We start from the raw sequence: 111378 nt of genomic DNA, 5'->3' as shown, positions 1-111378 counted from the left end.
CAGCAGGCAGTGTGCAGTTCTTCCCACTCGTTCTCGGATAAATTAAAGTGGGCAAAAGGCCCTTCTTTAACATTTACCGCAGCCCGGGCTAGCATTTTGGTTATTTCCGGTACACGCTGGCAATGCCCGCCGGTATAAGCACTTTTGGCATCTATTGCACCCGCAATCAGTTCAATAAAGGCATTGAGCAGGTTTTTCTGTTCTTGCAATAGACGCTGTGTCTCAACTGACACTGATAAGCTACCCACCAGCGCATTGACCAATTGGATTTTTGAGCGCTCACGTTCGGCATTTAAGACATAGGGATTAAAGAGCAGTAAGAAACCTAATAATTGGTCATCATGTGTCTTCATTGGCACAGCAATAAAACGTAAGGGTAAGTAGGGTTGCAGGAAATCCTGTAGCTGATTAAATATATTCTCTTTGTTCAGCGTCCCAACAATAGTCTTCCCCTCAAGTACGGGTTGAAAGCTGGTGAAGTTATCTTTTTCTATCTGTAATGAGGACATGTCGGCAACCGGGATATTTTCGCCATTCCAGCGGAATGCTGTCGGCGTAAAAGTCCCGGTATCTTTATCTGTGAGAAAAATAATTCCGCCCGTCATGGCGGCAATTTCTGTGGTTTCACTTAATAAGCCCTGCATCTGACGATAGAAATTGCTCTCTGTTGTCAGCATATTCCCCATCGAAATAAATTGTTTCAGCGTTGACTTCATTTTTGACATGGATTTATGTAACTCATCCACTTCTTCAATAACAGAATGCTCTAATTCGCGCTCATCAAAATATAAATTACTGATGGAGTCGGCATCTTGACGCAGCCGAATTAGCGGTTTGGATATCTTTCTTGAGAAATACCAAACAATCGGTAAACCGAGCATCAACAGAATAAATGCGATAAAAGTTGAATGATTACGAATGGAGTTCGCATCAGCAGTCAAATAGCTCGCTGGCGTGGCAATAACCAACTGATAGTCATTGCCATTGGTATTAATATCGACAACAGAGCCGAACCAAGACTCATTTTTCGCTTCAAACATGATGCTGTGGCTATTGTCATTCGCTTGAGTATTATCACGGGTAAGGTTATTTTTTCGAGTGTTGAGTAATGCTTGCAATACAGGAACTTGTTTGTCCTCGCTGGCGGATACGACCGCAGTCTCTTTGGTTTTTGGCAGGCTAGCGATAACTTCACCGCGAGAGTTTATAATAATGGCTTGGCTATCTGGTGGTAGACTTTGTCTTATTAAGAACTGTGATAACGAAGCCAGAGACACATCTAACCCGATGATTGCCTGTTTATTTTCGGCTTGACGACTATAGGTAAAACCCACTTCACCCGTGCCTTTGAAAATATAGATGGGGGAGGTAATCAACGTGGGGCTTGCGGCAGCTAAAATAAACCAATCTCTCCGCCGAGGATCATAGTTATCATTATCTCGCGGCATCACCGCAATAACCTTCTGCTGTTTATTCAGATAAATAAAACGTTTTTCCGGCAAACTATCAAGAAAACGATTACTTTGAATCATCCATTCGGCTTCCTCAGGAGCGTGGAAGAGTACACGATTAGCTTCCGTCAGGCGCCGAAGCATAAAAAAATCGCCGTTGGGATAAGCACTATAGATGGCACTGGCGTAGTCATTTTGTTGCAGAACTTCAATAAACTTACCGACAAAAGCCATTCTTTGTTCAAGTGTCGATAGTTCGGTTATTTGCATACTGGCGAGAAGATTAACTGACATCATCATCGGGCGGGTTACCGCATCCAATTCAGCGGCAATAGCTTCCCCGGTTTTTTGATACTGACGGTTGGTGCTGATCTCGGTCAATTTAGTCAATTGGCTATGACCAAAAGCAATAATGACAATCCCAATTGAGACAATCAGTAGAGTAAATAGGGCCGCTATCTGGATGTGCAAAGGATAACGGCTTTTTAGTCCGAACAGGTTGCTTAGCATCATAGCCATCCCGAAGTTTATTATTCAATCTTTTATAATCATAGGATGTGCTGAAATTATAAACATACATCCCTAGTATTCAGTTGGTTATGAGTAATTGTATGATTAAAAAGACTTTGTTTAATATTGAGCGAAGATTGTTGGATGAAAAAACTAATCGCACTCTGAAAAAGAATGATTTAACGTGTGGAATATCTAAAAGCAGTATTTAGCAGCCCTGAATGTTGACTGTAAAAAGGAGTCTGGCGTGTTAACTCAATGAGATGCGGCAGTATTTCTCATCGGCTGAATAAATCCTGTGGGAAATGAGAAAAGTATAATCTGATTAGCTCACACCTGTCCTAAATCAGGCGTGTGTAGACTTAAATAATTATGATAATCATCGGCTGATGAGTCATTCTCTGTTGCCTGTAAACGATGATGTCCACGTATGGCGGTGGGTGCAAAGCCAAAACGTTTGCGAAAACGCTCAGCAAATCGTGATGCACTCTCATAACCCACTTGGCTGGCAATCAAAGAAATTGGCCAATCAGTACCTTGCAACAAACGCAGTGCACTGGTCATACGAACATCGATCATCAAATCGCGTAATAGTATATTTTCTGCTGCAAGTTTGCGCCGCAGTACCACTTCACTCATCGCCATATGGTCTGCTACTTCGGATGCAGACCAGATTTTGTGTGGATCAATAGCCAAACAGCGACGTACTTTTTCACTGAGCGTATTGCCGTCACGAAGAATAAATTTAACGCCACGTTGAGCTAGCCAAAGCAGTAATTCAAGCATCCGATGTCTGACGATGGCGGGGGGTATATCACCGATATCTGAAATAGCTTTAAATGTATTGCCGAATGTATTAATAAACTCAGGTGCTAAATTACGTACGGGCATAACTCCAGGAATAAAATCAAGCCCGGCTGACGCGGGATGATTGGCAAAGGTCGCTATCAAGCGGGGATCACAGCGAAGTTGGTGGCTAAAAAAAAGACCGTCATCAGATAAGCCATTAATTACATCAACTGTTTGCCCGCTACTCACGGCAACTATTTCACCTGCTTGAACAACGCACTCTTGATTATCCCAGCGAATGATCTTATGCCCACGGTTAACCATAATGAGCAATGGATTCTCAATATAGACTGACGTGAGTAGTAGCTCTGTGTGTTGAATAACATGTGCTGAGCTACCCACACCAGGGCAAAATTTAATCGTACGTTCCATCGATATTCATTTCACAATTTTGGCCTGAGAATATCTTTACGCTTTGAATGGCAGACTAGCAACTCATTTTAATAGAAAATTTACAGTAACTGACTATTTTAGCGAAAAGTTTAGGAGTTGTAATAATAGCCAGTTCGACATGCGTGATTGTTACTGTCAATATAATCTCATGTTAAAAATAATGACAATGAAAATTGATTGCCATGTTAATAATTGCAATTGCATGCGATGCTTCACAACGAATCGATATATTAAGATTCTGTGACCTACCGATTACTGTGTTTCCCCTAACAGCAATGCGTGATCAGGAAACTGACCATAAGTATTATTAACCACTTGTTGTCGGGTGGATTGCCCAACCAACGCACTTAATGCATCAAGGCGCTGTTGTAATAAACGCTTAATTTCTACTTCATTAGCCAAAATAGCGCTTAATTTATTCCGCAATAACTCTTGTAGTGCCAGAGATGAGCATGAAGATATGGTGATATTAGCAGTGCTTTCAATCGCTTTGAGATAAGTCATTTCTAGATCAACCAGCGCATCCCAATTGCCCTCAGTCGCCAGCATTAACATTTGCTCACTAAGGGTCAGGATTTGCTGATATTCGGACAAAAGATGCTGGTGACGTTCCATTAAATGGGGTCCTAGTTGGGTTGATAATTGGGGCCAATCTGCCGCCAGGCATCCGCAATATTTTCGAGCAAAGCAGCGACTTCATTAATTGCCTGTTCGTCATTATGCAAATTGGCATGCAGTAAGCGCCGAGACATATAATTGTACAAGGCAGATAAATTCTCAGCCATTTCGCCACCATTCTCCAAATCCAGCCCCGCATTCAGGCCGTTATTGATAATATCAATCGCTTTAGATAGTGCGGTGCCTTTGCCTGGAATATCGCCTTGACTCATCAGGATGCGAGCTCGAACCAGGGCGCTTTGCGCCCCGTCGAACAACATCACGATCAATTGGTGTGGACTCGCACTCATTACACCACTTTCCAAGCCTACTTTAGCGTAAGCCTGGCTCCCTGATCGGTTGTACATGTCCTATCCCTTATGAAGAAAATTGCTGAGTTAAGAAATTACCGGTATTGGTCAATGAACTCACCAATTTATCCAACTGGGTAAATTGTGTTTTATATCGTTCAATAGTGGCATTAATACTATTTGTGGTAGAGGTGACTTGTTTATCTAGATTTTTTAATGATTTATTAATGCCATCAGTTGCTGTTTTCAAACTGCCGTTAGTGGTATCCAGTGCAGTATTAAGTAACTTATCTGTCTGAGTAGCGAACCCCGTCGTTTTTCCATCACCAACAAAAAAGGCTGTAACACTATTGGGTTTATCTTTTAACGCCGCATCCAACTTGGTGGAATCAATGACTAACTTACCGTCAATATCCTGCGTAATACCCATGCTGGCCAATGTTTTTAAATCACCTGTTTGCGACGAGGCTAACTGGCTTTTTAGCTGTGTTTGAATATTACGTAAAGTACCGTCCCCAACTAGAGCACCATTGCTGGTGGACTGGTCGGTACCTGACTCAACCGCAGTATATTTAGTTAAAGAGCCGAATGTTGTTTGCAATGAGTTATAGGCATCGACAAAATTTTGTATGGCTGCTTTGGTTGCTGAACTATCTCGAGCAATGACCAGTTGTTCTGGCTCATTAGCTTTAGTGACAGCTTTTAAATTAATGGTGACACCCTGTGGTGCATCAGTAATCGTATTGCTTTGACGAGTAATGGCAACACCATTGACGCTTAATGTGGCATCTTCAGCTTTGACTTTCTGCGTCATCGCGCCGCTACCACCGGTGCTGCTTGGTGTGTAATTCAGGAAATCATTTAACTTGTCATCACCGGTGACACTGACCGTCATTTCTGACTTGGTGCCGGTATCTTTCGCGGTTAATGCGAGATAATAGGTATTATCATCCGCTTTCATAATACTGGCGCTAACACTGCCTTCTTTTTTATTAATGGCATCGCGAATATCTGTCAGGGATGTCTGCTGGCTATTCAATGTCACTTCCAGCGGTTTTTCTTGTCCTGGTTGGGAAATAGTGATGGTACGAGTACCATTGTCATTTCCTAATTTATCTGTCGCATTAGGAACATCTGCAGATAATAACGACTGCGCCTTAGCAATGTTGGTGACTTCAATCGTGTAATTGCCTGCCGTTGCTTTGCTATCGGTTGTGGCGCTAAACGCAGTGTTAGAGCTGCTTACTGTGGTTGAGCTAAGCGTATCCGCTTTTTGTAATGCTGCAGATGCTGTTTCCAACTTTGCCAGTGCACTCTGTAATACACCATAGGCGGTGAGTTTACCTTTATAACTGGTTTGCTGGTTGGTGAGCGGGGTTAAACGGGTCTGTTCTCCGGCGCTTAACTTATCCAGCAAGGTGCCTAACTCCAGATTTGAACCTACACCCAGCGAACTGATACTTGCCATGTCTAATCCTTAATATTCAAGTGTCGTTACCGGGTTATCGGCCAAGAGGAGGAAAAGTTTACACATAAAATAGAATTTATAATGGCTGGAATAAAGGGGGATAACAGGGGGCTATTTACCCTATAGAATAGAGCAACAATTAAAGAAGAGATAAACAATAATTTTCAGCGGATTTCGAAATTATTTCACGGAATGGCTAAAGGTTCCTTAAAGAGCGCCGATACAAGTTGTGACGGTGATGAAGCCGTGGGCAGTAAGCCCAAACCATAACCCAACAGCATTTAAGGAATAACACTATGGCGGTAATTAACACTAACAGCTTGTCTCTGCTGACTCAGAACAACCTGAACAAATCCCAGTCTTCTTTAGGCACCGCCATTGAGCGTTTGTCTTCTGGTCTGCGTATCAACAGCGCGAAAGACGATGCTGCCGGTCAAGCGATTGCTAACCGCTTTACTTCTAACATCAAAGGCTTGACTCAAGCTGCACGTAACGCAAACGACGGTATCTCCATCGCTCAGACCACTGAAGGTTCTCTGAACGAAATCAACAACAACTTGCAACGTGTCCGTGAACTGACTGTTCAAGCGCAAACTGGCAGCAACTCAGCTACCGACTTAAACTCGATTCAGGATGAAATCAACCTGCGTTTGTCTGAAATCGACCGTGTCTCCAACCAGACTCAGTTTAACGGTACCAAAGTATTGGCAGAAAACACCACGATGAAGATTCAAGTGGGTGCGAATGATGGCGAAACTATCGACATCAACTTGCAGAAAATCGATTCCGGCACCTTAGGTCTAAAAGACTTTACTGTTACAGGTATTGGTAATGCGTTAACTTCACAAACCAAAGATGCCGCTGGCGTCACTACGACTACACCAGTCACTATCAAAGCAGCAGATGCGGGCGTTGTTGGTGATAATGCGACCGTTCATGGTGTTGGTACTTTTGATAAAACAACCGGGACATATGCTGACTATGTTATCCGTACTTCTTCCGGCCAACAGTTCCAAGCTGAAGTTGCTACTGATGGCACCGCCACATTAAAAGATACTACAATTACTGCCACTACCGTTGCTGATGGCTCGGCTAAACAATATACCCCAACGGGCGCAGCTACCGCTTCCCCATTGGCAGCTATTGATAAAGCAATCAGTAACGTTGACCAGTTACGTAGCTCATTGGGTGCGGTTCAAAACCGTTTTGAATCTGCCGTAACCAACCTGAACAACACCGTAACTAACCTGACCTCTGCCCGTAGCCGTATCGAAGATGCAGATTACGCGACCGAAGTGTCAAACATGAGCCGTTCACAGATTCTGCAACAAGCAGGTACTTCTGTACTGGCTCAGGCTAACCAAGTTCCACAAACTGTATTGTCTCTGTTGCGTTAATCAATTCGGTTTATCTTTTCAGGCGGCGAAATGCCGCCTTTTATTTTATGGCAGCGAGCAGGTCAACGTGGGTCATACAATAACAGGCGATAAATAGTTTTTCAGCGTAGAGGTATTAGATGAAACAATTGCAAATTACAGAGCCAGAATATGTGCAACGTTTTAGTTGTGTGGGTTCGGCTTGTCGCGATCATTGCTGTAAACGCTGGAGTATTACGCTGGATAAAAAAACCTACAATAAATATATCAAAAGTCAGGATGCTGAAATAAAGCGGATTGCTGTGACCAATATTGTGGTCAATAAAAAAGACCATGCTAAATGGGCAACAATCCAATTAAATGAAGATCATAACTGCCCTTATCTAGACGAGCAAAGTTTATGTAACGTTCATAAACGCTTAGGGGTGGAAGCGTTAAGCCGCACTTGTGCCGATTACCCGCGAATTGAGCGAGTCTATAAACAGGAAACTCAGAGAAGCCTAACCTTATCCTGTCCAGAGGTGGTGCGTCAGGTACTGTTTAATCCGACAGCATTAAATATGAGTACCTCTAGCGTTATCCGAGCCGATTATGCCAAAGCGCCGGAAGCGAATCTGGAAGGGCGATTAATCAATCTATTTTGTGCCAATTTATTGATGCCTGAGCAGGTGCAGATTGAGCAAAACCTGTATTCAGTGGCTTCTTTCCTGCTTCATTGCCAAAAGTTAACCGGTGATACCGAAAGCAAATTGGCCGAGATGGAAGCGGTTTATGAACATTTAACTGGCAAATTACACAGTGGTGATGTTGCCGGTTATCTAGCTGGATTGCCATATAATGGACATATGCAATGGCAGTTATTAATTCGTTTACAGCAGTTTATTACCGAATTCCCTGGGACTCGTGGGCGAGAGACTTTGTTTATCTATCTATCTAAATTAATTAAAAATTTAGTTAATGATTTTGATAACGACCAAGTAAATGAAAAAATGCAGCAGTTGGGTAGCATATGGAATAATCAGGCTCTGCCATTCTTTCAACAGCAACCTCATATACTGCGTAACTATTTCCTTTATCGCTTGCACCATGATCAATTTGCCATTAACAGTGATGTGCCCTTACTTAAGGCCCTTTATTTATTGGTAGTGGATTTCTTCTTTATCAAGTCATTAATCAGCGCCCATTTACAACAGGGTGGAGAACTGACTGAAGATATCGTGATTGATATTTTTTATTCTTATCACGCATTTCGCCAGCATACGCTACAAGCCACCAAGAAATTTATTGGTGAAATTGACAAAGTGAAGGTCAATGATGATTTGTCATTACTGCAATTACTGGTTTAAGGGACGGTAACTAATCGCTAATAAACCGTCATTGAAACGGCATAAGTCAAATAGCCGCCTTTTTATAGGCCTATTCCGCCGATTGTCTGACTGACCTGACAGGATAATGGTACGACTCTCTTACCCTTAGGTGCCTGTCTAGTGAGCGATTTGTATACCGCCGAAGGCGTGATCGATAAAAATTCCCTCTGGCAACGCTATGTTCCTCTGGTTCGCCATGAAGCATTGCGTTTGCAGGTTCGCCTGCCAGCCAGTGTGGAGTTGGACGATTTGTTGCAGGCTGGGGGTATTGGTCTGCTGAATGCTGTCGAGCGTTACGACGCTTTGCAAGGAACTGCGTTTACCACTTACGCGGTGCAACGTATTCGTGGCGCGATGTTGGATGAACTGCGCAGCCGCGATTGGGCGCCACGTAGTGTGCGACGCAATGCCCGTGAAGTCGCCAGCGCCATGCAACAGGTGGAACAACGTGTTGGGCGTCCTGCCACTGAGCAGGAAGTGGCGAAAATTCTTGATATTGATTTGGCGGAGTATCGCCAGATCTTGTTGGATACCAACAATAGCCAACTTTTCTCCTATGATGAATGGCGGGAAGAGCATGGCGAAAGCGTCGAACCCTTGCTGGAAGGGCATGAAGATGCCAATCCATTGCAACATTTGTTAGAAGGAAATCTGCGGCAACGCGTTATTGAAGCGATCGAGGCACTGCCGGAACGCGAAAAGATGGTGTTGACGCTGTATTACCAGGAAGAGCTGAACCTGAAAGAGATTGGGGCAGTGCTTGAGGTCGGGGAATCCCGCGTCAGTCAGCTTCATAGCCAGGCGATAAAACGCTTACGCGCCCGCCTGAATAACGACTCTTAATTCACTTTCGCTCAGTGATATCACAGTGTTTAATTTATTAATGCAGGTCTTCTTATGCCAGGACTTCAGCTAAAAAAGCGGCCGCTGAGCCGTTATTTAAAAGATTATAAGCACGGACAAACTCATTGCTCACATTGCCATAAACAACTTGACCGTATGGCGTTGGTTTTTCGCGGACAAATCATTAATAAAGAAGCGATCGCCGGTATGGATCAGCCGATCGACGATCAAGTGTGGTCAAAACTTCAGCATGAATTAACTGCATTGTGCCGTTTTTGCAGCGAGATATATTGTAACAGTACGCCGGGTTATTTTGATATTATGGCGTTTAAGCAGTACTTATTTGAACAAACAGAAATGAGCCACAGCACGGTTCGTGAATATGTTGTGCGCTTACGTCGCTTGGATGAAATGTTGGTTGCCACTAATTATCCGGCAGAAAAATTTGCCAGTGAGACTATGCATCAACGCATTATTGATGAGCTGCCAAATGCAGCACATAACAATTATCGTATTGCTTTGCGTAAATATGATCAGTATTTGGCGTGGCAAAAGAATTACTAAGTTCTGTCGTGAGAGCCTATCGGGAGTTGAGAAAACTCTGTATTTTCACTGACATCACTCATGATATAACGCAAAATTATCGAGTCATTATCTGTAGTGACTCTACGCCCGGCAAGGTCCACCTTCGCCGGGCGTTTTAGTCCTATCCTTGCCATCTTTCAAGCTACAGGCGTGGTGATTGCTCAGGCTCACTCGAATAATGCTCGCCTTAATCAACATTTTTCTGCTTTCCGGTCCCTTGAAAACTACTGGCTATAGTCTATTTATCTCGCACATTGAGTTATTCCCCTGCGTCATTGATTACTGACATCTATAATAAAATCAGTGATTATTAATGTGACATCTGATAAATCTATATGCCCTTAGTACGTTAAGTTGCAAGGTATTGGCTGCTTGTCACCTGCCTGCAACGTTAAATATTTTGGGTAATAATTGTCCTAACATATTAACTCCCTGGGGGACCCGTGACGTTTCAACACAAACTGGCGCAATTTCCACGTCTGGATCTGGTCGGCAATACCACGCCATTAGAGAAGCTATCCCGACTGTCTGATTATCTGGGACGTGAAATTTATATCAAACGTGATGATGTCACGCCTCTGGCTTTAGGCGGTAATAAGCTGCGTAAGCTTGAATTTTTGGCGGCGGATGCATTGTGTCAGGGGGCGGATACGCTGGTTACCGCGGGTGCGATTCAGTCTAATCATGTACGCCAAACGGCGGCAGTAGCGGCAAAACTCGGGCTACATTGTGTGGCGCTACTCGAGAATCCTATCGGAACAGCGCAGGAAAATTATCTGACCAATGGCAATCGATTGCTGCTGGATTTGTTTAATGTTGAGGTGGTGATGTGTGACGGATTGCACGCACCCAATCAGCAATTGGCTGAATTGGCGACTCGACTCGAAGCGCAAGGTTTTCGCCCTTATGTGGTACCCGTTGGCGGTTCTAATGCGCTGGGTGCGCTGGGTTATGTGCAATGTGCATTGGAAATTGCCGCGCAGTCGGCAGGGAATGTTGCTTTTAGCTCGGTCGTCGTGGCTTCAGGCAGTGCGGGTACCCATGCCGGACTGGCTGTAGGTTTGCAGCAATTATTGCCGGATGCCGAATTAATTGGTGTTACGGTTTCGCGTAAAGCCGATGAGCAGCGACCCAAGGTGATAGATATTCAGCAAGCACTGGCGGCATCCTTGGGTATCACAGGCCCGCAGGCAGAAATCACCTTGTGGGATGACTATTTCGGTCCGCAATATGGCATGCCAAACGAAGAAGGGTTGGCTGCAATTTCACTACTGGCAAGGCTAGAAGGGGTATTGCTGGACCCGGTTTATACCGGCAAGGCGATGGCGGGTTTGCTTGATGGTTTGGCGCTGAAAAAGTTTCGCGATGAGGGGCCGATTCTGTTTATTCACACAGGCGGCGCACCGGCACTCTTTGCCTATCATCCGCAGGTGTAACCTTTGGTTATTGCTTATTCTATTTCTAGCTATGGTTATTAGTTTATATTCCTTTATTTCATTAATAGCACTGATAAAGTGCTGAATATCAAAAATAAACATGACAGTCGGGGTATTTATGGGCTTTTCAATTTTTCGTCGTCGAGTCGTTCTGGGTATGGTGGCGGTCGCACTGGCAACAGGCCTGAATGTCAAGTCTTACGCTGCGGGTGATCTGTTGAGTCAGGTTAAAGAACGAGGCACCCTGATTGTCGGGCTAGAGGGTACTTATCCGCCATTCAGCTTCCAGGGGGAAGATGGCAAGCTGACAGGTTTCGAAGTGGATTTTGCCAATGCGCTGGCTGAGCATATGGGCATCAAGGCAAAGATCACCCCGACAAAATGGGATGGTATGCTGGCTTCGTTGGAATCTAAGCGAATTGATGTGGCGATCAATCAGGTCACCATTTCAGATGAACGTAAGAAAAAATATGATTTCTCTACCCCTTATACAGTTTCTGGCATTCAGGTTTTGACCAAAAAAGGCAATGAAGGCAACTTCACCAAACCTGAAGATTTGGAAGGCAAGAAAGTGGGGGTTGGCTTGGGCAGTAACTACGAGCAGTGGTTACGTGACAACCTGAAAGGCGTGGATATTCGCACCTATGATGATGACCCAACAAAATATCAGGATCTGCGTGTCGGCCGGACAGATGCCATCTTAGTTGATCGTTTGGCTGCACTGGATTTGGTGAAGAAAACCAACGATACACTGGCAGTTGCAGGCCCAGCGTTTGCCCGTCAGGAGTCAGGGGTCGCGCTACGTAAAAATAACCCTGAACTGTTAGCGGCAATCAATCAGGCCATCGCTGAGATGCAAAAAGACGGGACATTGGCCAAAATTTCTGAGAAGTATTTTGGTGCGGATGTAACTAAATAATGCATGAAAGTATTCAATTGGTGCTGGATTCAGCACCATTTTTATTGAAAGGTGCCTGGTTTACCCTCCAACTGAGTTTGGGGGGGATGTTTTTTGGCCTGGCGTTAGGTTTTATGTTGGCAATGATGCGGTTATCTAGCTTCTTGCCGTTTTCACTTCTATCCCGCTTTTATGTCTCGATTTTTCGTGGCACCCCGCTAATTGCCCAACTGTTTATGATCTATTATGGTCTGCCACAGTTTGGTATTGAGCTAGACCCCATGCCTGCGGCTTTGATCGGCCTATCACTGAACACTGCGGCCTATACGTCGGAAACATTGCGTGCGGCAATTTCGTCGATTGAAAAAGGGCAGTGGGAAGCGGCAGCCAGTATCGGGATGACACGTTGGCAGACACTCTACCGGGTGATTTTGCCACAAGCCGGACGGACTGCTTTACCCCCACTGGGTAACAGTTTTATCGGTTTGGTCAAAGACACGTCGCTGGCGGCCACGATCCAAGTTCCCGAACTTTTCCGTCAGGCGCAATTGGTGACTTCCCGCACATTGGAAGTTTTCACTATGTATCTGGCGGCGTCATTGATTTACTGGATTATGGCGACATTGCTGTCAGCACTGCAAAATCGGCTGGAAGCCCACGTTAATCGTCAGGATCAGGAGTAGCCATGAGTACCATAGACGTTAAAAAACTGACCAAACAGTTTAAAGGTCAACAGGTGCTGCACGGTATCGATCTTGAAGTGAATAGCGGTGAAGTGGTCGCGATCATTGGCCCAAGTGGCTCAGGTAAGACCACCTTATTGCGCAGTATTAATCTGCTGGAGATCCCCGATTCGGGGATTATTCGTGTCGGTGATATTGAGATTGATGGCAGCCTACCTATCAGCAAGCAGCAGCGCCAAGTCCGTGCGTTGCGTCAGCAAGTCGGGTTCGTGTTCCAGAGCTTTAATTTGTTTCCGCATCGTTCGGTGCTAGAGAACATTATTGAAGGGCCGGTCATTGTCAAAGGCGAAAAACGCGCCTCGGCTGAAAAACGCGCCCGTGAGTTGCTGGCAAAAGTGGGATTGAGTGGTAAGGAAGATGCTTATCCACGCCGCTTATCCGGAGGACAGCAGCAACGGGTCGCGATAGCGCGGGCGCTGGCGATGCAACCACAGGTTATTTTGTTTGATGAGCCGACTTCTGCGTTAGATCCCGAGCTGGTCGGTGAGGTCTTAAATACGATCCGCGCGCTGGCAGAGGAAAAACGCACCATGGTTATCGTGACCCATGAAATGAGTTTTGCCCGCGATGTGGCCGACAGGGCGATCTTTATGGATCACGGACGGATTGTTGAGCAAGGCCCGGCAAAAGAACTGTTTGCTCATCCACAACATGAGCGGACTCGGCAGTTCCTCAATAAGTTTTTGAATAATCACTAATTCATCTGAAGCCAGATGAATTAGTCAAAGTGAGATCAGGGGGCAGTTCATTGCCCCCGTTTTCCCCGCTCACCTTACAGGAAGGCTTCGAGTTTAAGCCGATGGGCAGTGGTTTTAACTTCTTTCATCCGCCCATGACCGGGTAATACTTTTTGTTCAACAGTGACCAATCCGGCTTTTTTCAGAATAGCGACATCGCGGGTGACGGCACTACGATCTCTTTTTAGCCGTGTTGAAAGGGAGGTGATAGAACCGGGGTGCATCTTTACCGCCCGCAGCAGCACGATACGTGCAGCACTTAATACCCGCACCATCTCCAATGGGTCTTCGAAGGTAATTGTGTGCTCCTCGGGTAATGCTTTCCCTGCATCTACCAAGGCCGCGAGCTGTTTGCCTCGCTTGAAAAAATCATCTTCCGTTGCTGTTTTGATGACGAGCTTGTCCATTAATTTCTCCTTAATGAAGTCCAATCCTTTTGAAAGCAATCCTCTATCTGTTCAAAGCTGATAAAATCAACCGCTTCAATTCCACCCAAGTAGTGGCGATGATGGAAACCATGGGCATTGTCATAACCGATAACTCGACCATTATCACCCTGCGATAACCGGTGGTTGATATAGGCTAAATTATAGCGGGTAACGACACCGTACTGATCCGCCCATATCTCACGGCGTAATTGACCATTACCCCGCCGATTCGCAATTTTATGGATCTCATCGACAATTTTCTTATCAGCCATGAGTATAATAATCACCTCTGTGGGTTGTTGTACACAAGATCTTCATTCAGAAGAAAGCTAGGGCGCAAACATCTCAGTAATTTGCTTGAATTAATAATGGGTTAATTGCAGCCAAGAGCACAAGTGTGACAAATGAACCCTGCGGGACGTTGTCAGAATAAAATGGTTTTGTTGCGGTTTTACATTATGCGATGCGAGCAATCTCGAAGAATGAGCGGTCAATCATGCTATTGGCGAGGCAAAAATAAAGGCCCCGAAGGGCCTTTATAGAAAACTGATTGAGACGAGGAATTGGCCAAACCGCTAGAAAAACTAGCCGATAGTCATCAGGCTGGCATTACCGCCTGCTGCTGCGGTATTCACGCTGAGGGAGTGCTCAATTAACAAGCGCTCTAGCAGAATGTTCGTTTCGCCACGCGCAAAACCCTGTACCGAGACAATTGGCCCATCAATTTGCGCGATCTGCTCACAGACAGTGCGCAGTTGATCGGCATCGCCATGGTAGATGGCAGCATCAAAGGGGTGATTCGCCGTTTGCCAATCATTAGTGAGGGTGATACGTGATTGCACCACCGCCGGTAATTTGCGTAGCAGATCTTTTTGTACGCCATTTTCCGACCATAAAACCGCACTGCCGACGGCCAATACGGCGGCCAATTGCACCAGCGCATCCGCTTCGGTATCCGCCAGACACAGGACACGCTCACGGGGGAGCAGGGCATAGGTATTGCGCTCACCGGTCGGCCCCGGTAGTAGCCGAACGGTGCCACCTTGCGCCAGTTCGCCATAGCGCTGCGCCAACGGGGCCAACTCGCTCTGCTGTTCACTCATCCACTTGATCAGCGCTTGATGAGCCGTTTGCAATGCTTCACGGCCAGCGATATTCGGTGCCTGCTTATTATCCTGCTGTGCCAGTGTGTTAATCACCGCATCTTCTGGGCGATGGGACAGCAGACGGTATAAGTACAGCGGCCCCCCAGCTTTCGGCCCCGTTCCTGATAGCCCCTCGCCACCGAAAGGTTGGACGCCAACGACGGCCCCGACCATATTGCGATTAACGTAGAGGTTACCCACTTTGGCTTTTTCAGTGACATGGGCAATGGTTTCATCAATACGGGTATGAATACCTAAAGTTAACCCATAACCAGATGCATTTATTTGATCGACTAGCGCACTGAGGTTCTGGCGCTGGAAGCGCACGACATGCAGCACCGGCCCGAAGATCTCTTTTTGTAGCTCATCAAAGCTCTCCAGCTCGATCAGTGTTGGTTTGATAAAGGTGCCTCGTTGCCACTCTTGCTCATCCTGCGTATTGGCGCGAGCCGCTTGGTAAACTTTACGTCCTTTGGCGCGCATCGCCTGAATATGGCGCTCAATATCCGCTTTGGCATCGGCATCAATCACGGGTCCGATATCGGTGGAGAGACGATCTGGATTGCCCATGCGGCATTCAGCCATCGCGCCGCGCAACATCTGCAACGTGTGTTCAGCAACATCATCCTGAACACAGAGAATACGCAGGGCAGAGCAGCGCTGGCCAGCACTGTCGAAGGCGGAGGCCACAACATCGGTCACCACCTGTTCGGTGAGCGCAGAGGAGTCGACGATCATGGAATTGAGGCCACCGGTTTCGGCCACCAGCGGCGTAGGGCGACCTTGTGGGTCGAGTCGGCCTGCAATGCTGCGCTGCAAAATAGCTGCCACTTCGGTAGAACCGGTAAACATCACGCCGCGCACGCGGGCGTCATTCACCAGTGTTGCGCCTACACTATCACCTCGGCCCGGTAGCAGTTGCAAAACGCCGCGAGGAATACCGGCTTCCAGCAAAATGCGTACTGCTTGCGCGGCAATCAGCGGTGTCTGTTCTGCCGGTTTCGCTAACACACTGTTACCGGCAGCAAGTGCCGCTGCGACCTGACCGCTAAAGATAGCCAGCGGGAAGTTCCACGGGCTGATACACACCACGGGGCCAAGTGGGCGGTGACTGTCATTGGCGAAGTTATCTCGCACCAATCCGGCGTAGTAGTGCAGAAAATCAACGGCTTCACGCACTTCGGCAATGGCATTACTGAAGGTTTTACCCGCCTCACGGACCAGCATCCCCATTAGGGTTTGCATCTGAGCTTCCATCAACTCGGCAGCACGCACCAAGATGGCGGCGCGCTCAGCCGGTGGTGTCGCAAACCAGATAGCTCCCGCACTGGCAGCGGCATCCAAGGCGCGGCTGACTTCAGCTTCTGTTGCTTCGCGCACGTAACCGACGACATCCGTTGGCTCCGCCGGATTGATCACTGGCTGTTCTGCTCTGTTCTCAAGTTCAATACCGCTATCCAGCTCGGCATCAATGATAGGTTCTGCCCGCCATACTTGGCTGGCACTGGTGAGCAGGGCGCTGGAGAGTGAGGCCAGGCGATGTTCGTTCGCCAGATCTAACCCGCTGGAATTGGCCCGATCTTCACCGTACAACTCGCGCGGCAATGGAATGCGTGGATGAGGTAAGCCGAGCTGCCCCTCAGTGGCCGCAATGGTTTCAACGGCACTGACCGGATCGGCGACCAGCTCATCCAGTGGCAGTGTGGTATCCGCAATGCGGTTCACAAACGAGGTATTCGCCCCGTTTTCCAACAGGCGGCGCACCAGATAGGCGAGTAAGGTTTCATGGGTGCCTACCGGCGCATAAATACGGCATGGGCGGTTCAGTTTGCCGTCGGAAACTTTCCCCACCACTTGCTCATACAGCGGCTCACCCATGCCATGCAGACATTGGAACTCATACTGACCGGGATAGTAATTCTGCCCAGCAAGATGGTAAATCGCCGCTAAGGTATGGGCGTTATGGGTCGCAAATTGAGGATAAATCAGGCTAGGTACTGCCAGTAATTTGCGGGCGCAGGCCAGATAAGAGACATCGGTATACACTTTGCGGGTATAGACCGGATAACCTTCTAAACCGTCCACTTGGGCACGCTTAATTTCGCTGTCCCAATATGCCCCTTTAACCAGACGAATCATCAGTCGGCGACGGCTACGCTGAGCCATATCTATCACAGCATCTATCGTTGCCGGGCAGCGCTTCTGGTAAGCCTGAATGACGAAGCCGATACCATTCCAACCGGCAAGTTTTGGCTCAAAGCAGAGTTTTTCCAGCAGATCGAGTGATATTTCCAGACGATCGGCCTCTTCGGCATCAATGTTGATCCCAATGTCATACTGACGGGCTTGCAGGGTGAGCGCCAGTAATCGCGGGTAAAGCTCATCCATCACTCGCTGGTATTGAGCACGGCTATAGCGGGGGTGCAGGGCGGAAAGCTTGATTGAGATCCCCGGTCCTTCATAAATCCCGCGTCCATTGGAGGCTTTACCAATGGCGTGAATCGCCTGCTGGTAGGAGAGTAGATAGGCCTGCGCGTCTGCTTCCGTCAGGGCGGCTTCCCCCAACATGTCGTAAGAGTAGCGGAATCCTTTATCTTCCAGTTTGCGGGCATTGGCCAAGGCTTCGGCAATGGTTTCACCGGTAACGAATTGCTCACCCATCAGGCGCATCGCCATATCCACGCCTTTACGGATCAGGGGTTCGCCACCTTTGCCGATAATGCGGTTCAATGAACTGGAGAGTTTGATTTCGTTATGGGTAGAAACCAGATGTCCGGTAAACAGCAACCCCCAAGTAGCGGCATTGACAAACATTGATGGACTGCGGCCCAGATGGGAGTGCCAGTTGCCGTTGCTGATTTTATCGCGGATCAGCGCGTCACGGGTAGGTTTGTCGGGGATTCGCAGCAGCGCTTCCGCCAGACACATCAATGCCACACCTTCTTGCGAAGAGAGGGAAAATTCCTGCAACAACCCTTGTACGATACCCGCACGGCCATTGGCACTTTTCTGGTTACGTAGCTTCTCGGCAATGGAGTAGGCGAGTGAATGTGTCGCCTGTACTAAATCAGCGGGCAAACGCGCTTGCTCCAGTAACATCGGGATAGCTTCTGTTTCCGGACGGCGGTAAGCGGCAGTGATGGCGGCGCGGGTCACTGACTGTGGTAGCACATGCTCGGCAAAATCTAAAAATGGCTGGTGGGCGCTGTCAGCGACTTGCGGCATAATGTCGTCCGCTTCCAGTAGCTGAGGCGCATAGGTTGCTGGAAGTTCAGGTAATTCACTGCCACTCTCCAGCCGCTCTAAATAGTTAAAAATGGCTTGCTTGATCAGCCAGTGAGGCGTGCGGTCAATATGTTGTGCTGCGGCCTTGATACGGTCGCGCGTTGCTTCGTCGAGTTTCACGCCCATTGTGGTACTAGCCATGCTGTCAGGCTCCTTTTATAAGGGGAGTTATGATTTTATTTCAGACAATATCAGTCATGTTGCAACTTTGTGCAACCGTGTTAAATCAGGCGCGTGAATGAACTGTGAATTTAGTCTGGTTTTTAACAATTAATCAGCTGGGAGAGTTAATAAAATATTACGTAGCATGTGAGCTAATACTAATAATAGTAGGCTTTGTAGGGTGTTTACCTTGGGTGTTACTCATTTTAGGCTGGAAGGTGTTACTTCTGACATCGTGTAATGTGATGTGGCGTGAATTTTTTGTAAATAAATTGTTTGAATTGTTGTGGGCAGAGAAACTCCTCTACTAGGATAGCCATCGCGACATAGCCGTTTGATAGCGAATAGTTGTGCAGACAATTTATCTGAGGTTAATCGTTCGTCTCTGGTGCAACTTAGTGTCACGTTCCGACCGCCAGAGATAAACATCACACCGCACTCAGAGAGAAGAGCCAGACATAGCGGGACAGATTAAAACGATAATACGCACTATGGAGACGTTGCATGACCATGAATACACCGATGTTGGTGACTTTTTTAGTTTACATTTTTGGGATGATATTGATTGGCCTTATGGCCTACCGGGCAACCAATAACTTTGATGACTACATTCTGGGTGGACGAAGTTTAGGCAGTGTGGTTACCGCACTTTCTGCCGGTGCTTCTGATATGAGTGGCTGGCTATTGATGGGGCTGCCGGGTGCTATTTTCCTGTCAGGCATATCTGAAAGCTGGATAGCCATTGGTCTGACGATGGGGGCTTACCTTAACTGGAAGCTGGTTGCAGGGCGTTTGCGGGTGCATACCGAAGTCAATAATAATGCGCTGACACTGCCGGATTATTTCACTAGTCGCTTTGAAGATAAAAGTAAATTGCTACGGGTGATATCAGCCGTGGTTATTTTGGTCTTCTTTACCATTTATTGTGCTTCAGGCATTGTTGCCGGTGCGCGTTTATTCGAAAGCACCTTTGACATGAATTACAGCACCGCATTGTGGGCCGGTGCCGCCGCGACTATCGCTTATACCTTTATTGGCGGTTTCCTCGCGGTGAGTTGGACCGATACCGTGCAGGCGACACTGATGATTTTCGCCCTGATATTAACGCCGATTATCGTTATTCTGGCAGTGGGGGGCATCGATACATCAATTATGGTTATCGCCGCGAAGAACCCAGCAAATATCGATATGTTTAAAGGGCTAAATCTGGTTGCGATTCTCTCGTTGTTGGGTTGGGGGTTAGGCTATTTCGGTCAGCCGCATATTCTGGCGCGCTTTATGGCAGCAGACTCCCATCGGACGATTCGTAGCGCACGCCGTATCAGTATGACCTGGATGATCCTCTGTCTGGCAGGGACTATCGCGGTGGGCTTCTTTGGTATCGCTTACTTTGAAAATCACCCGGAACAAGCGGGGAACGTGACCCAAAATGGTGAGCGTGTATTCATTGAGTTAGCCAAACTGCTGTTCAACCCATGGATTGCGGGTATTTTGCTCTCCGCGATTCTGGCTGCGGTGATGAGTACTTTAAGCTGCCAACTGCTGGTGTGCTCCAGTGCACTGACAGAAGATCTGTATAAAGCCTTCCTGCGTAAAAAAGCCAGCCAGAAAGAGTTAGTTTGGGTCGGCCGTGCCATGGTGTTGCTGGTGGCATTGATTGCCATTGCGCTGGCAGCGGACCCTGATAACCGCGTGCTTGGTTTGGTTAGTTACGCATGGGCAGGCTTCGGGGCAGCATTTGGCCCAGTGGTGCTTATCTCGGTGACCTGGTCACGAATGACCCGTAATGGTGCGTTGGCGGGGATGCTGATTGGTGCTATCACCGTTATCGTCTGGAAGCAGTACGCTTGGCTGGGTTTGTACGAGATTATCCCAGGCTTCGTGTTTGCGAGTATCGCCATTGTTGTCGTGAGCTTGATGGGTAAAACACCAAGCAATGCGGTTACTGAACGTTTCCACAATGCTGAAGCTGAGTTCAAAACCGTTTAATCACCGTGTTGGCTCTGCTTAATCAGCCCCCTGCAAAAAACAGGGGGCTTTTTCTTACAGAAAATCCCACCTGCTTTGACCGCAATATAAATGTCTATCCTGATGACTTTATTTGCTATCCAACCACTCAGAAACAATTTGCCACACTTTGATTAACAATATTCTTACGCGGTCTATTGAATTTCTTTCTAACAGAATGATAATCACTATCGTTTTGAGTTTTACTTTTCTTTACGTTAATTGACATAGCTTGTCATCATCGAGTTTTACCCATACCTACCGCAGGGGTTCAGGCATGTTCGTCCCATTTCTTATTATGTTTCGTGAAGGGCTGGAGGCCGCACTGATAGTGAGCCTGATCGCCAGCTATCTTAAACGTACTCAGCGTGGTCAATGGATGGGGGCAGTGTGGACTGGCGTGATCACAGCAGCGGCACTCTGTCTTGCTATCGGTATCTTTATTAATGAAACCACGGGTGAGTTCCCACAAAAACAGCAAGAGCTGTTCGAAGGGATTATCGCGGTGGTGGCAGTTTGCATATTAACCTATATGGTTTTCTGGATGCGTAAGGTATCCAAGTCAGTAAAAACCCATTTAGAAGGTGCCATTGATAGTGCACTGAACTCTGGTCGTCGTCAGGGGTGGGCCTTGGTGGCAATGGTGTTCTTTGCCGTAGCCCGTGAAGGGCTTGAATCGGTGTTCTTCTTACTGGCGGCTTTCCAGCAGGATGTCGGTATGGGCGCGCCAATCGGCGCCATATTGGGGCTGACCTGCGCGATTCTGGTGGGTATGGCGATCTACTGGGGCGGCATTAAGTTGCATTTGGCGAAATTCTTCAAGTGGACCAGCCTGTTTATTCTGTTTGTCGCCGCAGGGCTGGCAGCGGGGGCAATCAGAGCCTTCCATGAAGCGGGTCTGTGGAACCATTTCCAAGATATCGCCTTTGATCTGACCAATGTGCTCTCGACGCACTCATTGCTTGGCACCTTCCTTGAAGGCATGTTCGGCTATCAAGAAGCCCCAACAGTCAGTGAAGTGGCGGTCTACTTTATCTATCTGATTCCGGCACTAATCCTATTTTTCCTTCCACCACGCACCACGGCGGCCTCAACCGTACCGGCTGCGCGGAAATCTAACTAATCATTCAGGGATTTATCACATGTCTAACCGGTTCTTCCGCCGCACAGCTTTGCACGCCGCTTTACTGGCACTGCCTGCTTTTGCTATCAGCGCACAGGCTGCTGATATTCCACAAGTTAAAATCACGGTTAATGATAAGCAGTGCGAGCCAATGGCGCTGACGATCCCCGCGGGCAAAACTCAGTTTATTGTCCATAACGTCAGCCAGAAAGGGCTGGAGTGGGAGATCCTCAAAGGGGTGATGGTGGTTGAGGAGCGCGAAAATATCGCCCCTGGTTTTACCCAAAAGATGACCGCTAATCTGGAACCGGGCGAATATGACATGACCTGCGGTTTGCTGAGCAACCCGAAAGGCAAATTGACCGTTACGGCGGCTAGCGCTGAAACCGTGGTGAAACCCGATGCTATGGCATTGGTGGGGCCAATCGCTGAATACAAAGTCTATGTCACGCAAGAAGTTGCCCAGTTAGTCACGCAAACTAAAGCCTTTACCGATGCGGTGAAAAAGGGGGATCTGGCGCTGGCCCGCAAGTTGTACGCGCCGACTCGTCAGCATTACGAGCGTATCGAACCGATTGCTGAGCTGTTTTCCGATTTAGATGGCAGTATCGACGCCCGTGAAGATGATTTTGAGCAGAAAGCCGCCGATCCGAAATTTACCGGTTTCCACCGTTTAGAGAAAATCCTGTTTGGTGACAATACCACCAAAGGTGCGGATAAATTTGCTGATCAGCTCTATCTGGACACCTTAGAGCTGCAAAAGCGCATTACTGGCCTGACATTTGCGCCGAATAAAGTGGTTGGCGGGGCGGCGGGCTTAATCGAAGAGGTCGCGGCCAGCAAAATCAGCGGTGAAGAAGATCGTTACAGCCGCACTGATTTATGGGATTTCCAAGCCAACGTTGATGGTGCACAGAAAATTGTCAATCTGCTGCGGCCACTGCTGGAAAAAGCCGATAAACCACTGCTGCAAAAAATCGATGCCAACTTCAAAACTGTTGACAGCGTATTGGCGAAATACCGCACCAAAGAGGGCTATGAGTCTTACGAGAAGTTAACCGATGCCGATCGTAATGCGATGAAAGGGCCAATTACGGCGCTGGCGGAAGATCTTGCTCAGCTCCGTGGTGTATTAGGTCTGGATTGAGGCATTAACCATGAGTCAGAAAACCGGCCCGCAACACGGGCCGTATCAGCAAGATAACGGGGCGGCTTTGCCGTCCCGTCGGCGCTTACTGCTGGGGATGGGGGTCATGAGCGGCGCCCTGGCGCTCGGCGGGGCAAAAGTCGCCCGTGCGGCGGGTTGCCCAGCACCTGAGGCGCAGGCTGCCCAAGATGAACGTTGGCAGAAACAGCCCTTTTACGGTCAGCATCAATCCGGCGTGTTAACCCCACAACAGGCGGCGATGATGCTGGTGGCGTTTGATGTGCTGGCTACGGATAAAGCCGCATTGACCCGCTTGTTCAAACTGTTGACCGAACGCATTGCCTTTTTGACCACGGGCGGACATGCACCATCAGTCAATGCCAAATTGCCACCGTTAGACTCGGGCATTATGGGGCCAGAAATCTACCCAGATAACCTGACGATCACAGTTTCCGTTGGTGATTCGCTGTTTGATGAGCGCTTTGGCTTACAGAAGCAAAAACCAGTGCGGTTGCAGAAAATGACACGTTTCCCGAATGACTCACTGGATGCGGGTCTGTGTCATGGCGATCTCTTGCTGCAAATTTGCGCTAATACCAATGAAACCGTGATTCATGCACTGCGCGATATCATTAAGCACTCACCGGACCTTCTCAGTGTTCGCTGGAAGCGCGAGGGCTTTATCTCGGCCCATGCGGCACGCAGTAAAGGCAAAGAGACGCCGATCAACTTGTTGGGTTTTAAAGATGGCACCGCGAATCCGAAAACCAGTGATAAGCCCTTGATCAGCCAGGTGGTTTGGGTTCAGGAAAATGTCGGCGAACCGGCATGGGCCGTCGGGGGGAGCTATCAGGCGGCACGAATTATCCGCTTCAAAGTGGAGTTTTGGGATCGCACCCCACTGCAGGAGCAGCAAACCATTTTTGGCCGTGATAAACACAGTGGTGCGCCTTTGGGCATGGTGCATGAGCACGATGAACCGGATTACACCACAGATCCTGATGGCAAAGTGATTCAGCTGGATGCCCATATTCGTCTGGCCAATCCGCGAACCACAGAAACCCAGAGTAACCTGATGCTGCGCCGCGGTTACAGCTACTCGTTGGGCGTCTCAAATTCCGGGCAACTGGATATGGGGCTGCTGTTTGTTTGCTACCAGTCTGATTTGGAAAAAGCGTTCCTGACGGTACAAAAGCGGCTGAATGGTGAGGCGTTGGAAGAGTACATTAAACCGATTGGCGGGGGGTATTTCTTCACGTTACCGGGTGTGGTAGATGCTAACCACTATCTGGCCCAAGGTCTGCTCGAGGCTTAAATCTGTTGGTCGGTTAACCCTATTTGTTGCTTAAAATTGAGCACCGCTTTTACGCGGTGCTTTTTTATGACGACTGAACTTATGACGACTGAACTTTTTGACGATTTAGCTCTTCAGTTTGGCCGTAATCTTCGCCACATGTTCACCTTGGAAACGGGCAATCGCCAGCTCTTCAGCGCTGGGTTGACGGGAGCCATCACCACCCGCAATGGTGGTTGCGCCATAAGGGGTGCCACCGCGAGTCTGCGAAACATCAAACAACTCTTTAGCGCCATAACCGATAGGAACAATGATAAAACCGTGGTGTGCCAGTGTGGTCCAGGTTGAGGTAATGGTATGCTCTTGCCCGCCACCGGTACCGGTTGAGGAGAATACGCTGGCGACTTTGCCGTACAGCGCACCGGATGCCCATAAGCCACCGGTTTGATCGAGGAAGGTCCGCATTTGCCCCGCCATATTACCAAAGCGGGTTGGCGTACCAAAAATGATGCCATCGTAATCGGCTAACTCTTGCGGTGTCGCCACTGGCGCTTGCTGGCCCGTTTTACCGCCTGCATTGGCGAAAGCCTCGGCTGGCATGGTTTCTGGTACGCGCTTTATCGTCACTTCTACGCCATTGACCTTTTTTGCGCCTTCGGCTATGGCACCAGCAAGTGTCTCGATATGCCCATACATGGAATAGTAAAGTACTAAAATTTTCGCCATCTCGCTTTGCTCCAATCAAATATATTGAATAACGCTGATGATGTAATCATAGTCGCTGCTAATGACACTTATTAACCATACGCCATTGCGTGTAGGCTGCAACTTTGCCCGCACAGAAGGTGTCACTCAGGGGCAACTTCTGGGCGCTGTTATCACAGATTACGCAGCTTCTTTTGCAGGCGCTTTTGCTGCCAGCGTTCCACCCAGTTGCCCAGTAAAAATGTGTTGATGGCTCTTAACCCCAATGGGATACCTAATCCAAGAACCACCCACCATGCCCACATATAACTTGGTGAGGTGAACCAGTTAATGGCAAACAGCACTGCACAAAGGATAACCGCGCGCAATAGTTGGCGTAAAAAAGCCATTTCATTGTCAACGGCATCACGAGCATCAAGTACGCGCTGGTCAACAGCATCAGCGGGTGCCGCTTGTTGTTGGCTGGCGCCGGGGGTGTAGAGTTCGCTGACTTTCAGATCCAAAACCGCGGCAATGGCGCTCAAGGTTTCAAGGCTGGCATGTTCGCCATTCTCTATCCGCTGGATAGTGCGCACATTAAGACTGCAAAGTTCGGCTAACTGCTCTTGTGACCAAGCGCGAGCCTGCCGTAATTCACGAATACGATAAAGATTCATATTGAGCTCCCTATGGGGTCTGTTGGTATACCAGCAAACCTACGCGCACGCGTTCGACATCACCACGACAGTAACCCGACATCTTCCCGACGCCAGGCCGACAGCCGCTGTTCGGCCTATTTTGCTCATTATCTCAGCCTAATCTTCGCCCCATCACTGGGCTATTTATCACAGTTACTTGCCATCCATATTGACAGAACCCAGCGCGGTTAATATCTTGATTGATAGTTAAACTCCGTTTTAATAAATCACTTGGAGTTTATTTTCAAAAATTAGCCAACACACTCAAGCCTGAATTATTGATCAATGGGAAATACTGCTGATGACTCAGATATACCGCCAATATAAGAAAAAATGGGGTGCAAGAGTAGCACTGTTTAGCGCACTCACTTTATTAGTGACCTTGTCCTTGCCGCAAGCCAACGCCCAGCACTATCCCGATGTGCCGGTTCCCTTTAAAAACGGGACTGGCGCACGGGTGAATCACCATCTGTATATTGGTTTGGGCAGTGCGGGACAATCCTGGTTTCGCCTTGATATGGATAACATTAGCAGTGGTTGGCAGAAAATAGCCGATTTCCCCGGACAGCCGCGTGAGCAAACCGTCACGGTGGCGCTGGAGGGAAAATTGTATGTTTTTGGCGGTGTGGGCAAAAGTAGTGCTAGCGATACTCAGGTGCGGGCGCTGAATGATGTCTATAGATTTGATCCGCAAACGAATCAATGGCAACAGTTGGCGACTCGTGCTCCGCGCGGCTTGGTCGGCACGGCGGCCACCACGCTAGATGGCAAGCATGCGCTGCTATTGGGGGGGGTAAATAAAGCGATTTTTGATGGCTATTTCGCTGATCTGGCGACTGCTGGCAGTAATGAGACACAGAAGAGTGCAGTGATTAATGCCTATTTTGATCAGGCCCCGGCTGATTATTTCTATAACCGAGATGTGCTTATTTATGCGCCGGCAAATAATCAGTGGAAAAGTGGCGGTCAGGTGCCGTTTTTAGGCACTGCTGGGTCAGCAATCACCGACATGAATAATCGTCTGATATTAATTAACGGTGAAATTAAGCCTGGCTTAAGGACTGCGGCAGTTTGGCAGGGAGAGAAGCAGGGCGCAGAACTGAAATGGCAGCAGTTGCCCGACTTGATCGGGGCGGAAAAGGGTGCTGAGCAAGAGGGGTTAGCTGGGGCGTTTTCCGGTGTCAGCCATAACGCGGTGTTGGTGGCGGGCGGGGCCAATTTCCCCGGAGCCTGGCAACAGTTCAATGCAGGTCAACTCTATGCGCATAAGGGGTTGAAGAAACAGTGGCAACAAGCGGTTTATGCGCAGGTCGATGGTCAGTGGCAGCTGGCAGGGGAATTGCCACAACCACTGGGTTACGGTGTATCCATTCAGGATAATAATAAAGTGATTCTGGTGGGGGGAGAAACCACCGACGGTGTCGCGACAACTGCGGTGACTCAGCTATCTTGGCAGAATAGCCAACTGCACATTGAGTAAGGATCTATCGGTTCAGGGGAGATTATGCGCGGCAGGGTGCTTGTTGGCAAAATGCCAGCGGCGGAGAGAACCGGCAGATCGTAAAGACGCCGTAAATACCTCCTTGTAGGCTCGAGCCGCGCCATCCCTGGCGCGGACGCTTTACTCTTCTACCTGCTCTCACCGTTTCAGATCGAGTCATCGAGGTTTATCAAGGGTCTGAGCCTATTAGGCTTTGCCTTTCCCAATGATTTTGCCGTCTTGCAGCACAAAGAGTTTATGCGTTTTGGTGTAGTGGATAATGTTAAAAATCCCTTGCTGATAGGTGGTCGCATCCTCATTTTGCTCGGTGATCAGTGCGGGCTTGCCATCAACGTACATCTGGTTTTGTGCATTGATCCGGATATCCAATCCCGCCAGATGTGTTTTGACGGTTTTATGCGCCGCCTGCGCATATTGCTTCGCGGCATTCTGCAACGCAGTGGCTTCCGCTGCATTGTTGATGCTGGCTTGTCGATTCTGTTCGGCAAGGTAGCAGGTATCTTTGGATATCCCTTTGGATTCGCATTCAGACATTCTGGAAGCCTGACTTGAACAACCGGCTAACAATGCGATGCTTACTAATACTGCTATTTTATTGATCATGTAATTTGAAACCTGAATTGTGATGATTGAGATTTATCAACCGGCATCGAGGGGGCTGAGATGTCGCCACCCATTGAGCCAGCGTTATTGTCATAGTATTTAATGAGATAGGGTGACATTACCAGCCCACAGCAAAGGATCCTGCTACGCCTGTCCCGCTATTATTGTCCTGACTGGCAGCAAGGGTTGTTGCCATGTTTTCAGAGAACTTGTGACGATACCCCAGAGCAATAGCCGAGCCACCCTCATAACTACCTGCACCCAGTGCAATGCTGTTGTCCATATCGACATAGTGAAGGCCAGAGACGGCAAGTGCATTGCTGACGCCTGATTTCATAGCGTGGCGGTCTTCATCCTGTTGCGACTGGAGCGTGTCGAGTCGTGATGCCGTTTGGCTGGCATCAATGGCGGCAAAGTTAGTCGGCGCGACTTGCAGCGGAGTGGTCGTGGTCAACGTACTCGTCGTGAGTGCTTGAGTTGCCGCCACGCGGTTTATCTGTTTCTTCGACACCCTTTGCGTCTGTGGTTGTCGCGGAGTTTGTTTCACAGGAACAGCAGGTTTAGTCGATTTTCTTGGGGTCGGTGTTTTTTGTGGGATGGCTTGTGGCTGCAGCTGTGGTGTGTTGATCACAGGTGTTTGCTGCGCCACGGTAGGGATGGCATATGGTTTTACTGGTGCGCGTAATTCCACTGCCAGTGCTGGCCGAGCAATGATAGCCGCGTGTTGCTCAGCAGCACTTAGTGCATCCCACTGAGCCAACACAGTAGGGCTACTTGTTCCTTCATCCCAAGCTGATGCCAGAAAATCACTTAACTGATCAGCATGGGCGAATTCAGGTGCAAAGCCGCAGATCGCGATGATGACAGCCGTCGTCTTGAGTAGGGCGCGGGCAGTGGCACCACTGAGAGTAAGGTGGCGAACGAAAGCGAGCTTATTGGTTTTGCCCGTGCTGAGCTCAGTAATCATTGGGTTGTTACGACGATGGGTCATTTAGTGCTATCCGATAATTTGTTTGCCTTTTAGTGCGAATGAGTCTGCGCCTGTGATGAAGGTCACACTTTGTTTTAGATCAAACTTATAAATTTTCAAGAAATAACTGATTTCGTTCGTAATTTAGTATAGATTGGTTCGTGATAAGAACTTTTAAATGTGTTTTTTTCCACAGAAGTGATCTTATTGATTGATCTCTAATAAGACTTTTTTGTTCGTAATAAGAACCGAATTGGTTTTATTGTATTGGGTGGTGAGAAAAAAAGTGGAGTTTTTTGCCATGGTAAGAGAGAAAGTTTGGAAGCCGGAAGAGTTACAACGCTCGGAAGAGTTCAACGCGATAGTCGAAGAGTTAGCCTTGCCACGCCCGCTGCTGGCAAAAGTATGCCAAACAAACAGGTCTACACTGCATGGCTATCTGAACAAAGAGAAACCGGTGAAAGTCCCGGCAATGGCGGTGTCAGTGATGCGACTATTGAAGTTCCTCAAATCAAGGTCGCAAAAGGATTTTGACGATTATCTGATCCTCAGTGCGGCTGAGTTATTAAGTGAAGGGACGGATAACAAAGATCTGGCTCAGATTTTGGTTAAATCAAAGCAAATTCAGGCGAAAGCGGGGTTAAAAGAGTATTTCGATGAATTAAAGTAAGTTAGCAAGTTTGAATGTAGCTATAAGTAATGAAATTCAAATGATTATATTATTTTTGTCTTTATTTTATACGAAAAAAAACGCAGTCATCGTGATGGAGAAGCTGACTCCCCAGCCAAACTGACGTGGGGAATCAGGGTGATCATTAGCTGTCTTGCGGCAAGGGTTTGCCATCGCGACCTAAACGAGGCAGCGCCTTACGGCGTTGCAGCAGTGCATTGAGCAATATCGCACCAAAGGTCGCTGTTCCTATGCCGCCGAGGGTAAAGTTACCCAAGGTTAAGGCGAAGTTCCCCGCGCCCAAGACCAGTGTCACCGCGACCATAATCAGGTTGCCGTTATCACTGAGATCCACGCTGTTTTGCAGCCAAATACGTGCCCCCGCTACCGCAATCAATCCAAATACCACGATAGAGGCACCGCCTAACACAGGCCCCGGGATGGTGTGGATCAGCGCACCAAATTTGGGTGAGAAACCCAGCAGAATAGCCACCAGCGCAGCAGCCACAAATACCAAAGTAGAGTAGATTTTGGTCACTGCCATCACGCCGATATTCTCGGCATAAGTTGTCACTCCCGTACCGCCCACGGAGCCTGAGAGCATGGTTGCCAGCCCATCACCGACGAAAGCCCGCCCCATATAGGGGTCCAGATTCTTACCGGTCATCCCGGCGACGGCTTTGATATGACCTAAATTTTCTGCCACTAAAATGACGGCCACGGGGGCGATAAGTAGCATGGCGTGGACATCAAAAACCGGAGTGGTAAATTGCGGCCAGCCAAACCACGCCGCTTGGCTGATGGGGCCGAAATCAACCGGTGTTCCCCAGCCGAAACCATTGGTGACCACCAGATAGATCACATAAGACAAAATCAGCCCGACCAGAATCAGCAGGCGTTGAACCATTCCGCTGGTAAATACGGCAACGACACCGATACATAAAATGGTGACCACCGCCATCCAACTGTTAAATGATGAACCGGAGACACTGTTAACCGCAATAGGCGCCAGATTTAAGCCAATGGCCATCACCACCGCGCCGGTGACGACCGGCGGCATTAACCGCTCGATCCAGCGGGTACCGACACTCATCACGATAAAACCAATCAGGGTATAAATTGCCCCACAGGCAATGATGCCACCTAACGCCAGCGCAATATTGGGATTCGGGCCGCTGCCGGTATAGCCCGTCACGGCAATGACCAAACCGACAAATGCAGCGCTGGAACCCAAATAGCTTGGCACCCGACCGCCGACAATCAGGAAAAAAAGCAGGGTGCCGATGCCTGACATCAAAATTGCCAGATTGGCATCAAACCCCATCAGTAGCGGCATCAGCACCGTGGCACCAAACATCGCTACAGCATGTTGCAGCCCCATAATCAGTGTTGCGCCGATCGGGAGGCGTTCATCCGGAGCAATAATGGCCCCGTCCAGATTGCCGCTGCGTTTACGCCATATTGGAAACCAGTTATTCGCCATAATATGCTCCGTGAATCATCTGCTGAAAAATATCAATATGTTGCCGAAAGCTAAGCGGCCCGATGGTGAGTCGAATCAACGGCTTTGGCGCATTAACGGGTGATAGCAGCGATCAAAATAGGCCAAACCATGTTGGTCATCGTTATGAATCACCGCCGCAGCCTGACAAAACAGAATGTCGTGGGTACCCACTGAAATAACCTGAGTGATATGGCAGTCAAAGGAGGCGACAGCGCCGCTAAGCACCGGAGAACCGGTCACGAGTGTCGACCAGCGGGCGGCGGAAAAACGCATCTCCATCGGGGTCTTGCCGCCAAACAGGTTCGACAGTGACTCATGCTCGGCGCATAAGGTATTGACGCATAAGGTCTGATTTTGCTGAAACACGGAATAGACGGACGCCGAGCGATTCAGGCACACCAATAAGGTGGGTGGTGAGTCGGTGACACTGCACACCGCCGAGGCGGTAAATCCCGCACGTCCTGCCGGCCCGTCGGTGGTAATAATATTCACCGCAGAACCCAGCCGCGCCATGGCATCACGGAAATCTTGTTTATCTACGGCGACGCTGCGCAACATTGATGATGTAGACAGTGTTGATGCTGTGGGTAAAGGCTCAGTCGGCAATGATTCAGGCGATAATGATGCAGTCGATAACGATTGTGTTTGCATGGTCCACCTCATGATTAAAACGCAGTTCATCCAAAGAGAAGCAGGTAAATCAAAGCAGCTGACACGCCTCGTCAAAGGACAACCGAGGTGAGCGTGCATACAGCTTATGAATATCGCCATAACCGATATTCACTAAAAAATTGGATTTCCAGCCTTTTTCCGCCAGAAAAGTGTCATCAACCACCGCATTGTTAAAACCGGACATTGGGCCGGTATCCAGCCCCAGTGCGCGGCAAGCCATAATCAGATAGGCCGCTTGTAAGCTACTGTTACGAAAAGCGGTTTCTGTTGCCAGCTCGGGGCTGGAAGTAAACCACGCACGGGCGTCGCCATGAGGGAACAGTTTGGGTAGCGCATCATAAAAGGCGGGGTCATAGGCAATGATGGCAGTGACTGGCGCTTGCAAGGTTTTATCCAGATTCCCGCTGGAGAGTGCCGGTTTGAGCCGCGCTTTAGCCTCTGGCGAGCGGATAAACACAAAGCGCGCAGGGCAACAGTTAGCTGACGTCGGCCCCATACGGGCCAGTTCGTAAGCTTGGGCGAGCAGCGCATCATCGACCGGCTTATCCAGCCAGCCATTGTGGGTGCGGGCTTCGGTAAATAGGGTGGCCAGCGCCTCAGGGGGTAATATTTGTGTCATGCCTGCTCCGTCAAATTATTGGGGTATCGTATTCAATGGGTCTGTGTTTGATTCGCTGGTGTCACCGTCCATCAGCAAGTAACTGAGCACGATGCCGTTAAACTGCTCACTGTTAGTGACACTCATCCCATGGCCGCCGTAGCTCATTTGCGCCCACTCGCCATAGGGCATTAACTCGGCCAAGGCTTGTGAACAGGGGTAAGGCACAAGTAGATCGTCGGTGGCACACAGGGCCAGCGTCGGGGTGCTGATTTGGGCTAGTTCTGCGCTAAAGTCGCTATTCATCAGGGCATTAAGGCGGCGCAACAGATTCTCCATCCCTTGAAAATGAGCGATTTGATGCGCCTCTTCCTGTTCGAGCAGCGATGCATGACGCGATAGCCAATCTGCCGGATAGAGAAACAGCGGTTGAGCGCGCACATAAGCCGTAACGCCGCTGTTGAGTAGCAAATCCTGACGAACGTTGAAGCAACGGCGTGTCTGGCTATCGAGTACTGGCCAGCTGTTGACCGCCACTAGCCTTTCGATGCACTGAGGCTGGGTGAGTGCCAGTTGCAGACCTATCATTCCCCCCAATGCGTGGCCGACAAAATGGCAGCGCTCAATATGTTGGCTAGCGAATAGTTCCGCCAGTTCCGCCGCCATATCAGCCAGCGAATAGCCGGAGGGAATGACGCCGGGACTGCGCCCCGTGCCATATTGGTCGTAAGTCACCACGCGGAAATGTTCACCTAAGGCGGCTAACTGGGGTTGCCAGAAACTGCCACTGCCACCTAATCCCGCAGAGAGAACCACGGTTTTTGCGGATGGCGAATGCTGACCGGTTATCTCGCAATACATTGTCACGCCTCCGTTATTAACTGCTTTTCAACCTGTTATTTCGGTTAACGCGGCAGATGTGCCACTGACGCGATCTCAATCAGCGCATCGGGCTTCACTAAACCGCATTGAATACAGAAACGTGCCGGTTTATCGCCGGGGAAGTATTCGGCGTAAACCTGATTAATAGCGGCGTAATGCTGCCAATCGGTCAGGAAAATCGAGTTAAAGGTGACGTCATCCAGTGTCCCGCCAGCAGTCTCAATCACACTTTTAATGGTCTCTAGCACATGGCGAGTCTGTGCGGCGGCATCACCGACGTGCACCACATTATTCTGCTTATCAAACGCCAATGTGCCGGAGACGTACACCACGCCATCAGCTAAAGTGCCGGGTGAAAATGGGGCAAGAGGGGTGCCACTGCCCGACGGGGTAATTATGGTTTTAGGCATCGTTTTCTCCAACTCACAGTGTGAGGGCTGACATCTGAATGCATTTATCATGCCGACGGCATTTATTCAGCCAACGGTTTTATTAAGCCGACTGTATTTATTAAGCCGAATGTATTTATTAAGCCGACTGTATCAGGCGGGCGGAAGGCAAAACGCAGGCGCAGAATGTATCCACGTCGGACACCCAACCAAAGAAGGTTTCGATGTTATACAGGGCTGCTTTTTGGGCAAAATCCGGCCCTGCTTGATGGGTTGCGTCCTCCAGCACCACTCCGAAATATTCAAAAAAGAAGCCGTCGCGCAGGGTTGATTCCACGCACACATTGGTGGCAATGCCGGTAAAAATCAGATGATGAATACCTTTGGCGCGCAACATACTGTCGAGTTGGGTATTAAAGAAACCGCTATAGCGTGGCTTGGCGATCACGATATCGCCCGCTTGTGGTTGCAGTTCATCAACCAATTGATAGTCCCAATGGCCTTTCGCCAGCAGCTTGCCCATTAATTCAGGCTGTTTGCGCATGGTTTTCAGGGCATTGGATTTATGCCAATTGGGCGAACCCTCCCCGCCAGCCTCCACATAGTCAGCGTCCCAGCCATTTTGGAAAAAGATCACCTGAATGCCCGCGGCCCGCGCGGCCACAATCGCACGCTTGATGTTGCTGATCACCGGGGCGGTTGCCGAGACATCAAATCCGGCTAAATCGAGATATCCCCCCGGCGAGGCATAGGCGTTCTGCATATCAACCACAATCAGCGCGCTGGCGGAGGCGGGGAAGGCGATCGGCTCGGGTCGGGCATTGAGAATCACTTCATCAGCACTCACTCCAGGGCCTCGACGAACCGGAGTTTTACCATCAATAGCCGCATTTTCGGTGCTGGCTTGCAGGGGCATAGATTGGGGACGTTCAACGATTTTCATCATGCTACCTCTCTGGCGATGGGCATTTCTGTGTTGCCAATATCGGCGCGACTGGTCATCAAAGGTTGGATATGTTGACCGAAGTTCTCGATGCCGGACAGGAAATCGTCGAATGTCAGCAGAATGCCCTCGGTGCCGGGCACGGTGGCGATCTCATCCATCATCTTCGCCACATTAGCGTAAGAACCGACCAGCGTCCCCATATTGATATTGACGGCAGAAGTGGGGTCGGCCATTTGGCGCACATTGGTATCCGCGCCGGATTGGGTATCTTTGCCACTTTGCTCGGTTAACCAAGCCAGCGCTTCGGTGTCGGCACCGGCTTTGTAGCTATCCCACTTAGCGCGGGCCAACTCGTCGGTTTCGTCAGCGATAATCATAAACAACACATAGCTGCTAACATCGCGGCCGGCATGTTCTGCGGCTGTTTGCAGGCGGGCGGCGGTTGGAGCAAAAGCCGTCGGGGTATTCACACCCTTGCCGAAACAGAAATTGTAATCGGCATATTTCGCGGAGAAGGCCATGCCTGCGTCACTTTGCGCCGCACAGATGAGTTTGATCGGGGTTTGCGGCTGCGGGCTGACACGGCAATCCTCCATCTGGAAGAACTCGCCTTTAAAATCAGATTGTCCCGTACCCCAGAGATCTTGGAGTACCTCAACATATTCAGAGAGATAGTCATAGCGGCGGCTGAAGTAATCATCGCCAGGCCACAATCCCATTTGCTCATATTCTGGTTTTTGCCACCCGGTCACCACATTGAGGCCAAAACGGCCATTGGAGATGGAGTCGATAGTTGAGGCCATCCGCGCCACGATGGCGGGCGGCAGGGTGAGGGTGGCAGCAGTGGCATAAATCTTAATGCGCGAGGTTACCGCCGCCAGTCCAGCCATCAAGGTGAAGGATTCCAGATTGTGATCCCAGAATTCGGTTTTACCACCGAATCCACGTAGCTTTATCATCGATAAAGCAAAATCGAACTGGTAGTGTTCGGCTTTCTGCACGATAGCTTTGTTCAACTCAAAGCTCGGCAGGTACTGCGGTGCATTGCTGGAGATTAACCAACCGTTGTTGCCGATGGGAATGAATACGCCAATTTTCATTTGAGCACCTCTGCGTTATGAGTCGGAATATCTGTAGGCCTGTGTCACTACCTAAGCAAAGCCAATGCCAGTTTTTATAAAATAAATAAAATCAATATGTTGATTACTTGCGGTAAATAAAATGTTGAGCAAATGGTCAAAAATGGACTGTTTGGTAAAATATTTGTGCACAAAAAACAGGCGTGCATGCTCAACTGCGGTGCAAGAGATCACTCGAAAGGGGTATTTCTGGGCGAAGAAAAGATGCTATAGGTAGGGTTGATAGCCTTTGCTATTATCAGTTTCATCAATGCTTATTAAGGGGTTATCAGTGAAGCCAGTGAGAATCGACGCAGTGGCCACGGCGCAATCTAAGGCGGTCAGTGAGTTAGTCCAGCCGAAACCTTCTCGCCGTAGCAAGGCGGGGGCGGCAAAACGGCAAGCCATAATGCACGCGGCGCTTGATCTGTTTTCACGCTATGGCATTCATGGTACTAGCCTCGATCAGGTCGCTGAGCGTGCTGATCTCTCTAAAACGAATTTGCTCTATTACTTCCCATCGAAAGAAGCGCTCTATATTGCGGTGCTAAAAGATATTTTGGCGATCTGGCTGGCCCCGCTGAAAGCCTTGCAGGTCGATCAGCAGCCAATTGAGGCGATTTGCCACTATATCGCGCTGAAATTGGCGGTATCTCGTGACTATCCGCAAGCATCACGGCTGTTTTGTCTGGAGATGATTCAGGGTGCGCCGCTGTTAAAGCAGGAGCTGGCGGGGGATTTAAAAACGCTATTTGATGAGAAGGTATTAATCATCCGCAGTTGGATGGATAAACGTTTGATGGCAAAGGTCGATCCGCAGCATTTCATCTTTATGCTCTGGGCGACCACTCAGCATTACGCCGATTTTAGTGTGCAGATCGAAGCTATTAGCGGCAAAAACCTCAGTGATGAGCTGTTCTTTCAACAAACAGTGGAAAGCGTGCAACAGTTAGTGATTCGCGGCATTGCGCTGACTGATGGGGAGAGTACTGACTGAGGAAAATAGCTGAAAAGGGCAGGGGAAAGTGGCGTCAGAGAAGCCCTGACGCCAGATAACTTAGCGATTATTACTGTCGAACAAGTGAGTTTTACGTCTCTTCAAGATGAGGTAGCCGATGGTCAAAATCACAAACCACAGCGGTGTGACTATCAGTGCCTGGCGAGTATCACTTTCCAAGGTTAACAGCACCAAGACGAAAGCGAAGAAGGCCATGCAGACCCAGGACATGAAAATACCGGCTGGCATTTTGTAGATCGACTTTTTATGTAGCGCTGGACGTCTTTTGCGATAGACCAGATAGGAGCAAAGGATAATGGTCCAAACGAACATAAACAGAATCGCTGAAACCGTGGTGACCAGCGTGAATACGGTCATGACATTCGGGATCAGATAGATCAACACCACACCGCCCAGCAGGCAAATGCAAGAGAATGTCAGGCCAGAAGCCGGAACGGAGCGGCGTGACAACTTACCAAATTGCTTGGGTGCATCGCCCTCTTTTGCCAAGCCGAACAACATACGGCTGGTGGAGAACACACCGCTGTTGGCTGAGGATGCTGCCGAGGTCAAGACCACAAAGTTGATCACACTCGCGGCGGCGGGTAACCCGACCAACACGAATAGTTCAACAAACGGGCTTTTATCCGCCACCACGGAGCTCCATGGGGTTACCGACATAATCATAATCAATGAGAAAACATAAAACATAATGATGCGGATAGGAATGGAGTTGATGGCGCGAGGCAATACCACTTCTGGATCTTTGGTTTCAGCGGCAGTGGTCCCGACTAACTCAATCCCCACAAAGGCAAAAACAGCAATCTGGAATCCAGCAAAGAAGCCGCTGATACCTTTCGGGAACATCCCACCATCATTCCATAAATGGGTAAATGACGCGGTAGTGCCTGAAGGAGACTGATAGCTCATCAACACCATGGTCAGCCCGGCAAAAATCAGTGCTACGATGGCCACGATCTTAATCATGGCGAACCAGAACTCCATCTCACCGAACATCTTTACCGTCGCTAAATTCAGTGATAGCAGCAGTAAAACCACTAACAATGAGGCGACCCACTGGGAGAATCCAGGGAACCAGAATTGTGCATAAGCGGTAATGGCAACCACATCGGCGATGCCGGTGATGACCCAACAAAACCAGTAAGTCCAGCCAGTGAAAAACCCGGCCCAAGGGCCAAGCAGGTCAGCGGCAAAATCACTGAATGACTTATATTTCAGATTCGATAGCAGCAGTTCGCCCATTGCTCGCATCACGAAAAACAGCATAAAACCGATAATCATATAAACGAAAATGATCGACGGCCCGGCAAGGCTGATGGTTTTACCCGATCCCATAAACAACCCAGTGCCTATGGCACCGCCAATAGCAATCAGTTGGATATGGCGGTTGGAGAGATTCCTTTGGAGGTGCTCTTCAGGTTCCGGCAAAGGCTCTGCCACTATCTTGGATTGGTCTACCATCTTTCCCATTCCCTCTTCCTGTATTTGTGAAGTTGTTGAGCTCTATGTTGGCTCTTTGTCTTAACCTGTCTGTCTGTCTGTCTGTCTGTCTGTCTGATTTTTCTATATTTACATCATGATTTGTGAATTATTTAATATTCTCGCAACAATAATTACACAATACGCCTCGTTTTCCAGTGTTTATATTTCATACACTGAATTTTGTTAAGTTCATCACAGCGCGTGGAATTACAACATGAACTTACATAACTAACAATAATCGTAAGTATCAGATGAATAATTAATCTGCAATGGCGGAAATAACGCAGCATAAAGAGAAAAATCCGATGAAGTGTTTGACAGGTAAGGCTAACAGGAGAATAATTATCGCCGTTGGGTCGTTAGCTCAGTTGGTAGAGCAGTTGACTCTTAATCAATTGGTCGGCGGTTCGAACCCGCCACGACCCACCAACAGAATCAATCACTTAGTATTAGCCTCTAATTTCAAATCTATTCTATGGGACATATTTGGGACACAATCATTAAATATTTCGTCTATTTATCTGGCATGTTCATTTAAATAATTTGGTGAAAGATGCGCATATCTTTTAACCATTTCAATTGATTCCCATCCACCCATTTCTTGTAATGAAGAAATAGGAACTCCGGATTGAACTAACCAACTTGCCCATGTATGTCTTAAATCATGAAATCGGAAATCTTCTATTCCGGCTCTTTTTAAGCCAGGATTCGAAGCTTTATTTCCGTCAACCCTCATTTTCCTTTAGATCTACTACTTTCCAATTTGTACACTTTTTTTACAACCGTAAGATTTATATGTAATATTCTAAATATGATTTTTGGTTTATAAGAAGTTAATTTTATATTTCACATACCTTATACAAGGTGTATTTCTGGTTATATTGTAGGTGTATTAATTGCTATCGGACTTGGTGAAATTTTTTAATCATAAAAAAAGAAGCCGAGAAATTAGCAAGTAGATGAATAATCAAAGAATGAAGGCCCGCTTCGGAGGGCCTTCATTATGATGGTTTGCTATTGAAAAGCGAAATGAATGAGCCCCGCAACCATCAACAGAAACACAGTATATTGTAAGTAGTATGCAGACATTGTTCTCATATTTACCCCCTTGTCGTCATTAGTCTTAACTAAGCAATATCTGCGCCATATCTAATCTATTGAAAAATAGTGTTTTTTAATTTTCATTAATAAAGTAATGCCCTTAATAGGGGCAGGGGCACCATTTAGGAGCGCATTGACGGGATAATCTTGAGGGAAGTGAATCTGGGGAGTTAACCTCCCCGATCGTTAATGCTTAATTCAGAAATATAGACTAAAGGCGAAACTGACTTTTATTCGGGTTTTTTAGCGGATAGCAAGAATAACATTGGGCGCTCTTTCTCTTCATCCAACGCAGGGTTGTCGGCAATTTGTTGTGCTGTTGGCCCCCACTCTTCTAAATGTGTGATAATAAACCCTTGTTTGACCAAAAGATTAATATAAGTACCTAATGTGCGATGTTGTTTGATGACGCTGTCAGCTAACCAGTTTGTGACCCGATCTCCTTCAGCCTGATAGCTATTGACTGGCCATGATTTTTGCCCGTTATCAGCAATTAACCAACCCGGCTGTTTAGGTGCAGTATAAATAGGATGTTCTGCGGAAAAAACGAAACTGCCGCCAGGCAGTAATGCGTTATAAACTGTAGCCAATAGGCTGGGTAGCGCTTTTATGTAGTGTAATGCCAGTGAACTATAAGCTAAATGGTACATCTGTTGTGGCAGATGCAAATTTTCCAAATCTTCCTGACGATAAATAATATTTTCGTCAGTCGTCAATTCTCTAGCGCGATTTAACATCCTTTCAGAGAGATCTAGCCCTACAATATCTGTGGCACCTTGTGAGTATACATAGCGGCAAAACCAACCATAACCACAGCCGAGATCCACAACTTTACGCCCAGACAGTGGTGGTAGGATTTTGCGGATTGCTGGCCACTCGGCTGCACCATCCAAACCATCGACTGAGCGGCTAAGCTTGGCATAGGCTGAAAAAAAAGCCTGATCATCATAAATATTTTGAGTCATCTATTTACCTCGTTAAATGGACCTATTATTGCCCAATAAAAAGTACTGGTAGTCTAGCATTAACATGAGGAGATTAAATAGACGGGCGAGAGTGTTGAATATTATTACTTCCGCATCATTTGATAGTGGAGATTAGTTGACTGAGCCTCGATAGTTAATATCTGATAGTTCCAACTAATTAACGCGAATGCGAATGAGATTAATATTATCGCAATTATGTTATTTGTCGGAAAGTGGGCTAAACTTTCTACAGTACGATTGGCGAGTTATTGTTAATCGTTCTGATTTTTCCAAAGACTGATAGAGCATGCATGTACTGCTAGTGCAGTTGGTCATTATCATAGATTGAGATGCTTTATCCCTGACTAGATGCTTCTCTTGAAGGAGATAGCGATGACTCCCGTACAAATACTGATTATTCTGGTGCTAACACTTTTTGCATTGTACCGTCAGTCGGTCAGTCACGAGGTGTCGTTAGGTCCCGCTCGTTTTAAGTGGGCCTGGATTTACGGGATGGTCGGTCTGGTAGTGGGTGGCACATATATGCCAGCTACTACGACCTCCTGGTTAGTCTTAGGTAGTGGTGTTTTATTTAGTATTATTATCGGTGTGTTGCAAGGCCGTCTTATCGAGATCTGGCGTGAACCTGATGGACGTATTTTTTGCAAAGGGACACCACTGACTATCACCTTATTTCTGCTACTTGTTGGGTCTAAATGGATTATTGGCACATTACAATACCTTTATGATCAGCCAACTGAAAAAGGTGGTTTTGGTGAAATCCTGATTATGATCGCAGTGATGGCGGCATTTCAGGTTGAAATCGTCAGGCGTCGTATTCGGGTTTTATATCCGGATAATCCGGTTGACTCACTACCTGAAGGGCGATAATAAAATGTTATCTCAGCTAACAGTCCAGGATAGACTGTTAGCTGATGCAAGAAAGCCGTTGGTGTTTAAAGCGATTGATATCAATCGACAATAAAAAGTTTAGCTCCTGAGACTGTTGATGAGCGGTGTGCTTCCGCGTGATCCGCAACCTGATAACTCATGCCCGCCTTTAATATGAAAAACCGACCATCATCAAGTTCAGTACTTAATTCACCGTCAAGGCACAGCAAAATGTGGCCTTTGGAACACCAATGGTCTGCCACGTATCCCGCACTGTATTCCACCATACGTGCTCTTATACTACCAAAGTGTTGCGTTCTCCAATAGGCAACACCTTGCTCTCCTTTATGTTCGGTTTTATCTATTGTTGACCAATCAGTGATGCCAAATGGGATGTCCACTATATTCATTTAAGCCTCATTATTAATATAAATGCACTCATTCCACATTAACGCAATATCAAAAAGAATTCACAGTCTATTACCTTATTGCCAGCCCAACTTTTATAAAGTAGGCCATACTATGAGGTAGAAGGTAAAACGGAGCTGTCAACCCTATGAAAAATCCCACGATTTTCCAGTTTTTCCATTGGTACTACCCCGACGGCGGAAAGCTATGGCAGGAAGTCTCTGAACGAGCGGAGCATATAAATCATCTTGGGATTAATTTTGTTTGGCTTCCTCCTGCCTATAAAGGTGCCTCAGGAGGCTATTCTGTTGGTTATGACACCTATGACTTATTTGATCTGGGAGAATTTGATCAGAAGGGAACGCAGGCGACAAAATATGGTGATAAAGAAGGGCTGTTGAATGCAATTAATCGATTGAACGAGATGGATATAAAAGTGCTTTTTGATGTGGTGCTCAATCACAAAATGGGTGCTGACGAAAAAGAACCAGTGAGCGTTCGCAAAGTTAATCCTGAAAATCGGACGGAAATTGATGATGATATTATCGACACTCAGGCGTATACCCGTTTTACATTTCCTGGCCGCGATCAAACTTATTCATCTTTTATCTGGGATAAGCAGTGTTTTACCGGGGTTGATTATATTGAAGAGCCATCAGAAGAAGGCATTTTTAAAATCATAAATGATTATAGTGATGAAGGTTGGAATACCGAGGTCGATGATGAATTAGGTAATTTTGATTATCTGATGGGGGCGGATATTGAATTTCGTAATCCTGCGGTGATGGGCGAGCTAAAGTATTGGGGAGAATGGCTACTTGAGACGCTGCCAATTGGTGGTTTTCGCTTGGATGCAGTAAAACATATTCCCGCCTGGTTTTTTAAAGAGTGGATAGAACATGTGCGAAATAAAGCGGGGCGAGATCTGCTGATTATTGCAGAATATTGGTCGCCTGATATCGAAAAGCTACAGCAATATTTGGCCCGGGTAGAGGGTAATGCGATGCTGTTTGATGTCGCTTTACATCACAAATTTCACGACGCTTCTAAACAAGGCGAAGACTTTGATTTGACGCAAATATTCAATGGCTCGTTAATCGCAGTTGATCCAATGCATACCATAACCTTGGTTGCAAATCATGATACACAGCCACTCCAATCACTGGAGGCTCCGGTTGAACCTTGGTTTAAGCCTTTAGCCTATGCGTTGATTTTAATCCGTGAACAAGGCATTCCCTGTATTTTCTATCCTGATCTTTTCGGTGCCAATTATGAGGACAACGGTGATGATGGTGGTACCTATCAGATAGAAATGCCGATTGTTGCCGAATTAGAAAAGTTAATTCAAGCTAGGCAACGTTTCGCCCATGGTGCACAGACCGATTATTTTGATGATAAGAACTGTATTGCTTTTGTTCGTGGAGGCACGGAGGAAGATCCCGGTTGTGTGGTCATTCTTTCTAATGGTGCTGAAAATGAAAAAACAATCGCACTTGGTGCGGACTTTCCGAATAAAGAGTTTGCCGATTATTTAGGTAATCATCCAGCGATTATCACTACTGATGATGCAGGAGACGCTGTATTCCCAGTGAATGGCGGGAGTGTCAGTCTGTGGGTACTGAAAGATATTTTGTCATAACTAATACGGATTGTGCTGATATCAGCGTTAAGAGCTAAGTCCTATCATTCGTTGGACTTAGCTCTTATTCATTATATTCCTAGCTTACAGCGGAGCCATTAATCTGAAAGAAGCGGATAACCTGACGTAATTCAGCACCTTGCTCAGTTAATGATTGCGCCGCGGCTGCGGCCTGCTCAACCAATGCCGCATTCTGTTGCGTCACTTGGTCCATTTTTTCTACCGCTATACCGATTTCTTGAATACCAATATGTTGCTCTTGTGACGCAGTGGATATTTCGCCGACAATATGCGCAACTTTACCCACTGAATCAACAATCTCGCCCATTGCTTGACTGGCATGGTCAGCACGTTCTGAACCGGCATTAATTTTTTCAACTGTACCGACAATGAGTAACTTAATTTCTTTCGCCGCATTTGCACTTTTTTGGGCTAATGTTCGCACTTCACTTGCAACAACGGCGAACCCCTTACCTTCAGTGCCAGCTCTGGCTGCTTCAACGGCAGCATTTAATGCTAATATATTGGTTTGGAAAGCAATCCCCTCAATCACAGCAATAATATCGACAATTTTCTTCGAGCTGTTTGATATTTCCTGCATGCGAAGCAGCATTTCATCAACAATAATTCCACCTTCGGTTGCTGTGGCTGCGGTATTGACAGCCAATTCGCTTGCTTGCCGCGCATTATCGGCATTTTGCCGGACGGTTTGGGTTAATTCCTGCATATTAGCTGAGGTTTGGATAAGTGAAGATGCTTGTTCTTCCGTGCGTTGTGATAAATCAGTATTGCCTTGTGCAATTTGATTTGATGCAACAGAAATTGACTCGCTACCGTGCATGATCTCATTAATCGTGCTTTTCAGCTGCTGGTTCATCGTGTTCAAGGACGCCAGTAAGCTATTTTTATCACCAGGACGAAGCTTTATTTCAGTTGATAAATTGCCAGCTGCGATATGCTCCATAATAGCTACCGCGTAAGCGGGTTCTCCGCCTAATAAACGGGATAAATTGCGAGCAATCATGATAGCAAGCAGCGCTGAAATGAGAACCGCGAACAATAATAAAGCGAGTAGTAAGTTTTTAGCAGTATTAAAGCTTTGCTGACCTTCGGTTGCCGCTTGTTCTCCTCCCTGAACTTCTAGCACGACTAATTCAGCTAAGTCTTTCATTAACTGTGTACGGTATTTTCTGGAGGTATCGCCGCTTATCTTACTAGCTTCATCTAATTGGTTATTATTAACTGCATCTATAACAATACTGTTTGCCTGAGAGAAATTGTCAAAGTCTGACATTATTCTCTTAAATAGCGCGGAATCATTGTAGCCTTCAGGTAACTTTAAAAATCGATTTTGTGCTGCGCGGAAATTATCAACGGCCTGTAAAATCTCCAACCGGTGGCCTTCGCGTTCTTTTTCTGTCGATGAGGCGATGTATTGCACCTGTTGTAGCCGTAACTCAGCTAAAACACCACGCATTTCCAATGCATAGCGGACACCTGGTAACCAGCTGTCTCGATAGGCCTCCAGTCTTACGTTATTACTGCTTAACTGAGCTAGTGCTACTGCGCCAAGTAACAACATCATTACAATAACAACAGAGAACCCGGAGAGCAATTTTGTCAAAATAGAGAGTTCGGAGAACTTTTTCATGGTCATTACGTTTATTAAAAATAGGTGTAATGTATAACGGCCAATGCAATGAATTCTTGATGTAATAAAACTACTTAATTTGGTTTTTTGGTATTTTATTTTTTGTGCGTAAGTTGTTATTTTTTGTTTTTTTATAGTTTGTGATTAGGTGATTAAACTGGTTTTTTGGTTTTTGCTAAATATTATGTTCTGTTCTTATGTTCGATTGACTCCAATGTTCTGTAGGGCAATTAACGAATGACTAACCTGATGCTGATTTTTATGATGTATTTATACTAAAATTTCTTATCGTGTCTGAATTTTCACGACTTCCTTATTGGCTCAATTTAGTGGTTTTTAAGGAGTGTGCTAAGCTCGAACGACTAAAACTTTAGGTGGTCAATCATGGTCTTTGTCATTCTTTGGTTTGCTATTGCAGCGCTGAGTGAGTATTTGGTGTGGGGATATCCTCTATTAGCGGTGTCGTTAGCGCTGCTTTTTGTGTTACTTGGCGGGTATTGGATCTACAGAATCAGGAAAATTCAGGTAAGCGATGAGTCTTCAGATGAACTCAGGTCAAAGTCTATCAGTAACCTGAATCTTATTTTCTCAGTAGTAATGTTAGCTATTCATGCGCTTATTTTGTTGTTATTACGTTGATTTAACGGACTTTGTGGCATAGTTAGTCACTAACTGTGCCATTGACCCCAGGTAGATATGAGTATCCAGGCGACAATTACCCAGCATAGAACCGCTGCTGCCAAAGCTTGCGATAAGCGTAAGTGTCCGATGAAAAAATAGAGTGATATCAGGTAAACAAAGTAAGGAATAATGGCCCACAAACCGAATATAATTGTTGTACGCAATGCTTCGATACTGCGCTCTTTACCGACAATGTAGTGTGCGATGAGGGCGAAAGTAGGAAACAAGGGAATTAAACCAGCAATATAGTAATTACGTGTTTTCGATAATACCCCAATCAATACCACCACGCTGGCACCTATTAGTGCCTTAAGCAATAATCCCATCACACTCTCGAAAGATAAAAAAGAAGCTGCCGATTGAATAAAGTTAATGAAGTTTAGCAATAGGCAGCAGGGTAAATTGGCTTATTACATGTTGTATATGGCTGCTATTGACGATAGCCGTTCTTAATCTGAGCAACTGTATTGGTGAAAACTTCAGCTTGAGCAGCGTCTTCGATACCGGCAATGGAGCGTTCGATATTTAAGATTACTTTCCCCGCATCGGCTTGGCCGATTGCTTTTAGCAGTAGAGTCAATGTTGCTTTCAAGCAAGCAACTTCATTTGCTAAAGTTTCTGGATCAGCAGAAGTGGTAAAGTCTGGATTACTCATTTTTTTTCCTGAAGTGATGGCTTGCCAGTGAACAAGGTGATTTGGAGAGCCCAGTATCGCAGTGAACATTCGCAGCATTATTAAACAGTTGATGCATTATACCATAAACTGATAGTTCGCTTTGATAACAAGTGCGCAATCTTTTATTGGTAGCCCAATTTCTGACCAAGGTTATGCTGACGAAAGAGACTATCTGTCGATGTTTCTTATCATACCTACGCTTTATCTTAATTAAGTTAGTTATGTTCATAAAAACCATGTCATTTTCGAATAGGGAATTTGTGTCAAGAATCACACGCTTTGAAAATGAATAAGAGATAAACAAGAAATAAACAAAACTAAGAATAATTCCTATGTATGAAAATCAGTACGGTTTTACTTGATCTTTACTAGTATCAACATGTTGTGTTTTGACATAAATTAACTCACTTAATGTTCATAATTATTTCTCGTATGAATAGCTGATTTGCGCCAAGAAAAATCTTAAAAAAACTTTTCTTTTTTATCAGCCTGTTAATTGATATGTCAGTAAATTTATGTACATAGTTAAAATGTTGATGGAAATAATATATGTCAAACAATATAGATATGATTTTGCAATTTTTCTGTATTCATTATTGGATCGAAAACAAGTAATATCGTTGTCGTAAACAAAGCGTGATTAGGTTACTCCCTTATTTTTGGAGAATTTTCTTTGATTAGCGTTCTTCTTGTTGATGACCACGAACTGGTGCGCGCAGGGATACGACGCATTCTTGAAGATATCAAGGGTATCAAGGTAGCAGGTGAGATGCAGTGTGGCGAAGATGCGGTAAAATGGTGCCGTAGCCATGTTGTCGATATAGTTTTGATGGATATGAATATGCCCGGTATCGGCGGGTTGGAAGCTACGCGTAAGATTTTGCGTTATTCTCCAGATACTAAAGTTATTATGCTAACCATTCATACGGAAAATCCGCTGCCTGCGAAAGTCATGCAGGCGGGTGCTGGTGGTTATCTAAGTAAAGGCGCAGCGCCTCAGGATGTTGTTACTGCTATCCGTGCCGTTCATTCGGGCCAACGTTATATTGCTTCGGATATTGCACAACAGATGGCGCTGGGTCAGTTGGAACCGCCCACTGAAACGCCTTTTAGCTGTTTGTCAGAGCGTGAGTTACAAATTATGCTAATGATAACTAAAGGCCAAAAGGTGAATGAGATATCGGAACAACTTCACCTGAGTCCTAAAACAGTGAACAGCTATCGTTACCGGATGTTTAGCAAGCTTAATATTAGTGGTGATGTTGAATTGACACATTTGGCTATCCGCCATGGTCTGTTTAACGCGGAGATGTTATCTAATAGTGACTGATTGTTTTGATTCTAAAGAGTTTTTAAAAACTGTCACCAGCCAACCTGGCGTCTACCGTATGTATGATAAGGCGGGAACAGTTATTTATGTCGGCAAAGCAAAAGACCTTAAGAAGCGCCTGACGAGTTATTTTCGTGCCCAAGTCGCGAGTCGTAAAACAGAGACTTTGGTCAAAAATATTGCTCAGATTGACGTGACTGTTACCCATACAGAAACGGAAGCTTTGTTGCTTGAGCATAATTACATCAAACTTTATCAACCTCGTTACAATGTGTTGTTGCGGGATGATAAGTCGTACCCACTTATTTTCTTAAGCGCGGATACGCATCCGCGTCTGGCAATTCATCGTGGAGCAAAGCACGAAAAAGGGGAGTATTTCGGACCATTTCCAAACTCCTATGCTGTTCGCGAAACGTTGGCATTGCTGCAAAAGCTTTTTCCTGTCAGACAGTGTGAAAATAGTGTTTACCGCAATCGCTCACGGCCCTGCCTGCAGTATCAAATCGGTCGTTGTTCTGGGCCCTGTGTTGCGGGACTGGTGAGTGATGAAGAGTATCAGCGTCAGGTTGATTATGTGCGCTTGTTCCTGTCAGGGAAAGATCAACAAGTCTTAACCCAACTGATTTCTCGTATGGAAGAAGCCAGCAAGTCATTGAATTTTGAAGATGCAGCCCGTATTCGAGATCAAATTCAGGCTGTACGGCGAGTTACCGAGCAGCAGTTTGTTTCCGGCGACAGCGAGGATCTCGATGTTATCGGTGTTGCATTCGATGCCGGGTTAGCTTGTGTCCATGTGCTATTTATACGGCAGGGTAAAGTGCTTGGAAGTCGAAGTTACTTCCCGAAAGTACCTGCAGGAACCGAGCTAAGTGAAGTCGTCCAGACATTTGTTGGGCAGTTTTACTTACAAGGAAGTCAGGGGCGTACACTCCCTGGCGAAATCTTGTTGGACTTCATACTTGAAGAAAAAGATCTGTTGGCCTCATCACTTTCTGAGTTGGCTGGAAGGAAAATTCAGATCCAAAGTCGTCCCCGAGGTGATCGAGCACGCTATCTGAAGCTTGCTCGTACAAATGCCTCCACCGCGTTGATTACTCGCTTATCACAGCAATCAACTATTCATCAGCGGATGAAAGAATTAGCCAAGATTTTGAATCTTGATGAGATCAATCGTATGGAGTGTTTTGACATCAGTCATACGATGGGGGAACAAACAGTAGCGTCTTGCGTAGTATTTGATGCGAATGGTCCTGTACGTTCAGAATATAGACGCTACAATATTAGTGGCATCACGCCCGGTGATGATTATGCAGCGATGTCCCAAGTACTTAAGCGTAGGTATGGTAAGGCATTAGATGAGAAAAAAATACCTGACGTTATTTTTATTGATGGAGGGAAAGGCCAGTTGTCTCAGGCTTTTGACGTTTTTGCTTCGCTCAACGTACCCTGGGATAAGCAAAAGCCTTTATTGGTTGGGGTTGCAAAAGGAAGTGATAGGAAAGCGGGGCTGGAAACATTGTTCTTGGCTGCAGAAGGGGAAGGCTTTTCGTTGCCACCTGATTCGCCAGCATTACATTTGATTCAACATATCCGTGATGACTCTCACAACCATGCAATAACCGGGCACCGGCAGCGTCGTTCTAAAGTAAAAAATACCAGTGCGTTAGAAACGATAGAGGGGATCGGCCCTAAAAGACGGCAAATTTTGCTGAAATATATGGGTGGGCTGCAACCTCTATTGAACGCAAGCGTTGAGGAAATTGCAAAAGTGCCGAGTATTTCACAAGCATTGGCAGAAAAAATCTACAATGCATTGAAACACTGAGGCTAATGTTGCACCATACTCATAATGTCCTCACCAGCCAGATAGTTATCGTAGCATTATGCAATTGAATATACCGACTTGGCTTACCCTGTTCCGCGTTGTACTCATCCCATTCTTTGTTTTGGCATTCTATCTGCCATTCGTATGGGCTCCGATGGTTTGTGCCATCATATTTGTGTTTGCAGCAGCAACCGATTGGTTTGATGGCTTTTTAGCCCGCCGTTGGAAGCAAACAACCCGCTTTGGGGCTTTTCTTGACCCTGTAGCGGATAAGGTCATGGTTGCCATCGCGTTGGTGCTGGTTGCTGAGCATTACCACGTCTGGTGGATTACGTTGCCAGCTGCAACCATGATTGCCCGTGAAATTATCATTTCCTCCCTCCGTGAGTGGATGGCTGAACTTGGTAAACGCAGTAGTGTCGCGGTATCATGGATTGGGAAAGTTAAAACAACAGCTCAAATGGGGTCGTTGGTCGGCTTACTTTGGCGTCCAGATCATAACATCGAGCTTGCTAGCTTTGTTCTTCTTTACATTGCTGCGGTACTGACATTCTGGTCAATGTTTCAATATTTAAACGCTGCCTGGAAAGATTTGCTCGAACCTTGATCGAAGCGCCGTAAAAAGCAGCAAACGAACGCATTAGTCAGATAATTTTATTGACTCACTGCGTCAGGTAAGTAGAATGCATCGCATCAGACGGCAGCAACAAAATGTCGAAAGATAGCAAAAAAATCAGTAAGTTCTGATGTTGCGGGAATAGCTCAGTTGGTAGAGCACGACCTTGCCAAGGTCGGGGTCGCGAGTTCGAGTCTCGTTTCCCGCTCCAAATTAATAGGTTGGCTTTAAGCGGACCTAAGCTGTAAAGGCAAAGAAGAATAAGGCGCGTTGGCAGAGTGGCCATGCTACGGATTGCAAATCCGTCTACCTCGGTTCGACTCCGGGACGCGCCTCCAGTTTTCCAGAGCCCGGGTGGTGAAATCGGTAGACACAAGGGATTTAAAATCCCTCGGCTTATGGCTGTGCGGGTTCAAGTCCCGCCCCGGGCACCATGGAAAATATTCTAAGTAAAACAAAGTAGTATGAGTATGTCGTTAGCCGCCGTGAGGCGGTTTTTTTGTGCCTGAGATTTGGCAAGTGGCAGCAAAATGGCAGCACGATGGCAGCATCGGTTTTTGGTGTCATAGAAAATCCCGCAAAAGCGGGATGAGGGTAGGGCAGATAAATTTCTTTTCAGTGGTCAAAACATGACTACCTGACCTTCGGTTTGTGGATGAGGTTGGACCGGGTTTATCTCGCTAGGTTTCGATATTGAACGCATGAAACTTTCCACCGTCACAAAGGTATGGCCGCAATTCACATTAATACATTGGTGATAGCGCTCTTTGGTTTCGGTGGTTACCTGGCTGCTGCTGCGGGTATGGGCTGCTCCGTGGCATAAAGGGCAATTGAACATGATCCGGACTCCGGTATCATCCCGACTAGGGTCGGTGTTAATGATAATTATGCGTGATTATTGATTAAAAATCATCATTCCATATCCAAATCATCTATTTTCACCTCTAGCTCCAGCACGGTAGTAAAACCACTGTCACTCACTGAATGGGTCACAGTCACCAATGTCCAATCAGCTTCATCAATCTGTTTTTTGAATCCGGTCACTTTAACTGGTACTTCGGGATAGAGATCTGCGCGCCCCTTCGCAAGCTGAATAGAAAATTTAGCCGCGCCGCGTTGCAGTCGTTCCCAATTCGATTTAGCCGCTCGCTGTGCATTGTATTTGCTGGCGTAAGTGGTGCGTAAGGTCAGTACATTTTCATCAGTACCGATCAGATATTCACCTTGTTTCTCTTCCGGCTCTTCCGGCTCTTTGGGCTTGGCGGTGCTGGTTGTTTTGCGCTTACGTTTTACCTTAACCACCGGCTTTTCCGTGGTGCGGGTATTCAGCCAGTTTGCCACCACGCCGGTATAAGCGCCCCGGTCAGCCATACTAAATTGATGGCCGTCACCCAAACTGCGAATAAGGGTCATAACCGGAATCGGTTTACCGCTGGCGGTTTTCGCCTGACCTTGTTTGATAAATAACAGATTTCCATTTTTTACCGCGGCAATAGCGCCATATTGTTTTGCCAGTCGGGTAATTAAATTACCGTCTGATTCGTTGGTTTGGTCTATATGGTCAACCGTTAAATCAGACATGGCTTTATTTAAAGTTGGCGTGAGTCTATTGCGCTCGGCAATTATTTTAATGATCCCGCCAATAGTGGTTTTATGGTATGACTGATCACGGCGAACATTCAGTGTTTCACGAAAATCTGCACTGCGGGCGTGAATAGTCAGCTTATCCGGTGCGCCGCTGTGCTCTATTTCATCCACGGTAAATACGCCTTTATCCATTAGCGCCGCCCCTTGCCAGCCCAGTGCAACCGCTATTTTTGCCCCGCGACGTGGCAGTACTAATTGACCGTCTGAATCATCCAGTTCAATATCCAGCTGATCAGCTTCAAAACCGCGATTATCAGTCAAGGTTAACGACATTAACCGCTTTTTAATGCCGCCGCTTTTATCGATGCCATCCACGGTAATAGAATAATCCGGTGCGTTATGACCGTTATTGGACAGGATATCGATCATGATAATAACCCGCTGGCGGTATCAGATATTTGCGCGGCGATATCGTCAAATTGCTGAGATAAATCACCAAACATCTCTTTTAAAGATTCATCGGTACGTTTTAATGTCAGCGTGAATTCAATCTTGCGTGCCGAACCGTCACTGAAAAAGATACTTTTGGTGCGGCTAAGATTCTCAATTACAAACATGCCGTGGATCGCGCCATTCCCTTCAATCAATGACCAAGCCTTACCCGTTTCAGCCATCAGTTGTAGCGCCATCAATGAGACTTTACCGCCGGTCAATTCTGGGTATAACACGCCGGACAGGGTAATTGATTCTTCATCTGGCCCTAAAAATTGGCTGATTGGCCGCAAGCCGATACGGGCATTTGACGGGTGACGCCATGCCATTTGATGTTGAAAATCTTGGTAGGGGACGGTTTGCAGCATAAATATAAACATCCCAAATGCCATCATCATGTTAGTGCTCCTTAATCGTCATGGTCTTGATAACTGCGGTTTGATTTACTTTGTGCCTGGCTGCGGTGGGCGGCTAGCTGGCGGGCTACCTCACGCGCGATATCTTGCGCGTCATGTTGTGGCAGCGGGTAGATATTGATAATGGGTGCACCAGTGCTGACTTGGTTTTGCTGTTGGTTGCCGGATTGGCCGTTATTGTGACTGCGGTACTGCGCCGCCGGTAAACTGTATGGATGCAGCGGTGCGGCGGCGGCCTGATAGCCACTGAATAACATGGAAGCCGCGACCGCCATTGCGGCGGTATTACGGCGGCCGGTAACTTGCGCGGGGCCGTTGATGATTTCAGGGCCATGCTCACCCACTACGCCAAATTTACCCAGCGGGATATAGCCACCACTATCATATTCACCGGTATATTTCGCGGCAATATCAGCGGCGCTGTTGCCCTTTGGGGCGGGCTTCCATGTGATGCCGTAGTTACCTGCGGCGGCCGCTACCGCCGGATTACTCTGCGCCAGTTCGCGGGTTTTCTCGGAGCGCTGTTTTACTTCATCCAGCTTTTCCAACACCCACTTAATGGATGAGATCAGTAATTTGAGCGGCGTCATTGCCAGATTGATACCATCAGCCAAGAACTGACCAAAGGATTTCCCAGCATCGGCGGCGCTGTTTAAATCGGCGGTGGTCGATTGCACTGGTTCCAGTAACTTTTTAAACCAGTTCCACACGTTTTTAACCGCATCACCAATCCAGTCAAACACCGGCCCCAGCGGTTTTAGTGCTTCTTTAATCGGGGCAGCGGCTTGCATAAAGCCCTCTACCACGCCCCCCAAAAATGCTTTAATCGGTTTCCAGTATTTGTAAATCAGTAAACCAGCGCCCACGATGGCCGCCGCAATCAGGCCAATCGGGCTGATTAAAATCCCAAGCAGACTACCCAAGCCGCCAAGGGCAAAACGCAGGAATTTAAGTGGGGACTTAGCCAGCCAGCTAATGCCATTACCCAGCATTTTAAAGCCGCTAATACCGGATTTAACCGGCGATCGCACCACACTAACCAGCCCATTCCCCAGCCCTTTAAGGCTGGTAACAGCCGACTGGCCGCCATTTTTAGACAGGGTGAGCAGTGAGCGACTAAAAGCGCCAATCTGACGTGTGGTTATCGGGGTGGTGCTCGCCAGTTTGGACATACCCAACGACAGGCGCGGCAGTAAGCGAATACCCAATACTGAGGTGGTAAAACGCAGTAGCGCGAACGGCCCCAAAATACCGACCACAGCAATCGCCAGCGCACCAAATGCGGCAGTCGCGATAGCGACAGCGGTACCTACCTGCACAATGCCAAGGCTGATTTTTGGGTGGGCCTTGAGAAACTCAGCCACGCCATGCATAAACTCAGTAATGCTTTTGGCTGTTGACCTAAGCCATGCGTCATTTTTTTCAAATAATTCAACGCTGACGTTCTCCAAAGCGGCATGAATGATGGTCATGTCGCCTTTCAGGTTATCCAACTTAGTGGCAGCTACGCGAGCCGCTTCGCCGTCATACTCGCCGGGCTGCCCGCGCATCTTATCTAGTGAGCCATTACCGGCAGCGTGCATCAACACACCAAAACCGGTAACAGCATATTGTCCGGCGATATCTTTAAAAATAGCGCCGCGCTCAACGTTGCCCATTTTCGCGGTTTTCTCATTGATATCTTTCAGGATATCAACCAAATCGCGCATATTGCCGTTTTTATCAGCAGTTTTAACGCCTAAATCTTTAACGGTACTGGATCCACCAATACGGCTTAAGATACTGCGCATGGTGGTACCGGCCTGACTGCCCTGAATACCGGCGCTACCCAGCATGGCGGTAGACGCCGCAACAGTTTCCAGACTCTGCCCGTATTCGCGCCCAACACCACCGGAATATTTCATAGATTCACCCAACATCGGGATATCGACGTTATTACGGGTAAACAGGGCGGTGAGCACATCAGCCACCCGATCCATTTTCTCCGCTGGAATCCCCATCGCGGTTTGAATATTGGAGGCAATATCTGCGGTGGTACCGAGATCGATATCCCCGGCCGCTGCCAGATTCAACATACCCGGCATGGCCCCGACGACCTGCTTAGGGCTGTAGCCAGTACGGCCAAGGTAATATTGACCCTCGGCGACTTGCAGATCGGTAAATTTAGATGTCAGCGGCAAGGTACGCGCCTGATGGCGCATACCTTGCATTTCAGGCGAGTTTTTATCTTTAATGCGGGTTACCGCCTGAGTGCCGCTCATCATGGCATCAAACTCATAACCGACATGCAAGGCGCTTTCAATCCCGCGGCCCATGGCGCGGCCAGTGGAGAGCGAGGTGTAGCCCAATCCGGCGGCAATGGCTTTGCGCTGATTGCTGCTATCAAAGCGGTTGCGGGCAGCGCTAAGGCGCTGTTGCTGCTGCGCTTGCTGTTCTAATCGCCGCTGCTGTGCGGTCAGCGCGGCGGTGGTGCTGGTGATATTGGCTTTAAGGGATCGCTGTGCCTGACCTAATCGGTTAGTGGCAATACCGCTATTTTGCAATGCGCTACGCTGGGTATGTAGCGCGGTGCGTAAATCATTGTATTTTTGTTTTAGTTTGGCGGCCTCTTCACTGGCGCGTTTAAACTCTTTGGCCTGCTTAGCGGTCGGTGCGGCACTGTATTTTAATTCGGTGGCGAGTTGGCGCGCTTTATCGCGTGCGGCGGCCAGCGCTTGAGCGGCACCATTAACCGCCACTTTATTCTTACGAAAGCCCTCAATCTTGCCGGACTGCGTATCCAGTTGTTTGAGTTGGTCTTTCGTCGCTTTAATCGATGCGGCCAGCGTTTTATTGCTGGCCAACATAGATTTAAATGGCTTGGTAATTTTATCAATGGCGCTTAAAGAAACCTGTAAGCGGAGGTTCTTATCACTCATCGCTGCCCCCGTTACGGATAATGGCTTTATGCCGCCATTCTAAAAGCTCGCCAATAGTCATTGGGTCGGTAGCTGATGGCGGCCAATGGAAAGTGACCGCGATATCCGCCACCAAATCGTCAACCGTTAAGCACTCAGGTAGTCTGACTTGACCGAGTTCGGCAAGAAAAAAATCGCCAGCGCCTGAGACAGTGCATAGATATCAGCCGGATCAAGGTTGCTAATTTCTGGCACGGTCAGATTAGGGGTAGTGATACGAGGTAATACACGGATCAGTGCGTCAACATCGGTATCTAGCAATGCTTGCAGTTTGGCACCGCGCAGCGCTCCGGCGTTGGGTTTATTGACCGTCACTTCGGTAATCGTGGTATTACCCCGGATAATAGGCACATCCAGCGTGATTACATTAAATTGGGGTTCAGTCGTGTCTTTTTTCATAATAATTATCCGATTAAAAGTTAGGAGGTTTGCCCCCGAGTGCGACGGGGCGACTGTTCCTACGGGCGCTCCGGCGGCCTAAGCCGCTACGACCCGAACGGAACATTTCCCCATCGATTGGGCTATCGCGACTCGTCATCCATTCTCTGATGAGGGGTATTAAAGGCCAATATTGCGGCGGTGGGCTTCCAACATATCGACGCCGTTGACCATTTCGACCATATTCACAATATCGACCTCGATCAGCACTTCGCCGTCCCACGTCAATTTGTAGTAGGTGTTTTTGGTGGAAATCTTGGTCGTGGTGTTATCACCTTGCTTGCTGTCGCCACCGTCAATTTCCTCATGGCGGCCACGCATCACAATTTCTACTGCGTGGGTTTCGCCGGTATCGTCGCGCTGATAGGAGCCAGCAAAGCGCAGTAGCACGCCATCGACTTTAGTTACCCCCCATTGCTTGTAAATCTCGGACTCAATACCGCCTAACGTCCAATCAACATCTAACGCGCCGTCAGCTAACCCCAAATCAACCTTGGCGCTGCCGTTCATCCCGCCGCCGCGAAACTCTTCAAATTTGCGGTTTAATTTTGGCAAGGTGATCGATTCAACCACCCCTTGATAGCTGTTCCCGTCATTGAATACATTCAGGAACTTAAGTTTGCGTGGTAAGGCCATAATTAAGCTCCTTAGCTATTAACGGCGGCGGCGAAATTAGCCAGATAGCGATCAGTAATGCGCTGGCGCAGGGTTAAATCTTCCAGTGGTGGCACTGGCGTATAGTCGTAATCAATAAACAGGCGGCCCGCTTTCAGGGTGTCTTTATCGTTCACGCTGTCGTCGTACCAGCAATCGCCATCGATCAAATAGCCCAATGATTTCAATTCACGCATTTTGGCGCGAATGCCCTCAATAATGTCTTTTGCCAGTGACGGGGTAAGCGGCTTATCGTTGGCCCACATATGGGCCTCAGCCATGGTGTCAGCCAATACTTGTGCTGTGCGGGTGTAATTCTCAAAGGAAAACATCGGATTATCAGAGCAGGTGCGGGAACCCCAAAAACGGAAGCCATCTTTGCGGATCAGGGTGGTAATGTCTTTTCTGTTGAGCAAATGAGCATCGCTAGCGCTGTTTTGCAGATCCCAAAACACATCGGCACTGATACCTGTCACGCCATTGACGGCCACGTTAGACAGGGATTTATGCCAGCCCACGTCATTATCAATCTTGGCACGTAAGCCTAAAGCGCGGGCGGTGGCGTAAGCGATATCTTCGGCAGCGACTAGCGTGTACCAACTGAGAAAATCAGGCCAAATCAACATCGCTTCACGCTGGTTGAAGTTTTCACGGTACTTAATGGCCTCTTCTTTGGTATTGCAATCGTAGGCGCTGATGTAAGCAAAGGCGCGCAGACTCTGAGCAATGGAAAGCAGCGCAGTGGAAACGGCTTTGGTGTCATGACCTGGTACACCCAAAATACGTGGTTTGACGTCAAACTTGCCCTGTGCGGCTAACAGCGCTTTCATGCCGGTGTAGCGGCCATCCGGCGTAGAACCGCCAATAATATTAGAGGTGGTTTCAGCTTCGGTTTCACCTTGTGCGACACGGACAACAACCGTGAGTGGCTTGGTTTGGTCACTGATGGCATCCAGTGAGTAAGCTAAAGTGCCGAAGTCACCAGCCTTACCACTGGCAGCTAAAACATCGGTGAGTAATACCGGGGTATTGAGTGGAAATACGGTGGCGTCAGCATCTTCGGAGGTACAAACCATCCCGACCACCGCCGTACTGACAGTGCGGATCGGGCGAGTGCCTTCGCTAATTTCAATGACGCGCACACCATGGTGGTAATCGGTTGCAGACATGCGTTCTCTCCGGTTAAGCGATTATTGCCTATGGTGCCGGATAACTACGCGGGGAGCAGGTGATGGAGGTTGTGTGGGGAATGGCACAAGATAGATAAGCGAACCCCACAGTCGGGAGATTATACCGCTGGCGGCCAGGAGGGAATAATATAGCCCTGATTCACCGACTCAATCAAAAGCCATTGTGGTAATTCTGGTAACTCAATCAGCGGCCAGTTCTCCAGTGTCGGCCACGCACGATAGGCAGCGCGAGTAACAGTTAATTCACTGCGCTGGGCTTTGGTCAGTGGGGTATCGTTAATTGAATAGTCGCTGACCATCATTGGATCAGTGGCGACAATAAGAGCATTACGATGACTGCGGGCAAACGCGGCTATTTTGTCGTTATCTACGCACCATGCACTACCATCCCATTGATCAAAGGATGTCGCGGGTGCCAGTGCGGTAAGGTTATCAGCCAGTGGTCCTAACATCTCTACAGTGACAGGCTGGCAGGTTGTCGTGTCATAAACCTGCTGCTGGCGATGATCTGCAACCAACTGCCAATTATCATCAGTAAATACCACCGCATGACCTGCGGATATTTGCGGTGGTGCGATAACAGTACAATGTGCGGGGAGCCCTGTTTTTGCCGGAATAAAGGCATCACTTTGCCCAATAAATTCACCGGTTACGGGTGAGTAGTTGTACATCGTGATAATGCGATTTTCATCCGAGAACGCAAATGTCTCTTTCATGCCAACCTCACAATATAGTTAAAAGCTACGTTTCTAACGGTGGCTTCAGCGTTACCGCTGCTCTTAACCGTAATGGAATGACCGTGAGCGCCTAATTCAATGGTATGGGCATGGGCACCGATGCTGACATTATGAGCATGGTTTCCTTTATTGGTAATGGAGTAATACTGACCTAGGTGGGAACGTGGGACACCAAGCCCCGTGTTACCGATAATTCTCTGGTCGTTATGACTATGTAGACCTTGAACATCTGTTACTTTGGTGCCGTGATCAAATATGGCCGTCCACCGGGTACCTAAATCAGTACTGGATGCGGTAGCGCTATGCGTATGAGATTTGTTGCCATCCATTTCTTGCGATAACACAGCTCGACTATGTTTAGGTTTACCCTTGATTATCCAGCCGCGCATATCTGGAATAATTCCGGTAGGGTAGGCTTTTGCCAGTAGTGGACATTGAGTTTTATCAAATCTTTGCCCTTGCATCAGGGCGTAACCTGACGGAAGCTCATCACTCGGCCACGGAATAGGTGCACCTGGGGGATAGAGATTAAGCGTGGCTTCGGTTAAACCAAGGTGAGCGCAAGCCTGTGCGATTGCTTCTGCGCCCAATGTATTAATCTCTGAAAACAATTTATTTATCTGCAAATATTGGCTGTGTGGATGGGGGGCTTTCAGGTGTTTTTCCATACTTTCATCAGCATAGGTTTTGATGGTAATCACCTGATCATCAATATATTTACGTGTTGCCAGCACCACTGAGGGATCAACTTTTAGCGTTACTGCCTCTGTACTGCTGACAATCAGCACCATACGTACGGTCTGCGTGCGGCCGCTGCCCTCTTGTAACCGTGGCTTGTAGGTGTCCGGGCAGTTGGCAATGGCGATCAGAATGCCGTCTTTATCAAATAAGCCAACTTCACGTATCCACCAACCGCCGTCCGTTTCGGGGATCACTTGCTCGGCGATAATCTGGCTACTATTAGCTTCATCAATACTTAATGAATTTAGTGCGGCGCGACGTTTTTCACGAACAAGCTGGGTCTGTGCTGGGTTTGGCGTAGGTAATATACCGCCGCCATCACCCACGGCCATTTGTGTAATCTGTAATGGGGTGCCGAGAGCTGCCGCATTTGCCAGTTTGGCTGCACCTAAATTGGTCAGTAGCGCAAAATATTTCGCTGTCATGGGTTCACTCTCATATCATCAATCAAATGCACAACGCCACCGCAATAGCCTTGGCCGCTGACGGTAATGGTTTCGGGTAGATAGGGGTAAATGGTCATTTCGTCGCCGTCATAGCTGGCGGTGCTGATGGGGATAGTTCCGTTTACATCGAGATTAATCGACAGGCCGATCAGATGGCGGCTACAGGGCTTGGCATCATCAATCAGCCGCTCCAACTCCTGATACATCTCCTCAGTAATACCGGTTTCCAGCACGCCAACATCCAGGCGAAAGGTGCCGGGTGCCTCGTTGGTTTTCCACCATTCGATAACACGGATCAGATAGCCTAGTGGCTCGACAACACGGCGCAATGCGCCGATGGTGCCTTTACGTTTATGAATTGAGTACGAAACCTTGATGACAGCGCGTTTAGTTGCTTCCGGCCAATGTTCATCCCAGCGATCCACCGACCACGCCCATGCTAAGTAAGGCAGCAATACCTGCGGACAGGTATCAGCGCACCATAATTGGCGCAATGGCACCTCAACTTCAGTCATACGGGCGCAGGCTTGTGCGGCAGCAATCTCCAGTGGCGTTGAACCAACAGGCAATAAGCGCTTATTCATCAGCGCCTCCAGTCGTCAGGGTATAACCCATGCAATGAGCGGCTTGCGTTCTATTGAGCACCACATCAACCCTCGGGGTGGTCAGTTCTACCCGCTGTACCCCCTCAACATGCAGCGCACCGTAAATAGCAGAAAGACGAATATCACGCCCTAACCGACGTTGGGTATTGATATAGATTTGCAATCGGGCTTCAGACGCTGCGTGAATGGGTTCGGCTTCTGGTCCTGGGTAAAAATAGAGTTTGGCATCGATGCGATAACCGACTATTTCGGCACTTTTCACCGTTAATCGATCCGCAACAGGGCGCACGTTCTCGTCATTCAGCACGGCAAAAACCTTATTTAATAAATCTTGCGAGGCTTTGCCATTACCTTCACGAGATAGTACGGTTACCGTGACACAGGCGGGTGAGGGGCTGATTGCGGATGCGTCAGCAATCCGACCATCAGCGCTGCGGGCGTGATATTCATAAGTGCCGGTTGGTCCGGCCACACTTAAGCCCTCAAAGGCTTGCGGTATACGAATCCGTAAATCGTCGTCAGACTCCATCACTGCGGCAATGGGCGGGATAGCGTGAGGATTCATGGGTGTAATAGTCAGCCGTTCAATACCATTATTTGCGGCAAGTTGGTCTAAATCACTGCCAATGGCATATGCCACCATCACCGCCTGCGCCCCCTCATTCACCCGCTGGCGCAACAGCAACTCGCGGTAAGTGGTTTCCTGCAACAGCTTCACGATGGGTTCAGATTCAAATGACAGTGTTAACCGTACAGCGGCTTGCTGGTCGCTCGGGTATAAGGCGATAAAATCCTCTTTGCGTAAGGTAAACAGGCTGTCAAAATCCAGTGGTTCCACCACCAAAGGGGCCGGTAACTGGCTTAAATCAATGCTTGGCATCATTGCCCCCCTAAAGGTACGCTCAGACTTAACTGGCTGTTGCTGTCTGTGCGGCTACCGGTTAAATCAACAATCATCTTGCCGTCAATCTGGGTGGTGATGCTGATAGCATTTAGGGTAACGCGCGGTTCCCAACGCATGACCGCGCCATAAATAGCGGCCATCATTTTTAGGCGTAGTGCGGGATTTTGCGGCTGGTCGATCAGGGTCGATAATAGCGAGCCATAATCACGGCGCATCACTCGCGAGCCTTGCGGCGTGCTCAGAATGTCGCTGATTGACTGGCGGATATGGTCAATATCCCCGATGTGCAACCCAGTATTACGGTTCATGCCGCTATATTTATAGGTTGTCATTTAACCCCCTGAGTCCAATTGCCACCACGCCGCACGTTGCCGTGGTCATGCTTATGGAGCACCACGCCATTAGACGAGAACTTGCCGCCACCATGCTCAATATTGCCGCTCATGCTGCCGCCTTTCTTCACGCTCAGTGTGGCGGTGGTCAGGTTATGGGTGCATTCCACTTCGGGGGTATCCAGTGTGATTTTGACTGATGCCGTACAGGTGATCTGTGGGGCGGTGACATTGACTGACTCACTGGCATTTATCACCGCCGTAGCTATTCCGGTCACCGCTAAATGACTGGTTTCCGGCTCATACTCAAAACGAGCGCCATCAGGAAAGGTGATCACCATGCCATCCGCCGATTGTGACGGCGCAGAATTGGCATCCGAAAAGATGGCGGGCAGCACAAAACCGGTGGTAAGTTCACCGCCGATACTCAACACCATCACTTGCTCACCCGCAGAGGGCGCAGACCAAAAACGCACCCGACCGGCGCGCAGGGTTAACCAATTGAGCCAATCGGTTTCAAGGTTGCCGATTTTTACCCGGCACAATCCGTTAGCAAGATCGACGTCTGAGACGATGCCAATGCGGATAATGTTAGCCAATAGGCGTTTGAGGCTAGCAATAAGGATATTCATTCGGACAGTCTGCCGCCTACGGGCGCGCGGGGCATGTGATGGGTTTTGTGTGAGGGATGGCACAAGGTAAATGATACTGTGCCGGAGATTGCTATAATGCTTGCATTGATACATTTATTGGGGGTACATTAAATATATGGACATATCTTACGACCCAACCAAAAACGAAAAAAATATTGCTGAACGTAAATTGTCCTTTGAGATGGCGCGTGATTTTGAAGTTGCTACCGCGCTAATTGTTGAGGATCTACGAAAGGAATATCCAGAGCGGCGGTTTCAGGCACTGGGCTACATTGAGGCGCGGTTACATATGTTGGTATTCACACCACGTAACGGCAAGGTGCATGTTATCAGCCTGCGCAAGGCAAATTCCCGCGAGGTAAAGCGATATGAACAAAAAAATCAGTAAAGTCACCATGACAGATAACCCTGAGTGGGGCGAGGCAGAGTTTGCCCGCGCACGTCCAGCCACCGAGGTATTTACCGAATTGTTTGGTAAAGAGGGCGCGGAAAAGGTGATAAAAACCCGTGGCCGTCCAAAACTGGCAAATCCGAAAGAGCCAGTTAAGTTACGGATTGATCACGATGTGGTGGACGCCTATCGGGCGCAGGGTGATGGATGGCAAACTAAGATGAATGAAGTGTTGCGCGATTATGCTAAAACCCATGGGATGCTGTGATTTAGCATGACTTCCCAAGCCACTCCAACGCCAGATCTCCAATCCATTCACTGTCGCCGTCAGTAAAACCCAACAACTGGCGGCGCTCGTATTTCACTGTTGGCCCGTTGCGGCTAACCTTATCGCGCAAGCCGTAGTTATGCACCCTAACCAGATTATTAACCTTGCCGCTAAAGGTCACTGCGGCTTCGTCGGCGTTGGATTCGTTTTTGATATAACGGGCGGTGCGCAGCTTAGTAAACATCTTGCGCTTGATACGGCCTTGTTTATCGCGGCGTTTTTTCTTGCGGGCGACAAAGGGGGATCCGTCTGGATTCTGCTGTGCCTGAATGTGCTTTTGTTGGCGCTGGCGCAGTTCTTTAGAGACCTGCCGCATAAATGCGCCACGCGCCTGTGGGGATAATTGCGCCAGTAAAATTGATAGGGTTTGATCTAGCTCATGCAGGTCACTCATGCGGCCCACTCCGCCACGGTTTTACCGTCAACATTCACTTTGTAACTTTTGACAAAATATTCCGGCGGCACTGGCTCTTCCATGTGAGTCACGGTTAATACCCCATCTTGCTCTTTCACGATGGTGCGCTCGGTCAGTTTAATGTCAAAGCTGATATCACAAACCTTATTATCCAGATAGTCGGCCTCAAAGGTGAAGCCATCCTGACGCTTATCGGGATTTGCCATAATATCCGGCTGGTTGGTACGCAACCAATGTAGGATCGGGACAACAATCAAATCAATGCTATCGGCGTAATCGGTTACCACCAGATTTAAGGTGTACTGATACTCAAACGATAATGACGGGGCCAGCGTGGCAATAATCGCCCCTTTATCGATAAATACATGCAGGCAGTCGGGATTTTGCTTGATATACGGCACGGTTTTTAGAATGGAGGTACGCAGCGAATCAGGCTTTAACATCAGCGGCCCCTTGCTGGCAAGCCAGCACGGTATCAACCTGCGCCGCACAGGCGTGTAAAGCCGCTTCCAACTGGTCGATATCGTCGTTTAAATCGCCGTTAGTTTGTGGTTTGGCCGCCGGAAACAGGCACGCTGTGACTTTCGGACAGCCATTGACGGTAATCTGCGGCCCCAGTGAGGGCGGGGCGCTGACGCAGCCGGATAATATCATCAGGCAGGGGAGTATCAGCCCAGCGGCGTAAGGTTTCATTTTCACGGTATAACCTCTTAAGTTGACTGTTGTGTTGCGCCAAAAGCTGATCCGCACAGGCAACCTGTTGGCGCAATCGCGCCTGTGCCCGATTGTTGGCATTAGCAGCCAGTGCCAGAGTGATAAGTTGCCCGTTTTTACTGGCTACTTCGGCCGCTTGCCGGTCAATCACTACTTGACGGGCCTCAGACAAACGATAGGTTTGCACGCCATTGGTGATCAGCAAGACGGCGGCAACCGTCCAGGCGAGCGGGGCTGTATTGATAATTGACATGGATTAGCTCGGATATTGACGGGCGGGTAATTGAAAATGCGGGCCGTCTTTAAAGGTTGTCCAGTTACCACCCCATTCCACGGCGATCCCCAACTCGGCGGCGGCCTGTTTCATCGCGGCGGCCATCGGGTAGAAATATTTCCATTCCCAACTGACTTTACCGTCTGGCAGCGGCACGATATCAATCGCATGGCCGGTTAAGTGACGGCTATTCAAGGTTTGGCTGGCTCCAACTTTAACCAGTTCCCGTTGGCGCTCCACTGTGCGGCAGCCCTCAATCACCTTAAAATCAATCGGGGTGAGTTCCAGTGCACGGCGAACGACCTTGACCAAATCAGGATGCACGCCGATCAGATTGCGTTCGCTCATCTTGCCGAAAATATATTTATTTTTTGGCATCAGTGGCTCCCGTCTTTTTACTTACAATTCTGAATACCAGCTCACGAATAGCCTGTAAGCCAATCAGCCCAACCAGACAACTGATAAATATTTCTACTTTTCCAGCGGCGACTTCAGTTAATGCGCCGTTTAGTCCGGGGATGGCATCAATGGCGCAAATCAGCATTGGAGAGATGACTGGCCCAATATTGACACCAACCAATCCGCAAACAACGCCCTCGCCAATTGCTTCACGAAGCTTACCGCCACCCCAAACTACGCGGCGAAACGCCACTGCAAAGGCGATCAGAAAGCCATTGATTACCGTGGAGTGCGTTGAATAAAAGTCAAGCATCGCACCTATCCAACGCGGATCTTTTTCTGGCATTTTCATATCCATTACCCCTTTCTGGGGAATCTTGGCGGTGCAATTAATCCCAAAGTTGTAGGGTCTGCGTGGTGACTGCCGCGCTGACCTCGGGCATTTCCACCGGGTAACCGTGTGGCAAGATTGGCCCGAGGTCAGCCAAGCCCGGATTGGCAGCCAGCACTTTTTCTGTCACACCTACGGTGCGGCCGTAGTAGCGCCAGCACATGGCGTCAACGGTGTCGTACTGCTGAGCCAGAACGCGCATTAAATCAACTCCACCGTCATGCGGTTGATAGCCTGAATATCGTTAATCGCCCAAGCCGCATCACGGCGCAGGTTATCAATGGTCGGCTCCAGTGAATCGGCCCTTTTCCCTCCTGCGCCCGTGGTATCAAATCCGCGAAAACGATCAGTTAAACGGGCTTGCATCAGGCAAAACACCGCGGTGCGGTATAACTGAATACGGGTGCTTTCATCGTTCAGTTTTTCCACTGGCACATCCGCCGCCGACAAGTAACCCAGCTTTTGCTGGGTTACGCGCCAGACCGATAACCGATCATTGACTTCATTGATGGCGAACAGTGCCGCTTCAATAACACGCGGCTGAGTAATAGTGCCGTCTTGGCGTGATTCATCACGATACTGATTCAGGTCGATATCGGGCCAAAAACCCTCATTTTTGATTAGGGCCTTTTCTGTTAGTGCTGGCGGTGTTGCGACCTGAGTGGTATTGATCACGATATCCATGCTGACTCTCGCAAAATAAAACGGGCGGTGGACGGCGGCGTTGTCGGGGTGAAAATATCCTGACTAGCCACTGTGCCGCCCTCGCCGGGGCGTAAGGTTATGAGGCTGTTTGAATCAGCTTCTCAAGATTTTTGATATCGGTTTTCACACCGCTGTTCTCATCCAACTGCAACGCAATTTTCAGGTTTGCCATTGCAAGAACGTTGTCGCCGTCCTGACGCAGGGCATAGCCAACAAACTTGTGCAAACGTGCGCTGACGATATCCGGCATATCCTGACCCGCTAAAATCTGTTGGGCGCGCAGCAGTTGGGTGGTATCCAGTGGTTGCTGTGCGGTTAAGGTGCGTTGCGCGATGGCTGCCACCTCCTCAGCAATCAGGCATGCGGTGGTGCGTTTAAAACTATCGGGTGTCACTAAGTCATGCTTGATGGCATATTCCGCGATATCTAAAGCGTTGCCGGTATCACCCACATCCAGATGCCAAATCAACATGCGCATTAGAATATCGTCCTGCTCGCCACTCTCTTTTGCCAGCACACCTGCGATCCACGGCTGGTAGGTGGGTAACATGTTTCGTTTGGCCTCCGCTTTACGGATGATCGACTCAATACGGCTCAATTGGGCCATATCTTGTTGCAGCTTGAATAACAACAGTTCGTAGTTGCTGGCATGGCTGAGATTGGCCGTCTGACTTAGTGAGTTCGACTGTTGAGCTGCTACAAATAAGCGATGGCGGCGAACGGGGTTGCACATAATGGATTAACCCTCTGCTGGGGCGGAAAAATCACCGAACTCAATGTTTTCAATCAGCGCCACACAGCCGAAATCTTCGACCACATAGTCCTCGTTGACCGATTCATAGTTTTCAATACGATCACGTTTTGGATTGTCGATAATGTGGCGGCGGCGGGTACCGTCCTGCCAGTAAATGGACAAGTTATCCAGACGAGTGATAAAGACGGCATTCGGCGGGAAAGAGGGCGCACGGACTGCTGGCAGACCGCCAACACGCTTCTGGCTGATAATTAAATCTGCGGCTAACGCTTCACTGTTCGGCTGCTCCTGATTGACGATCGGGAAGTATTTATCCGCCAGTAGCTGGCGGCCCACAATCGCCACCAGTTCGGTATCCTCCTGGAACCATGGCTCAATCAACTCATCAGTGGCTGCCATGACCAAAGCATCCAGATTATGGAAATCACCGCCTTTGCCTACCCGAATTTTTGCTGAAATAACGTCACCTTGCTCATCAACGACTTTATCCATCACCTGACTCGCCGCATCATCGCGGATACCTTGCAACCAGCCACGGTTTACGTCTTGCAATAGTTTATTGACGGTATGATCGGAGGTTTTCGCACGGTGAGTGCCGTTAAAGCCGATCATGATACGATCCAGCGCCTGACGCTTCACGATGGCGTTACGAATACGTATCTGAAAATCAGGGAATTTTGCCCACATATCGAGTTTGATATAGGGCAGTGCGGTATCAAAGTTAGTTTGCTTACAGTTGTACTTTCTTCCATCCAAACCACTTGGATCGGATGCTTCACGCTCTTTCTGCGAGGTGTCAGTCGTGCTGGCGATTGGGCGGTCAATGCTTAAACCTACTTTTTCACCCTCTTTCTCATCCACTACCCACACATTAATTTTTGACAGAAAGACACTGTTTTCCTGTTGTTTGGTTTCCAGTTTTTGCGCAATGGACGGCTCAACGGTAAATTTGGTATTAATATCGTCTTTATTGTCCAAATGGTTCAGTCGGGCAACCTGCTGCAAAAACTGGTTGTACTTGAATCGGGTGACTTTTTTCATGTGAAATTGAATCCTTAACGTAGCAAGCAGAATGACTTAACAATCAGTCAAAATGGTGTTCTCATTGCCGGTTGATTGTTCGCGTTGGGAGAAGCTGCGATCTGTTTTGCTGAGCGTGGTTTTTAGTTCGACAAGCTCTTGATTTGTCGCATCACTGGCGGTCTTAAGCTCAGAAAATTGCTGCTCCAGTGAGGCAAGGGCGCTAAATTTCCCCTCAACCTGCTGCGCGACCAACTCAACCGCCTGATGCACATCATTAAAACGCGCATCATCGGTTGTCTCTTTTTTGCTAAACAGGGCTTTGATAGTGGTAAACAGATTAACTTTAGGTTCCTGCTCAGCTTCAAATTCAATCAGCGTTTCTTCTGCGGCAGTGAATAGATTTCCGGGGGCTTGTTTGCGGGAGGCCAGCGGATTAGCGGAAGCACTGGCACTGAAACTCAACATTTCAGTACCCAGACTGGCCGGGTCATCAGTGACCGCAAGACCAACAAGATAGGCACCATTGGTATCGGCAAATTTAGTATTCACTTCCATGGAGGTGTAAACCTTTTGGCGTAGCTTCACCATTGCTACCAAGTCCGCGGTTGGGCTTATTTCGGCATACAGTGCCATCTTTCCTGACAGCGGCCCCTCGTTGATCTCTTCAGCACTCAGCGCGACAACATCGCCATAACGCTTAAAGGTACTGTCTGGCGAATAACCTTTGATGTGCTCCATATTGATACGCGCGCCGTATACCGTGGTGTTGTAATTGGTTGCCATCTGCGTCAGCCATTCGCGGGTGATAGCGCGGCCATCAGTGGTAGCCCCCTCAACACCAATGCGAAATTTTTTTGCTTTTACAGTCATGCGTGATGCTCCGGTCTGATTCGCTACAGTAATGGCCTATGTTGGCGACCCGCGATCAGAGGAACAACCGAGTGCTGTTGTGCTATGGCTGGCACAAGATGTAATGCGGGAGAGGGGAGTAGCGGATAGGTAGCCTTGCTGCAATTAAGCAATAAAGCAGGCTATTTCACATGGAAAGCGTTCTTATCAATGCCGATTTAGATCCCCGCCGTCAAGCCATGTATCTGTATTGGCAAGGGCTACGCATCGCCCGAATTGCGGAAATGATCGGTGAGAAAGCGGTCACGGTACACAGTTGGAAGCGCCGCGACAAGTGGGACACCTATGGGCCGCTGGATCAGATGCAACTGACCACGGCGGCGGAATATTGCCGCCTGATAATGAAGCCTGTCAAGGAGCCGAGAGACTACAAAGAGATTGATTTGCTGGGCCGACAAGCCGAACGCCATGCCCGTATTGGTAAGTACAATAACGGCGGTAATGAAGTTGATCTCAATCCCAATATTGAGAATCGCAACAGAGGAACGCGCAAGGCAGCGCAGAAAAATGTATTCAGCGAGGCACAGGCAGCCAAGCTGAAAGATATTTTCAATGAATCCATGTTCGACTATCAGCGCAACTGGTATGAGGCCGGTTTATCGCCTGATTTTCGTATCCGTAACTTTTTAAAATCTCGCCAAGTTGGCGCAACCTATTTCTTTTCTTGGGAAGCCCTGCTGGATGCGCTCGACACAGGGCGCAATCAGATGTTTGTTTCCGCTTCAAAAGCACAGGCGCACCAGTTTAAAAACTACATTGTCGCGGCTGCGCGCCTTGTTGACGTTGATTTGCGCGGTGAGGTGATTATTTTACCCAATGGCGCAGAAATGCACTTTCTCGGTACGAATGCCAGTACCGCGCAGGGCCGCCCCGGTAATCTTTATCTGGATGAATATTTTTGGATCCCCGGCTTTCAGAAGTTGCGCCGCGCTGCATCCGGCATGGCCTCACAAAAAAGATACCGCTACACCTATTTTTCTACGCCATCCAGCACCTCACATGAGGCTTACCCGTTTTGGGCTGGCACCTTGTTTAACAAGGGAAAAGCCAAAGATAAGCGCATTGAAATTGACGTCAGCTACCCACGGCTGGCCGCCGGTCGACTGTGCGAGGATAAGCAGTACCGCCAGATTGTCACCATTGAGGATGCACTAAAAGGCGGCTGTGACCTGTTTGATATTGATGAATTACGCAATGAAAACAGCGATGAAGATTTTGAAAACCTGTTTATGTGCGGTTTTATTGACGATAACGCTTCCACGTTCAAGTTAGCCGAAATGCAGCGCTGCATGGTGGATAGCTGGGAAAAATGGTCAGACGTTAAATTGTTGGCACTGCGCCCCTTCGGCGATCGTCCGGTGTGGATTGGCTACGACCCAGCGAGCACCGGCGATAGTGCCGGTTGCGCCGTCATTGCGCCGCCAGTGGTGGCGGGCGGTAAGTTTAGGGTATTGGAGCGCCACCAGTGGAAAGGTATGGATTTTGCCGATCAAGCCAGCAATATCAAAAAGATCACTGAGCGCTATAACGTCACTTACATCGGCATTGATGATACCGGCCTGGGCCGTTCCGTAACGCAGCTAGTCCGACAATTCTTCCCCGCCGTGAACGCCATTCACTACAGTTTAGAAATGAAAGCCGACCTGATTTATAAGGCAAAGAATATCATTCAGGGCGGCCGTCTGGAGTTTGACGCGGGCTGCATTGATATTGCCACTGCGTTTATGTCCATCCGCAAAACCATGACCGCCACCGGCCGCAACGCCACCTTTGTGACTGACCGCTCCAAAGACGTCAGTCACGGTGATGTGGCGTGGGCCATTATGCACGCCTTGTTCCATGAGCCTCTTGAGGGCATTAACAGCAATAACACCAGTGTGATGGAGATCTATTAATGAGTAAGCGCAACAGGAAAAACCGCCCCGCCAAGGTGGCAACAACCATGACGGGTAACAGTGCCCCACAAGCTGAGGCGTTTACTTTTGACGACCCGATCCCGATGATGGACAGGCGCGATATTCTGGATTATCTGGAATGTGCGGTCATGGATCGCTGGTATGAGCCGCCAGTGTCATTTAACGGCCTCGCTAAATCATTTCGCGCGGCCGTACATCACAGCTCACCTATCTACATGAAACGTAATGTACTGCTTAGCTTGTTTGAGCCTCACCGGTTGCTATCCAAGCAGGATTTTAGCCGTTATGCGCTGGATTTCTTGGTGTTTGCCAACTCATTTTTAGAAGCCCGTTATAATCGGTTGGGTGGCCTGATGAAGTTAGTCCCTAGTCCGGCTAAATATACCCGCCGAGGGGTGGAAACTGACACGTATTGGTATGTATCCTCCTATGCGAATCCACACCCATTTGAAGCTAACAGCATTTTTCACCTGTTAGACCCGGATATTAATCAGGAGATCTACGGCGTTCCTGAATATCTCGCCTCGTTAAATTCGACTTGGCTCAATGAGGCCGCTACGCTGTTTCGCCGTAAATACTACCTGAATGGCAGTCACGCCGGATTTATTCTGTATATGAATGATGCCGCCCATAAACAGGAGGATATCGACGCCTTACGCAAGGCGCTGAAAGAGTCCAAAGGGCCGGGCAATTTTCGCAATCTGTTTATGTACGCCCCAGCCGGTAAAAAGGACGGTATACAGGTAATCCCACTGGCAGAAGTAGCGGCTAAAGATGAATTTACCAGTATCAAAAACACCACTCGCGACGATCAGCTTGCTATGCAGCGCGTGCCGCCACAACTGATGGGTATTTTGCCTAATAACACCGGCGGTTTTGGTGATGTAGAGAAAGCCGCGAGGGTATTCGCGATTAACGAACTGGCTCCCCTGCAGGAGCGCCTGATGGAAATTAACGATTGGATAGGGGAGGAAGTGGTGAGGTTCAAGGCGTATGAACTGCTGGAAAATAACTAATATATTTGAGTTATATTATAATTTCTGATGTGAAAAAATATAGTGCCAGATAGCTTTGAGGAACCACTAGTTCCTCAAGGTTTAAATAATGCCTTACTAATTGCAATTAAATTCTTTCATGAAATCATTAGATTTAAAAATTGCTATTGTAGCGCTAATTAAACGTATGCAAGCAAGCAATAAAAAACATATAAAACTAACCAAAACTATTGCCGCCATAATTATAGCTGCATTATAGTCTGCTAAAGGGATCTTATCTGATACCCATTCCGCAACAAACTTCGCAGCATGTACCGGTGCTATTATTGCAAATACATAAAGAAAAATAAAAGCTACAATATTCACAATGCATCTTCTGTGTCGTTTTTTTGGCGAATCATACGCATCAGAGTACATAGCAAAACCATTTTCACTGATAGAGAAAAAACAACCATTCTTTCTAATTCTAGAAAAGTCACTTATTGTTTGGGTGGGGTTGGTGGAATTCATGAGATACCATATTTCATGATAAGCAGCATTATGACATTTAGTAATAGATGAAAATAATTGTTCAATCAGAAATTTATTTGGTTTATCTTTGTCAAACGCCACTGCAAAATCGAGATATGTCTGATGTCGATTCTTCCAACCATCTCGATTAAACTTAGCTATACCCATAAATACAGTGAACAATAAACCAAGTGCCGCTAGTAGGTACTCCATCTTATCCATTATTACCTCATTAAATCTGAAATCTATAATCATACGATTAAATCATGTCACAGCTATTTTTAATACTTTCATGTGACATGTCACAAGCATCTTGATTTTGTTTTTGTGTCATGTCACGATTTTAAAAGAGCAAGCCGCAACGGCCATCTCGAAGATCTGTGATAATTGCTCAAATTGTTGAGTAAACTGATCACCATAACTCTGCAAGTTCATCCTGCAACAATCCGCATGACTCTATCCATCCCTTAATCATTATCTAAGCCGCGCCAATACGGGGTTTTTAGCCTCTGCCTAAGTGCATAAAAAGTGAATATTTAGTCACACAAAGCGCGGGCGGGGGGAGCGCGCGGAAAGAGATATGAACGGTACTTCAATCCTCCTCATATATGCCCGAAATCATCCCCTGAATGCATGTGCGGCACTCTGCCTTTTTGGCTCGAAACGATTTGTTTTGAGAGGTGAAATAAAAAGCGTCTCTCTAGTGTGTGGAGGCGCTTTTGTACGGAGTGATTTCGAGGGAAAATCACGGCAAAGAGACAGATATAGTGCAAGGGGATAGTAAGCGATTGCTTGTTGAACATTTATGTGACGGAGGTGTAGAAATAATCGTTTTATTGATATTAAACCTATTCAATCATTGCAACCAATAATAAAATCAATATGATGAATTACGGTGTTCTAGGATTGCGTATTTGTATAATTAGGGATTAATCTATGCAACTTAAGAAAATTTTTATTTCTGGTTTTAAAAGTATTTCGAATCAACACCCTCAGACCATTAACCTTGAACATGAGTTGACCACATTTATCGGCCATAACGGAACTGGAAAAAGTACGGCCATGGAGGCGCTTAATAAACTGTTCTCTGTGGATCAATCACTGCGTAGTTTATCAATAAATGACTTCTATAATGCGGATGTCGAGAAAGATGAAAAGAACAGAACTTTAATTATAGAAGCTTGGTTTAGCTTCCCTAAGCCAAATGAAGGGAAAATTTCTATTCCCTCTTTAATTGAACATCTTACTATTGATAAGTCTGATGGGATCATTCTTTTTAGGGTGCGGTTAGAAGGTAAACTTTCCTTTGATGCAAACCCAATTGGAGATATTGATGAAGATATCTGGGTGATCAGTTCGAGTGACGACGTGGTTGAGGATAGTAGTAAGCAGAAGCTATCCGCCGCAGTAAGAAATGCTATCCAAGTGAGTTATGTTCCAGCCAACCGAGACCCTTCTTTGCAATTAAAGTATTCATCGAAAGCGGTTCTTGGGCGCTTACTAAAGGCGATTGAATGGGTTGGCGGAAGTCAGAAAATAATAGAAGAGCAAGCAGCCAAACTAAACGCATTAACAAAGAGTAATACAGCATTAAATGAGATTGCTGCGGCTATTAACGCTAGTTGGGGACGAATCTATAAGGGGCGTTATTTGTCCCGCGCGTCGCTTAATTTCCCACTAGCTAATATCGATGAGATATTGAAACTGATTCAACTTCAGTTTAATCCTGATGAAGTAGGTAACACAGTCAATGTTGACCGATTAAGCGATGGACAAAAATCATTGGTTTATTTTTCCCTTATTAAGGCTATGTTTGATATAGACAAAAAGACTAGGGATTTGATTTCTTTAGGAGAGTCTTCTAATTTTAATCCTGAGAAAATGAGATTGCCTATTTTTAGTATGATCTCCTTGGAGGAACCTGAAAACCATCTTTCGCCTCATTACTTAGGTAGAATAATTAAACTGGTTAAAGATTATGGTCGTAATGAGTTGTGCCAAGTTATTATTTCTTCTCATTCATCCTCCCTTTTAAGTCGAATAGAGCCTGAGCAAATACGTCATTTCAGATTAGATCAACACTCAAAAAGTACGGTGGTTAGTGCATTGACGCTACCGGATAAAGCTGATGAGCTTTCTAAATTCATAAAAGAAGCTGTTAAAGCATATCCAGAAATCTATTTTTCTAAACTGGTAATATTTGGTGAGGGAGATAGCGAGGAAATTATAATACCTAAAGTGCTTGAGCTGCATTCAACGGAAATTGACAGCCATTCTATCTCGGTTGTTCCTCTTGGGGGGCGTCATGTGAATCATTTTTGGCGTTTGTTGAAGTCATTAAAAGTGCCCTTTATTACTGTGTTAGATTTTGATATAGATAGAAATGGCGGCGGGTTTGGTCGACTTAAATATGCTATTGACCAATTAGCTGAGATTGGTGAAAGTGGAAGTACCTATATACATAAAGACATTGCTAAAGAAATACCATCATGGAATGACGAACGAGACCCAACAAAGTTCACTATTAAAAATGCTAATGGTGTAAAAATTAATATTGTTGATGAATTAGAAAATTGTAATGTTTACTTTTCCTCACCGTTAGATATTGATTATGCAATGATTGAAGCTTTCCCTGATATTTTCTGTGTGAAAGATGAAGTTTATGGTGAAAGAGGCCCTCTAAATATCAAGAAAAAGGAGGGTGCTGACGAGGAGAAGAAAGAACTAATAAAAGCTGTATTGAAAAAGGGCAACTCCGGTGTTCGTTATGTTTTTTCTGCTGATTATCTAAAATATTTCCTGTGGTATCGCTATCGTTTTTTATCCAATAAAAGTAAACCAGCATCCCATGTTAGAATGTTTTCTAAAATTGAAGAAATGTATACACCAGATGAAATAAATGCAAAATTGCCTCCAGTGCTAATTAGAATAGCTGAAAAAACAGTAACCATATTAGAAGAGGTTATTGAATGATGATGCAATGGCAACCTTCTGAGGGTATTACGCCGACGCCGGAGCTAATGGATATTATTCTGTGTGATCAGTCTGTTTCTGTACTTGCTGGTGCGGGAGCAGGCAAAACGGAGCTTCTAGCTCAGAAATCGAATTACTTGTTGCAAACCGGAAAGTGCATGTGGCCTAAACGCATATTATGCCTTTCTTATAAAAAAGAGGCGCAAGAGAATATCAAAGAGCGCGTTATGAAAAGATGTGGGCAAAAAGGTGATCGCTTTGACTCATATACTTTCGACGCTTTTTTTAAGAGTATTGTTGACCGTTTTAAAGATGTTTTATCTATGGATAAAAGACCATTAAATAGTTATGATTTGGTGTTTAGTTCAAAAGAAAGTAACGGCAAGGACAAGTTGTCATTTGATCTAATAAGGCAGTTGGCTTTAGAGATCTTAAAAATTAGAGCTGATATTGTTGATCTATTTTCTTTAACCTATTCACACGTTTTTATCGACGAGTTTCAAGATACACGCTCTGACCAGTACGAGTTGATTAAACTTCTTTTTAAAGATAAAGGAACACAATTGCTGGCTGTGGGCGATATAAACCAAAGTATCATGCTATGGGCAGGTGCTAGAAAAACAGTATTTGAAGATTGTGAAAAAGAGTTTAATACTACCAAGAAATTATTGGTACAAAATTTTAGGGCCAGTGATGAAATTCAGGAAGTATTGAGATGTTTTATTCACTTTGTACAAAATGATGTTAATTTTTCACCAATAACTCGAAGTGTAGATAGTTGCACTATTCATCATTATGACAATGAATTTTCTGAGGCTGATGATCTTGCTAATAAAATAGAAAATTTTATTGCATCTGGCATCGAAGAAAAGGAGATTTGTGTACTGGCTAAACAGCAGTCAGAGCAATATACAGAAAAACTTCGAGATAAACTTACGACAAAAGGAATTAGAAATCTTGATATGTCGGAATTACAAGATGTACTAAAAGAGCCATTAGGGAGAATATTTTCCTCACTTTTTAAAGTTTGTACATCACGATCACCTTCAAGCTACACCGAACTTTGTGATTTATACCTTGCCTTACACAGAGTTAACCACGGCGATGAAAAAGAAGATGGCCTGATTAAGTCATTGTCGGATAAAATAGCGGAAAATAGAGAGAAATTAATTAACTCGGCCAATCCAGACTTATTTATCTTATGTATTAAAGATATTATAAAGTTTTTTGGTGTGAACAAAATCATGGGGCGATGGAATCAGTATAAATCCACTAATTATTGGGATAAACTCTGGAGTAGCCTTGAGCAACATTTACGCTACACGGTAGGTGCAACGCAGTCTTTCAAAGAAGCCGCATTAATGTTTCAGGCTGAAAACTCCGTGCAGATTATGAATATACATAAGTGCAAGGGGTTGGAATATAAAGTGGTTATTTTTCTAGGTTTAGAGGATCAGGCATTCTGGAACTATAAAAAGGCAAAGTTTGAGAATGACTGTGCTCTCTATGTGGCATTATCAAGAGCGAAGGAGAAAATATTAGTAACAACAGCTGAAAATAGAGAACACAGAGTGAATAATGGATATGATAATAGAAACTCTAAATATCAATTGGTTAAACCAATTTATTCATTTTTGACTTCGCATTGTAAGTTTAAATCTATATGGTACCCATGATTTTTTATAAAAATAAAATTATGCTAGATTATTAATTTAGTCTGGCAATTTATTTAACATACGCAGCTTGGCTACAGAGTTAATTTTTGTGTTAACGTATGCTTCTTGCTTTTAACTGGCTATGAAGTCGTGCTCCACCATAGCACTCCGTCAGGTGAAGCCACGGTAAATAAAAAGCCAGCTAAATGGTATCCAACATCAACCTCCTATACCCCAATGTCTGCCAGCACTCAGTATCCCCCTGCAAGCAACAGCCAGCCTTATCACCTGGCAACGTATCCCCGCACCGCTTACAGCTACTTTTCTTCAACTCGGTAAGTTGTTTATGTAGTAGCTTATTATCTTGGCGGATCAGGCTGGCTAAATACTCGGTCACCTCATAAGGCTGACGAGCAATGCGGCGCTGTTCGCATCCTTCCAGCACCATAGCTAACTCCTGCGCATCTAAACGCAAGGTAAGAGTAGTTATGCCTAATTCTTTATCACGCTGGCGCTGGGCGCGTTTACGGTCACTTGCTGTCGTCATTTCTTATACCCCTGACCTTTTTCAGCCAGCCCACGAATTGCCGGACGGGCTAATATGATTTTCTGGCAATCGTGAATAGCTCGGCAGAACTCATCACGTTCACAGGGATGCTCAATCGGAAGCTGTAAATATTGGTTCCATGCATCGCCAAGCATTTGAGCAACTCGTTGTTCATCTGCTGACAATGTACATAGGGTGTCGGTGTAACTAATATTGGTGACTTTCACGGTTTATTCCCTCTCGTAATTTCGCCACTCGGCTCATTACACTAAATGCCCGTTGGGCGGCAGTTGGTTGGCACTGGTACAAACAACAATCCTCTCTTGCCCGCCAGTTCTGGCCGCCGATAGTCAACGTTGCGCCGCAAGCCAGTGATTGCGCCTGCTGTTCGCTAATGGAAAGTCCAATTGACTCGGCAAAATCACGGATTTTTGTTGTCACTGGTGCCAGTCGCGCGGTTTTTTCTTGCCGCGCGGCGGCCTTTTCGGCTGATGCCTGACGTGATAATTCCTCGGTTGGCGTCAATGAGTTGGTTTTAATCGTTGGTGCCGGCGCATTTTTTATCCTGCGCAGCAAGGCCCGGCGTTCTGCATCGGTGATCGCGGTGAAATCGATTATTTTTTCTTCTAATGTTCTGTCTATTACCTCATCAGGTTCGCTTGTTTTTTGCTCTAGCGGAGAGTTATTGACAGAACTCCAAGGGACGGCGGGGCCGTCCTGAAAAACGTCAACTTCCACGACAGCTACGGGTTTTGCTGTTGGACGTGCGACGATCTTCCAACTTTTTAAACGGGTACAGATACGCGACGACTCACCTAACCGTGGGGAGTAGATGCCGAAAATCTTCTCGGGTGTTTCGCCGTAGGCATTGGGGAACTCGCTGTCTTGGTAGGCAATGCGGACGGTGTATGACTCGCGCGGGATCAGCACACCGCCTTGCTTCATGATGTAAGTAGCAAAGCAGCCTGCATCTGCGGCGGCGGTGACCGCATCCATTGCCGGATCAACCAGTAGTGGCTTGCCGCGCTGATAGGTGCCGGAAATTTTGAGTGTATTAACCAGTTGATTACTCAACTTGCGCAGCTCGCGCCAGACGGTTACTGGTGGGGTGCCTATTGGCTGATATTGACGGATACGGTGGCGTGATGACCAGGCCATAGCAAAGCGGGCGGTTTCTTTCAGCGGCTTGCCGGTTTCATGGTCTAGTTCACCGTCCAACGCGTAGCCATCAATATTTTTACTGATATATTTGGCGATATAGGCGGTGGCACTGCCTTTTTTCGGATCTAGCCGTTTAGCAGTAAACCGGGCGCTGGTATGCTTACCTAATTCGTCGCGGTCAGTTTTGACGGCATAGGCCCGCATAATTTCAGTGATTGCGCGGCGTTCTTGCGGTTTCATAAATAGCAATAGGTGCCAGTGCGGCGTGCCGTCATGATGTGGTTCGGCGACACGAAAACCATATACACGTAGTTTTTCCCGGCCCAACTTGGAACCAATGTTGTTCCACAGTTTGGCGAGATAGGCTTGCGCCTGAGCTGGTGAACTGTGATTCCATTTTGGGTTAGCGTGGCCGCTTTGGTTGTTGGCATGGTATTTAGAAGGACAAGTGATGGTGTAAAACACCCCCACATCACCACGCAACTGTGCGACCAGCTCGATACCTTTCATGCGTGCCATCAACTCATGACGGCGAATAGCCGGATTACTGATACTGGCATCCACCATTGCCTCTAAAGAAACGGTGTTACCCTCATAATCCATCAATTCATGCCGTTTGAAGAATTCACGGTTGCGGCGCTTTTGCTCTATCCAGTCGGCCAGTGCCTCTTTACTGATATAAGGCGCGGCACGTTTATGGATCATGCCAGCGGCGCGTAATTGACTTTCTCGCCAGTCATTACGCAGCCGCCACAATTTACGCTCCCACCAATCCGCATTAATGAGTCGCGCGATAGCAGAATAATAAATAGCGCGATTTACGGGTTTATCTAGTTGGTCCGGTTTCGGCCCCAATTCGCGCCAGTGAGATGGTCTAATCCGTAAAGAGCGCACCTCAAGGGCGATATTGCGATAAATGATCAACAACTCGGCATCGGACAAGATTCGAGTTTCCGCGGTTGACTTTGATACCTCAGTGCAGAACATCTCATTGATGCGACCAGCAACACGATTGGCCAGTGACTTAACCCGGCGCTTACTCAGCTCGGCAAGATGGCTGTAAATACCCTGAACATAAACCATTAACTCAGAAATATGATCTTGGCTGACACCCTGATATTGGCGCACAGCATCCAGACGTAACAATGCACTCTTTCCAGTACCAGTTAAGAATGCATTGGTATGTTTATCGCCATGCTTTTCACGTAACCATCTAATTTTATTTTGAAAATGTGACTTAATAAAAATAGGCTGCTGATCAATACGCGCCTCTATGCCTTGTGGTGAATCTGCCCATTTTTGTTTATCACGTAAATAGATCTCACGCTCAAGCTTGGCGCGCTCTTTGCGCATCATAAGCAAGGTGTGATTAGGTTCCTGTAGCTCGGTGTAGCCCAGCGCATTAAGCCGCCTTATATATTGGATAACCAAGGGGGGAGGTTTTACTTTTTCCACCACAGCAACCGGCTCTAATGACTGATAACCACCAATCGCAGGGCGCGGAACATTCCACGGATAAGCCCATTCAGTAGAAACACCACCACTGTCCGGATAAGGCAGCGGTGGTATGGGAGTATGGCGGCCACGGGAATGCTCAGTCATTCCGAAACACCACAATGATCAAAACCCACCCATAATGGTGTGGCTATATATGCACTTATAAACGCTTTTGCCGCTTCAGCATTGATAGCGTTTCCGTAGGCGCGCAGTCGTCCCACTCTGGAGGTAAGCCCATTAACCAGCGGGAATGTGCCGGGTTCAACTGGCCGCCACTTTCCATCTCGGCACAAGAGCCAGTCAGCATCTCTCCAGAAGCCGTTAGTCGGGCCGGGGATGGATTCATTGCCAGAAAGACCATATCCTCCAACCTGCCTCTGTTGTTCTCCGCTCGATCGATACTCCCCGTCGTGTGTCCCGAGTGGCAACTTCTCGGTGTCGCCCAATGCGCCAATCTTGCCGCCCCACCGAGTGTTGTCCAGTGCTGTGGGTGATTCGCTGCCGCCGCTTGGCCGCGCACCTGATTGTTGTCGATGGTCGTCACGGTGGACCATCCTGCCAGGCAAGCAAAATCCTGAAGATTCGACTGACGGCCCGCAGCTTTTCTCGCAATGACTTTCTCCCAGTCTTGGTATGCATGTTTTATGTTGCTGGCATTTGGCGTCGGCCAACCAGAAATTTCGATCTCGGATATGCGGCGCACCGATGCCCGCAGACGGGAACGGTGTACTTGCGAAGGCGTAACCCACTCCTTCCATGTCAGCTTGAACAAGGTCGATCCAAGTATCGACAGCTTTACTCGCAACTTGTTCTCCAAAGACGATTGTAGGTTTGCACTCACTGATGAGATGGAAGAATGCGGGCCATAAGTGCCGCTCGTCATCAAACCCAGCTCCTTTACCTGCTGCGCTGAAAGGCTGGCAAGGGCAACTGCCGGTCCAGACGGGTTGGTTATCAGGCCATCCGGCTCTACGTAAGGCGTATGACCAGACTCCGATCCCCGCAAAGAAGTGGCACTGTGTGAATTCTGTAAGGTCTTCTGGTTTAACATCAACAATACTCCGCTCGTCAACATAACTGGGGGCAATATGTCCGGCTTTAATAAGGTTTCTCAGCCATTGGGCTGCATAGGGATCAATCTCGTTGTAATAAACGCCTTTGGTCATATTACCGCCCCCAAGGTTGCGATAATCTCACCTACCGCCTTACGGCCATCAGATTTACAACTCGCAGAGCGAGGGGCGGTAATACTGTGAATATCAAAACTTTCGTAAAGATACCGGCCATGAGGAGTATCGCTATTCGATGCAATAACGTGGCAACCCTGACGCGCTGTAATCATGAGTATTTCAGAGAGCCAAAATTGCTCACTCAGACTAAAGCCGCCAGTGTGGTAATGGGTAAAATCTGCGGTCTTGGATGTCGGGATATAAGGCGGATCGCAATAAACCACGTCGCCCGGCATGGTCATTGTTAGCGCCTCGGAAAAGTCACAGCATACAAACATGGCCTTTTGGGCTTTTTCAGCGAAATATCGGATCTCAGCTGCGGGGAAATAAGGCGCTTTATATCTTCCGTAGGGAACGTTGAATTCACCTTTTTGGTTATAACGGCAAATACCACCATGACAATGACGGTTTAAATATAAAAACATGGCGGCGTTGAATTCGTCGCTGAATTCACGCTCATTAAAAGATTGGCGATTTATATAATAATCGGTTTCGTTGTTATCCAGCCTGAAAAGCGCTTCCGCAAGAACAATGACGTTTTCGCAATACTTTTGTAATTGCTGATAGAAATTAATTAAATCACTGTTAATATCAGCAATGAGATATTCGTCATAATCAGTATTCAGCATGACGGAGCATGACCCGGCGAACGGCTCTACCAGACGTTTTCCGGCGGGTAGATGCTGGCGCAAGATTGGCATAATGCGGCCTTTGGAACCGACCCATTTTAGCGGTGAACGAATTATTTTCATAATCCGCTACTCATTTATTTGGTTTTTGATGTTATCAGATTCTTGGCGTAGTAGTTCCACCGACTCTTTGATACATAAATTACGTACGACAATGACATTCGCTAATTTCTCCAAAAGCTCAGAAGTCAGCGCTGCTTGTTTCCTGTGCTCATTCAGTCGTGTTTCATTCACTAAATCAGCTTTGCTTACTTTTTCACTTAGCATATTCTAATCCTTAATTTTAAGTAATACGAATCCCAGCGTGATAAATTCGCCATATTTGATAATTAGTTGAAAGCTATTTATTCATAACAAGTCTTTTGGAATTGAATTCAAATCAACCCATAAATCCAATACTGCTTTACGCACTGCCTTTTTTTCGTGATATTCCAACGTTCTAAATCTTTTTTCATGGCGGGCCTTTTCTATACCCGCTACATAATAAATAACACCTTTTATCTTTCCTTTGCTTAATGACTCTAAATACTTCTCAAATTCTTCATCTGGATCTCTATTAAACATTTCCTTTAAACGGCTTAAATGCTCTAAACCAACTTTCTGATTCCATTCCTGTATTGATAGTGGCGATTCGTTCGTATTTATTTTCTCCATCATTCGCACCTCACGTGAGAACAATCAATTTTCCTCAAAGTTGTTGACGCGCTTTGCGTTCTACCTCGGCTTTACGCTCCAGAAATGCACGGCGTTCTGCCTCTTTCTTGTTGCTAGAGCGGCGGTGATAATCTTGGAACATTGCGCGGACAGACAGAAAAGCGACCCATATCAGTGCCACAAGAACAACTAATGCACCGCTGGTTAATTCAATTAATTGTCCTGGCATACTGACACCTCGGCATTGAACAGTGGAGGAAGCACTCCTGACTCACTAAATTTCTTCAATTCGGTGCTTAATTGGTGGAAAGTCACTAATTCGTTTTCACGCAATTGCCAAGCGATGGAAGTAATCATTGATAGGCCGGCAATGGTGTTACGGAAAATGACTTCCTTCTCGCGGTCATGAAGCCCTGATCTAAGTGAGAACAGCCCATCTTCTTCTATTGCACGGCGAGTTAATTCCGCCATATCAACCATATGTGTCCGTAATATGGCATTGGCTATCTGTAAGCAAAGTGATGTCATGCTGTGCCTCCCGTCTCATGTTCGATATACAACTGATCGATAAAACCCGTTGCAAGTGCCTGAGCGTCAAGCAAACCGAAAGACTGTTCACCTAGAAATACTTCATAACGGGTAATGGGATTCATGGCTGTTCTTGGCCGATGAGTAATGACAAAGCCACGGTAGGCTGATGAATGTCGGCTAATAATGGTTAAGGTGTATTTCATATTCCCCCCCTAACTATTAGCTATGGCATCTTTCAGCATTGCGACCAAATTAACTTCAACTTTGTCACCGGCTTTAGCTTTGGGGCGAATAATAATGCGGCCATCGCGAACCATTCCTCGGCAGGTGGCAAAAGGGATGTTTGTCAGTGTTGAGTATTCTTTAAGCGACACATACCCCGTTGGTATTGTGATGTTTATAGTAATATTACCCATGATTTCTCCTTATCATTCAGTTTGAATAGCAGCAATACCCCGCAAGTAAATCAGGCGTGCCATGCTTGAAATTGAGCGGCTTTCTTTTGCTGCAAGTGCTTCTAATTCCAAACGTTCATCATCAGACAAACGCATAGGGGTAGGGTTTTTTGAGGCGATTCCTTTCGGTAATCGCGAACGCTGGTAATGTTCGACTTGTTTCATAATGGTATATTGTGATCCACTGAGTACTTGTGAGAACCATTCTGGTATATAAAAACATACCAGTCAAGGGATTTTGGCATGAAAATTAATATCGGATTGCGTTTGCGAGAAGAGCGCGAAAGGTTGGGGCTGAGCCAAGTAGCTATGGGTGATATTGGCGGAGTTAAAAAACTAACCCAATTGAAATACGAGAAAGGTGAAAGCTGTCCTGATGCGTTCTACTTGGCATCACTTTCTAAATTTGGCCTGGATGTACAATACGTTGTGATTGGAGTGCGTTCTGTATCGGCGCTGACTGCTGATGAATGTGAAATGCTTGATAGCTATCGGTTGGCTTCAGTTGCTGTAAAAGCTGCGGCCCTCGCGGCATTAGCTGCTGGCAATTCAGCTTCTGTTACCAGCAAGGTAAGTGTTAGCCGCGGCAGTGGGCATCGTGTTGCTGGCAGGGATTTTCACGAACATAAAAAGTAAAACGGAGGAATAAATGGACACTGAGGCTTCCAAGGATCGGAATAGGGTAGCAGGCCGTGATTTTAATGAAGAAAATACGAGGATTGATCAGTTTGTTGGACGAGATTTGGTAAATATTTCAATACCACATCCTCCCAAAGATGACCGACCATTAGTACCAGCACAGCGAAAACAGTTAAATCAGTTGGTACAAGAAATTGTTGAGACTGGTTATGAAGAGAGTTTTGCCATTTGGCAAAGGGTTCATGCAGAGATTGGTGTCAGTAGCATTGAAGAAATGACAGTAAGTCATTATCAGGTAGCATATCGATATCTTCGGGCTTTGAGCGTTCGTTACTGTGATCAAGAGGCAAGTAAGTCTTTAATACATTTGCTACTGAAAAATACTCAAAAAGAATCGGAAAGGCAGCAACTTATTCGATATTGTCATATTCAGTTTGGAACAGGACGTTTAACAGAGTTAAGTCGCTTACAATTGCAACAAGCACTATCGTGGCTGGATGAAAAACAATATTCGGAGCCAATTTCCCCTACGGCACCGACTTCAGAAAAACGTTTATCATGGCAGCAAATATTACGAGACCACCCCATATTTACTGGTGGCGTATTTATCTCGGGATTTTTAATTGCATTTTTAATAGTTTCTTTTAATAAATAACTTAAAGTTAAGTTGCTTAATGGTCTTATATTTTAATAATTCCTCTATTACTTCTGTTAAGGATTAACTATGAAAAATATATTATCAATTATATTTATTGTTTTTGTTATCTTCACAAGTAATGTATTTGCAGGGGAATGGTATGAAGGGGGGGATCTGCATGATGCTAATGCACTAATTTGGCAGAATGCGGATCAGAATAATAAGATTGCTACCTGCTCTGATTTCCTTGTTTCATTCTTGAGTAAGGGGTTATTAAAAGCTGACATCAAAAAGAATATACGGTCAATAGATGACTTAAAACCTTATGCCGTTGAGTTAGTAAACCAACTAGATTTAGCATTCGAACGAGATCCAAATCCCGCCAAAAATAAGATAATGTTCGCTAATCAAGAAATCTCATCTAGCGCTGTAATGCTAATGATGATGATGGGATGGGTAGAACAATAATGGCAGTTAGTAAATTACCTAATGGCAAATGGCTTTGCCAATGTTTCCCCTATGGTCGCGAGAATCAGCGAATACGTAAACAGTTTGCTACGAAAGGTGAAGCGATCTCATACGAGAGACGCATCATGGGACATAAACAAGACGCTGCGGTGAGTATCAGTGCGATAACGTTGGCTGAATTAGTAGAGCGCTGGTATGAAATGCACGGTAAAACCTTATCTTCTGGTGAGTCCCGAAAAAACAAATTATTGGCTATTTGTGAGCGAATGGGGGAACCCTTAGCAGCAGATGTCGATAAGAATATGTTTGCTGTATACCGGGAGAGACGGTTGAATGGTGAATGGAAAGCTAAAGGGCGTACCGTTGTAAAAGAAGCGACTGTTAACCGTGAACAATCATATCTCCATGCTGTGTTTTCAGAATTAAAGCGGCTGGGTGAATGGGAGGGAATCAATCCGCTTGATGGTATCAGGCAATTTAGCGAGGGAGATCAAGAGCTGGCTTTTCTATCCCAAGATGAAATTAAACGGCTTTTGGTTTCCTGTGATAAGTCGGAAAATAGGAGCTTAGGAACTATTGTTCGCCTCTGTTTAGCCACTGGTGCCAGATGGGGAGAAGCGCAGGATATGAAACAGTCGCAGATATTACCCAGTCGTGTGACATACATTAATACCAAAGGTAAAAAGAATAGAACCGTACCCATATCAGAAAGATTGTATAAGCGGTTACCTAAAATGCGCGGCCCTGTATTTTCGGCCTCTTATGACGCCTTTAAACATGCACTGAAAAGAGCTGGTATAGAATTACCGAAAGGGCAGCGAACGCATGTACTCCGACATACCTTTGCCAGTCACTTTATGATGGGGGGCGGCAACATTTTAGTGCTGCAACAGATCCTCGGTCATAGCACTATCCTAATGACGATGAGATATGCACATTTTGCACCTGATCACCTAGATGCGGCCATAACGTTAAATCCTTATGACAAGCTAATTTTTGAGGAATAAGTTGCTATTTTTAGTGGCAGCAAAAACGAGTCTCACACAAAAATAGTTAAATATACGCATTTATAACTCTTTGAGCATACACAACTTATTGATTTTAAAAAGTAGCATCAAATTTTTAAAATCCCTCGGCTTATGGCTGTGCGGGTTCAAGTCCCGCCCCGGGCACCATGGAAAATATTCTAAGTAAAACAAAGTAGTATGAGTATGTCGTTAGCCGCCGTGAGGCGGTTTTTTTGTGATCAAAATTACACTTCACCATTTTTTTACCATATCATTTCGCCATATCCTGCCCGCTGATGACCGGAACAACACTAATTTCCCTATCATAGCTTGCCGTCTGTGATGCGTTTTTGTGTCCTGAGATTGCTTGCTTGTCGTATAGCGAACCGATTAGATCTGAGATACCTTTTGCCTTCAAATCGTGCAAAGTGAAGCGGGGAGTGGTGATGTGGCTGTATGGGGGATAGCGTAAAGGTAAGGTGGCACTATTACTTATTAAGTCATGCGTACCACTCTTGATATCAATAGATGAAGAATAATTACATATCTGGTGCTGCACTTCTGTATTTGGCTTCAGGCGTCGGTTTTACACCCGCTTTTCGACGGAAACCAGAAAGAGACATACAGGCATATATTTCTCCATGCTTATTGATGCAAGCCACTTGAGCATAATCCGTTAGCCCCAGCCTCCTAAACCACCAGGATTACCACCTTTTTAAATGCGATAATGCTATGACATAAAGAATAAAATCTTTTATGCCTTTAGCATTATTCAGAACTTCATCTAGGCAGATACCTTTTCTTCCGGAGAAATAGGTTTGTGCCCAGAGTCCAAATTGTCCCGGATTCAGCAGACCGCCGTATATCAGGAAATAGTGACTATCAAATGCAGACAATGCATCTTTAGCTTGGTCATAATTTATAAATTTTGCTTTTTCAGATTCTAAGTCGGCTTTACTTCTTTTAAATTCAATTAATACCCACTTGCTACCTTGAGTAAATATATTGTCGCCAGCTTTCTCGTGGTTGCCGTCTAATGGGGCTATAGCCGCTGTTTTACTTAAATATCTAGCCACGAAGTTTTCCCACCATATCATGGAGTCTGAGGTTTTAACTTACCCGGACATTCCACTGTACTCTTAATTAGAATATCGAGAGAAGTAAGGCAACCGGTAGGCTCAAGGGCCATGTTAAGCCGATAAGAGACGATGATAAGCACCTGACTACCAAACTCTGATCACGTGTCAGTGGGAAGATGATGAAAGTAGACACAATAGCTCCAATTCCGTAAACACAGAGCAGGATAAATCCGGTATTCATGGGGCAATTTTCCTTTTGACCATGCGGTTTACTTATTATCGTCGGAAGTATCTGTGTATTTGCAAGGTAATTCAAATTATTGCATAGCCTTTCCTGTTTTAGCCCACCAGTCAACCAATTAACTCTATATTCGGTGTGATAGAAGGTCCGAAGGTAAGAAGTGGTCGCAGCTCTTTCATGACCGCTGCGACATACGAGTGAGTGGCGTGGTTTGTCACCGTCGATTTATAGGTTGAAGAGCTTATCGGTTAATAGTTTTCATCATCTGCGTGTTATAACGCTCACCCTGGACTGGGACTTTTGCCAATACGTCAGCTATTTCACTCAAGTCTGCGGCAGTGAGCTCAATGGTGGCACCACCGATGTTCTCCTCGAGTCGATGCAACTTGGTTGTTCCCGGAATCGGAGCGATCCAGAGTTTTTGTGCTCATAACTAGGCCAGTGCGACTTGGGCGGGTACCCTCTTTATTACCCCAGTCGCAGACAGGCACTACCTGCTTTTAAGTTGGCTCTGGATGCGCTGAGGTGTCAGGGCTAACCGAATCCACAAATCGGCTACAGCATAAACCCACATAATGAATATCTAATGCAAACAGTGCAGTCAGAATTGGTGGGTTTAGCGCTATTTTGGGGGGGGATGTGGTGCTATTTTCGTGCAGCATGGCGTTTGCCTACCCAGACCAGAAGTGTACTACTTGCCTTGCTGGGCAGCTATTTGGCATGCCATCTGTTTAACTCTTTTTTACTCGACTCTGCAGAAGGGCATTTATTTATCATTCTTACGGCGATTGTTTCCGGCTATTCAGTGTCGCCGCCAAAAGAGATAAACAATAAAAAGCCCTCGTGAGTGAGGGCTAACTATTAGCGATTGGCTTTATCATCAGCCTCATCGATCAAGCCATTGGCTATCTTGCTGGCATCGAGATAGCGCGCTGTGCCTAATATTTCGTTAAGTGTCTCTCGGACGCTAAACAGAAATTGATCGTTATCGGACTCATTAGCGCATTCAACCATTAATGCGATAAGCAAAGCTTCATGGGCGATCAAATGATCTTCACCAGGTAAGTTTGCATCGGGTTCACCTTGCTGAGCGCGAACAGATGTTTGATTAAGTGATGACATAAAACTCCTTATTTAATAATTGAATAACCACCTACCCACTATAGCGGGCTTTCTGTTTATTGCTATGACAGATGAATTAACTGTCATAGCAGCCATAACAGATAATGGGATGGTTAGGCTTAATTCCTTAATTTTCCGCGCTATTCAATGTTATGTCATCTGAATGGTTATCTCACTTTACTGGCCGATAGATTCGTACCGCAGCGGTTAGGCGCAAGGTGCGATGGGCCAGCTCTTCCGCCGCACCAGCATACTGTTCAACCATCGCCGCATTCTGATGTGTCATTTGATCCAACTGGCCAATCGATTGGCTAATTTGGCCAAGTGCTTGGGTCTGCTCATGGGTCGAGGTGCTGATCTCACTGATTAAGGTGGAGACCTGACCCGCCTGCTTGACGATATTGTCCATGGTGGCACCGGCATTTTGCACCAGCGCGCTGCCGTCGCGAACCCGCTCGACACTGGTTTCAATTAAGTGCTTAATCTCTTTGGCCGCCGTGGATGAGCGTTGTGCCAGGTGACGAACTTCACTGGCGACCACGGCAAATCCCCGGCCTTGTTCACCAGCTCGTGCGGCTTCAACCGCAGCATTCAGTGCCAGGATATTGGTCTGGAAGGCGATGCCTTCAATCACACTGATGATATCGACAATACGATGGCTGGAGTCATTAATCGTGCCCATAGTTTCAATCACTTGGTGCATTAACTCACTGCCTTGTTCCGCAGCATGACTGCTCATCGCTGCCAGCGAGGTTGTTTCATTGGCACTATTGGCACTGTTTTGTACTGTTGCCACTAATTGCTCGGTCGCGCTGACAATATGTTGCAAGTTAGCCGTCGCTTGCTCAGTCCGGACTTTTAGCTCCCGATTCCCTGCGGCAATTTCACTACTGGCAGTATTAATGCCATCAACCTGACCACTGACATCATCGGTTAATGAACGGAGATTCAAGCCCAATTGATTCACGCTACGCATTAAGTAGCCAATTTCATCGACGCGGTTTAGCTGCACATAGTCACCGGCCTGTCCGGAAGAGACATCTTGCGCTTGCTGCAAAATCGCGGCGATCGGGCGGGCGACCTGGCGCTCCAGCCAAAATGACGTGATGAGGCTGCTGGCAAGGGTTACCGCGCCCAGAGTTAGCAGAGGTAACCCCGTTATGCCCATGACGCCCGCTGCGACAGTTGGCAGTAGGGCAGCACCCAGTAATGCACCGCGTAAACGCCATCGTAAGGAGAGAGTTTGAAACAGTGACATCCATGAGAGCCAACCAGAGCGCACAATCAATCCGCGATACAGCCTGATGCGGCGTTGGTTGGCTTTGCCGGAATTAAAATCAGCATAAAGAGCTTCGGCTTGCTTAATCTCCTCACGGGTCGGCGCGATGCGCACCGAGATATAACCGGTCAAGCGGCCATTATGGCGTAAGGGGGTGGCATTGGCGCGTACCCAATAATAGTCGCCATTTTCACGGCGGTTTTTCACCAGTGATGACCAAGACAGTCCCGCATTTAGGGTCTGCCACATATCGGCAAAAGCAGCGGGTGGCATGTCAGGATGCCGCACAATATTGTGTGGCTGGCCAAGTAAATCCTGATATTCAAAGCCACTGGCTCGAACAAATGCGGCATTGGCATAGGCGATATTACCGCGCGTATCGGTTGTGGATTGCAAGGTGGTATCGCGATCAATGGGATACTCCTGCCGACTGACAGGCTTGTTCACTCTCATAATAACCTCAGTAAATTGGGGAGTTCCCGAATAACAGGTGAAGACAACAATTGCTTAGGGTAATCGGCCCCATAAGATAAAACTTTATACCTTTATTCGTTAATTTATTAATGCCTTATATAAGTGCTGATTATTAGTTCCGTTGCACTTATTTGGAGCATTTATATATTATATGCATTAACCATTATATTAATTTATTTTCTGATCTAGATTTGAATTCTGTTATTTTTAAATATATTTCTTTATTAAAATCAATTGATAACAATGACTTGATGATTTTCTTGTTTGGACTGCCCCAGTGTCAATTGATGAGGTTATTGAATGAATCATTCAATGTGATTTTATTGCCCGATTTTATGAGGAAAATAGGGATTTTTTTTGCTGAAAGGTTACATGGCATGATGCTTGTGAGTTTTTTGTTTGCAATAATTGTTAATTATGAATATCACAATAACTATTTGTTACAGTTTCCTTTGAGATTAATATTATCCAGAAATGAAAATTCCCATAGCTGCACAAAAATATAGTTGCACAAGGATAGTGAAGATTTGAAGAGGTAATGAGCACCGAATAAAAATTCACTGGCAACTAGGGTGACATCAAAAAATAGTGAATCGAATGTTTGAGTGACTAAATATCGTGTTTTTGTAGTGAACTTGGGGGCGTGTTGAGGGGGAGGAGCGTGATACCGATAACATTTAATTATATTTAATAGCCAAATAATCGCATGTAGATATAGGTATCGACTATTAATTCCTCTATTGTTAATCCTTCTGTTACTTGCCTTCCCGTGCCCTCTGCCGCCGGTAAATTCGCTTCTTAATCAGGGGGCAGCGCCTTGATATGCCACTTCGTCGTGAGTGGTATTGTCATCTATACCAAGGATAAAGAATGAAATTAGAAACATTATCTATTCATGCAGGCTATTCACCAGACCCCACGACCAAAGCTGTCGCCGTTCCTATCTATCAAACATCCTCTTTCGCCTTTGATAATACCCAGCATGGTGCTGATTTATTTGATTTAAAAGTCGCTGGCAATATTTATTCGCGAATTATGAATCCAACCAATGACGTGCTAGAGCAGCGGGTGGCGGCGTTGGAAGGGGGGATCGCGGCGTTGGCTGTAGCGTCAGGAATGGCGGCGATTACTTATGCTATCCAGACCATTGCCGAAGTGGGCGATAACATTGTCTCGGTGGCCAAATTATATGGCGGGACATACAACTTGCTGGCGCATACCTTACCGCGTTATGGGATTGAAACTCGTTTTGCCGATCATGATGATATTGACGCATTAGAGGCATTAATCGATGACCGAACAAAAGCAGTATTCTGTGAATCGATTGGCAACCCGGCAGGCAATATTGTTGATTTGAAAAAATTGGCCGATGCTGCTCATCGTCATGGTGTACCACTGATTGTGGACAATACCGTCGCGACGCCTATCCTTTGTCGGCCATTTGAACATGGCGCTGACATTGTGGTTCACTCATTGACCAAATATATCGGCGGCCATGGTACCAGCATTGGCGGTATTGTGGTGGATTCCGGCAAATTCCCTTGGACGCAGTATCCTGAGCGCTTTGCACAATTGAATACGCCGGACCTGTCCTACCATGGTGTCACCTATACTGAGCAATTTGGTGCGGCTGCCTACATTGGCCGCTGTCGGGTGGTGCCACTGCGAAATACCGGTGCGGCCCTGTCGCCGTTCAATGCGTTCCTAATATTGCAGGGGCTGGAAACATTGGCGTTGCGTATGGAACGCCATACGGAAAATGCGCTGAAAGTCGCCCATTATTTGCAAGACCATCCACAAGTCAGTTGGGTCAAATACGCGGGTCTACCTGATCACCCCGAGCATGAGTTGGCTCAGCGCTACTTCGGCGGCAAACCGGCGGCAATATTATCATTCGGTATTTATGGCGGTCAGGAAGCTGGCGGGCGGTTTATTGACGCGCTGAATTTAATCGTGCGACTGGTGAATATCGGTGATGCTAAATCGCTGGCCTGCCATCCGGCCTCAACAACTCATCGGCAGCTTAATGATGAAGAGTTGGTCAAAGCGGGTGTGCCACGGGATATGGTGAGGTTATCGATCGGGATTGAGCATATTGACGACATTATCGAAGATCTGGCTCAGGCACTGGAAAAAGCGAAATAAGTGGTAAGATTAATCGCACAGAAAAATGATCGGTAGTCTGAGGGGTTACCGATCATCAGTAGAGCAAAAAACCTTACAGTGCAGCCAGTGTTGCGGCAATCACTTTCGCGTAAGGGGTCGTTGGGCGGCCAATAAGTTTGCTCAATGTATGGCTGTCATCAAATAACCCACCTTTGGCAGCTCCAGCATCAGAATCGGCCAGTAGACTGGCGAAGCCCTCAGGTAGCCCAGCACCAATCAGTGCCTGGCGGAAATCCGCTTCAGGTAAATCTTGGTACACCACTGGCTTGCCGGACTGGCGGGCAATTTCTGCTGAGAATTCAGCCAGTGTATAGCTATCATCACCTGCTAACTCATAAACTTTCCCAGCCTGATTATCTTGGGTCAGTGTCACAGCGGCCGCTTCAGCATAATCTTCGCGTGTGGCTGAGGCGATACGTCCTTTGCCAACTGAGCCGATAAATGCACTGTGAGCTAAGGCTGGCGCAATACTCGCGGCATAGTTTTCGGTGTACCAGCCGTTGCGCAGTAACACCACCGGCAGGCCAGACTCACGTAATAGTGCTTCAGTCGCGCGATGCTCTTCACCTAAGCCCAGTGGGGATTTATCGGCATGCAGCAAGCTGGTATAGGCTAAGAGTTTGACCCCTGCGCGTTTGGCCGCCTCAATCACGGCAGCATGTTGGGCAACACGCTGACCCACTTCACTGGATGAAATTAACAGCAGCTTATCGACCCCCTGAAACGCGCTATCCAAGGTGGCGGGTTGACTGTAGTCCGCTTTACGGACTTGAATTCCTAATGCTGCCAGGTCGCTGGCCTTTTCAGGGTTGCGGACGGCGGCAATGATTTCACTGGCAGGCACTTTTTTAAGTAATGCGTTGATAACAAGGCGGCCCAATTGGCCTGTGGCACCGGTTACTGCGATCATAATAAGGCTCCAGATTGATGTTATTTACGAGGAGGCGGACTTTTTGTCAGCAATAAAGAGGTATCACTCACCAAAAAATCGCCCTTAAGATCATCATATGCAATATACTAACTTTAAGTAAGTACGTACCAAAAGGTTAGTATGAAAATAGTGGAGCCGCAAAATTTGAACAGCAACATTTCATTTCCGGAACAAGTTCGGCGTGGTGAGTTGCTCAATGCTGATTGCCCTTCAAGAGAAGTACTCAAGCGAGTAACCAGTCGTTGGGGACTATTGGTGTTGATTGCTTTAAGCAACGAAACCCTGCGTTTTAGTGCGCTAAGACGCAAGATCGGAGGTGTCAGCGAGAAAATGTTGGCGCAAACCCTGCAAAACCTCGAAGAAGACGGCTTTGTCGATCGCATCCCATATCCGGTCGTGCCGCCCCATGTGGAATATAAGCTGACACCGTTGGGAAGAGAGATTCAGGAGCAGGTGGAAGGGCTGACCGTCTGGCTTGAGGCGAATCTGCATCGCATTCTGGAACAAAGACAGCAGCGGTCGGAATCACAATCAACCGCTGCCGATGCTTAGTCGCAAATTAGCATCAATAAAATGATAAATTCTGCATCGCTATCCCAACCCGGTTTTGTGATATCTAAATTCTGCATATTCAAAGCAATAATGATTAGTTCATTTATTGTCCGATTCAGCGTCTACTCTTAAAAAAGCAATCCCGCCCATTTGATAGAGCGCGCAGAGGTAACAATGGCTAAGATAATTGCATGGTTTTCTGCACTTACCCTGTGGCAATCAGTGCACCTAGCAGAGAGTGATCCCCCCTTGGCCCAGGCCGATGGGGCACATTTGCTCGAGACGATTAATGCTATCGGTGGATTATATGGCATTGAATTTATTCATCAGTAAAGTTATTTGCCACTAAATGATTGGTTACGGCTAATAGTGACAACTCACAGATTACGGACAGCTAAGGGCTGCCCGCAGTGCCATCATCACGCCTTTCACTACCTTGGCGGCAATGATGATGGTGATTGGCTGGTATCTGCTTTACCGTAATAGAGACAGTATCAATTTAACCGAGGCCAAGCAGAAATATCTGGATGCCGATAATGTTAATGTTAGCCGTAAGCCTATGGATTTTAAAGAGTGGCGTGGCGACGCTTAAACCAGGATTGCACCATGCCCGGCCGAGAGAACATCACCAAATTGCCCAGTAGGATTAACACTAACCCCATAATGGCATTCAGGTGCCAGTGATAACCTTCATAGACAGTAGAGATGCTTAAGGCGACCAGTGGAAATAGCAGTGTACTGTAGGCCGCACCACTGGCACCGATACGGCCAATCAAACTGAAATAAGCGGCGAATGCGATCACTGAGCCGAAAATAGCCAAATACAGCAATGAACCCAAATAACGCGGTGTTAATTCGATAGTGAAAGAGTGGTGCTGAATAATACTGAAAAGCCCCATCAGCACAGCACCATAGGTCATGGCATAGGCATTAGTGGAAAGAATATCCAATCCTTGGCGCTGGTGGCGGCTACTGATCATATTACCCAGTGAGAAACCATAAGTGCCCAATAGGCTCAGACCAATGCCTTTCAGTAATTCCGGTGCGACTTGGGTAGCGGTTAAATTTTGCCAGAATAGGGCGACAATACCAATCATACCGAGAATACTGGCTGGCAATAAATTAGGGCTGAGACGTTGACGGAAGAAGAACATGCCATTGATGGCATTAAACAACACTGCCATTGAGAAAATAACGGATTCCAGGCCACTGCTGATATAGGCTGCAGCATGGTAAAAACAGTAAAAATTAAAGGCAAAAACGCAAAAACCCTGTGCGATGCAAAAAAGGTGATCACGCATCTTAAGATGCCGCAATCGACGCGCCAACAGTAAGACGACCATCATGACACCGGCGGCCAGTGCAAACCGATAAAAGATCGACACCGTAATAGCAACATCACCTTGTTGCTGTAGGGTGATGGCAATCCAGGTTGTTCCCCAAATCACAACAACCAGCAAATAGAGCAGTACATTCATCGTTATTTCTCATTACTTCTGGAAAACGTCAGTATCCGCCATGCAGGCTAACTTGGCTTTCAGCGGCTTGCGGCGAATTGCAAAATCTTGCGCATTTTTGAGATAAATAGCTGGAAAATATGGTTTGCCACACAGCAAGTCATTAAACTGATTTCATCAGCGTTATTGTGGGATGTCAGTGCGATGTTAGAACGGTATCAGGCTTTTGAAACCCTACGAGAGCATAAAGCCCGCTTGCATGATTGCGTGCAACTTGGCACGGGTGTTCAACTGGCGGCCTGGTCTAATCGTGATGACTGTGTGACACAGGAGAGCCCTGACCATCATACGCTGAGTTTATATGTCGCTGATGGTTACGAGTGTTACCACAAAACGCGAGCAGGGTGGAAAAATGGGGGCGGGCCGGATCGTTTTTGCATTATGCCAAAGGACAGTTTGTCCAGTTGGGATGTACGGGACGATTTATCATTCGTGCATCTGTATTGCACCGATCAACATTTGCGCCATCTGGCAGAGCAGATCTGGGATCGTAGCCCCCAGTCTATTCAAGTCGATGAGCGCATTTTTGCCGAAGATCAGCAAATAACTGTACTCTATCGTCAATTTTTACTGAACTGTCACTGGCAAGAGCAAGCAAATCATCTGGCGCTCAGTAGTGCATCGACCCTGCTAATGACCCATCTGCTGAAAAATTACACTCAGTTGCAGTGGGCTTTGCCTACTATTCGCGGCGGATTGGCACCGGTGGTATTAAAGCGAGTCAAAGAGTATATCGACGGGCATCTATCGGAGCCGCTGTTATTGTCTGACTTGGCTGAACAAGCAGGGCTGAGTGAATTCCACTTTGCGCGGATGTTCAAGCAGAGCACTGGGCTGGCCCCTCATCAATTTGTGTTAAAAGCGCGTTTATATCATGCAGAACAATTACTAAAACATGGCGTGATGCCGCTTATTCATATTGCTTTGGCCTGCGGTTTCAGCTCAGCCAGCCACTTTAGCAACTGTTTTAAAACAGCTTACGGCTTAACACCATCATCAATGCGTCAGCGCTAATCATCACAGTGGGCAACTTAAATCTCCTTCAGGGCAGTTAAGAAATGATTTCAGTTGCGCGGTGCGCTCTTCGGTCTTATGGGTCAGACAAGCAGAGATAATCATGGGATGTACCGAGCCACCTTCAGTGGCTGAAGACTGAAAGGTGCAATCAGCGTCACGGTATTTTATCCAAGTCAGTTGCGCACTTTTCAATAATGCCCTTTGAGCCACAGATGTTTTGGCGAGTACTTGCTTATAGGTGCGATTGAGTTCGGTATCAGCTTTCTTATACTCAGAATTTGCGCACTGATTCATATCCAGTTGTGTCACGGCATTATTACAGTCAAGGGCCAACGCTTGGCTGATGGGTAATACCAGCAAAGTTGTCAGCATGAATTTTTTAAGCATGATTATTCCCTAAAGTCATCGTCACCAAAAGATAATGATAGCCCCACTTATCCAGAGTGGGGCCAGGGATTATATTACATTGACTTTTTGTTGGTGGCCTCCTCAATTTCTTTCTTCATCTCAGATATTTTCTTATCGGGTGATTTTTTACACATATCAATCACCTTGGGTGTATAGAGCGTATCTACTTCCTGAAAATCGACAGTATCTCCTTTCTTATAATGGGTATCTTGATTAATGATCCAGAAAGCAACTGGAGTCATACTTTTCGGATTAAGATCAAGGAACTCCTTACACGTCATATCGCTAGGTGTCGTCGGAGAGGATGCAGCAAATACCGTGCTAATTGCTGTGAGTGAGAACGTTGCAATGATAATATTAAGCAATGACTTATAAAGCATGATTATTTCCTTATCTATCCATTATATTTCAGCTGGTATTATTAATGCGTGAGTGAGAGATTGTTTTCTCATTGTTTAGCATGGAATATAAAGTTGTATTTTTCCAGCGCAATAGATGATTTATAGAACGATCAATAATTGAAATTAGCATGAAACATAAATGCAATCATCTATGTATTTGATTTTTAGGTGTGAGAAGTGAAGTGCAGTTTTTATTTATTTAAAAATTAAACTAGCTGAGGATAAAGGTAAGTTACCACTATAATTTTATTGCTTTATAATTTATAGTCTTGTAATTAATCGCATAATAAAAAGCAGATAAAGGAAAGCGGACCTTTTAATTCATCTGCTTTTATCACCGCATTAGCCAGGTTAATAATTAGATAGCTCTAACCGCGTGGTTTTTTTTCAGATGGTGGTGGTGGGCAACCGTGCTGACTATCATGAGGGGACCGGTCTTTAGTTGGCTGGTTACCATTATGATCTTTGGGGGGTGGTAATGGGTGACCATTCTTATCTTTTGGTGGTGCAGGCGGACGCTTGCATGTCTCGTTTGTTGATTCTTTTCCTGTCTTATTAGTCGGTTGTGCAGCAAAGCTCGCGACAGTATTCAATAATAAGAGTGTGGTCATACACATTATCAGAAACTTTTTCATTCTTGCTCCAGCGATTCAACATAAATCAGCCCACAGAATAACGGATTATTATTTCAGTTTTCTTGGCAGGATTTGTAATGATTCTATCAAGTTAAATGTCAGTATTTATCTAACCTTGCGTGCTATCACGCCGAACTTACACCGATTCATTGGCATATGTTATAATTTGCTGTGTCACTACTGTTGGTGTTCATTGGATTAACTCTGTTTTAGCTTTTCTGTTTTACATTTTATTAATAATAGGTGATTTATATTTATGTCTTTATTTTCTTTTTATCATAACCACCTGTGTGCCTTTACCAAAAAACTCTTTGGTCGGCACTCAAAAGGCGAGCCAGTGAAGAGAGAGAATAGAAATAATGAATTATCTAATCTTCAACTGGATGTTTTGCTGAATGCCGAAAAACAGGTCGCCATCATTACGACCGACTTGGATAACTGCATCACGATATTTAATGTGGGTGCAGAGAGAATGTTTGGCTATTCGAAAGACGAAGTTCTTGGTCGTCCTATTCGGGATGTTTTACATATTCCAGAAAATGGCGAGACACAAGCTGAGCTAGATTATCTATTGCTTAACCGACGCGATGCCCGTGAATGGTGTTATCAACGTAAAGAGGGTAAACGATTCTGGGGGGCACTCAGTGTCCATGAAATAACATCTGATAGCGGTAATACTGTCGGCTATATCAGCGTCATTGCTGATGTTTCGGAAAGAAAATCCCTGCTGATGGCGTTGGAAGAGAGCAAGCAGATGATGGACCGGTTAACAAAAAATTTGCCGGCGATGATTTATGCTTATTATTTAAATACTGACGGTGACTCCTACTTTAAATATTGCAGCGAGGGTGTGCGGAAAATATTTGGCCTTGCACCTGAGGATGTTTTGCATGTTCCCAGAGAGCAAAATCCGCTTTTTAGCCGGGTTCACACTGAGGATATGGAAATGTTAAAACAGGCAGTTGCCATTTCTCAGCAAAATCTATCTGTCTGGAGTTGTGATTTCCGCGTGGTATTGCCGGGGAAAGAGACACATTGGCTTCATGGTGAGTCTTTCCCGACTCGTCAGGATGATGGTTCAGTGATCTGGTATGGCTCATTTTTTGATATTACGGAGCTAAAGCAGTCAGAGTCGATCCTCAAAGCGCTGTCACAAACTGATGTGTTGACTGGAGTGGCGAATCGTCGTCATTTTGATGATCTCTATCAGCGCATCTGGCAGAAGAGTCGTATTGAAGGTGGAACATTGTCAGTTTTGATGATTGATTTTGACAATTTCAAAAGTTTTAACGATCTCTATGGGCATGCGATGGGGGATGTTTGCCTAAAATCTATCGTCGAAACCCTGTCAAAATCTATTCGTGGTGGCTCGGACATTTTGGCCCGTTATGGCGGGGAGGAGTTTATTGTCTTGCTAACCCCTAGCACACCAGATGATGCGAGAGCCATTGCGGAGCGCATGCGGCACTCCATTGAGGAGTTAGATATCCCCCATGGGATGTCACCGCAAGGGCGCGTGACCATTAGTGTTGGCGTGGCTTCGGTCTCGGCCCCAGATGAGCGCATTGCGGCAACGGACTTGTCGGATGCGGCGGATAAAGCACTTTATCGTGCGAAAACTTCGGGGAGAAACCGTGTTGAGACGGTAATACTGAACTGACACGTGAGCGATATGAGGGGCAGGGCGAAATAGCGTGGTGCGGTATTTCACTTGCCCCTTTATGTATACTTTTGCAGATTAGCCTAGGGTGACTAATTAATAAGGATCTTGCGCTTCACGCAGACGTTCTTGCTCTTCAGCGATAACCGCTTTAATTTCCTCTAGCACACCCTCAACATCAGCGGCTTCTGTGCTTTCCGCAAACTCGCCAGTCAGTTGAGTCTCAGGATGCAACTTTCCATCTTCATAGAGTGCCCACATCTCTTTGGCATATTTACGGTCAAGCAGTTCGGGCGCGTATTGACCATAATAATGGGTCATATTCGCGACATCACGCTGTAGCATGGCTTTAGCGTGGTTGTTAGCCGCTGCATTGACCGCTTGAGGCAAATCGATAATGACTGGTCCGTCTTTGTCGATTAAGACATTAAACTCTGATAAGTCACCGTGGACTAACCCGGCACAAAGCATACGGACCACATATCGGATCATCACCGCATGGTCGATCACCGCTTGTTCTTTGGTAAATGGCACGTCACTGAGACGAGGTGCGGCAAGGCCGTCGGCATCGGTAACCAGTTCCATCAGCAGAACACCATCGAGACATGCATAGGGCTGTGGCACACGAACACCTGCGTTAGCTAACAGATATAACGCATCAACTTCGGCCGTTTGCCAAGTGTCTTCTTGCTGTTTGCGACCAAATTTAGAGCCTTTGGCCATGGCTCGGGCGTCACGACTATTGCGGACCTTACGCCCCTCCTGGTATTGGACGGCCTGTTTGAAACTGCGGTTCTCAGCTTCTTTATAAACTTTAGCGCAGCGGATATCCGATCCACAACGGACAACATAGACATCAGCTTCTTTGCCACTTTTCAAACGACGGATGACTTCGTCAACCAAGCCGTCATCAACCAGCGGTTGGATTCGTTTTGGAATTTTCATGGCGTCCTTGTACCCTATTTAAGCCCGCGATGGAATGGCTTTGGCTGAATTTTCCTCCAGTTTACCATTCACACCCATCTGCAGGTGGGTTTTTACACGGTTTCAGGCTGCACTGAACTGCGCATTATGCAGTTTGGCATAGGCCCCTTTACGGGCGAGCAGTTCGTGATGTTCACCTTGTTCAACAATCCCTTCTTTATCGACCACAATGATGCGATCGGCATTTTGGATGGTGGCTAAGCGGTGAGCAATCACCAGCGTGGTTCGCCCCTGAGATAGCTCAGTGAGTGCGAGTTGGATGGCCTGCTCCGTGGCGGTATCTAGCGCAGAAGTTGCCTCATCCAAAATCAAAATCGGTGGATTTTTCAGGAAGATACGCGCAATGGATAGACGCTGCTTCTGGCCACCCGATAATTTCACCCCGCGTTCACCAACAACGGTATCGAGACCATCAGGCAGACTTTCAATCAACTCATCGAGTCGAGCTTGTTGCGCGGCAGCCATGATTTCGTCGTCACTGGCATCCAGCTTGCCATAGGCAATATTCTCACGAATAGAACCGCCGAATAAGAAAACATCCTGCTGCACAATACCAATATTATTACGTAGTGACTGCTGGGTCATATCACGAATATTGATACCGTCGATAGTGATTGCACCACCATCCAGTTCGTAGAAGCGGGGCAACAAAGAGCATAATGTAGTTTTACCGGCCCCAGATGGCCCGACGAATGCCACTGTCTCACCCGCACGGATTTGCAGGTTCAAGTCGGAGAAAATTTTATTCTGCGGTGAATAACCAAAACTGACATTTTGGTAACAAATATCGCCACGCAGATGACCGACCGGACGCGCATTGGGTTGATCGACAATGTCAGGCAACGTATCAATCAATTGAGTGAATCGTTTGAATCCAGCGATACCCTTAGGATAACTCTCCAGCACAGAAGTTATTTTCGCAACGGGGCGGAAAAAGACTTCGACCAGCAACAGAAAACCGACAAATCCGCCGTAACTCAGTTGGTCATGAACCACGTACCAAGTACCCGCCACCATCACAATCAACTGCACCAAACGTGTGCTTAAGTAGCTCATGGTCATGCTGGTGGTCATAATGCGGTAAGCCCGCAGTTTAGTGGTGCGGTAGTTTTCGTTATCTTTAGCGAACAATTTCTTTTCGTGAGATTCGTTCGCAAATGCTTTCACCACGCGAATACCACCGATACTTTCTTCAATTCGGGCATTAAAATTACCCACTTGGCCAAATAACTTGCGCCAAGTCTCCGTCATTTGTGAACCATAACGGCTGACCAGATAGGTCATAAACGGCACGATAACGATAGTGAGCATAGCGAGTGGCAGATGAACGGATGCCATCAGGATAAATGCGCCAATAAAGGTCATCACAGCAATAAAGAGATCCTCTGGGCCGTGATGGGCAATTTCCCCAACTTCTTCGAGGTCTTTGGTGACATGGGTAATGATATGACCAGTCTTCACATTGTCGTAATAGCTAAAAGAGAGCTTTTGCAGATGGCTGAATGCCTGACGGCGCATATCTGTTTCGATGCCGACACCGAGTGCATGCCCCCAGTAGTTAACGATCGCCATTAGCGCGGTATTCAGTAGATAAATCAGCAATAGGCCAGCCGCTGCCCAGATGATTAACACCCAATCCTGATTTGGGAGTAATTTATCGATGAACAATTTTACGGCCATTGGGAAGCTCAGTTCCAGCAATCCAGCAAGAATGGCACAACCGAAATCCAGATAGAAAAGCCCTTTATATGGGGTGTAATAAGAGAAGAAACGGCGGAGCATTGAGACATCCTTACAATTACAGAGGGAAATTGGTACAAATATAAAAAACGGTTTCGGTATTATAAATGCAAATGGTTATTAATAGCATTTATTTTTTGTTAGTTATTACCCAATAATAAAACTCTTATCTACGAGAATATGCTAGAAAAAAAGATAAAATAGAGTCGTGTTAGTGTGATCAAAGCGAGGAGTAATGACAATGAAGTTGACGATGACGGATACCCCAACGACTGAAGATGTGGCAGAAGTTATGGCAGGGTTGAGGAGCTTTAACCGTAATTTTGTTGGCGATAAGAGCCGTAAACCATTAGCTGTTTTTATCACCGGTGAGCAGGGGGAGAAGTTAGGGGGGATTATAGGCTATACATTAGGTAATTATCTCAGTATTGAACTACTGTGGGTATCAGAGACATTACGTCATACGGGGGCTGGCAGTCAATTAATGCAAAGTGTGGAGCAGGAAGCACTACAGCGGGGATGTAAGTTCGCTCAAGTCGATACATTCAGTTTTCAAGCTCGGCCTTTTTATGAAAAACACGGATATCAATTGAAAATGGCGCTAGAAAATGTCGTGGATGAGTACCATCGCTATTATTTGACGAAAAATCTGATTGGCTAGATTGTCCCGAAAATAGGGCTAAATAGATAAAATATTATAGTGCTCAAATGCCTATCTAATAGGTCACTGCTCAGCTGAATTCAATTCTCAATCAATGCACGGCATCTTTTCTATGATGGCTACGTGCATTATTTTCTCTTGCTATACTCCAACTATGAATATTCAACTTTTAATGGAAGCTCACATTTTCACTGAAGAGCATCTATAGGACTTAATCTTTTATTAGGTTAATCTGTCTTATATAGGATTATCTAATATCAATGGGAATGAATATGGCGGCTTCATCAAATAAAAAACTGTCACTATGGGCATTAACTTCACTTGTTGTGGGTTCCATGATCGGTGCCGGTATTTTCTCTTTACCAGCTACATTTGGCCGCGCCACAGGTGGCTTCGGTGCCATCATTGCCTGGATTATTGCCGGTGGTGGTATGTTGACGCTGGCTTTTGTTTTTCAGACATTGGCACAGCGCAAACCGGATTTGGATTCCGGCGTTTATATTTATGCCAAAACTGGATTCGGTGATTATGCCGGTTTTGCTTCGGCTATCGGTTTCTGGGCTGGGGCGTGTATTGGCAGCGTGTCTTATTTCGTTTTGATCAAATCGACATTAGGGGCATTCTTCCCGCTATTTGGCGATGGCAACACATTGTCCGCCGTTTTAATTGCGTCATTAATTTTATGGAGTTTCCATTTTATGGTGTTACGTGGCATCAAAGAAGCTGCCGCGATTAATACTATTGCCACTTTCGCTAAGGTTATTCCGATATTTATCTTTGTCATCGTGCTGGCATTTGCATTTCACACCGATACTTTCGCATTAAACTTCTGGGGGACTCAACCCTTAGGGGCTATAGGTGATCTCACTCATCTTGATGATTATGGCTATACGGGGCATGCTGCATTAGAAATAGGTGCCGGTTCTCAGTCTCTCTTTTCACAAGTGCGCAGCACCATGTTGGTCACAGTATTTGTTTTTGTCGGCATCGAAGGGGCGAGTGTCTATTCCCGCTACGCCAAAGAAAGAAAACATGTGGGTATTGCGACGGTGTTAGGTTTTATTGGCGTGTTATGTCTGCTGGTTTTGGTTACGATGCTCTCCTATGGTGTATTGCTCCGCTCAGACCTCGCTGCTTTACGTCAACCTTCAATGGCTGGCGTGTTAGAGCATATTGTCGGTCGGTGGGGGGCCATATTTATCAGTATTGGATTAATTATTTCAGTTATGGGTGCCTATCTCTCCTGGACTCTGTTGGCGGCAGAAGCACTCTATTCTGCAGCTAAAAGCAACATCATGCCTCGGATATTTGCGACTGAAAATAAACGAGGTGTACCCTCTGCTGCGGTTTGGATGTCGAATATTTTTATTCAATTATTCTTAATTGTTACGCTTTTTACTGAGTATGCCTTCCAACTCGCATTGGAGTTAACCAGCTCGTTAGTGCTGATCCCCTATCTGTTGGTTGCAGCCTATGGGTTGAAACTAGCCTGGACGCGAGAAACCTACTCGGTAGGTTCAGTCGAGTACCGGAAAGATTTTGTTTTTGCTTTGATTGCCACACTCTATGCCATATTGATGGTCTATGCGGGGGGCATGAAATATATCTTATTGTCGGCAGTGATATATGGCCCCGGTACCTTATTGTTTATTATCGCAAAACGTGAGCAGAATAAGTCAATATTTACCCCTATTGAGAAGTGCCTTTTTGCAGTGGCTATTTTCGCTGCCGTTGTGGCGCTATATAGCCTTGCAACTGGAGTGATTTCGGTGTGATAAGCTTGGTGATGTAGAGCAATGGAGCAGAAAATACATAATGAACATTACTGTATTTGAGTAATATCCCTAATTTTACAATGGATGGGCTTGATCTATAACCCAGACTACGACAGGATCGCGTTGGAGTGGCCTACTATTAAGTTGGCGTTGACGCGGTTATTTAATGCAGGGCCACGGCTGATGTATATTCATCAGTAGGTATCGCTTTGAAAAAACAACAAAATGTCACCAAAAATGGTGATTATTCAACAGGAATTGGCGATGCGCAATTTGCGCTCGTAGTTTTACTTACAACATCATGTTTGCTGATTGCAATAACGTTGATTGCGATCCTATGGTTAATCTGACCCACCATAGAAATTAGGGAGAATGTTATGGATAAGGGCTTGTTTGATGATAATAAAGTCATTGCACTTATTGGTTTGCTGCTTGCTGCGCTGATTGTGGTTAGCACGATGTTTGTAATGACTTACATGACAGATCACCAGCGCAACGAAGTACAATCCATTGATGTGCAGAATTGCTACAAGAAAGATTGATATTCGCCGAATAGTGTTGATGCGAATTCTGGCGAATAGCGGGACCTTCGGACTGTCATGCCAGTTTCTGATGAATGGCATGCAAAGGTAACGCGATATTAAGGTCAATATCCGTATTTTGCCTGAAATCATAAGGCGTTATGCCGTAACGTTTCCTGAACATATAAGTAAAGTGTGACTGTGAACCAAAGCCAAAGTCCAAAGCAATATCAAAAATAGTGCTATCGCTGCTTCTCAGTTGATAAACAGCCCCCGCTAGACGTCTTTCCCTAATGTACTTGCCTAGCGATATCCCCGTCACTTCTTTAAATATTTTCTGCATATGCCAAAGTGAGTAGCCTGAGTATATGGCTAACTCTTCGAGATAGATGACTCGCCCTAGATGGGTTTCGACCCATTTGCTGAGGGCGCAGACTAACGCGAGATGATTTTCTTGTGACATTATTTAGTCTGTTTTTTCAGGTTAGGAGTAGTGCAGTATACACAAGTTGAATCGAACAACACAAAACACCAAATTGGCCGCTATAACACGAGATGAGCCATAAAGAGTTTTCAGGGAGTATTTGCAAAAGAGTTTTCTGGTGCCATAGTAAAAGGGTAGTGTCATCTGGAAGGGGTGTCTCCCGAGGGTAGAAGGTTGAGTTTGGAAAAATAGAAATTAAAAATGATGAGGTGATCGCATGTTGATAACAGTGATTATGACTCTGATCGCGGTTGTTGGTGTAACCGTTTTTCTAAAAATGCCAGTAATGGTCCTGCATAAAGGTAAAGGCGCAGGAGGTGATAAACTGTGAGATTAGGAATATTGTGATCGGCATACATACAATTATTTATCCCTAGAACCAGGTAATCGATGACAATCATACCTGGTTTTTTTATATCCAACTTTTAGCGTCTAAATAGTGAGTTACATCCTGATATCTTGTGTAATGTACATTACATGACCAATTTGTCGGTTTATTCTGCAAGCAGGGCCATGAGTAGTAGGCTATTAATTAGCCTGTAACATTTTAAGCCGTTCATCGTCACAATAGGAATATGACACTGGCGGCTAAAGAAATATTTCCGTGCTCGTGATATTCTTACCCAATATTATTGGGAAGGAATTATTGATGTCTGACATGTTCACTAATGACCAAGAGTTGGTCTCTGATTTGGTTGCGTGCCAACTGGTGATTAAACAAATCCTTGATGTAATTGATATTATTGCACCAACAGAGGTGCGGGATAAAATGTCACATCAGCTCAAATCTATTGATTTCTCAACACATCCAGCAGGTGCTGATCCAGTGACTAAACGTGCAATTGAGAAAGCTATTGCATTGATTGATATGAAGTTTACACAAAAGTGACAAGTTATTGATTACTGCTGGTTTACCCGTACATCACCTACAAACCAACGCTGCTCTGGGTGCCACCATCAGAGATGAGCAAATTAGTCTGCGGGTTGATAGCAAACCCGCAGGTTGATTATTCAAATACGTTGTTACCTATCTTTTTCACTAATGGGCAGTTACTGACACCGATGATGCCATTTTCACCGTTTATAAATTGAGCTGTCGCAATATTTCTGGCAGTTAGATACTGACATTGTAAGCCCAAGCCTGCTGCGTTCTTCTCACTACCAATAAGTACACCATAACCTGAATACAGCAGGCCAAGATAAACGATTGCTGCCACTAAAAAAAGTCTAAATAAGCTCATGTAGTCACTCCGTGTAATTAGTTTTACTTATTATGCTGAGTATATATTTAATAGTTTAACTTATAATAATGCGTCAATTAATAGTAAAAATCCTAAATTATATTGATTTATAAGATGAAACAGTAAAAACTCTAGTTAGCGTCGGATCATGATGTGATAACGACATTAGTAATTACATATTGGCTATAAATGGTTGATGTTTGATCCAGTATAATTTAAAAAAACGTTGAAGAAGGTGTCCGATTTGAACATAAAGAAACTTGTTGCAACGGTAGGGATCATTGCCGTTTGTTGCTTGTTTTATCTATTAGCCCTTGATAGTTATTGTGACCAAGGGGGAACTTTTTCAACGGGTATTTGTACTATTACTTCGATTATTCCATGGTAAGCGTAGTTTGTAACAATGATTTATAGTTTACCATGGGGATTATTTTCATTGGTTACCACTATTAACAGTTAATCGCCCTCTAGATTCACCTTTGTTGTGGGCAGAGTGATAGGATAGTCTCTTCGTCATGCATGTAATAGGGTAGTCAATGTTAGAGACAAATATGGGTATGGGTGTTGCCCCAATCGCGTTATCACTGTTTACTGTCATTTTTTTCTTGATAGTCTGGTTCTTTTTGAGCCGTGCCAGTGTGCGAGCCAATGAACAAATCCGCTTGTTACAAGAGATTGTCGAACAGCAAAAACAGCAAACAGAAGTGCTCAAAGCATTATTAGCAAACGCTACTGGCGTCAGTGATGGGCAAAATGACAGTGATATAGTCTCTGCCATTGATTTTAAAGGCTTTATTCCTGAGCGATAAACTCATTTTGACTCAGACACTGTCGAGATGCAGTGTCTGAGTGATATTTAACCCGATAGCTGCCCCTCTTATACTGGGTCACGTTGTTTCCCTCCTTTCTTCCTGTCACTTATTTTTAACTCCCTCTTTATAAAGTCGAAATAAACCGTCCAGACTGTCATAAATTTGTCTTATTTTCGCCGTAATGTAGCCAGAACTTTTTAAGATAACGGTGATTCGGATGATTAAATGGTATGAGGAAAGCGACAGCGAAGTGAACAGAAGCATTGCGCTACTGACCGGTGAAGATCCTGATAAGTGGTATCCCTACGGCGGTATTAAAGGTAAGGATTACTGCAAGAACCCTTCTGATGCATGGCCTATCATCTATTCCAATAAAATTGGCCTCTATTCGCCTGAAGCTAATGATAATAATCAGTGGAATGCCCGAATAGCTAATCCGCAGGGAGAGTGGCAGGCTTATAGCCAAAGCCCGCTGCGTGCGGCAATGATCTGCTATTTACTCAGTCAGGAAGCCTAATTTACGACGCCATTTGGTACCTACATCGATAATTTTCAGCAAAAAGTGAATATCCCGCACGTACTAAGAGGCGGGAATAACAAGCGGTAAGAAGTTCTTTAACGACTTTCGTGGAGCTGATGATGAAACGTATTATTAAAGGGGATTCAAATCTTTCACATTTGGTTATTGCTCATGCTGCAATTGACCACCATCAAAAATCCTACGGCGAGCGGCGTCAAGGCTGGCCTTCAACTTATCTTATCCGCTATAAGAATAATCGCGTTGCGGTTGAAGTGGTCACCCGGCGTCAGTCTTATGTGGCCACATTAATGATTGGCGCACGTAATCTGAGTAAGTTATGCGGCATGTCAGCTACACAGCCTTGAGTGTGAGTCATGCTCTTGAAATGATATAGCCAATAAAACATGGCTTGATATAACGTAAGTCGAATGGTTCCTATTCAGTTGCTTGCTAACCACCTTTATCCTTGATGCAATCGGTTTTAAGTGTTAAAAAACCGCCGCAGATTCATTTATAAGGCGCTGTTTACCACGCCAGTGGGGAATAGGTGCGGCAGAGGACAGGATGGAACAGCAGTTGCAGGATTCAACACTCAAACGCGGTTTAAAAAATCGACATATTCAACTGATTGCGCTAGGTGGCGCCATTGGTACTGGGCTATTTCTGGGGATCGCTCAGACCATTAAAATGGCTGGCCCTTCGGTGATATTGGGCTATGCCATCGGCGGTTTTATTGCATTTCTTATTATGCGCCAACTCGGCGAGATGGTGGTTGAGGAGCCGGTTGCCGGTTCATTTAGCCACTTTGCCTATAAATATTGGGGCGATTTTGCTGGGTTCTTATCTGGCTGGAACTACTGGGCGATGTTTATTCTCGTCGGTATGGCGGAGTTGACCGCAGTCGGCATCTATATTCAATATTGGTGGCCGGAAATCCCGACGTGGGTTTCGGCCGCACTCTTCTTTGTTCTGATTAATGCCATCAATCTAGTCAATGTTCGTATGTATGGTGAAACGGAATTCTGGTTCGCCATCATCAAGGTTGTCGCCATTATCGGTATGATTGTGTTCGGGGCCTATCTTCTGGCATCTGGAACAGGTGGACCGGACGCATCAGTCACTAACCTCTGGGCGCAGGGCGGTTTTATGCCTCACGGTTTCAGCGGCTTAGTGATGGCGATGGCCGTAATTATGTTCTCTTTCGGTGGCTTGGAGATGGTAGGTATCACTGCCGCAGAAGCGGAAGATCCACAGCACAGCATTCCCAAAGCAACCAATCAAGTTGTCTATCGTATCCTTATTTTTTATATCGGCTCATTGGCAGTTCTGCTCTCCCTTTACCCATGGGGTAAAGTTGTTGAGGGGGGGAGCCCCTTTGTGATGATTTTCCATGCGCTAGACAGCAATCTGGTCGCGACGATCCTGAATGTGGTGGTCTTGACTGCAGCATTATCAGTCTACAACAGTGGTGTGTACTGCAATAGCCGCATGCTGTTTGGCCTGGCCTCGCAGGGGAATGCGCCTAAGCTATTAACCAAGGTCAATAAGCGGGGGGTACCTATCCTGTCTATCGCGCTCTCGGCGCTAGCGACCTCCGCAGGCGTGGTGATTAACTATGTTATGCCGGGCAAGGCCTTTGAGTTGCTTATGGCGCTGGTGGTCTCCACACTGGTCATCAACTGGATCATGATATGTCTGGCTCACTTAAAATTCCGCGCCGCTAAAGTGCAAGAGGGCATCGAGCCACGTTTTAAGGCGCTATGGTACCCTTACGGCAATTACCTGTGTCTGGTGTTCTTGTCGCTGATTCTGGTCATCATGTACCTGACGGATGGTATTCAGATCTCAGTCTTGATGATGCCTGCGTGGATTGCATTATTGTGGTGTGGTTTCATGCTGACTCGCCGTAGACATAAGCGTTGTCAGATTAAAACGGATGATTCAAAAATAGCCTGATTGGGCTGTAGTTTAGGTAAAATAGCCGGGCAATAAGTGAATAGCGAAAGCCCGGCTACTTTGTTCAACGAACTGATTCGCAGTGTTTAGATTATCTGTACTAAATTAAGCCAATAACGAACAACACTTTAATCCATAGAGTGATTGCCCCTTTTTGGGGCGTTCTATGTTAATTGAGATTAATTCTTAACTGTCGTATATAACCACTGTTAGAGCATGGCTTAATTAATTAAATAACATATCCCATTAGAATTGCCAGCGCATCCAGGTAAACAATACATTTCCATTATTATAAGTGCCGGGAATATAGGTGGTTTGTAAGGAAAACTTATTATATTCAATAGAGATAAGTGGCAAAGGTAATGGTATAGGAATGTAAAGATATTCATGACGAGCGGTAATACTCGCAGTAAAGCCAGCACCGAAACGCCAGCCATCCATTTTCCCCGGTATCCACATTTTTTGATAGCCATAACCTATAATAGGCTCAACTTCATTGTGTGAATCCATAAACACCATCGCGTACACTGAGTGCCAATTGTTATCCTCATCATAGCGATATTTACCATAGCCGATACCCCATGGCCGCTCATTGTATGACGCTATCTTATCCGAATCGTAAGTCCTACGGTTATGCCACGTATTGAGTGGGATATACAACTCTTGCTCGGGAGAGTCCCAGGCGAGCGTGATATTGTTTACCAGGCGTTGCCACAGGTTGTTATTGTTCGGCTGTGGTTTGATTGTCTGAGCTATAGGCGTCTGGGCCGGTGGATTGATATCTCCAGCCAGAACAGTTGAAACTTGGCCCCACCACAAACTACTTAGAAAGCAGGTGCCGATAATGTGCTTGTAATTCATGAGTTAGATCTCTGATGCTGATAAGGCGAAATAAGACATCTATGCATCAGATAATCTATATGCCTACCAAAAGTAATGATTATTAATAAGTTAATTATAATTAAGTAGAGGTTATAACCTCAAACCTAAACGGTTCTATAACGAGAGGGTTAAATATAATCTCAGGCCGTGCCGTAGAGTAGTTAAGTTTTTATTTTGAGACATCAGGAAATGTCTTAATTTATTATTTTTAGCACTAAATGTCTGCGACTCAGGTAAAACTAGGTTTGCTAAACTGACTAATATGCTCCATTTCTTTATATATTTATAAAATTAATATAAAGAGAATATGCACCTTGACGGTGCATTTAGGTTAACCTTGATTAATTACTGCACTCAGGTGACTCAATGAGGGAAGTATATTTCCCGATAATCGACTTCAGTTGTTAACTCAATTTATATATCTATTTATGTATGGAAAATTCTATTTTTACCTTCTGTCAACGGTTCTGCGTCATCACTTTATGATAAATCGCTTAATAAGGTATTTATGTTATCTATCATAAATAAGGTTCAGAGGTATAACCTGAGGTTAAGTAAGGGGTTAGTCT

At 46.5% G+C, this 111378-nt stretch carries 122 protein-coding genes, 4 tRNA genes and 4 pseudogenes (1 of these 130 cut by a window edge); 51 read left to right on the top strand and 79 right to left on the bottom strand.

From position 1 onward, the window contains the following. The 5 genes from ACZ76_RS00945 to fliD form a co-directional block, all read right to left on the bottom strand. On the bottom strand, nt 1–1961 hold the 5' portion of the coding sequence (locus tag ACZ76_RS00945; RefSeq protein ID WP_048615967.1) for an HD domain-containing phosphohydrolase. The gene continues 1000 nt to the left of window position 1, outside the view; the window shows 1961 of its 2961 coding nt (coding positions 1–1961); its start codon is at nt 1959–1961; its stop codon lies off the left edge, out of view. A gap of 330 nt (nt 1962–2291) precedes the next feature. After that, complete coding sequence (locus tag ACZ76_RS00940; RefSeq protein WP_048615965.1) at nt 2292–3182, bottom strand: helix-turn-helix transcriptional regulator; 891 nt, start codon at nt 3180–3182, stop codon at nt 2292–2294. Between the two features lie 273 nt (nt 3183–3455). Further along, nucleotides 3456–3818 carry a flagella biosynthesis regulatory protein FliT gene (gene fliT, locus ACZ76_RS00935; RefSeq protein ID WP_048615963.1) on the bottom strand — a complete coding sequence of 121 codons (363 nt, stop codon included), beginning with the start codon at nt 3816–3818 and terminating at the stop codon, nt 3456–3458. An 11-nt stretch (nt 3819–3829) separates the two neighbouring features. Then, nucleotides 3830–4228, bottom strand: coding sequence for a flagellar export chaperone FliS (gene fliS / locus ACZ76_RS00930; RefSeq protein WP_048615961.1), 399 nt, complete (start codon nt 4226–4228; stop codon nt 3830–3832). Between the two features lie 10 nt (nt 4229–4238). Beyond that, entirely contained in the window at nt 4239–5639 is a 1401-nt protein-coding gene (gene fliD / locus ACZ76_RS00925; RefSeq protein WP_048615959.1) for a flagellar filament capping protein FliD, read from the bottom strand. Nucleotides 5640–5935: 296 nt separating this feature from the next. Here fliD and ACZ76_RS00920 point away from each other — a divergent pair, with 296 nt between their 5' ends. The 8 genes from ACZ76_RS00920 (at nt 5936) to tcyN (ending at nt 13585) form a co-directional block, all read left to right on the top strand. Beyond that, nucleotides 5936–7036 carry a flagellin FliC gene (locus tag ACZ76_RS00920; protein WP_048615957.1) on the top strand — a complete coding sequence of 367 codons (1101 nt, stop codon included), beginning with the start codon at nt 5936–5938 and terminating at the stop codon, nt 7034–7036. A gap of 119 nt (nt 7037–7155) precedes the next feature. Then, entirely contained in the window at nt 7156–8361 is a 1206-nt protein-coding gene (fliB, locus tag ACZ76_RS00915; protein ID WP_048615955.1) for a flagellin lysine-N-methylase, read from the top strand. Nucleotides 8362–8502: 141 nt separating this feature from the next. Continuing rightward, nucleotides 8503–9225 carry an RNA polymerase sigma factor FliA gene (locus ACZ76_RS00910; protein ID WP_005275605.1) on the top strand — a complete coding sequence of 241 codons (723 nt, stop codon included), beginning with the start codon at nt 8503–8505 and terminating at the stop codon, nt 9223–9225. A 54-nt stretch (nt 9226–9279) separates the two neighbouring features. After that, complete coding sequence (gene fliZ, locus ACZ76_RS00905) at nt 9280–9789, top strand: flagella biosynthesis regulatory protein FliZ (protein ID WP_005160338.1); 510 nt, start codon at nt 9280–9282, stop codon at nt 9787–9789. Between the two features lie 464 nt (nt 9790–10253). Next, complete coding sequence (locus ACZ76_RS00900) at nt 10254–11246, top strand: D-cysteine desulfhydrase (protein ID WP_048615950.1); 993 nt, start codon at nt 10254–10256, stop codon at nt 11244–11246. Nucleotides 11247–11364: 118 nt separating this feature from the next. Next, nucleotides 11365–12165, top strand: a complete 801-nt coding sequence (gene tcyJ / locus ACZ76_RS00895) for a cystine ABC transporter substrate-binding protein (protein WP_048615948.1) — start codon at nt 11365–11367, stop codon at nt 12163–12165. Beyond that, a complete protein-coding gene (tcyL, locus tag ACZ76_RS00890) occupies nt 12165–12827 on the top strand; it encodes a cystine ABC transporter permease (RefSeq protein ID WP_032815174.1) in 663 nt (220 codons plus the stop codon). The genes tcyJ and tcyL overlap by 1 nt, the downstream gene beginning before the upstream one ends. 2 nt (nt 12828–12829) lie before the next feature. Then, nucleotides 12830–13585 carry an L-cystine ABC transporter ATP-binding protein TcyN gene (gene tcyN, locus ACZ76_RS00885; RefSeq protein ID WP_048615946.1) on the top strand — a complete coding sequence of 252 codons (756 nt, stop codon included), beginning with the start codon at nt 12830–12832 and terminating at the stop codon, nt 13583–13585. A 74-nt stretch (nt 13586–13659) separates the two neighbouring features. On the opposite strand, the gene ACZ76_RS00880 is transcribed toward tcyN, so the two are convergent. The 3 genes from ACZ76_RS00880 to putA form a co-directional block, all read right to left on the bottom strand. Next, entirely contained in the window at nt 13660–14031 is a 372-nt protein-coding gene (locus tag ACZ76_RS00880; RefSeq protein ID WP_048615944.1) for an HVO_A0114 family putative DNA-binding protein, read from the bottom strand. Next, on the bottom strand, nt 14031–14324 hold the full coding sequence (locus ACZ76_RS00875) for a toxin-antitoxin system TumE family protein (RefSeq protein ID WP_048615942.1): 294 nt from the start codon (nt 14322–14324) through the stop codon (nt 14031–14033). The genes ACZ76_RS00880 and ACZ76_RS00875 overlap by 1 nt, the downstream gene beginning before the upstream one ends. 312 nt (nt 14325–14636) lie before the next feature. Beyond that, complete coding sequence (putA, locus tag ACZ76_RS00870; protein WP_048615940.1) at nt 14637–18623, bottom strand: trifunctional transcriptional regulator/proline dehydrogenase/L-glutamate gamma-semialdehyde dehydrogenase; 3987 nt, start codon at nt 18621–18623, stop codon at nt 14637–14639. Nucleotides 18624–19148: 525 nt separating this feature from the next. On the opposite strand from putA, the gene putP reads away from it, so the two are divergent. The 4 genes from putP (at nt 19149) to efeB (ending at nt 24236) form a co-directional block, all read left to right on the top strand. Further along, on the top strand, nt 19149–20633 hold the full coding sequence (putP, locus tag ACZ76_RS00865) for a sodium/proline symporter PutP (RefSeq protein ID WP_048615937.1): 1485 nt from the start codon (nt 19149–19151) through the stop codon (nt 20631–20633). Nucleotides 20634–20928: 295 nt separating this feature from the next. Next, on the top strand, nt 20929–21774 hold the full coding sequence (efeU, locus tag ACZ76_RS00860; RefSeq protein ID WP_048615934.1) for an iron uptake transporter permease EfeU: 846 nt from the start codon (nt 20929–20931) through the stop codon (nt 21772–21774). A 19-nt stretch (nt 21775–21793) separates the two neighbouring features. Next, complete coding sequence (gene efeO, locus ACZ76_RS00855) at nt 21794–22921, top strand: iron uptake system protein EfeO (protein WP_048615933.1); 1128 nt, start codon at nt 21794–21796, stop codon at nt 22919–22921. 10 nt (nt 22922–22931) lie between these two features. Further along, nucleotides 22932–24236 carry an iron uptake transporter deferrochelatase/peroxidase subunit gene (gene efeB, locus ACZ76_RS00850; protein ID WP_048615931.1) on the top strand — a complete coding sequence of 435 codons (1305 nt, stop codon included), beginning with the start codon at nt 22932–22934 and terminating at the stop codon, nt 24234–24236. 105 nt (nt 24237–24341) lie between these two features. On the opposite strand, the gene wrbA is transcribed toward efeB, so the two are convergent. Further along, nucleotides 24342–24941: an NAD(P)H:quinone oxidoreductase gene (gene wrbA, locus ACZ76_RS00845; RefSeq protein WP_048615930.1), complete on the bottom strand. Its 600-nt coding sequence runs from the start codon at nt 24939–24941 to the stop codon at nt 24342–24344. A 152-nt stretch (nt 24942–25093) separates the two neighbouring features. Beyond that, nucleotides 25094–25576 carry a helix-turn-helix domain-containing protein gene (locus ACZ76_RS00840; RefSeq protein ID WP_048615928.1) on the bottom strand — a complete coding sequence of 161 codons (483 nt, stop codon included), beginning with the start codon at nt 25574–25576 and terminating at the stop codon, nt 25094–25096. Between the two features lie 322 nt (nt 25577–25898). Here ACZ76_RS00840 and ACZ76_RS00835 point away from each other — a divergent pair, with 322 nt between their 5' ends. Beyond that, a complete protein-coding gene (locus ACZ76_RS00835; RefSeq protein ID WP_048615927.1) occupies nt 25899–27077 on the top strand; it encodes an N-acetylneuraminate epimerase in 1179 nt (392 codons plus the stop codon). A 207-nt stretch (nt 27078–27284) separates the two neighbouring features. On the opposite strand, the gene ACZ76_RS00830 is transcribed toward ACZ76_RS00835, so the two are convergent. Further along, a complete protein-coding gene (locus ACZ76_RS00830) occupies nt 27285–27701 on the bottom strand; it encodes a hypothetical protein (RefSeq protein ID WP_048615925.1) in 417 nt (138 codons plus the stop codon). A 118-nt stretch (nt 27702–27819) separates the two neighbouring features. Further along, nucleotides 27820–28692 carry a YadA-like family protein gene (locus tag ACZ76_RS00825; protein ID WP_048615923.1) on the bottom strand — a complete coding sequence of 291 codons (873 nt, stop codon included), beginning with the start codon at nt 28690–28692 and terminating at the stop codon, nt 27820–27822. Between the two features lie 280 nt (nt 28693–28972). Between ACZ76_RS00825 and ACZ76_RS00820 the strand changes: the two genes are divergently transcribed. Then, a complete protein-coding gene (locus ACZ76_RS00820) occupies nt 28973–29341 on the top strand; it encodes a hypothetical protein (RefSeq protein ID WP_048615921.1) in 369 nt (122 codons plus the stop codon). 145 nt (nt 29342–29486) lie between these two features. Here the strand turns inward: ACZ76_RS00820 and rutG are convergent, their stop codons facing one another. The 7 genes from rutG to rutA all read right to left on the bottom strand — a co-directional run bounded on the left by rutG (nt 29487) and on the right by rutA (nt 35432). Then, nucleotides 29487–30824, bottom strand: a complete 1338-nt coding sequence (rutG, locus tag ACZ76_RS00815) for a pyrimidine utilization transport protein G (RefSeq protein ID WP_048615919.1) — start codon at nt 30822–30824, stop codon at nt 29487–29489. Nucleotides 30825–30899: 75 nt separating this feature from the next. Then, the gene (rutF, locus tag ACZ76_RS00810; RefSeq protein WP_048620139.1) at nt 30900–31403 is read right to left on the bottom strand and encodes an NADH-dependent FMN reductase RutF; all 504 of its coding nucleotides are present in this window, start codon (nt 31401–31403) and stop codon (nt 30900–30902) included. 142 nt (nt 31404–31545) lie between these two features. Next, nucleotides 31546–32136 (bottom strand): malonic semialdehyde reductase, encoded by a 591-nt coding sequence (locus ACZ76_RS00805; RefSeq protein ID WP_048615917.1) that lies wholly within the window; start codon nt 32134–32136, stop codon nt 31546–31548. A 15-nt stretch (nt 32137–32151) separates the two neighbouring features. Then, a complete protein-coding gene (gene rutD, locus ACZ76_RS00800) occupies nt 32152–32976 on the bottom strand; it encodes a pyrimidine utilization protein D (protein ID WP_048615915.1) in 825 nt (274 codons plus the stop codon). A 44-nt stretch (nt 32977–33020) separates the two neighbouring features. After that, nucleotides 33021–33407: a pyrimidine utilization protein C gene (gene rutC, locus ACZ76_RS00795; protein ID WP_048615913.1), complete on the bottom strand. Its 387-nt coding sequence runs from the start codon at nt 33405–33407 to the stop codon at nt 33021–33023. Nucleotides 33408–33525: 118 nt separating this feature from the next. Continuing rightward, nucleotides 33526–34329 (bottom strand): pyrimidine utilization protein B, encoded by an 804-nt coding sequence (rutB, locus tag ACZ76_RS00790; protein WP_208758027.1) that lies wholly within the window; start codon nt 34327–34329, stop codon nt 33526–33528. After that, nucleotides 34329–35432, bottom strand: a complete 1104-nt coding sequence (gene rutA, locus ACZ76_RS00785; protein WP_048615911.1) for a pyrimidine utilization protein A — start codon at nt 35430–35432, stop codon at nt 34329–34331. Before rutA ends, rutB begins: the two co-directional genes overlap by 1 nt. A gap of 427 nt (nt 35433–35859) precedes the next feature. Here rutA and rutR point away from each other — a divergent pair, with 427 nt between their 5' ends. Then, nucleotides 35860–36447, top strand: a complete 588-nt coding sequence (gene rutR / locus ACZ76_RS00780) for an HTH-type transcriptional regulator RutR (RefSeq protein ID WP_244317188.1) — start codon at nt 35860–35862, stop codon at nt 36445–36447. A gap of 60 nt (nt 36448–36507) precedes the next feature. On the opposite strand, the gene cycA is transcribed toward rutR, so the two are convergent. After that, nucleotides 36508–37929, bottom strand: coding sequence for a D-serine/D-alanine/glycine transporter (gene cycA / locus ACZ76_RS00775; RefSeq protein ID WP_181949573.1), 1422 nt, complete (start codon nt 37927–37929; stop codon nt 36508–36510). Between the two features lie 374 nt (nt 37930–38303). Here cycA and ACZ76_RS00770 point away from each other — a divergent pair. Continuing rightward, a tRNA-Lys gene (locus ACZ76_RS00770) sits at nt 38304–38379 on the top strand. A gap of 91 nt (nt 38380–38470) precedes the next feature. Here ACZ76_RS00770 and ACZ76_RS18060 read toward each other — a convergent pair. Together ACZ76_RS18060 and ACZ76_RS00765 are read right to left on the bottom strand one after the other, a co-directional pair. Beyond that, nucleotides 38471–38692: pseudogene (locus ACZ76_RS18060) on the bottom strand (tyrosine-type recombinase/integrase); the annotation flags it as partial. Between the two features lie 589 nt (nt 38693–39281). Then, nucleotides 39282–40016 carry a class I SAM-dependent methyltransferase gene (locus tag ACZ76_RS00765; RefSeq protein ID WP_048615907.1) on the bottom strand — a complete coding sequence of 245 codons (735 nt, stop codon included), beginning with the start codon at nt 40014–40016 and terminating at the stop codon, nt 39282–39284. Nucleotides 40017–40409: 393 nt separating this feature from the next. On the opposite strand from ACZ76_RS00765, the gene ACZ76_RS00760 reads away from it, so the two are divergent. Beyond that, nucleotides 40410–40907: a hypothetical protein gene (locus ACZ76_RS00760; RefSeq protein ID WP_048615904.1), complete on the top strand. Its 498-nt coding sequence runs from the start codon at nt 40410–40412 to the stop codon at nt 40905–40907. 80 nt (nt 40908–40987) lie between these two features. Here the strand turns inward: ACZ76_RS00760 and ACZ76_RS00755 are convergent, their stop codons facing one another. After that, the gene (locus ACZ76_RS00755; RefSeq protein WP_048615902.1) at nt 40988–41317 is read right to left on the bottom strand and encodes a DHCW motif cupin fold protein; all 330 of its coding nucleotides are present in this window, start codon (nt 41315–41317) and stop codon (nt 40988–40990) included. Nucleotides 41318–41463: 146 nt separating this feature from the next. On the opposite strand from ACZ76_RS00755, the gene amyA reads away from it, so the two are divergent. After that, the gene (gene amyA / locus ACZ76_RS00750; RefSeq protein ID WP_048615900.1) at nt 41464–42954 is read left to right on the top strand and encodes an alpha-amylase; all 1491 of its coding nucleotides are present in this window, start codon (nt 41464–41466) and stop codon (nt 42952–42954) included. A gap of 79 nt (nt 42955–43033) precedes the next feature. Here the strand turns inward: amyA and ACZ76_RS00745 are convergent, their stop codons facing one another. Further along, a complete protein-coding gene (locus ACZ76_RS00745; RefSeq protein ID WP_048615898.1) occupies nt 43034–44605 on the bottom strand; it encodes a methyl-accepting chemotaxis protein in 1572 nt (523 codons plus the stop codon). Between the two features lie 384 nt (nt 44606–44989). Between ACZ76_RS00745 and ACZ76_RS00740 the strand changes: the two genes are divergently transcribed. Continuing rightward, nucleotides 44990–45244 (top strand): hypothetical protein, encoded by a 255-nt coding sequence (locus ACZ76_RS00740; protein ID WP_048615896.1) that lies wholly within the window; start codon nt 44990–44992, stop codon nt 45242–45244. A gap of 29 nt (nt 45245–45273) precedes the next feature. On the opposite strand, the gene ACZ76_RS00735 is transcribed toward ACZ76_RS00740, so the two are convergent. Together ACZ76_RS00735 and ACZ76_RS00730 are read right to left on the bottom strand one after the other, a co-directional pair. Continuing rightward, nucleotides 45274–45612 (bottom strand): GlpM family protein, encoded by a 339-nt coding sequence (locus ACZ76_RS00735; protein WP_048615894.1) that lies wholly within the window; start codon nt 45610–45612, stop codon nt 45274–45276. A gap of 104 nt (nt 45613–45716) precedes the next feature. Continuing rightward, a complete protein-coding gene (locus ACZ76_RS00730; RefSeq protein WP_004877540.1) occupies nt 45717–45941 on the bottom strand; it encodes a DUF2594 family protein in 225 nt (74 codons plus the stop codon). Nucleotides 45942–46635: 694 nt separating this feature from the next. Here ACZ76_RS00730 and uvrY point away from each other — a divergent pair. The 6 genes from uvrY (at nt 46636) to ACZ76_RS00700 (ending at nt 50167) form a co-directional block, all read left to right on the top strand. Continuing rightward, nucleotides 46636–47292, top strand: a complete 657-nt coding sequence (gene uvrY / locus ACZ76_RS00725) for a UvrY/SirA/GacA family response regulator transcription factor (protein WP_048615891.1) — start codon at nt 46636–46638, stop codon at nt 47290–47292. Beyond that, nucleotides 47285–49117 (top strand): excinuclease ABC subunit UvrC, encoded by a 1833-nt coding sequence (gene uvrC, locus ACZ76_RS00720; protein WP_048615889.1) that lies wholly within the window; start codon nt 47285–47287, stop codon nt 49115–49117. Before uvrY ends, uvrC begins: the two co-directional genes overlap by 8 nt. A 58-nt stretch (nt 49118–49175) precedes the next feature. Then, nucleotides 49176–49724: a CDP-diacylglycerol--glycerol-3-phosphate 3-phosphatidyltransferase gene (gene pgsA, locus ACZ76_RS00715; RefSeq protein WP_032815476.1), complete on the top strand. Its 549-nt coding sequence runs from the start codon at nt 49176–49178 to the stop codon at nt 49722–49724. A gap of 144 nt (nt 49725–49868) precedes the next feature. Then, nucleotides 49869–49944, top strand: a tRNA-Gly gene (locus ACZ76_RS00710). A gap of 53 nt (nt 49945–49997) precedes the next feature. Continuing rightward, a tRNA-Cys gene (locus tag ACZ76_RS00705) sits at nt 49998–50071 on the top strand. A gap of 10 nt (nt 50072–50081) precedes the next feature. Then, a tRNA-Leu gene (locus tag ACZ76_RS00700) sits at nt 50082–50167 on the top strand. Between the two features lie 188 nt (nt 50168–50355). On the opposite strand, the gene ACZ76_RS00695 is transcribed toward ACZ76_RS00700, so the two are convergent. The 14 genes from ACZ76_RS00695 to ACZ76_RS00630 all read right to left on the bottom strand — a co-directional run bounded on the left by ACZ76_RS00695 (nt 50356) and on the right by ACZ76_RS00630 (nt 61864). Continuing rightward, nucleotides 50356–50571 carry an ogr/Delta-like zinc finger family protein gene (locus ACZ76_RS00695; protein ID WP_048615886.1) on the bottom strand — a complete coding sequence of 72 codons (216 nt, stop codon included), beginning with the start codon at nt 50569–50571 and terminating at the stop codon, nt 50356–50358. Between the two features lie 74 nt (nt 50572–50645). Beyond that, a complete protein-coding gene (locus ACZ76_RS00690) occupies nt 50646–51749 on the bottom strand; it encodes a phage late control D family protein (protein WP_048615884.1) in 1104 nt (367 codons plus the stop codon). After that, nucleotides 51746–52210 carry a phage tail protein gene (locus ACZ76_RS00685; protein ID WP_048615882.1) on the bottom strand — a complete coding sequence of 155 codons (465 nt, stop codon included), beginning with the start codon at nt 52208–52210 and terminating at the stop codon, nt 51746–51748. The genes ACZ76_RS00690 and ACZ76_RS00685 overlap by 4 nt, the downstream gene beginning before the upstream one ends. A gap of 11 nt (nt 52211–52221) precedes the next feature. Continuing rightward, nucleotides 52222–55146, bottom strand: coding sequence for a phage tail tape measure protein (locus ACZ76_RS00680; protein WP_048615881.1), 2925 nt, complete (start codon nt 55144–55146; stop codon nt 52222–52224). Beyond that, complete coding sequence (locus ACZ76_RS00675; protein WP_004705491.1) at nt 55139–55258, bottom strand: GpE family phage tail protein; 120 nt, start codon at nt 55256–55258, stop codon at nt 55139–55141. The genes ACZ76_RS00680 and ACZ76_RS00675 overlap by 8 nt, the downstream gene beginning before the upstream one ends. 14 nt (nt 55259–55272) lie before the next feature. After that, a complete protein-coding gene (locus tag ACZ76_RS00670; RefSeq protein WP_048615879.1) occupies nt 55273–55584 on the bottom strand; it encodes a phage tail assembly protein in 312 nt (103 codons plus the stop codon). A gap of 159 nt (nt 55585–55743) precedes the next feature. Continuing rightward, on the bottom strand, nt 55744–56259 hold the full coding sequence (locus ACZ76_RS00665) for a phage major tail tube protein (protein ID WP_048615877.1): 516 nt from the start codon (nt 56257–56259) through the stop codon (nt 55744–55746). A gap of 11 nt (nt 56260–56270) precedes the next feature. After that, on the bottom strand, nt 56271–57446 hold the full coding sequence (locus ACZ76_RS00660; RefSeq protein ID WP_048615876.1) for a phage tail sheath protein: 1176 nt from the start codon (nt 57444–57446) through the stop codon (nt 56271–56273). A 119-nt stretch (nt 57447–57565) separates the two neighbouring features. Then, nucleotides 57566–58183, bottom strand: a complete 618-nt coding sequence (locus ACZ76_RS00655) for a tail fiber assembly protein (protein WP_048615875.1) — start codon at nt 58181–58183, stop codon at nt 57566–57568. Then, on the bottom strand, nt 58180–59370 hold the full coding sequence (locus tag ACZ76_RS18690; protein ID WP_053082167.1) for a phage tail protein: 1191 nt from the start codon (nt 59368–59370) through the stop codon (nt 58180–58182). The genes ACZ76_RS00655 and ACZ76_RS18690 overlap by 4 nt, the downstream gene beginning before the upstream one ends. Next, nucleotides 59367–59975: a phage tail protein I gene (locus ACZ76_RS00645; RefSeq protein WP_048615874.1), complete on the bottom strand. Its 609-nt coding sequence runs from the start codon at nt 59973–59975 to the stop codon at nt 59367–59369. The genes ACZ76_RS18690 and ACZ76_RS00645 overlap by 4 nt, the downstream gene beginning before the upstream one ends. Beyond that, the gene (locus ACZ76_RS00640; protein ID WP_048615872.1) at nt 59968–60876 is read right to left on the bottom strand and encodes a baseplate assembly protein; all 909 of its coding nucleotides are present in this window, start codon (nt 60874–60876) and stop codon (nt 59968–59970) included. Before ACZ76_RS00640 ends, ACZ76_RS00645 begins: the two co-directional genes overlap by 8 nt. Further along, nucleotides 60876–61232, bottom strand: a complete 357-nt coding sequence (locus tag ACZ76_RS00635) for a GPW/gp25 family protein (protein ID WP_048615870.1) — start codon at nt 61230–61232, stop codon at nt 60876–60878. The genes ACZ76_RS00640 and ACZ76_RS00635 overlap by 1 nt, the downstream gene beginning before the upstream one ends. Next, nucleotides 61229–61864 (bottom strand): phage baseplate assembly protein V, encoded by a 636-nt coding sequence (locus ACZ76_RS00630; RefSeq protein WP_048615868.1) that lies wholly within the window; start codon nt 61862–61864, stop codon nt 61229–61231. The genes ACZ76_RS00635 and ACZ76_RS00630 overlap by 4 nt, the downstream gene beginning before the upstream one ends. A 136-nt stretch (nt 61865–62000) precedes the next feature. Here ACZ76_RS00630 and ACZ76_RS00625 point away from each other — a divergent pair, with 136 nt between their 5' ends. Together ACZ76_RS00625 and ACZ76_RS00620 are read left to right on the top strand one after the other, a co-directional pair. Next, complete coding sequence (locus ACZ76_RS00625; RefSeq protein ID WP_048615866.1) at nt 62001–62273, top strand: BrnT family toxin; 273 nt, start codon at nt 62001–62003, stop codon at nt 62271–62273. Continuing rightward, nucleotides 62254–62544: a BrnA antitoxin family protein gene (locus ACZ76_RS00620; protein WP_048615864.1), complete on the top strand. Its 291-nt coding sequence runs from the start codon at nt 62254–62256 to the stop codon at nt 62542–62544. The genes ACZ76_RS00625 and ACZ76_RS00620 overlap by 20 nt, the downstream gene beginning before the upstream one ends. A 1-nt stretch (nt 62545) precedes the next feature. On the opposite strand, the gene ACZ76_RS00615 is transcribed toward ACZ76_RS00620, so the two are convergent. The 11 genes and pseudogenes from ACZ76_RS00615 to ACZ76_RS00570 form a co-directional block, all read right to left on the bottom strand. Continuing rightward, nucleotides 62546–62998, bottom strand: coding sequence for a phage virion morphogenesis protein (locus ACZ76_RS00615; RefSeq protein WP_048615862.1), 453 nt, complete (start codon nt 62996–62998; stop codon nt 62546–62548). Next, nucleotides 62995–63462 carry a phage tail protein gene (locus tag ACZ76_RS00610; protein ID WP_048615860.1) on the bottom strand — a complete coding sequence of 156 codons (468 nt, stop codon included), beginning with the start codon at nt 63460–63462 and terminating at the stop codon, nt 62995–62997. Before ACZ76_RS00610 ends, ACZ76_RS00615 begins: the two co-directional genes overlap by 4 nt. Beyond that, nucleotides 63449–63649 (bottom strand): annotated as a pseudogene (lysC, locus tag ACZ76_RS19480) (Rz1-like lysis system protein LysC); the annotation flags it as partial. The pseudogene lysC and the gene ACZ76_RS00610, both read right to left, overlap by 14 nt. Further along, on the bottom strand, nt 63561–63986 hold the full coding sequence (gene lysB, locus ACZ76_RS00605; protein ID WP_048615859.1) for an Rz-like lysis system protein LysB: 426 nt from the start codon (nt 63984–63986) through the stop codon (nt 63561–63563). The gene lysB and the pseudogene lysC, both read right to left, overlap by 89 nt. 3 nt (nt 63987–63989) lie before the next feature. Next, nucleotides 63990–64385 carry a M15 family metallopeptidase gene (locus ACZ76_RS00600; protein WP_048615854.1) on the bottom strand — a complete coding sequence of 132 codons (396 nt, stop codon included), beginning with the start codon at nt 64383–64385 and terminating at the stop codon, nt 63990–63992. After that, entirely contained in the window at nt 64372–64758 is a 387-nt protein-coding gene (locus ACZ76_RS18045; protein WP_071840454.1) for a phage holin family protein, read from the bottom strand. Before ACZ76_RS18045 ends, ACZ76_RS00600 begins: the two co-directional genes overlap by 14 nt. 37 nt (nt 64759–64795) lie before the next feature. Then, entirely contained in the window at nt 64796–64999 is a 204-nt protein-coding gene (locus tag ACZ76_RS00590) for a tail protein X (RefSeq protein ID WP_048615852.1), read from the bottom strand. Then, complete coding sequence (locus ACZ76_RS00585; RefSeq protein ID WP_048615846.1) at nt 64999–65481, bottom strand: head completion/stabilization protein; 483 nt, start codon at nt 65479–65481, stop codon at nt 64999–65001. Before ACZ76_RS00585 ends, ACZ76_RS00590 begins: the two co-directional genes overlap by 1 nt. Nucleotides 65482–65578: 97 nt before the next feature. Continuing rightward, nucleotides 65579–66235: a phage terminase small subunit gene (gpM, locus tag ACZ76_RS00580; RefSeq protein WP_048615845.1), complete on the bottom strand. Its 657-nt coding sequence runs from the start codon at nt 66233–66235 to the stop codon at nt 65579–65581. A gap of 6 nt (nt 66236–66241) precedes the next feature. Continuing rightward, the gene (locus tag ACZ76_RS00575; RefSeq protein ID WP_048615844.1) at nt 66242–67297 is read right to left on the bottom strand and encodes a phage major capsid protein, P2 family; all 1056 of its coding nucleotides are present in this window, start codon (nt 67295–67297) and stop codon (nt 66242–66244) included. A gap of 36 nt (nt 67298–67333) precedes the next feature. After that, entirely contained in the window at nt 67334–68149 is an 816-nt protein-coding gene (locus ACZ76_RS00570) for a GPO family capsid scaffolding protein (RefSeq protein WP_048615843.1), read from the bottom strand. Between the two features lie 170 nt (nt 68150–68319). Here ACZ76_RS00570 and ACZ76_RS00565 point away from each other — a divergent pair, with 170 nt between their 5' ends. Continuing rightward, nucleotides 68320–70083, top strand: a complete 1764-nt coding sequence (locus tag ACZ76_RS00565; protein ID WP_048615842.1) for a terminase large subunit domain-containing protein — start codon at nt 68320–68322, stop codon at nt 70081–70083. Then, the gene (locus ACZ76_RS00560; RefSeq protein ID WP_048615840.1) at nt 70083–71120 is read left to right on the top strand and encodes a phage portal protein; all 1038 of its coding nucleotides are present in this window, start codon (nt 70083–70085) and stop codon (nt 71118–71120) included. The genes ACZ76_RS00565 and ACZ76_RS00560 overlap by 1 nt, the downstream gene beginning before the upstream one ends. A gap of 96 nt (nt 71121–71216) precedes the next feature. Here the strand turns inward: ACZ76_RS00560 and ACZ76_RS00555 are convergent, their stop codons facing one another. After that, entirely contained in the window at nt 71217–71831 is a 615-nt protein-coding gene (locus tag ACZ76_RS00555) for a hypothetical protein (protein WP_144413882.1), read from the bottom strand. 714 nt (nt 71832–72545) lie between these two features. Here ACZ76_RS00555 and ACZ76_RS00550 point away from each other — a divergent pair. Further along, nucleotides 72546–74582 carry an AAA family ATPase gene (locus tag ACZ76_RS00550; protein ID WP_048615836.1) on the top strand — a complete coding sequence of 679 codons (2037 nt, stop codon included), beginning with the start codon at nt 72546–72548 and terminating at the stop codon, nt 74580–74582. After that, nucleotides 74579–76258 (top strand): UvrD-helicase domain-containing protein, encoded by a 1680-nt coding sequence (locus ACZ76_RS00545; protein ID WP_048615834.1) that lies wholly within the window; start codon nt 74579–74581, stop codon nt 76256–76258. Before ACZ76_RS00550 ends, ACZ76_RS00545 begins: the two co-directional genes overlap by 4 nt. Before the next feature lie 181 nt (nt 76259–76439). On the opposite strand, the gene ACZ76_RS00540 is transcribed toward ACZ76_RS00545, so the two are convergent. The 12 genes from ACZ76_RS00540 to ACZ76_RS00485 all read right to left on the bottom strand — a co-directional run bounded on the left by ACZ76_RS00540 (nt 76440) and on the right by ACZ76_RS00485 (nt 83165). After that, complete coding sequence (locus ACZ76_RS00540) at nt 76440–76784, bottom strand: hypothetical protein (protein WP_048615832.1); 345 nt, start codon at nt 76782–76784, stop codon at nt 76440–76442. Next, a complete protein-coding gene (locus ACZ76_RS00535) occupies nt 76781–77011 on the bottom strand; it encodes a hypothetical protein (protein ID WP_048615831.1) in 231 nt (76 codons plus the stop codon). Before ACZ76_RS00535 ends, ACZ76_RS00540 begins: the two co-directional genes overlap by 4 nt. Further along, entirely contained in the window at nt 76992–79547 is a 2556-nt protein-coding gene (locus ACZ76_RS00530; RefSeq protein WP_048615830.1) for a replication endonuclease, read from the bottom strand. The genes ACZ76_RS00535 and ACZ76_RS00530 overlap by 20 nt, the downstream gene beginning before the upstream one ends. Further along, nucleotides 79544–80608: a DNA cytosine methyltransferase gene (locus tag ACZ76_RS00525; protein ID WP_048615829.1), complete on the bottom strand. Its 1065-nt coding sequence runs from the start codon at nt 80606–80608 to the stop codon at nt 79544–79546. The genes ACZ76_RS00530 and ACZ76_RS00525 overlap by 4 nt, the downstream gene beginning before the upstream one ends. Continuing rightward, the gene (locus tag ACZ76_RS00520) at nt 80605–81423 is read right to left on the bottom strand and encodes a DNA adenine methylase (RefSeq protein ID WP_048615828.1); all 819 of its coding nucleotides are present in this window, start codon (nt 81421–81423) and stop codon (nt 80605–80607) included. The genes ACZ76_RS00525 and ACZ76_RS00520 overlap by 4 nt, the downstream gene beginning before the upstream one ends. A gap of 6 nt (nt 81424–81429) precedes the next feature. After that, nucleotides 81430–81627, bottom strand: coding sequence for a DUF2732 family protein (locus ACZ76_RS00515; protein ID WP_048615826.1), 198 nt, complete (start codon nt 81625–81627; stop codon nt 81430–81432). Nucleotides 81628–81708: 81 nt separating this feature from the next. Then, nucleotides 81709–82017 carry a DUF5347 domain-containing protein gene (locus ACZ76_RS00510; protein WP_235428205.1) on the bottom strand — a complete coding sequence of 103 codons (309 nt, stop codon included), beginning with the start codon at nt 82015–82017 and terminating at the stop codon, nt 81709–81711. Between the two features lie 31 nt (nt 82018–82048). Next, nucleotides 82049–82243 (bottom strand): hypothetical protein, encoded by a 195-nt coding sequence (locus tag ACZ76_RS00505; RefSeq protein WP_048615823.1) that lies wholly within the window; start codon nt 82241–82243, stop codon nt 82049–82051. Next, complete coding sequence (locus ACZ76_RS00500; protein ID WP_048615821.1) at nt 82228–82542, bottom strand: hypothetical protein; 315 nt, start codon at nt 82540–82542, stop codon at nt 82228–82230. Before ACZ76_RS00500 ends, ACZ76_RS00505 begins: the two co-directional genes overlap by 16 nt. Continuing rightward, nucleotides 82539–82748: a hypothetical protein gene (locus ACZ76_RS00495; protein ID WP_048615819.1), complete on the bottom strand. Its 210-nt coding sequence runs from the start codon at nt 82746–82748 to the stop codon at nt 82539–82541. The genes ACZ76_RS00500 and ACZ76_RS00495 overlap by 4 nt, the downstream gene beginning before the upstream one ends. Nucleotides 82749–82757: 9 nt before the next feature. Continuing rightward, entirely contained in the window at nt 82758–82961 is a 204-nt protein-coding gene (locus ACZ76_RS00490) for a hypothetical protein (protein ID WP_048615817.1), read from the bottom strand. A gap of 12 nt (nt 82962–82973) precedes the next feature. Next, entirely contained in the window at nt 82974–83165 is a 192-nt protein-coding gene (locus ACZ76_RS00485) for a hypothetical protein (RefSeq protein ID WP_048615816.1), read from the bottom strand. 78 nt (nt 83166–83243) lie between these two features. Between ACZ76_RS00485 and ACZ76_RS00480 the strand changes: the two genes are divergently transcribed. The 4 genes from ACZ76_RS00480 to ACZ76_RS00465 all read left to right on the top strand — a co-directional run bounded on the left by ACZ76_RS00480 (nt 83244) and on the right by ACZ76_RS00465 (nt 85751). After that, nucleotides 83244–83636, top strand: coding sequence for a transcriptional regulator (locus tag ACZ76_RS00480; protein ID WP_048615815.1), 393 nt, complete (start codon nt 83244–83246; stop codon nt 83634–83636). 13 nt (nt 83637–83649) lie between these two features. After that, nucleotides 83650–84294, top strand: a complete 645-nt coding sequence (locus ACZ76_RS00475) for a membrane protein (RefSeq protein ID WP_048615812.1) — start codon at nt 83650–83652, stop codon at nt 84292–84294. A gap of 69 nt (nt 84295–84363) precedes the next feature. Continuing rightward, nucleotides 84364–84744 carry a hypothetical protein gene (locus tag ACZ76_RS00470; RefSeq protein ID WP_048615810.1) on the top strand — a complete coding sequence of 127 codons (381 nt, stop codon included), beginning with the start codon at nt 84364–84366 and terminating at the stop codon, nt 84742–84744. Further along, nucleotides 84744–85751 (top strand): phage integrase, encoded by a 1008-nt coding sequence (locus tag ACZ76_RS00465; protein WP_048615808.1) that lies wholly within the window; start codon nt 84744–84746, stop codon nt 85749–85751. The genes ACZ76_RS00470 and ACZ76_RS00465 overlap by 1 nt, the downstream gene beginning before the upstream one ends. 271 nt (nt 85752–86022) lie before the next feature. On the opposite strand, the pseudogene ACZ76_RS19475 reads toward ACZ76_RS00465, so the two are convergent. The 4 genes and pseudogenes from ACZ76_RS19475 to ACZ76_RS18035 all read right to left on the bottom strand — a co-directional run. Next, a pseudogene (locus ACZ76_RS19475) lies at nt 86023–86184 on the bottom strand (integrase); the annotation flags it as partial. Between the two features lie 271 nt (nt 86185–86455). Beyond that, nucleotides 86456–86827 (bottom strand): hypothetical protein, encoded by a 372-nt coding sequence (locus tag ACZ76_RS19470; RefSeq protein WP_235428204.1) that lies wholly within the window; start codon nt 86825–86827, stop codon nt 86456–86458. 67 nt (nt 86828–86894) lie between these two features. Continuing rightward, nucleotides 86895–87071 carry a GhoT/OrtT family toxin gene (locus tag ACZ76_RS17895; protein WP_050125548.1) on the bottom strand — a complete coding sequence of 59 codons (177 nt, stop codon included), beginning with the start codon at nt 87069–87071 and terminating at the stop codon, nt 86895–86897. Nucleotides 87072–87312: 241 nt separating this feature from the next. Beyond that, complete coding sequence (locus ACZ76_RS18035; RefSeq protein WP_390621156.1) at nt 87313–87456, bottom strand: hypothetical protein; 144 nt, start codon at nt 87454–87456, stop codon at nt 87313–87315. 171 nt (nt 87457–87627) lie between these two features. On the opposite strand from ACZ76_RS18035, the pseudogene ACZ76_RS00455 reads away from it, so the two are divergent. Then, nucleotides 87628–87918: pseudogene (locus tag ACZ76_RS00455) on the top strand (O-antigen ligase family protein); the annotation flags it as partial. A gap of 14 nt (nt 87919–87932) precedes the next feature. Here the strand turns inward: ACZ76_RS00455 and ACZ76_RS00450 are convergent. Together ACZ76_RS00450 and ACZ76_RS00445 are read right to left on the bottom strand one after the other, a co-directional pair. Continuing rightward, complete coding sequence (locus tag ACZ76_RS00450) at nt 87933–88193, bottom strand: hypothetical protein (protein ID WP_048615802.1); 261 nt, start codon at nt 88191–88193, stop codon at nt 87933–87935. A gap of 172 nt (nt 88194–88365) precedes the next feature. Next, nucleotides 88366–89925, bottom strand: a complete 1560-nt coding sequence (locus ACZ76_RS00445) for a methyl-accepting chemotaxis protein (RefSeq protein WP_048615800.1) — start codon at nt 89923–89925, stop codon at nt 88366–88368. Nucleotides 89926–90816: 891 nt separating this feature from the next. On the opposite strand from ACZ76_RS00445, the gene ACZ76_RS00440 reads away from it, so the two are divergent. After that, the gene (locus tag ACZ76_RS00440; protein WP_048615798.1) at nt 90817–92091 is read left to right on the top strand and encodes a bifunctional O-acetylhomoserine aminocarboxypropyltransferase/cysteine synthase; all 1275 of its coding nucleotides are present in this window, start codon (nt 90817–90819) and stop codon (nt 92089–92091) included. Nucleotides 92092–92164: 73 nt separating this feature from the next. Here the strand turns inward: ACZ76_RS00440 and ACZ76_RS00435 are convergent, their stop codons facing one another. After that, nucleotides 92165–93022: an SDR family oxidoreductase gene (locus ACZ76_RS00435; RefSeq protein ID WP_048615796.1), complete on the bottom strand. Its 858-nt coding sequence runs from the start codon at nt 93020–93022 to the stop codon at nt 92165–92167. A 141-nt stretch (nt 93023–93163) separates the two neighbouring features. Between ACZ76_RS00435 and ACZ76_RS00430 the strand changes: the two genes are divergently transcribed. From ACZ76_RS00430 to ACZ76_RS19295, 3 genes are all read left to right on the top strand, one after another. Then, a complete protein-coding gene (locus ACZ76_RS00430; protein ID WP_048615795.1) occupies nt 93164–93595 on the top strand; it encodes a winged helix-turn-helix transcriptional regulator in 432 nt (143 codons plus the stop codon). 174 nt (nt 93596–93769) lie between these two features. Beyond that, nucleotides 93770–93928, top strand: a complete 159-nt coding sequence (locus ACZ76_RS19390) for a hypothetical protein (RefSeq protein ID WP_167337192.1) — start codon at nt 93770–93772, stop codon at nt 93926–93928. A 112-nt stretch (nt 93929–94040) separates the two neighbouring features. Continuing rightward, nucleotides 94041–94187, top strand: a complete 147-nt coding sequence (locus ACZ76_RS19295; protein WP_156312864.1) for a hypothetical protein — start codon at nt 94041–94043, stop codon at nt 94185–94187. Here ACZ76_RS19295 and ACZ76_RS00425 read toward each other — a convergent pair. After that, a complete protein-coding gene (locus ACZ76_RS00425) occupies nt 94162–95073 on the bottom strand; it encodes a DMT family transporter (protein WP_048615793.1) in 912 nt (303 codons plus the stop codon). The two genes, ACZ76_RS19295 and ACZ76_RS00425, sit on opposite strands and share 26 nt — an antisense overlap. 183 nt (nt 95074–95256) lie before the next feature. Between ACZ76_RS00425 and ACZ76_RS00420 the strand changes: the two genes are divergently transcribed. Continuing rightward, the gene (locus ACZ76_RS00420; RefSeq protein ID WP_048620134.1) at nt 95257–96126 is read left to right on the top strand and encodes a helix-turn-helix domain-containing protein; all 870 of its coding nucleotides are present in this window, start codon (nt 95257–95259) and stop codon (nt 96124–96126) included. A 3-nt stretch (nt 96127–96129) separates the two neighbouring features. On the opposite strand, the gene ACZ76_RS00415 is transcribed toward ACZ76_RS00420, so the two are convergent. After that, nucleotides 96130–96516, bottom strand: coding sequence for a lysozyme inhibitor LprI family protein (locus ACZ76_RS00415; RefSeq protein ID WP_048615791.1), 387 nt, complete (start codon nt 96514–96516; stop codon nt 96130–96132). Nucleotides 96517–96590: 74 nt separating this feature from the next. Further along, nucleotides 96591–96917, bottom strand: a complete 327-nt coding sequence (hdeB, locus tag ACZ76_RS00410; protein WP_048615789.1) for an acid-activated periplasmic chaperone HdeB — start codon at nt 96915–96917, stop codon at nt 96591–96593. Between the two features lie 912 nt (nt 96918–97829). Here hdeB and ACZ76_RS00400 point away from each other — a divergent pair. Next, on the top strand, nt 97830–99233 hold the full coding sequence (locus ACZ76_RS00400; protein WP_048615784.1) for a sensor domain-containing diguanylate cyclase: 1404 nt from the start codon (nt 97830–97832) through the stop codon (nt 99231–99233). A gap of 96 nt (nt 99234–99329) precedes the next feature. Here ACZ76_RS00400 and ACZ76_RS00395 read toward each other — a convergent pair whose 3' ends face one another. After that, nucleotides 99330–100178 carry a PA4780 family RIO1-like protein kinase gene (locus tag ACZ76_RS00395; RefSeq protein ID WP_048615782.1) on the bottom strand — a complete coding sequence of 283 codons (849 nt, stop codon included), beginning with the start codon at nt 100176–100178 and terminating at the stop codon, nt 99330–99332. Nucleotides 100179–100280: 102 nt separating this feature from the next. Beyond that, nucleotides 100281–101999, bottom strand: a complete 1719-nt coding sequence (locus ACZ76_RS00390) for an ABC transporter ATP-binding protein (protein ID WP_048615780.1) — start codon at nt 101997–101999, stop codon at nt 100281–100283. Nucleotides 102000–102198: 199 nt separating this feature from the next. On the opposite strand from ACZ76_RS00390, the gene ACZ76_RS00385 reads away from it, so the two are divergent. The 3 genes from ACZ76_RS00385 (at nt 102199) to ACZ76_RS19385 (ending at nt 104935) form a co-directional block, all read left to right on the top strand. After that, nucleotides 102199–102618: a GNAT family N-acetyltransferase gene (locus ACZ76_RS00385; RefSeq protein ID WP_048615779.1), complete on the top strand. Its 420-nt coding sequence runs from the start codon at nt 102199–102201 to the stop codon at nt 102616–102618. A gap of 272 nt (nt 102619–102890) precedes the next feature. After that, the gene (locus ACZ76_RS00380) at nt 102891–104393 is read left to right on the top strand and encodes an amino acid permease (protein WP_048615777.1); all 1503 of its coding nucleotides are present in this window, start codon (nt 102891–102893) and stop codon (nt 104391–104393) included. 377 nt (nt 104394–104770) lie between these two features. After that, entirely contained in the window at nt 104771–104935 is a 165-nt protein-coding gene (locus ACZ76_RS19385) for a hypothetical protein (RefSeq protein WP_048615775.1), read from the top strand. Nucleotides 104936–104990: 55 nt separating this feature from the next. Here the strand turns inward: ACZ76_RS19385 and ACZ76_RS00370 are convergent, their stop codons facing one another. Beyond that, nucleotides 104991–105377, bottom strand: a complete 387-nt coding sequence (locus tag ACZ76_RS00370) for a helix-turn-helix domain-containing protein (RefSeq protein ID WP_048615773.1) — start codon at nt 105375–105377, stop codon at nt 104991–104993. A gap of 670 nt (nt 105378–106047) precedes the next feature. On the opposite strand from ACZ76_RS00370, the gene ACZ76_RS00360 reads away from it, so the two are divergent. Then, on the top strand, nt 106048–106287 hold the full coding sequence (locus ACZ76_RS00360) for a DUF2766 family protein (protein WP_048615766.1): 240 nt from the start codon (nt 106048–106050) through the stop codon (nt 106285–106287). Between the two features lie 118 nt (nt 106288–106405). On the opposite strand, the gene ACZ76_RS00355 is transcribed toward ACZ76_RS00360, so the two are convergent. After that, on the bottom strand, nt 106406–106639 hold the full coding sequence (locus ACZ76_RS00355; protein ID WP_048615764.1) for a YobH family protein: 234 nt from the start codon (nt 106637–106639) through the stop codon (nt 106406–106408). Between the two features lie 244 nt (nt 106640–106883). Here ACZ76_RS00355 and mgrB point away from each other — a divergent pair, with 244 nt between their 5' ends. The 5 genes from mgrB (at nt 106884) to ACZ76_RS00335 (ending at nt 109927) form a co-directional block, all read left to right on the top strand. Further along, nucleotides 106884–107027: a PhoP/PhoQ regulatory lipoprotein MgrB gene (mgrB, locus tag ACZ76_RS18030; RefSeq protein ID WP_005170546.1), complete on the top strand. Its 144-nt coding sequence runs from the start codon at nt 106884–106886 to the stop codon at nt 107025–107027. A 148-nt stretch (nt 107028–107175) separates the two neighbouring features. Then, entirely contained in the window at nt 107176–107448 is a 273-nt protein-coding gene (locus tag ACZ76_RS00350; protein WP_048615762.1) for a YebO family protein, read from the top strand. 220 nt (nt 107449–107668) lie between these two features. Continuing rightward, entirely contained in the window at nt 107669–107968 is a 300-nt protein-coding gene (locus ACZ76_RS00345; RefSeq protein WP_048615760.1) for a phage protein NinX family protein, read from the top strand. Nucleotides 107969–108090: 122 nt separating this feature from the next. Then, nucleotides 108091–108336, top strand: coding sequence for a DUF4060 family protein (locus ACZ76_RS00340; protein ID WP_048615759.1), 246 nt, complete (start codon nt 108091–108093; stop codon nt 108334–108336). A 199-nt stretch (nt 108337–108535) separates the two neighbouring features. After that, nucleotides 108536–109927 carry an amino acid permease gene (locus tag ACZ76_RS00335; protein WP_048615756.1) on the top strand — a complete coding sequence of 464 codons (1392 nt, stop codon included), beginning with the start codon at nt 108536–108538 and terminating at the stop codon, nt 109925–109927. A gap of 246 nt (nt 109928–110173) precedes the next feature. On the opposite strand, the gene pagP is transcribed toward ACZ76_RS00335, so the two are convergent. Continuing rightward, a complete protein-coding gene (gene pagP, locus ACZ76_RS00330; protein WP_048615754.1) occupies nt 110174–110788 on the bottom strand; it encodes a lipid IV(A) palmitoyltransferase PagP in 615 nt (204 codons plus the stop codon). Between the last annotated feature and the right edge of the window lie 590 nt (nt 110789–111378).

The sequence above is a fragment of the Yersinia aleksiciae genome (genome assembly GCF_001047675.1).
Lineage (GTDB): Bacteria > Pseudomonadota > Gammaproteobacteria > Enterobacterales > Enterobacteriaceae > Yersinia > Yersinia aleksiciae.
This window is presented reverse-complemented; position numbering and strand designations above follow the sequence as displayed.

What these genes read in the sequence shown, in the direction of transcription:
- ACZ76_RS00940 (WP_048615965.1), bottom strand. Translation starts at nt 3,182, where the DNA reads ATGGAACGTACGATTAAATTTTGCCCTGGTGTGGGTAGCTCAGCACAT.
- fliT (WP_048615963.1), bottom strand. Translation starts at nt 3,818, where the DNA reads ATGGAACGTCACCAGCATCTTTTGTCCGAATATCAGCAAATCCTGACC.
- fliS (WP_048615961.1), bottom strand. Translation starts at nt 4,228, where the DNA reads ATGTACAACCGATCAGGGAGCCAGGCTTACGCTAAAGTAGGCTTGGAA.
- fliD (WP_048615959.1), bottom strand. Translation starts at nt 5,639, where the DNA reads ATGGCAAGTATCAGTTCGCTGGGTGTAGGTTCAAATCTGGAGTTAGGC.
- ACZ76_RS00920 (WP_048615957.1), top strand. Translation starts at nt 5,936, where the DNA reads ATGGCGGTAATTAACACTAACAGCTTGTCTCTGCTGACTCAGAACAAC.
- fliB (WP_048615955.1), top strand. Translation starts at nt 7,156, where the DNA reads ATGAAACAATTGCAAATTACAGAGCCAGAATATGTGCAACGTTTTAGT.
- fliZ (WP_005160338.1), top strand. Translation starts at nt 9,280, where the DNA reads ATGCCAGGACTTCAGCTAAAAAAGCGGCCGCTGAGCCGTTATTTAAAA.
- tcyJ (WP_048615948.1), top strand. Translation starts at nt 11,365, where the DNA reads ATGGGCTTTTCAATTTTTCGTCGTCGAGTCGTTCTGGGTATGGTGGCG.
- tcyL (WP_032815174.1), top strand. Translation starts at nt 12,165, where the DNA reads ATGCATGAAAGTATTCAATTGGTGCTGGATTCAGCACCATTTTTATTG.
- tcyN (WP_048615946.1), top strand. Translation starts at nt 12,830, where the DNA reads ATGAGTACCATAGACGTTAAAAAACTGACCAAACAGTTTAAAGGTCAA.
- ACZ76_RS00880 (WP_048615944.1), bottom strand. Translation starts at nt 14,031, where the DNA reads ATGGACAAGCTCGTCATCAAAACAGCAACGGAAGATGATTTTTTCAAG.
- ACZ76_RS00875 (WP_048615942.1), bottom strand. Translation starts at nt 14,324, where the DNA reads ATGGCTGATAAGAAAATTGTCGATGAGATCCATAAAATTGCGAATCGG.
- putA (WP_048615940.1), bottom strand. Translation starts at nt 18,623, where the DNA reads ATGGCTAGTACCACAATGGGCGTGAAACTCGACGAAGCAACGCGCGAC.
- putP (WP_048615937.1), top strand. Translation starts at nt 19,149, where the DNA reads ATGACCATGAATACACCGATGTTGGTGACTTTTTTAGTTTACATTTTT.
- efeU (WP_048615934.1), top strand. Translation starts at nt 20,929, where the DNA reads ATGTTCGTCCCATTTCTTATTATGTTTCGTGAAGGGCTGGAGGCCGCA.
- efeO (WP_048615933.1), top strand. Translation starts at nt 21,794, where the DNA reads ATGTCTAACCGGTTCTTCCGCCGCACAGCTTTGCACGCCGCTTTACTG.
- efeB (WP_048615931.1), top strand. Translation starts at nt 22,932, where the DNA reads ATGAGTCAGAAAACCGGCCCGCAACACGGGCCGTATCAGCAAGATAAC.
- wrbA (WP_048615930.1), bottom strand. Translation starts at nt 24,941, where the DNA reads ATGGCGAAAATTTTAGTACTTTACTATTCCATGTATGGGCATATCGAG.
- ACZ76_RS00840 (WP_048615928.1), bottom strand. Translation starts at nt 25,576, where the DNA reads ATGAATCTTTATCGTATTCGTGAATTACGGCAGGCTCGCGCTTGGTCA.
- ACZ76_RS00835 (WP_048615927.1), top strand. Translation starts at nt 25,899, where the DNA reads ATGACTCAGATATACCGCCAATATAAGAAAAAATGGGGTGCAAGAGTA.
- ACZ76_RS00830 (WP_048615925.1), bottom strand. Translation starts at nt 27,701, where the DNA reads ATGATCAATAAAATAGCAGTATTAGTAAGCATCGCATTGTTAGCCGGT.
- ACZ76_RS00825 (WP_048615923.1), bottom strand. Translation starts at nt 28,692, where the DNA reads ATGACCCATCGTCGTAACAACCCAATGATTACTGAGCTCAGCACGGGC.
- ACZ76_RS00820 (WP_048615921.1), top strand. Translation starts at nt 28,973, where the DNA reads ATGGTAAGAGAGAAAGTTTGGAAGCCGGAAGAGTTACAACGCTCGGAA.
- rutG (WP_048615919.1), bottom strand. Translation starts at nt 30,824, where the DNA reads ATGGCGAATAACTGGTTTCCAATATGGCGTAAACGCAGCGGCAATCTG.
- rutF (WP_048620139.1), bottom strand. Translation starts at nt 31,403, where the DNA reads ATGTTGCGCAGCGTCGCCGTAGATAAACAAGATTTCCGTGATGCCATG.
- ACZ76_RS00805 (WP_048615917.1), bottom strand. Translation starts at nt 32,136, where the DNA reads ATGACACAAATATTACCCCCTGAGGCGCTGGCCACCCTATTTACCGAA.
- rutD (WP_048615915.1), bottom strand. Translation starts at nt 32,976, where the DNA reads ATGTATTGCGAGATAACCGGTCAGCATTCGCCATCCGCAAAAACCGTG.
- rutC (WP_048615913.1), bottom strand. Translation starts at nt 33,407, where the DNA reads ATGCCTAAAACCATAATTACCCCGTCGGGCAGTGGCACCCCTCTTGCC.
- rutB (WP_208758027.1), bottom strand. Translation starts at nt 34,329, where the DNA reads ATGAAAATCGTTGAACGTCCCCAATCTATGCCCCTGCAAGCCAGCACC.
- rutA (WP_048615911.1), bottom strand. Translation starts at nt 35,432, where the DNA reads ATGAAAATTGGCGTATTCATTCCCATCGGCAACAACGGTTGGTTAATC.
- rutR (WP_244317188.1), top strand. Translation starts at nt 35,860, where the DNA reads ATGCACGCGGCGCTTGATCTGTTTTCACGCTATGGCATTCATGGTACT.
- cycA (WP_181949573.1), bottom strand. Translation starts at nt 37,929, where the DNA reads ATGGTAGACCAATCCAAGATAGTGGCAGAGCCTTTGCCGGAACCTGAA.
- ACZ76_RS00765 (WP_048615907.1), bottom strand. Translation starts at nt 40,016, where the DNA reads ATGACTCAAAATATTTATGATGATCAGGCTTTTTTTTCAGCCTATGCC.
- ACZ76_RS00760 (WP_048615904.1), top strand. Translation starts at nt 40,410, where the DNA reads ATGACTCCCGTACAAATACTGATTATTCTGGTGCTAACACTTTTTGCA.
- ACZ76_RS00755 (WP_048615902.1), bottom strand. Translation starts at nt 41,317, where the DNA reads ATGAATATAGTGGACATCCCATTTGGCATCACTGATTGGTCAACAATA.
- amyA (WP_048615900.1), top strand. Translation starts at nt 41,464, where the DNA reads ATGAAAAATCCCACGATTTTCCAGTTTTTCCATTGGTACTACCCCGAC.
- ACZ76_RS00745 (WP_048615898.1), bottom strand. Translation starts at nt 44,605, where the DNA reads ATGAAAAAGTTCTCCGAACTCTCTATTTTGACAAAATTGCTCTCCGGG.
- ACZ76_RS00740 (WP_048615896.1), top strand. Translation starts at nt 44,990, where the DNA reads ATGGTCTTTGTCATTCTTTGGTTTGCTATTGCAGCGCTGAGTGAGTAT.
- ACZ76_RS00735 (WP_048615894.1), bottom strand. Translation starts at nt 45,612, where the DNA reads ATGGGATTATTGCTTAAGGCACTAATAGGTGCCAGCGTGGTGGTATTG.
- ACZ76_RS00730 (WP_004877540.1), bottom strand. Translation starts at nt 45,941, where the DNA reads ATGAGTAATCCAGACTTTACCACTTCTGCTGATCCAGAAACTTTAGCA.
- pgsA (WP_032815476.1), top strand. Translation starts at nt 49,176, where the DNA reads ATGCAATTGAATATACCGACTTGGCTTACCCTGTTCCGCGTTGTACTC.
- ACZ76_RS00695 (WP_048615886.1), bottom strand. Translation starts at nt 50,571, where the DNA reads ATGTTCAATTGCCCTTTATGCCACGGAGCAGCCCATACCCGCAGCAGC.
- ACZ76_RS00690 (WP_048615884.1), bottom strand. Translation starts at nt 51,749, where the DNA reads ATGATCGATATCCTGTCCAATAACGGTCATAACGCACCGGATTATTCT.
- ACZ76_RS00685 (WP_048615882.1), bottom strand. Translation starts at nt 52,210, where the DNA reads ATGATGATGGCATTTGGGATGTTTATATTTATGCTGCAAACCGTCCCC.
- ACZ76_RS00680 (WP_048615881.1), bottom strand. Translation starts at nt 55,146, where the DNA reads ATGAGTGATAAGAACCTCCGCTTACAGGTTTCTTTAAGCGCCATTGAT.
- ACZ76_RS00670 (WP_048615879.1), bottom strand. Translation starts at nt 55,584, where the DNA reads ATGAAAAAAGACACGACTGAACCCCAATTTAATGTAATCACGCTGGAT.
- ACZ76_RS00665 (WP_048615877.1), bottom strand. Translation starts at nt 56,259, where the DNA reads ATGGCCTTACCACGCAAACTTAAGTTCCTGAATGTATTCAATGACGGG.
- ACZ76_RS00660 (WP_048615876.1), bottom strand. Translation starts at nt 57,446, where the DNA reads ATGTCTGCAACCGATTACCACCATGGTGTGCGCGTCATTGAAATTAGC.
- ACZ76_RS00655 (WP_048615875.1), bottom strand. Translation starts at nt 58,183, where the DNA reads ATGAAAGAGACATTTGCGTTCTCGGATGAAAATCGCATTATCACGATG.
- ACZ76_RS18690 (WP_053082167.1), bottom strand. Translation starts at nt 59,370, where the DNA reads ATGACAGCGAAATATTTTGCGCTACTGACCAATTTAGGTGCAGCCAAA.
- ACZ76_RS00645 (WP_048615874.1), bottom strand. Translation starts at nt 59,975, where the DNA reads ATGAATAAGCGCTTATTGCCTGTTGGTTCAACGCCACTGGAGATTGCT.
- ACZ76_RS00640 (WP_048615872.1), bottom strand. Translation starts at nt 60,876, where the DNA reads ATGCCAAGCATTGATTTAAGCCAGTTACCGGCCCCTTTGGTGGTGGAA.
- ACZ76_RS00635 (WP_048615870.1), bottom strand. Translation starts at nt 61,232, where the DNA reads ATGACAACCTATAAATATAGCGGCATGAACCGTAATACTGGGTTGCAC.
- ACZ76_RS00630 (WP_048615868.1), bottom strand. Translation starts at nt 61,864, where the DNA reads ATGAATATCCTTATTGCTAGCCTCAAACGCCTATTGGCTAACATTATC.
- ACZ76_RS00625 (WP_048615866.1), top strand. Translation starts at nt 62,001, where the DNA reads ATGGACATATCTTACGACCCAACCAAAAACGAAAAAAATATTGCTGAA.
- ACZ76_RS00620 (WP_048615864.1), top strand. Translation starts at nt 62,254, where the DNA reads ATGAACAAAAAAATCAGTAAAGTCACCATGACAGATAACCCTGAGTGG.
- ACZ76_RS00615 (WP_048615862.1), bottom strand. Translation starts at nt 62,998, where the DNA reads ATGAGTGACCTGCATGAGCTAGATCAAACCCTATCAATTTTACTGGCG.
- ACZ76_RS00610 (WP_048615860.1), bottom strand. Translation starts at nt 63,462, where the DNA reads ATGTTAAAGCCTGATTCGCTGCGTACCTCCATTCTAAAAACCGTGCCG.
- lysB (WP_048615859.1), bottom strand. Translation starts at nt 63,986, where the DNA reads ATGTCAATTATCAATACAGCCCCGCTCGCCTGGACGGTTGCCGCCGTC.
- ACZ76_RS00600 (WP_048615854.1), bottom strand. Translation starts at nt 64,385, where the DNA reads ATGCCAAAAAATAAATATATTTTCGGCAAGATGAGCGAACGCAATCTG.
- ACZ76_RS18045 (WP_071840454.1), bottom strand. Translation starts at nt 64,758, where the DNA reads ATGAAAATGCCAGAAAAAGATCCGCGTTGGATAGGTGCGATGCTTGAC.
- ACZ76_RS00590 (WP_048615852.1), bottom strand. Translation starts at nt 64,999, where the DNA reads ATGCGCGTTCTGGCTCAGCAGTACGACACCGTTGACGCCATGTGCTGG.
- ACZ76_RS00585 (WP_048615846.1), bottom strand. Translation starts at nt 65,481, where the DNA reads ATGGATATCGTGATCAATACCACTCAGGTCGCAACACCGCCAGCACTA.
- gpM (WP_048615845.1), bottom strand. Translation starts at nt 66,235, where the DNA reads ATGTGCAACCCCGTTCGCCGCCATCGCTTATTTGTAGCAGCTCAACAG.
- ACZ76_RS00575 (WP_048615844.1), bottom strand. Translation starts at nt 67,297, where the DNA reads ATGAAAAAAGTCACCCGATTCAAGTACAACCAGTTTTTGCAGCAGGTT.
- ACZ76_RS00570 (WP_048615843.1), bottom strand. Translation starts at nt 68,149, where the DNA reads ATGACTGTAAAAGCAAAAAAATTTCGCATTGGTGTTGAGGGGGCTACC.
- ACZ76_RS00565 (WP_048615842.1), top strand. Translation starts at nt 68,320, where the DNA reads ATGGAAAGCGTTCTTATCAATGCCGATTTAGATCCCCGCCGTCAAGCC.
- ACZ76_RS00560 (WP_048615840.1), top strand. Translation starts at nt 70,083, where the DNA reads ATGAGTAAGCGCAACAGGAAAAACCGCCCCGCCAAGGTGGCAACAACC.
- ACZ76_RS00555 (WP_144413882.1), bottom strand. Translation starts at nt 71,831, where the DNA reads ATGGATAAGATGGAGTACCTACTAGCGGCACTTGGTTTATTGTTCACT.
- ACZ76_RS00550 (WP_048615836.1), top strand. Translation starts at nt 72,546, where the DNA reads ATGCAACTTAAGAAAATTTTTATTTCTGGTTTTAAAAGTATTTCGAAT.
- ACZ76_RS00545 (WP_048615834.1), top strand. Translation starts at nt 74,579, where the DNA reads ATGATGATGCAATGGCAACCTTCTGAGGGTATTACGCCGACGCCGGAG.
- ACZ76_RS00540 (WP_048615832.1), bottom strand. Translation starts at nt 76,784, where the DNA reads ATGACGACAGCAAGTGACCGTAAACGCGCCCAGCGCCAGCGTGATAAA.
- ACZ76_RS00530 (WP_048615830.1), bottom strand. Translation starts at nt 79,547, where the DNA reads ATGACTGAGCATTCCCGTGGCCGCCATACTCCCATACCACCGCTGCCT.
- ACZ76_RS00525 (WP_048615829.1), bottom strand. Translation starts at nt 80,608, where the DNA reads ATGACCAAAGGCGTTTATTACAACGAGATTGATCCCTATGCAGCCCAA.
- ACZ76_RS00520 (WP_048615828.1), bottom strand. Translation starts at nt 81,423, where the DNA reads ATGAAAATAATTCGTTCACCGCTAAAATGGGTCGGTTCCAAAGGCCGC.
- ACZ76_RS00515 (WP_048615826.1), bottom strand. Translation starts at nt 81,627, where the DNA reads ATGCTAAGTGAAAAAGTAAGCAAAGCTGATTTAGTGAATGAAACACGA.
- ACZ76_RS00510 (WP_235428205.1), bottom strand. Translation starts at nt 82,017, where the DNA reads ATGATGGAGAAAATAAATACGAACGAATCGCCACTATCAATACAGGAA.
- ACZ76_RS00505 (WP_048615823.1), bottom strand. Translation starts at nt 82,243, where the DNA reads ATGCCAGGACAATTAATTGAATTAACCAGCGGTGCATTAGTTGTTCTT.
- ACZ76_RS00500 (WP_048615821.1), bottom strand. Translation starts at nt 82,542, where the DNA reads ATGACATCACTTTGCTTACAGATAGCCAATGCCATATTACGGACACAT.
- ACZ76_RS00495 (WP_048615819.1), bottom strand. Translation starts at nt 82,748, where the DNA reads ATGAAATACACCTTAACCATTATTAGCCGACATTCATCAGCCTACCGT.
- ACZ76_RS00490 (WP_048615817.1), bottom strand. Translation starts at nt 82,961, where the DNA reads ATGGGTAATATTACTATAAACATCACAATACCAACGGGGTATGTGTCG.
- ACZ76_RS00485 (WP_048615816.1), bottom strand. Translation starts at nt 83,165, where the DNA reads ATGAAACAAGTCGAACATTACCAGCGTTCGCGATTACCGAAAGGAATC.
- ACZ76_RS00480 (WP_048615815.1), top strand. Translation starts at nt 83,244, where the DNA reads ATGAAAATTAATATCGGATTGCGTTTGCGAGAAGAGCGCGAAAGGTTG.
- ACZ76_RS00475 (WP_048615812.1), top strand. Translation starts at nt 83,650, where the DNA reads ATGGACACTGAGGCTTCCAAGGATCGGAATAGGGTAGCAGGCCGTGAT.
- ACZ76_RS00470 (WP_048615810.1), top strand. Translation starts at nt 84,364, where the DNA reads ATGAAAAATATATTATCAATTATATTTATTGTTTTTGTTATCTTCACA.
- ACZ76_RS00465 (WP_048615808.1), top strand. Translation starts at nt 84,744, where the DNA reads ATGGCAGTTAGTAAATTACCTAATGGCAAATGGCTTTGCCAATGTTTC.
- ACZ76_RS17895 (WP_050125548.1), bottom strand. Translation starts at nt 87,071, where the DNA reads ATGAATACCGGATTTATCCTGCTCTGTGTTTACGGAATTGGAGCTATT.
- ACZ76_RS00450 (WP_048615802.1), bottom strand. Translation starts at nt 88,193, where the DNA reads ATGTCATCACTTAATCAAACATCTGTTCGCGCTCAGCAAGGTGAACCC.
- ACZ76_RS00445 (WP_048615800.1), bottom strand. Translation starts at nt 89,925, where the DNA reads ATGAGAGTGAACAAGCCTGTCAGTCGGCAGGAGTATCCCATTGATCGC.
- ACZ76_RS00440 (WP_048615798.1), top strand. Translation starts at nt 90,817, where the DNA reads ATGAAATTAGAAACATTATCTATTCATGCAGGCTATTCACCAGACCCC.
- ACZ76_RS00435 (WP_048615796.1), bottom strand. Translation starts at nt 93,022, where the DNA reads ATGATCGCAGTAACCGGTGCCACAGGCCAATTGGGCCGCCTTGTTATC.
- ACZ76_RS00430 (WP_048615795.1), top strand. Translation starts at nt 93,164, where the DNA reads ATGAAAATAGTGGAGCCGCAAAATTTGAACAGCAACATTTCATTTCCG.
- ACZ76_RS19390 (WP_167337192.1), top strand. Translation starts at nt 93,770, where the DNA reads ATGGCTAAGATAATTGCATGGTTTTCTGCACTTACCCTGTGGCAATCA.
- ACZ76_RS19295 (WP_156312864.1), top strand. Translation starts at nt 94,041, where the DNA reads ATGATGATGGTGATTGGCTGGTATCTGCTTTACCGTAATAGAGACAGT.
- ACZ76_RS00425 (WP_048615793.1), bottom strand. Translation starts at nt 95,073, where the DNA reads ATGAATGTACTGCTCTATTTGCTGGTTGTTGTGATTTGGGGAACAACC.
- ACZ76_RS00420 (WP_048620134.1), top strand. Translation starts at nt 95,257, where the DNA reads ATGTTAGAACGGTATCAGGCTTTTGAAACCCTACGAGAGCATAAAGCC.
- ACZ76_RS00415 (WP_048615791.1), bottom strand. Translation starts at nt 96,516, where the DNA reads ATGCTTAAAAAATTCATGCTGACAACTTTGCTGGTATTACCCATCAGC.
- hdeB (WP_048615789.1), bottom strand. Translation starts at nt 96,917, where the DNA reads ATGCTTTATAAGTCATTGCTTAATATTATCATTGCAACGTTCTCACTC.
- ACZ76_RS00400 (WP_048615784.1), top strand. Translation starts at nt 97,830, where the DNA reads ATGTCTTTATTTTCTTTTTATCATAACCACCTGTGTGCCTTTACCAAA.
- ACZ76_RS00395 (WP_048615782.1), bottom strand. Translation starts at nt 100,178, where the DNA reads ATGAAAATTCCAAAACGAATCCAACCGCTGGTTGATGACGGCTTGGTT.
- ACZ76_RS00390 (WP_048615780.1), bottom strand. Translation starts at nt 101,999, where the DNA reads ATGCTCCGCCGTTTCTTCTCTTATTACACCCCATATAAAGGGCTTTTC.
- ACZ76_RS00385 (WP_048615779.1), top strand. Translation starts at nt 102,199, where the DNA reads ATGAAGTTGACGATGACGGATACCCCAACGACTGAAGATGTGGCAGAA.
- ACZ76_RS00380 (WP_048615777.1), top strand. Translation starts at nt 102,891, where the DNA reads ATGGCGGCTTCATCAAATAAAAAACTGTCACTATGGGCATTAACTTCA.
- ACZ76_RS19385 (WP_048615775.1), top strand. Translation starts at nt 104,771, where the DNA reads ATGGATAAGGGCTTGTTTGATGATAATAAAGTCATTGCACTTATTGGT.
- ACZ76_RS00370 (WP_048615773.1), bottom strand. Translation starts at nt 105,377, where the DNA reads ATGTCACAAGAAAATCATCTCGCGTTAGTCTGCGCCCTCAGCAAATGG.
- ACZ76_RS00360 (WP_048615766.1), top strand. Translation starts at nt 106,048, where the DNA reads ATGTCTGACATGTTCACTAATGACCAAGAGTTGGTCTCTGATTTGGTT.
- ACZ76_RS00355 (WP_048615764.1), bottom strand. Translation starts at nt 106,639, where the DNA reads ATGAGCTTATTTAGACTTTTTTTAGTGGCAGCAATCGTTTATCTTGGC.
- ACZ76_RS00350 (WP_048615762.1), top strand. Translation starts at nt 107,176, where the DNA reads ATGTTAGAGACAAATATGGGTATGGGTGTTGCCCCAATCGCGTTATCA.
- ACZ76_RS00345 (WP_048615760.1), top strand. Translation starts at nt 107,669, where the DNA reads ATGATTAAATGGTATGAGGAAAGCGACAGCGAAGTGAACAGAAGCATT.
- ACZ76_RS00340 (WP_048615759.1), top strand. Translation starts at nt 108,091, where the DNA reads ATGAAACGTATTATTAAAGGGGATTCAAATCTTTCACATTTGGTTATT.
- ACZ76_RS00335 (WP_048615756.1), top strand. Translation starts at nt 108,536, where the DNA reads ATGGAACAGCAGTTGCAGGATTCAACACTCAAACGCGGTTTAAAAAAT.
- pagP (WP_048615754.1), bottom strand. Translation starts at nt 110,788, where the DNA reads ATGAATTACAAGCACATTATCGGCACCTGCTTTCTAAGTAGTTTGTGG.